We start from the raw sequence: 112799 nt of genomic DNA, 5'->3' as shown, positions 1-112799 counted from the left end.
AGCAGGAGCGGCGCACCGGGGCCTCGCCGTGGTTGCGGCTGTGGCCGCCGAACCGGCGCTGGTCGATCCGGCCCTCGGGGGTGCGGTTGAACGGCAGCCCCATCTTCTCCAGGTCGAGGACCGAGTCGATGGCCTCCTTCGCCAGGATCTCGGCGGCGTCCTGGTCGACCAGGTAGTCACCGCCCTTGACCGTGTCGAAGGTGTGCCACTCCCAGTTGTCCTCCTCGACGTTGGCGAGGGCCGCGGCCATGCCGCCCTGGGCGGCGCCGGTGTGGGAGCGGGTCGGGTACAGCTTGGTCAGCACGGCGGTGCGGCTGCGCTTCGTCGCCTCGATGGCGGCGCGCATCCCGGCGCCGCCGGCCCCGACGATGACGGTGTCGTACTTGTGGATCTGCATGTCTCGTGTGCCTCGTCAGCCCCGTCAGCGGATGTTCGGGTCGAAGGTGAAGATCACCAGCGTGCCCAGCAGCACGGTGAAGATCGTGGCCGTGTAGAGCAGCATCTTCAGCCAGAAGCGGGTGGCGTCGCGCTCGGCGTAGTCGTTGATGATCGTGCGCAGGCCGTTGGCGCCGTGGAGCATGGCGAGCCAGAGCATGATCAGGTCCCAGGCCTGCCAGAACGGCGAGGCCCAGCGGCCGGCGACGAAGGCGAAGCTGACCTTGGAGACGCCGCCCTCGAGGACGAGCTGGATCAGCAGGTGGCCGAGCACCAGCACCACGAGCACGATGCCGGACAGCCGCATGAACAGCCAGCCGTAGAGCTCGAAGTTGGTGCGGGTGGTCCGCGGGGTGCGGCCGGTGCGGGCCCGGGGCGGTTCGATGACCGGGGCCGGGTTGTCCGGGGAGTAGGTCGCGTCGTTGACCTGCGAGGTCTCGATGGCCATGATCATCAGCTCCCGAACAGCTCACGGAACGCGTGGCCGAGGACCGGGTAGGCGGCCCCCGCCATGAGGACGGCCCAGACGCCGACGACGGTCCACAGCATCTGCCGCTGGTAGCGGGCGCCCTTGTTCCAGAAGTCGACGGCGACGACCCGCAGGCCGTTCAGCGCGTGGAAGAGGACGGCCGCCACCAGGCCGTACTCCATGAAGGCCACGAGGGGCGTCTTGTAGACCGCGATGGTGTCGTCGTACGCCTCGGGGGAGACCCGGACGAGCGCGGTGTCCAGCACGTGGACGAAGAGGAAGAAGAACACCAGGACACCGGTGACGCGGTGCGCCACCCATGACCACATGCCTTCCCGGCCGCGGTACAGCGTTCCTGCCGGCACGGAAGAACCCTTCAGAAGCGATTCGGGGCCTGCCGGCAGCTCCTGCTCCTGTGGGACGTCGGTCGGGCCCGGCCGGGTACGGTCCACCGGCCGCCGCCATGGTATCGGCGGCGCGGGAGTGCCACACGGCGGGGGGCGCCTAGCCCGCTTTGGCGGGCCTCGCGCATCGCGGTTGCCAAGCTGTGGCCAGCGGTTACCTTCGAGGTATGCGACATGCGCCCTGGCGAATATTCGCACTGGCCACGGCCGTGGTGGTGATCGTCACATCACTGGTCCTGGCCCTGGACCGTGGCTCGTCCAGCGGCACCCGGACCTCGTCGGACGCCGCCACCCCCACCCCCACCCCCTCGCCCCTCGCGCTTCCGGACGGCCCGACCGGGCCACCGGAGATCATCCCCGCCGTCCGCTCCTTCGACGCCGCCGAGGGCGCCGGCTGGGCGCCCTCCGAGTCGACCCGGGTGATAGCGGACTCCGGGGGCCCGCTCGACGGGACCGCCGACCTGCTCGCCGAGGACCTCGGCGTGGACCGCGCCGACGACGGCGCCAGGGAGGGTGACATAGAGCTCACCCTCGACGAGGGCGCCGACACCGGCGGCGAGGGCTACCACCTCGTCACCGGCGACCACCGGGTCACCATCACCGGCAGCGACGACGCCGGCGTCTTCTACGGCACCCGAACGGTCGTACAGGCGGTGCGCGGCGCCGGCGGCCTGCCGGAGGGCGAGATCCGCGACCGCCCCGACCGCCCGCAGCGCGGCCTGTCGCTCGACACCGCGCGCAAGCCGTTCAGCGCGGACTGGATCGAGGACCGGATGCGCGAGATGGCGGACCTCAAGCTCAACCAGCTCCAGCTGCACTTCAGCGACGACCAGGGCTTCCGCGTCGAGAGCGAGACCCACCCCGAGGTCGTGTCGGATGACCACCTCACCAAGGACGAGGTCCGCGGCATCCTCGACCTCGCCGACCAGCTGCACATCACCGTGATCCCGGAGATCGACTCGCCCGGGCACCTGGGCGCGGTGCTCGCCGCGCACCCCGACCTCCAGCTGCGGCGGGCCGACGGCAGCGTCACCTCCGGGGCCATCGACATCTCCAACCCGGACGCGGCGGCGATCGTGGACGACCTGATCACCGAGTACGCCGACCTCTTCCCCGGCGAGTACCTGCACCTGGGCGGCGACGAGTACGCGGCGCTCTTCGTCTCCGACCCCGAGGCCAGCTACCCGGACCTCGCGGCGGCCGCCCGCGACCGCTACGGCTCGGACGCCCGCGTCCAGGACCTGGCCACCGGCTGGCTCAACGACCGGGCGGACGCGGCCAGGGGCGCCGGCAAGACGCCGCAGGTGTGGAACGACGGCATGTTCGCCGGCGGCGTCGTCCAGCCGGACGAGGAGCGGCAGGTGACCTACTGGACCGGCCGGGAGATCGGCGCGCGCGAGCCCGTCGAGTACCTGGAGGGCGGCTGGCAGGTGCTGAACCTCAACTCGGAGTACCTCTACTACGTACTCGGTGAGCCCAACGGCTTCACCTATCCGACCGGCGAGCGTATTTATGACGAGTGGACACCAGACGTGCTGCGCGGTTCGAACGCCGTCCCGGACCGGTTCGCGAACGCGGACCACATCCCGGGCGGGCGGTTCGCCGTCTGGTGCGACCAGGCCGGGGCCCAGACCCCCGAGCAGGTGGCGGCCGGCATCCGGCTGCCGCTGGCCGCGACGGCCCAGAAGCTGTGGAACCCGGACCGGCCCACCCTCAGCTGGACGGAGTTCACCCAGCTCGCCGACCGGGTCATGGCCTGAAGCGCCGGCCGGCGGGTAACGATCATGGGGTGAACGCGAGCGCGAGCAGCCGGGGCCGCCACCCCCCACAGGAGAGACCCCGGCTGTCGCCGGTCCAGGGCCTGACCAGGCCCGGGTCCGTATCTCGTACAGCGTCGAACACCTGGATTCTGTTACCGAGCGGATACGGCCGGATGCGCCATGGACGGACGGCGGCGGGGCCGCGTAGCGTTCAGGCACTAGAGACACACAGTCACCAACCTTGAAACGCATGCGGCGCGAGTCGCCAAGGGGGGCCGGGAGTGCAGGGGGCAGACGTCGAATTGACCGCGGCGGTTCACGCGGCCCAGGAAGGGGACGAGAGCGCGTTCCGCACCGTCTTCAGGGCGGTCCACCCGCGGCTGCTCGGCTATGTGCGGACCATCGTGGCCGAGCCCGACGCGGAGGACGTCACCGCTGAGGCGTGGCTGCACATATCGCGCGACCTCCAGCGGTTCAGCGGCGACGCGGACCGGTTCCGCGGCTGGACCGCCAGGATCGCCCGCAACCGGGCGCTCGACCACCTGCGGGCGCGCGGCCGCCGGCCCCAGGAGTGCAGGGCCGACGAGGACGCGCTCGCCGACCTGCCGTCCTCGGCCGACACCGCCGAGGAGGCGATGAACGCGCTGGCCACCAGCCGGGCCCTGGCGCTCGTCGCGGAGCTGCCCCAGGAGCAGGCGGAGGCCGTGGTGCTGCGGACCATGTTCGGCCTGGACGCCAAGCGCGCCGCCTCGCTGATGGGCAGCCGGCCGGGCGCCGTCCGCACCGCCAACCACCGCGGTCTTCGCCGCCTGGCGCAGCGCTTAGGCCGCGCCCCCGAGCATCTCTCGGAGGCGGCTGTAACGGAATCGAGGGCTACGGCGCAGTAAGGAACAGGTCGACTGGTCATCGACCGACAGGGCAACCCGAGGTCCCCCCCGTACCTCAGGGAAGCCCAGGCGCGGGCGGGGCGGCTTTCCCCCTAGCCCCGCCCGCGCACCCCTCTCCTCCAGGCCCGGCGTCGACCGGGCCTTCTCGCGTCTCCGCGCCCGAGCCGCCCCCTTCCCGCACACACCCGTCCTCCCGGTCGACGGCCACTCAGCCCGACAAGGTGAACGGAAGGCGAATAGCGGTTACCCGGCCCGTTAATTCGCGTTGATTGTTCGACGAATTCCCAGGGAAGCCGTGCGAGTTGGCCGGCAGGTGTCGTGCTGTTAACTGGTTGTTGTGACTGAGTTGGCCCGACCCTCGAACTCCGACGCCTATCGTTTGGTGCCTATGGTTCCTTACGTGCCCGATTCATCTCGCGGCCCCCTGCGTTTGGCCGTGTTGGCGGATTCTGACACGCGGTGGAAATGGGGCGCGCTCACCGCGCGCCGCATAGCCCCCGAGTCGTCCGTCGACGGCTACCTGCTGCGGGGGCGCGCGACGCCCACCGCGCGGCAGTTGGCCGAGACCGACACCGGCGTGGATGAACCGGAAGAGATCACCGCCATCAACTTCCTCCGTCTGATCGGTGATCTCCAGGAAACCGACACCGAAAACCCCAACAGTGCGAACAACACTGCGAAGGTCGCCGGTAATTCCGAAGACGCGCCCTATGACGCGTTGATCCTCGCCTGCGTCGGCGGCTCCGTGCAGGCCATGTTGCACGGTCTTGCCCGCGCCTGGCACGGCGCTCCCCGCCGCACCGTGGTCATCACGGGATATGTGGGAGTCGTCTACGAGAAACTCACCGACGGCCTGCTGCTGCGCCACGGCGCCGACATCGTCCTCGCCAACAGCGCCTACGACGCCTCCCGGTTCCGCGAACAGTTCCGCGGCGTGCGGGCCGACTCCTCGGCCGTCACCGAGTGCGCCCTGCCGTTCCTGGCCGGCGCGCCGTACGACCCGCGGGCCGTGGAGCGCGGCGAGCGCCCCTACCGCGTCGTCTTCGCCGTCCAGCCCTCGGTGCCCGGCACCCGCAAGGACCGCGCCTACCTGCTGGAGCGCGCCGTCGAGCACGCCCGCCGCCACCCGGAGCGCGAGGTCGTCCTCAAGCTGCGCAGCAAGCCGGGCGAGCACACCACGCACATCGAGGAGTTGCCCTACCAGCGCCTCGTCGAGCGCATCAAGGGCGAGACCCCGGCCAACTTCAGCCTCGCCTACGGCAACATGGGCGAGGTCCTGGACGGCACCGACCTGCTGGTCACCGTCAGCTCCACCGCCGCGCTCGAGTCCCTGCACCGCGGCATCCCCACCGCCGTCCTCAGCGACCTCGGCATCCGCGAGCAGCACGGCAACCACTACTTCCTCGGCTCGGGCTGCTTCGCCTCCTGGGACGAGCTCGACGGCGGCCACGTGCCGACGCCGGACGCCGGCTGGCTGGCCGACCAGGGCCTCCGCCGCGACCCCGACGAGGCGTTCGCGCCCGCCCGCGCCCGGCTCGCCGCCCTGGTCCACCAGGCCGCGGAGGACGGGCTGCCGCCGCTCGACCCCTACTACACGGTGCGCACCGCGCCCGGCTACCTGCCCGGCGTACTCGCCCGCCACGGCCTCGACGTCAAGGGCGAGCCGCTGGCCGGCTTCCAGGGCGGCCCCGACCCGACCACCGGCGTGCGCGGGGCGTCCAAGCGCCTGCTGCGCCGCACCGCGCGCGGCGCCTACCGCGCCGGTGTCCAGCGGGTCGCCCCGCTCATCAGGCGCTGGGGGCAGCTGTGACCCCCAAGACCTCCTCCGCACCGCGGTCCCACCAACGAACGAAGGCTTCTGGCATGAGCACTGTGCTGGCTGTGATCCCCGCCCGCGGGGGCTCCAAGGGCGTGCCGGGGAAGAACCTCGCCCCCGTCGGCGACGCGCCGCTGGTCACCCGCGCGGTCCGCGAGTGCCGCGCCGCCCGGCTGCTGACCGCGGTCGTGGTCTCCACCGACGACCCCGACATCGCGGCCGCCGCGCACGCCGCGGGCGCCGAGGTCATCGAGCGCCCCGCCGAGATCTCCGGCGACAAGTCCACCAGCGAGGCCGCGATCCTGCACGCGACGGACGTCTACGAGGAGCGCCACGGCGTCACCGTGGACGTCGTCCTGCTCGTCCAGTGCACCAGCCCCTTCCTCACCCGCGAGGAGGTGGACGGCGTCGCCGCCGCCATCCTGGACGGCGCCGACACCGCGCTGACCGTGGCCCCGTTCCACGGCTTCGTCTGGCGCGAGGCGGCCAGCACCGGCGGCCAGGGCGTCAACCACGACAAGTCCTACCGCCCCATGCGGCAGGACCGTCCGCAGGACCTGCTGGAGACCGGCGCCTGCTACGCGATGCGCGCCGACGGGCTGCGCGTCGAGCGGCACCGCTTCTTCGGCCGCACCGAGCTGGTCCGCACCGACCCGGCCCGCGTCCTGGAGATCGACGACCCGCACGACCTGGCCAGGGCCCGCGCCCTCGCGCCGCTGCTCGACGGCGGCCAGCAGAACCTGGCCAAGGCGGGGGCCGCCTACTCCGGCTACCCCGACTACCTGCCGACCCGCGACGACGTCGACGCGGTCGTGCTCGACTTCGACGGCACCCAGACCGACGACCGGGTGCTCGTCGACTCCGAGGGACGGGAGATGGTCGCCGTGCACCGCGGCGACGGCCTGGGCATCGCCGCCCTGCGCCGGGCGGGCATCCCGCTCCTGATCCTGTCCACGGAACAGAACCCGGTCGTCGCCGCGCGGGCGCGCAAGCTGCGCATACCCGTGCTGCACGGCATCGACCGGAAGGACCTCGCCCTCAAACAGTGGTGCGAGGAGCAAGGAATCGCGCCGGAACGCGTGCTCTACGCCGGCAACGACGTCAACGACCTGCCCTGCTTCGACCTGGTCGGTTGGCCCGTCGCCGTCGCGAGCGCCCACGACGTCGTCAGGGGGGCCGCCCGCGCGGTCACCTCGGCGGCGGGCGGCGCCGGCGCGATCCGCGAGATCGCCTCGTGGATCCTCGGAAAGGAACTCAGTCCCTCATGACAACCAACAACCGACTTCGCAAGTTCGGCGACCGCGTCGTGGGCCCCGGCCGTCCCGTCTACATCACGGGCGAGATCGGCATCAACCACAACGGTGACCTGGAGAACGCCTTCGCGCTGATCGACGCGGCGGCCGAAGCCGGCTGTGACGCGGTCAAGTTCCAGAAGCGCACGCCGGAGATCTGCACCCCGCGTGACCAGTGGGACATCGAGCGGGACACCCCGTGGGGCCGGATGACCTACATCGACTACCGGCACCGGGTCGAGTTCGGCGAGGACGACTACCGCGCCATCGACGAGTACTGCCGCAAGAAGGGCATCCACTGGTTCGCCTCGCCGTGGGACCCCGAGGCCGTGGACTTCCTGGAGCAGTACGACGTGCCGGCGCACAAGGTGGCCTCCGCCTCCCTGACCGACGACGAGCTGCTGCGCAAGCTGCGCGCCACCGGCCGCACCGTCATCCTGTCCACCGGCATGTCGACCCCGAAGCAGATCCGGCACGCGGTCGAGGTCCTGGGCAGCGAGAACATACTGCTGTGCCACGCCACCAGCACCTACCCGGCCAAGGCCGACGAGCTCAACCTGCGCGTGATCAACACGCTGCAGGCCGAGTACCCGAACGTGCCGATCGGCTACTCGGGCCACGAGACCGGCCTGCAGACGACGCTGGCCGCCGTCGCGCTCGGCGCCGTCTTCGTCGAGCGGCACATCACCCTGGACCGCGCGATGTGGGGCTCCGACCAGGCCGCCTCCGTCGAGCCGCAGGGCCTGACCCGGCTGGTCCGCGACATCCGGATCATCGAGGAGTCGCTGGGCGACGGCGTCAAGAAGGTCTACGACAGCGAGCTCGGCCCGATGAAGAAGCTGCGCCGCGTCAAGGGCGTCGTGGCCGAGGGCGAGGCCGAGCGCGAGCCGGCCGCTGTCTGAGCACCGCGCGACACTGGTACGGGTGGGGCGAGCGGGCCGCGTTACGGGACGAACCGAGTTGCGGAACTCACGGAACGGAGAGAGGCGCATGACCGACCGGGGTGCCAGGGCGGGCGCCAGCACGTTGGCGTTCGCCGAGAGTCCGGTGCAGTTGCTCAACATCCTCGAGTGGGCGCACACGTCGCACCCCCGTGCCGTGCGCGACCTCACCGTGGTCATCCTGCCCCCGCACGACCCCACCAGCCGGGGCCAGTTGCGCCGCATGGCACAACTGGCCCGGGACGCCGGGCACCGCGTGCTCTGGCGCGAGGCGCGCGGGAGTGCCGTCGCCCCGCCGCGCTCGTTGGCCGCGCTGACCGGCCCGATGCGGCGGGCCGGGCTGCTGGTGATCGGGGACCCGTTCTCCCGCTACCTCCAGCTGCTGCTGTCCATGGCCGGCGGCCGCTGCGACGTCGTGGTCGTGGACGACGGCACGGCCACCATGGAGTTCACCGCCCAACTCGCCCGTGGCGAGCGTCTGGTGCGCTGGCACCGGCCGTCCGCGCGCGGGCCCAGGGCGTGGGCGTTCGCGCCGGTCGCGCGGCGCGCGGTGCGGCACCTGACGCCCACCGAGCGGCGCTCGGTCGAGGTGTTCACGGCCATGCCCGTGGAGCCCGTCGCGGGCGTCACGGTCACCGCCAACGCCTTCGCCTGGACCCGCGCCCGCTTCCCCGAGCCCATGCTGACCGGCGGCGCCGACCTGGTGGGCACCTCGCTGGTCGAGACGGGCGTCATCCAGGAGGACCGCTACGTGGCGGGCGTGGCCGGCCTGGCCCGCGCCCACGGCGTCACCCGCTACTTCGCGCACCGCAGGGAGAGCAACGAGAAGCTGCGACGGCTGAGCGCGGAGGCCGGCGTGGAGATCGTCCGCCCCGACCTGCCGCTCGAACTCGTCGCCAGGCGCGGCCCGATCGGCTCGACCATCCTGAGCTTCCCCTCCACCGTGGTGCACACGCTGCCGAAGGTGCTGGCCGACACCGAGGTGAAGGTGGCGGTCTGCGACATATCCCAGACCTGGTTCACCGACCGCGTCACCGAGCGGGCCAGCGGCTTCCTCTCGACGGTCACCAACACCGCGCTCGGCACCCACGGTCTGACCTCGCTGCCGACGCCGCAGTAGGCGCCGGCCGGTTGGTCAGCTGTCCGGCCCCTCGGGTTCGGCTGAGGCGATGAACCGTTGCACGTCGTGGACCAGCAGCAGCCGGTACCTCCGGAGCGACGCGAGGGCCTCGAAGATCCTTCGGGCGGCGGCCTCCTGACGCTCCATGTCCTTGCCGAAGTCCCGCACCGTGACGAGGGAGTCGTAGCGGTCGAAGGCCAGACCCCTGTCCTCCTCGAACTCGTGGGACGGTTCGACCTCGACCGCGGCGAACCCGAGGTTGGCCCGGTGGGTGATGCTCTCGTCTTCCACGGGTTCGAGAGGCGTGCCACACGCGATCGAGACATCGGAGACCAGCCGCTCCAACGGGCGGCCCGGATGGACGAAGATTTCGTGGTACGCGCTCATGAGCCACCTCCGAGGCCGCTAGGGCCAGACGATCTCATAGTCCTGGCCGATGATCCTGATGTGGTCCATCCGGTCCGGCGGATTGTTCCTGAGGAACCTGTTCAGCCCCTCTCTCGCCTCCGCTTCGCTGAGACCGCTCGACCTCGCGTCCACCACCGCGTTCCGCGCCTGTCTCTTCGCCGCGTTGAGATTGTTCTTGATCGTGTTCGGCACCGCGCCGGGGTCAGGGGTCTTGAACTCCGTCGGCCGGCCGTCCACCAGGGCGTCAGGTGTCTGTCGTGCGTTCGTCTCGCCTACCGCCCAGACGTATCTCCCCTCCGCGTGCAGGAGTTCGGCGATGGTGCGCTCCCGCGGCGTGAACGTGCCGTCGATCTCGTCGACCCCGGGCCTGCCAGGGATCTGGAGGAGCTCCCCGAACACCCCCTGGGCGGGGCTGAATCCCAACCGCAGCAACTCCGACGCCCGCTCCATCATCGTTCGGCGGAACCTCTCGATCTCCGCCTCGATGTCGTCCGCCGCGTCGGCGGCGTCCGCTGCCGCGAGCCGGAGGTACTTCTCCCTGATCCCCTGGGCCACGTGGTCGGGAAGGGCCCAGCCGTTGGACGTGGGCACCATGAACTCCGTCGCGCCGTTGGGGTGGGTGACGCTCGGCCTGACCTGTTCCCCGGTGAGCCAGATGCCGAGCCCCTCGATCACGTCCCCGAGCAGGTCGTTGCGCGCCGCCGGCGTCTCGTTCACCGCCCGTACCCAGCCGTTCCACTCCTCGATGGCCGCCGTGAGGTGGTCGAGGTACTTCGCCTCCAGCCCGTCCGGCCCGAAGATCACCCCATGGACCGCCTCCTTGACGGAGAGCGCCAGGTTTATGGCGTGGACGAGGTGCCCCACCACCGCGTCCATGTCGGCGCCGCCGTCCCGCAGGCCCTCCCGCGTCTCGGCGATACGCCCCTCGCCGTCCACCAGCGGGGAGTCGTCCAGTTCTCCGGCCCGCTGCGCGATCCGGGTGGCCCGCTCCGCGAGGTCCATGGCGGCATGGGCCTCGGCGGCCACCCGGGCGTAGGCGGCAGCGGTGTCGGCTATGTCATCGGCGTTGACCTCGCTGTCGAACTCGCGCTGCCGGGTCCACGACGTCTTGCCACCGGGTGTCGCGGCCTCCACTTCCTCCCGCGAGAACTCGACAGGCGACACAGGTGACACAGGCGGCCCTCCAGGAGATCTCCGTTGACGCGGCGACTCGGCGACAACGGATGCAAGCACGGGCACCCCGGCAGGGGTCCCGAGCCGGGGAGAGTCGACCGGGCGCGGATGCCCCGCCATCGATCCCAGCGTGCCGTGCGGCGAAAGAAAGTACTCATACCCAGTCACACACGGTCCTATGCGGCCACCGCGTGATTCGACTGTGTGAACTTTCCATGATCGATGCCGTGTTGACAGGAGAACGGGCGTACCCTCGTCACGTGAGTGATCTGCTGTCTCCGGAGTCCGCGCCCACCCTGGAACTCGATGACGAGCTGCGCGCCGAGCTGATCGCCTTCCGCCGGGATCTGCACATGCACCCCGAGTTGGGCAACCAGGAGGTTCGCACCACCGCCGTCCTCAAGAAGCGCCTGGAGCGCGCCGGGCTCGCCCCGCGCGTGCTGGCCAGCGGCACGGGGCTGGTGTGCGACGTACGGCCGGCCGGAGACACCGGACCACTCCTCGCGCTCCGCGCCGACCTCGACGCGCTGCCGATCCCGGACACCAAGACGGTGCCCTACGCCTCCACCATCCCGGGCCGGGCCCACGCCTGCGGCCACGACGTGCACACCACGGTGGTGCTCGGCGCCGGCCTGGCGCTGGCCAGGCTGGCCGCCGAGGGCCGACTGCGGCGCGGCGTCCGGCTGTTGTTCCAGCCGGCCGAGGAGGTGCTGCCAGGCGGCGCCCAGGACGCCATCGAGAGCGGCGTTCTCGACGGCGTCGCCCGCATCCTCGCCCTGCACTGCGACCCCAAGGTCGACGCCGGCCGCATCGGCGTCCGCACCGGCGCGATCACCGCCGCCTGCGACCGCATAGAGATCAGGCTGGCCGGCCCCGGCGGCCACACGGCCCGCCCGCACCTCACCACCGACCTGGTCACGGCCGCCGCCCGGGTCGCCCTCGACGTCCCGGCCCTGGTGGCCCGCCGCGTCGACACCCGCGCCGGCATGGCCATCACCTGGGGCCGCCTGGAGACGGGCCACGCGCCCAACGTCATCCCCCAGTCCGCGGAGCTCTCCGGCACCATGCGCTGCCTGGACATTGAGGCGTGGCGCACCGCGCCCGACATCGTCCACGCGGCGGTCGACGAGGTCGCGACCCTGTACCGCGCCAAGTCCGAGCTCCGGTACATCCGGGGCGTCCCGCCGGTCGTCAACGACGCGTCCTCCACGGCGCTGCTGACCGAGGCCATGACCGCCCGCTTCGGCGCGGGCGCCGTCGAGCCGACCCAACAGAGCCTGGGCGGCGAGGACTTCTCCTGGTACCTGGAGCACGTCCCCGGCGCCATGGCCCGCCTCGGCGTCCGCCCCCCGGGCGGCGAATGGGCCACGCCACGCGACATCCACCAGGGCGACTTCGACGTCGACGAGTCGGCGATCGGCGTGGGCGTTGAGCTGCTGGTGACGGCGGCGCAGCTCAGCTGACCCAGGTCGAACCAGACGGACTTGCCGGCCGGGCGGCGGAACACGTCGCACCCCCAGTGGCGGGCGAGGCTCCGCAGGAGGTGGAGCCCCCGCCCGCCCTCCCTCTCCACCGCGGCCGCGGCCGCGACCGGCGGCGGCAAGGAGACGGGGCTGTTGTCGAACACCTCGACGCGCAGCCGCGCTTTCTCCTCGGCGATGGGCGAGTTGGTGTGCCGCAGCAGCCACACCGCGTGGTCTCGGGAGAGCTTGGCGGCGTCGGGGGTGTTCATGCAGCGATCCTGTGGCCATGGGGCTTCGAACGACTCCGACGCAGCGGCAGCGCAGGCTCGGGCAGGAGCTTCAGCGGCGAGCCGCACCAGGAGTGCATAGAAGTGGCCGCCGGCCCACACTCGCTCCTCCTCCGCGAGAGCGACGACCCGGCCGCCGTTCTCGCGACCCGCCCCGCCCGGGTGGCGGCCCTGCTGTCCGCCATCAAGGGCGGCGGGTGGACTTCGCGCCGGTAGCGTCCCCCATCGTGCCCGGGGCGTCGAGTGCGACGGTGAAGACCTGGTTCATCAGCCCCTGAGCAGACAGAACGGATGGCCTGCCGGGTCTGCGAAGATCCTCCAACCGCGGGCGTCGACATGAAGCAGCGTGGCACCAAGGCCAAGGACCTGATGGTGAGCCTGGTCGAGGTCGGGGACATCGAGATCCAGATGAAACTGTTGCGGGTGCGCGGTGTCCGGCCACCGAGGCGCTCGGTAGTCCTCCACACGCTGGAACCCGAGCACAAGGCCAGAGGCGGTGTGAAGGGTCGCGAAGTCGTCGTTGACCGCCCACCGAGGATCGGGTTGGTTGACCCCGCCGCCCAGGAGCGACTGATAGAACCGCGCGAGTTCCAGAACATCCGGGCAGTCCAGAACCACGCACTGCAGCCTGCCGATCACCGAAAGTCCTTCCCATAGCAGCGGATGGCTCAGGCGCCCCACAGTCGGAAGCGTCACCCAAGACCTTATCCACGGCTCCGAGCACCCGCGCCGCATCACGATCCACGGCTGGAGTTCCCGTAGTACCGAGTACACCCGAGAGCACTTCTGCGGCTGGGGCAGCGAGTTCTATCCCCCATGCACCTGATCGCTAGGAGGAGTTCCGCCGCCGACGCCAGGCGATCCTGCCGACCAGGCGCGCGCCAACCTCAAGCGCGCCGGCTACACGCCGCACGTGGTGTGCGGGGACGGCGCCCTCGGCTGGGCGGACGGCGCGCCCTACGACCGGCTCGTCGCGACCTGCTCGGTGCGGTCCCTGCCGCCGGCCTGGCTCGAACAGGTGCGGCCCGGCGGCCGGATCGTGGCGCCCGTTCGGCACCCTCATCGCCACCAGGCACGAGGACGGCACGGCCACCGGCCGGTTCGCGCCCTTCGGCTCCTCCATGGAACTGCGTGGCCAGCGCGCGGACGTGGAGTTGGTGCGGGGCGTGCTGCGTCCAGGGCAGCGGCCGGAGGTCTTCGAGACCCGCGTCTCTCCCTGGTCGGTCGCCGGCCACGACCTGGCCGCCCAGTTCGCCATCGGCCTCGCGGTGTCCGACGTCCGGCCCTCCTGGGACACGGAGACGGAAGAGGCCGCCGTCCGTCTCTGGCTCGCCACCGACGACGCCACCTCCTGGGCCGTCGTCGACCACGACGGTCGGCAGACGGAGACGTTTCGCGCCCAGTTCGGCCCGCGCCGCCTCTGGGACGAGGTCGCGGCCGCCTGGCAGCGCTGGGACGCCCAGGCCCGACCGACGGTCGACCGCTTCGGGGTCACCGTCACCCCCGACGGCTCGTCGTTCTGGCTCGACTCGCCCGGCTGACCGGGCCGCAGATAGCCGGGATTACGCAGGTACGGCCAGTCCTGGCCCGGTCGATCTCCAGGCTGAGGGGAAGTAAAAATAGTCGGGAGGTTGTCGCCCGACCGAACTCACTGAGAAACCTCACTGGGCGAGGGTGGCTATGGCGGCCAGTAGGACTTCTGGGTTCCGCAGGTCGGGCAGTATGAGGTTGGCGCCGGCGTGCCTGAGCTCTGGGCCGGAGGTCGTGCCGCTTGCTACGCCGATCACCAGTGCGCCGCCCTCCAGCCCAGTGCGGACATCCTCCAATGAGTCGCCGACGATGACGGTGTTGGATTGGGTGAACGTGAGGCCGTGCTTCTCCTGCGCGCGTTTCTGGGCGACGCCGACGAGGGCGGGGCGGTGCTGGTCGTCCGAGGCGAAGCCTCCTATGTCGAGGTCGAGGTACGGGGCCAGATGGAAGGTACGGAGTTTGATTTCGGCGTTCGGCTTGAGGTTTCCGGTGACCACCGTGGGGATCAGAGTCGGTGCCTCGTGCACGGCGTGAAGTGCTTCGACCGCACCTGGTAGCAGTCTGCCGCTGCGCTTCATCTCCTCTACGTGCGTGGCGAGGCGCTCGGGCAGAAGTTCCACCATCCTGGGCAGCAGTTGTGGGATGTCCCGTTCGTGTACGCCGTTGTCCAGGAGGAGTGTGCGGATGGCGAGGGGCATGGTCACGCCGGTGCCCCGTTGGGGGAGCTTTTCGGGGGAGTGGCCGATGACCTGGTGGAAGGTCTCGCGGTAGACCTGTCGGTCGGTGTCGCCGACGTACAGGAGCGTGCGGTCGATGTCCCACAGGACGAGTACGGCATCGGCCACGGTCAGAGCTCCGTCCGTAGCACGGTGGCGGCCCGCTCGGTGAGGTCAGAGGCGTGGGCGGCGTGGCCTGCCGTGGCGAGTTCGTTGGCGAACTCCCGCACGTGTTCGTTGAGCCGGGCGGACTGGAGGTGTTCGGCTCGTGACAGGGCGTCGTGCGCCGTGGCGCAGGCCGCTTCGATGTCCCCCATGCGCAGGTGGGCGGTGGCGGTGCGGGTGAGGAACTGGGCCCGGGTTCGCAACTCGGTGGGGTTGATCGTTGCCTCGGCGGCCGTGAGGCTTTCGACGGCGCGTGCGTGGTTGCCCAGGTCCAGGTGACAGCTTCCCGCCTGTCCTCGGATTTCGCCTTCGCTGATCCAGTAGAGCCAGTGGGGATCGTTCTCGGAGCGACCACCGGCACACAGCTCCGCGGCTTGGCCCAGTGCGCGGCGGGCTGCTTGCTCTTCTCCGAGTTTCGCATGTCCGCGTGCTTGACGGGTCAGGAGCATGGCATGCAGGGCGGGGGTGTCCGACATCCTTGTCTTCTCGCGGGCCGCGCGGGCGGCTGAGACGGCGTCTCGGGGATTGCCGGTGGAGTAGCCGTGGATGGCCAGGTATGAGAGAGCTGCCGCTCCCAGGCGGGGATCGCTGGACGCGTGCGCGGCTCGCAGGGCGGCCAGGAGGTAGTGCTGTGCCACCACGTGCTGGCCGGAGTCGAAGTAGAACCAGCCGGTCTGGGCGGCGGTGTCTGCGGCGATGCCGGCCAGCCGACGACCGACCGCCTCGCTGTAGGAGCTGTTTTTTAGTAGAGATATGACCAGCGTCAGGTGGGTTCTGCCGAGTTCGGCGAGACTACCGCTACCGGCGCTGGCATCCATCGTCCGCAAATGATCAATGGTGCCCTGGAGTTGCTGCGCGAGTCCCTCGGTGACCCTGCTGCCCTTCTGCGCCCGCGCCAGCGGCTCGGCTTCGGCCATGCCCCAGTGGTGTACGTAGGCGGTCAGGGCCATCCCGCTGACGGCAAGGAACTTCCGGCGCTCCACAGGCTCACTTCCCACCACTTCGCTCAGGGCAGCCACCATACGGGCCGCTGTCCACGGCAAGGCGGGATCGTCCAGCCCGGTCCGAGCTGGTGAGCTGACCGGCACCGTGCCCGGGGAGCGTCGCGGTATGGGTAACCGGATCAGTTCGTCGGGGACACCGAGACCGACGAGGAAGCTGATGACCTTGTCGATGTTGGTGAGCCGGCGGGTGCCTGCCTCAAGCATCGACAGGTACGCCTGGCTGAGCCCGGTCAGGGCTGCCATGTCCGCTTGCCGAAGGGAGGAGCGCTGGCGGATCAGGCGGCTTGCCAGCGCGAAGTCCCAGGCCCCCAGGGCACTCCGCACGTCTGGCGCCCGCCACACCCGGTCGGGGACGGTGGGAGGCGGGGGAGCGGTGCTGAACGACGTCCTGGTGCAGGCCGAGCATCGGTCGGCGTCGTTGTAGCGGCTGAGTTGACAGCCGCATCGCGCACATCGTCGTTCGCCCGGTACGACCATCCCTACCTCCCGCCGGCCTGGCGACGAACAGGCTGGCCCGGCCCCGAACGGCTGGATATCACGCCAGTGATATCACGGTCCGGATGTGCGAGAAGCCCAATTGCCGGACACGCTGAGTGAGTTCCGCTGTAGAGGCGCCGCCCGAGTGGCGCTTCGTACGGAGGACGGAGTGACTACGGGCACCACCACAACCTTCCAGCGATACAGAGGAGTTGGCATGACTCGAGTCATCGAAGCGCCGCGAAGCACTCAGGTGGTCCAGCGGACGACGGGGGCGTCGGACGGCTTCGACCTGGACGTCTCCCTGGTGGAGGTCGCCGACCCGGCGGGCCTGGTCAACCTGACCGACGACGGGTGCGGCAGCACCTGCGGCGCCTGCGTCACCAACGTGGCGTGACCTGACGGCCCGTATCTCGACGGGCCGGTGCCGTCACCCCTTCGGTGTGGCGGCACCGGTCGCCGATTCCTTCGCCTTACGGAGGTAGTGGTGGCTGCTCCGCTCCCAGCGTTCCGAACCGGCAGGACTGCCCTGGTCCGAGCCGTGGCCCGGCCGGCACGGTCGTGGCCTGCCTTCCCCGACCTCGACGACCGCTCTCCGGACGGGGCGGCCGCCTGCGCCGCGTGGTTGCGCGCGGTCTGGTCGGACGAAGACGTTGCTGAGGCACTGGAACACGCGAGCCCGGTTCTGGGCGCGCGGGTGCGTGTGGTGTGCACGTCCGAGAAACCGAGTTGGCGGGACGTGCGGCGTGCTGCACTGTCCGTGGCCCGCTATCTGCTGCGCGCCGAGCACCGGGCGACGCCCTTCGGCCTGTTCGCCGGTGTGACCACCGCCGGGTTCGGCGAGCGGGCGAGCGTTGGCTGGGGCGGGGAGCACGTGGCCGTCGTCCGTGCGGGAGCGGAGTGGCTTGCCGCCGTCGTCGGCCGGCTGGAGGTGTGCCTTGACCTCCTCGAACGGCTGCCCGTAGTCGTCAACAACACAGTGACGAGCCGCGGTGACCGGCTCGTCGTGCCGTTCCAACCCCACATCCAGGACGAGCGGACGCGCGCGGTCGAGGCGTCCCTGGCCCTGACCGAACCCGTGCGCGCAGTCCTCGCCGCCTCCCGGGCTCCGATCCGGTTCGGCGCGCTCGCGGACAACCTCCGGGCGGAGTTCCCCGCGGCCGGGGCGGAGAAGGTGCGCCAGCTGCTGGTCGAGCTGACCCGGCGGCGGGTGCTGATCACGAGCCTGCACGCGCCGAGCACCGAGACCGACGCCCTCAGGTATCTGCTCGGGCAGCTCGACGCGGTTGACGCCGGGGCCCTCGCCGAGGTCGCGGAGATGGTGCGCGAGCTGCGGGCGGTGCACACCGGTCTGGGGGAGTGCGCCACGCGCGGCGGCCGAGACCGGGTCGCCGCACGGATGCGGACTCTCGTGCCGGGGCTGCGTCGCCACCCTCTCGCGCTCGACCTGCGCCTGGACGCCCGCCTCGTCCTGCCCGAGGCGGTCGCCCGCGAGGTCGAGCGCGCCGCCCTGGTTCTGGCCCGTGTCTGCGCCCGCCCGTACGGCACCCCGGCGTGGGGCGCCTACCACCAGCGGTTCTACGAGCGGTACGGCATCGGCACCATGGTGCCGCTCCCAGAGGTCGTGGCCGACAGCGGCACCGGATATCCCGACGGTTACCCGGGTGCGCCGGCTGGTGCGCGGCGGCCTCGCGTCTCCGCCCGGGACGACGTGCTCGTGCGGCTGGCGCAGGCCGCCGCTCTCGACGGCCGCGACGAGGTGGGCCTCACCGACGAGCTGATCGCCGCCCTGGACGTGGGGCCCGACGAGCCCCGGGTGCCGCCGCACCTCGAAGTCGGGGTGCGGGTGCACGCGGTCGGTCTGGAGGAACTGCGTCGCGGCCGGTTCCGGCTGGAGGTCGTTAGCGTGTCCCGGGGTGCCGGCGTCGCCACGGGCCGCTTCCTGAGCGTGCTCGCCCTCGATGAGCGCGGAGCCCTGGCCTCGGAGCTGGCGGACCTGCCAGCCGCGGACAGCGACACCGTGCCAGTGCAGCTCTCCTTCCCGCCGCTCCTGCCCGAGACTGCCCACGTCGCCCGCACCCCGCAGATCCTGCCCACGGTGCTCAGCCTCCAGGAGCACCACGCCCCAGGGAACGGTGTCCTCACCCCCGCTGACGTGGCGGTGGGGTGCGACGGCCGCCGCATGTACCTGGCCGTCCCGGAGGGAGGGCACCGGGTGGAGGCCATCGCGACGCACGCGTTGAACCTCAGGACACACACTCCGCCGTTGGCGCGGTTCCTCACCGAGCTGTCCCGCGCCCAGTGCGCACAGGTCACCGTCTTCGACTGGGGCGCCGCGGCGGCCATGCCGTTCCTGCCGCGCCTGAGCTACGGGCGTACGGTTCTCGCCCCAGCACGGTGGCGGCTGGAGGCGACCGAGCTGCCGCCCCCCACCTGCCCCCGGGCCGAGTGGGACTCCGCCCTCACCGACTGGCGGTCCCGGCGGCGGCTGCCACGGCGAGTCTGCCTCGCGGAGGATGACCGGCGCCTCTTCCTCGACCTCGACCAGGCCGGCCACCGGACGCTCCTGCGCCAGCACCTCGACCGCACGGGCACGGCCGTCCTCGTGGAGGCCCCGGAGCCCGAGGCGTATGGCTGGTGCGACGGCCGCCCGCACGAGGTGCTCGTCCCTCTGAAGGCGGTTCGGCCAGCGGCGTGGCCGCCTCTGCCCGCCCCCACCCGGGCCCGCGCCCTGTCCACGACCCAGACACAGAGCCCCGCCACTTCCACGGTGCTCCTGGCCGCCATCTACGGCGACCCGCGTCGCCAGGACGCGGTGCTCGCACAGCACTTGCCTGGTCTCCTCCAGCAGCTCGCTGATCCGCCGTGGTGGTTCGTCCGCTTCCGGGACCCCGCCCAGCACCTCCGTCTGCGCATCGCTCTGCCAAGACCGGATGCCTTCGCCGAAACGGCCCGCACGGTGAGCGCATGGGCCGACACGTTGCGCGAACTCGGCCTGCTGGCCGATCTGCGCTACCCCACCTCCTACCGCGAGATGGGCCGCTGGGGCTCCGGCGCTGCATGGGAGGCGGCCGAGGAGGTGTTCCGGGCGGACTCGCGCGCCGTCCTCGCCCAACTCGCGCAGCACCAACGCCCGAACCAGCGGGCGTTGGTGGCCGCTCACACCGTCGCCATCACCTCCGCGTTCCTCGGCAGCAGAGAAGCAGCGATGCGGTGGCTGACCGAGCACACCCCGCCCACCGCCCCCGAACCCGTTCCGCGCTCGCAGTTCGCCGAGGCCGTACGGCTCGCCGACCCGTCCAACGACTGGGCCGCGTTGCGTGAAGTGCCGGGTGGGCACGCCATCGTGTCGGGATGGGCCGACCGGGACACCGCGCTCGCTGCCTATCGGCTGCACCTGCCGGGCCCGGACACTCAGGGCATCGCCATCGACGACGTCCTCACCTCCCTGCTCCACGTGCACTTCGTGCGGCACGTCGCCGTGAACTTCCCGGAGGAAGAGGTGTGCCTGTACCTGGCGCGGGCCGCCGCCCTCGCCTGGATCGCCCGCACCAACGGGAGAAGGTCGTGAGCCGACACCCCGCGCTCGACTTGGCCGCCGCCGTCGCCGCCCAACTGGCCGACCCCGACACGGCGCATTACGGGACCCAGGCCGCGTCCTCGGATCGGCAGCACCTCGCCTACGGACCTCCGGGAATCGCGCTCCTGCACATCGAGCTGGCCGCGAACGGCATCGGCCCGTGGCACCGCGCCCACGACTGGCTCGCCGCCACCGCACGGCAGCCGATCACCAGCGGCTCCGACAGCCACCCCTTCTACGGGGCGCCCGCTTTCGCCCACGCCCTGGCTTGCGCCGCCGCCCACCTCCCCGGCTCCTATCAGCGTGCCCTGAACATAACGGACCATCAGGTCGCTGCCGACGCTAGGCGACGTCTCGACGCCGCACACCGTCGCATCGACACCGGGTATCTGCCACGGCTCGCCGAGTTCGACGCAATCAGGGGCCTCACCGGATACGGCGCCTACCTCCTGCGCCGTGACTCCGGAAGCCCCATCGTGCGCGCCGTCCTCGACTACTGCGTTCGCCTCACCGAGCCCATCACCCACCATGGCGAGACCCTGCCGGGTTGGTGGACCGAAACGGGACCCTCGGGCCGCCCGGACGGCCGGTTTCCCGGCGGCCACGCCAACATGGGCATCGCGCACGGCATCGGCGGCGTGCTCGCCCTCCTCGCTCTCGCCGCCCGGAAAGGCGTCCTCGTCGACCGGCACCACGCAGCGCTGCGCACCATCCTGGCCTGGACGGACAACTGGCGCGAGGAGACCAGTAGCGGACCGGCCTGGCCGTACTGGCTTACCCGAGGCGAGCTGCGCAACGGACGGCTCGTCCCCTCCGCGCCCCGACGGCCGTCTTGGTGCTATGGCACCGCCGGCCTCGCCCGCGCCCATCAACTTGCCGCAATCGCCCTCGGCGACACCGCCCGCCAAATCGACGCGGAGAACGCGCTCGTGGCCGCCCTCACCGATCCAGGCCAGCTCAGGGCCACCACGGACAACGGCCTGTGCCACGGCTTCGCCGGCCTCGCCCACCTCGCCACCCGCACAGCCGACGACGCCCACCCCGCAACCGCGGACCGGCTCCGCGCCACCATTCCGGCACTCATGGCCGCGGTGCATCCGCCCGGCGCCGATCCTACGCACACCGCCGCAGCACTCGTTCGAGACGAGGCACAGGGCCCAGGTCTGCTCGACGGAGCCGCCGGAACAGCCCTGGCCCTTCTCGCACCCGCCATCGCCGCACCGCCACTCTCCGCCTGGGACACCTGCCTGCTCATCGCTGAACCATCGACCTAAGGAGTCCCATGCCTCCAGACCGCTGGCAGCAGCACAACATCACCTTCGTCGACCGCGACAGCGCTCGCCGCGCCATCACCGAACGCCTCGGCCCTGCCCTGCTCGCCGCCGAGATGGAAGGGCAGCTCACCGGCTGGTGGTTCATGAACAAGCAGCCCTGGCCGTTGCGCTACCTCGCCGACGATCCCTCACCCCTTGTTGAAGCACTGCTGACCGATCTGGTCGCAGACGGGGTGGCCGTGTCGTGGCTGCCCTGCGTCTATGAGCCCGAGACGGCGGCGTTCGGCGGTCCGGCGGCCATGGACATCGCCCACGAGTTGTTCCACGGCGACGCCCGTCACCTGCTCGCCTATCAGCCTGGCCCGGGGCACCTGGGGCGCCGGGAGACCGCAGTGCTCCTGGCGAGCACGATGATGCGCGCAGCCGGTCTTGACTGGTTCGAACAGGGTGACGTGTGGGCGCAGGTCGCCGGTCTCCGTCCGAGCACCATCCCCGTGCCGCCCGCGCGAGCCGCTGAACTGGCGCCTTCGCTACGCACGTTGATGACGGCCGACGCCCGCGACCTGTGCCGCCCGGACGGCCCGCTCGCCGGCCACGAGGGGTGGGTGGACGCCTTCGAACGGGCGGGCGCCGCGCTCGCCTCTCTCGCCCACGGTGGTGTCCTGACCCGTGGGCTGCGCGCCGTCATCACCCATCACGTGATCTTCCATGCCAACCGCGCCGGTCTCCTCCGGGACGACCAGAGCGCCCTGTCCACCATCGCACGAGAGGTAGTCATGGGAACGAGTGACAGCACCGCGCCGTCCGGCGAGGCCGTGCCCGGGGCCGATAGCGTCAGCGCGGTGAACACCGCCACGAGCACCGCCCCCACAGCGGACGCCGAACAGCTTCGCAACGCCCTGGTCGACCAACTGCGCAAGCAGGGACACGCCCGAACGCTTCGCGTCGAGACGGCGTTGCGCACCGTGCCCCGGCATCTCTTCGTACCGGATGCGACGCTTGAGGACGCCTACGCCAACGCGCCTGTGCACATCAAGTACGACACCGACGGCACATCGATCTCCTGCGCCTCCCAGCCGGGCGTCGTCGCCCTCATGCTCGACCAACTCGACGTCCGCCCTGGTGACCGCATCCTCGAACTCGGCGCCGGCACCGGCTACAACGCCGCTCTCCTCGCCCACCTCGTCGGTGAAGCCGGGCACGTGACCACCCTCGACGTCGACGACGACCTGGTGGAGGGCGCCCGCGCGCACCTCGCCACCGCCGGAATCAGCAACGTCCGGGCGGTGACCCGGGACGGAGCTCTCGGCTATGCCGAAGGAGCGCCGTACGACCGGATCATCGCCACCGTGGGCGCGCACGGTGTGCCGCACGCCTGGCTGCGGCAACTCGCCCCCGGCGGCCGTCTCCTCGTCCCCCAGCGCCTCAAGGGCAGCGTCTCCCGCTCCATCGCCTACGAGCAGCGGGACGGCCGCTGGGTATCCCTCGGCAGCGCGATGAACACCTTCATGCCGCTGCGACGAGGCATCGCCGACGACGACCGCCGCGTCATCCCGCTCAGCGCGGACGGCACGGTCCGGCTCCAGGCTCCGGCCGGCCAGAACATCGATGCCGACGCCCTCGCCGGCGTCCTGGACCAGCCGCGGACCGAGGAATGGACCGGCATGACCGTCCACGGCGAGGAGTCGCCGGAGTGGATGGAACTGTTCGTGTCCTGCTCCCTGCCCTCCGGCCTCATTCGGATGCTGTTCCCCCAGAGCGCCAAGGGCACCCTGCTCGCCGCCGACCCCTACCCCTCGTCGACCGCGGCCGTCGACAAGGGTGCCGTCACCTACCTCGCCCGTCGCCCGTCGGAGAAGAAGACTCCCGAGGGCGGCAGGCTGTGGGAGTTCGGCGTCATCGGCCACGGCCCCGGGAGTGACGAACTGGCGGCGAAGGTCGCCGACGCCATCCGCATCTGGGACCGCGACTACCGCGACCGTGCGGCCACGTTCGAGATCCAGTCCCTCGACGCCCCCGCCGGCGAGCAGCAACTCGGCCTCTTCGTCCTGGACACCCCGTTGAACCGCATCGTCGTCGACTGGCGGTGACACCCGCGCGCTACTTCAGACGGTGCCCGCCAGCCGCACGGCTGGCGGGCACCGTCGCCTCAGCCGTCCTCGCCCACACCCCGGGGGACCCATGGACCCGTACGGAGCCACAGCCCAGCGCTTCCCGCTCGTCGCCCGATTCCGGCCCGCCTGCCTGCCGTTGCCCGCCCGCGTGCGCGCCCTGACGGAACTCGCCGACACGGCGGTGCGGAAGAGCGACCTGGCCCTCGCCTCCGCCGTCCACAACCAGGCCGCGCTCCTCGCCTCCGATCTCGGCCTACCCGACCTCGCGCGGGAGCTGTGCCAGCAGCAGGCCGCCGCCTACCTCCACGCCTGCCCCCTGCCCGCCGCGAGCGCGATCCGGGCGCTGGAACCGGTCGTCAACCTGGCCCGCCTCCAGATCCGCGCCGGCCGCCCGGACCAGGCACGTCAGCGACTGCACGACCTGTACAGGGCCGTTGCGGCGGGCGTAGCCGTCCGATTCGCGGGCGTGGTCGTACCGGCGGATCTCGTCGCCACCGCCGAAGACCGCCACGAAGTCCGCGCCTGGCTGTGGCGCGTGCTCCTCGCCGACGGCACCCGCGCCCTCACCACCGAGGGACGCTGGGCCGAAGCCCTGGCTCACATCGAAGCGCACCGCGGGGTAGGCAAGCGAATGCTGGACGGCCGCCAAGTCGCCGTACTCGCCGCCCTCGTCAGAGGAGACACCGCCCGGGCTGCCGTCCTCCTCGCCGACACCATGCCCGGCGAGCCGTGGGAACAGGCCGTCACGGGCTGCCTGACCGTGCTGTGCCGCCGAGCCGCCGGACAGCCGGTCGACAGCCACCTGGGGGACCTCACGGCCATCTATCTCAACCGGCAGACCGAGCCCGGGATGACCGTCTTCGACATCCGCCTCGGCCTCGCCATCCTCGACGCCGCGGACGCCGCGCAGCACTCCGGCACACGGCATCTCATCGACTCCCTGCACCACCGGACTGTCAGCGCCACAGACGGCTACGCCGCCCGGGAATGCCTCGCCCACCCATGCTTCCGGACGCTCGCCACCGAACAGCAGGCGTCAGATTGCGCCGCCCTTCTCGAACGTTGCGCTCTCGACACCGTAGTCATCCCAGCCCATCTGCAAGAGGAACTGACCACTGCGCTCAGGATGAGCGGCACCGTCATCCGCGCCAGCTTCGCGCCAAATTTGATATGAGGAGTCGAAATGAATCGAAATCGGTACAGGCTTCCCGAAGGGAACGGGAACCACTGCAAGTGAGCCTCGACATCGAGGAGTTCCACCAGCGGCTCACCGAGTCGCTGGCGGACGGCGGGCACTTCCAGCAGGACTGGCAGCGGGCCGCGTTCGAGCGCGTGCCGCGCCATCGGTACGCGCCGGAGGTGGTGTGGGAGTGGGGCGGGGAACGCTGGCGGCCGGTGGTGCGGGAGAAGACGCCGCGGCGGTGGGCGGAGTTGGTGTACGCGGACGCGCCCGTCGTGACGCGGATCGACGAGGCGCGGCAGGAGCCGACGAGTTCGATCAGCGCGCCGGCCGCCGTGCTGAACATGGTGACCTCGCTCGATCCACAGCCTGGGGACAGGGTGTTGGAGGTCGGGACCGGCAGCGGGTACAACACCGCGCTGCTCTGTGAGCGGGTGGGGGAGCGGGGTGTCACGAGCGTGGAGGTCGACATCGGGTTGACGCACCGCGCCGGGCTCGCGCTGCGGAGGGCGGGATACCGGCCGCATCTCGTGTGGGGTGACGGGAAGGTGGGGTGGCGGGCCGGGGCCCGTATGACCGGCTGTTGTCGACGGCCGCCGTGCGGCGCGTGCCGGCGGCGTGGCTGACGCAGGTACGGGCCGGTGGGGAGATCGTCACCCCCTGGTTTCCCAACGCGCGCGGCACCGGGCTGATCTGGCTGCGGGTCCGGGAGGACGGCACGGCCCGGGGCTGGTTCCACGGCGCGGAGGCGCTCATGCCGGTGCGGGGGCAGCGCGTCGCGCCGTTCGAGTTCGAGGAGGGCGGGGAGCGGGTGAGGGACGGGCCGTTGCCTGAGCTCGACGGGCTGGGCGTGCATGGTCGGTTCGCGCTCGGGGTCTGCCTGCCCGGGTGGTGTGCTGGCCCCAGGAGGACGGATGGTTCCTGGCCACCGAGGACGGCGGGTCGTGGGCACGCTCGGCGGGCGGCGTCTCGTGGCGGCACGGGCCGCGCGATCTGGTGCGGGAGGCGGCCGACGCCGTCGAGTGGGGGCGGGAGAACGGCAGCCCGCCGCTGTTCGGCTTCGGGGTGACCGTCACCAGGGACCGGCAGGAGGTCTGGCTGGGTCAGCCCGGCACGTCCATCCGTTGCGTGCCCACCACCGACAGCAGGCGGAGCGCCTCGGCCGAGGGGGAGCCGGGGGTGGCGGTGTAGATCACCATGCGCTGGTCGCGGTCCGCGATGTCGAGGACGTCGCAGTTGACGGCGATCGGGCCGATGAGCGGGTGGTGGAAGGTCTTGCACAGGACGGGCTGGGCGCACACGTCGTGGGACGCCCACAGGCGGGCGAACTCCTCGCTGCCGGTGAGGAGTTCACGGATCAGGTCGGCGACCTCGGGGGAGTCGGGGTAGCGGGCGGCGGTGGCGCGGAGCTGGTGGGCGGCGCTGCGGGCGAACTCGGCGGGTTCCGCCAGGCCGTAGGGCGGCGCGGCGTCCGGCAGGAAGGTGCGGCGCAGCAGGTTGCGGTCGCGGCGGGGGAGGGCGGAGAAGTCCTCCATCAGGGCGGCCGCGAGGCCGTTCCAGGCGATGATCTCGAACGTCGCGGACAGCACGATCGCGGCGGCCTGCGGCAGCCGGTCGAGCAGGTCGAGGATGCTCTGCCGCACCTCGCGCGGCGGCCCCGGCGGGGGACCCGGTGGGGCGCCGGCCAGGTGGTGGAGATGGACGCGCTCCACGTCGGAGAGGCGGAGGGCACGGGCGAGGCCGGCCAGCACCTCGCGGGAGGGGCGTGGGGCGCGGGCCTGTTCGAGGCGGGTGTAGTACTCGGTGGAGATGAACGCCAGCTGCGCCACCTCCTCGCGCCGCAGCCCGGGCGTGCGGCGCCGGGTGCCGGCGGGCAGCCCGACGTCCGCTGGGTCGATCCGTTCCCGCCGGCTGCGCAGGAAGCCGGCCAGCTCGCGTCTGTCCACGGCATCCAGTGTGCGGCGGTCGCGCGGGGCGCAGCCAGGTACCGCCGGTGCCTGGATGAGCCGGCGGGCCGGGCGCAGGGTCGTGGCCATGGAGAACATGACGGAACACAGCGGACTGCTGGACGGCAAGGTGGCCTTCGTGACCGGCGCCGGGCGCGGCATCGGCGCGGCCGCGGCGCGGCTCTTCGCCCGGGAGGGCGCGCGGGTGGTGCTCGCGGCCCGCACGAAGGCGCAGCTGAAAGCGGTGACCGAGGAGATCAGGGCGGCGGGCGGCACCGCCGACCACGTGGTGTGCGACCTGGCGGAACCGGCCGGCGTCCGGGCCGCCGTCGACCGGGTCGTGGAGTTGCACGGCCGGCTCGACGTCGCCTTCAACAACGCCGCGGCCGGGGTGCCGCCCGGGCCGCTCGACCAGGCGCGGGAGGCCGACTTCGACCACGTCTACGCCGTCAACCTCAGGGGCACCTGGGCGGCGATGGCGGCGGAGGTCGCCGCCATCAGGGCCACGGCCGGCAGTGGCGCCATCGTCAACAACTCGAGCGCCGGCAGCCTCATGGCCAACCCGGAGCTGTCCGCCTACGGGGCCACCAAGCGCGCCGTCAACAGCCTCACCGAGTCGGCGGCCGTCACCTACGGCCGGGAGGGAATCCGCGTCAACGCCATCGCGCCCGGCACGACGCTGACCGAGATGCTGCGGGACTGGGAGACGGAGTCGCCGGGGGTCGTCGACCAGCTCAACCAGCGCACCCCGCTGGGCCGCACCGCGGAGCCCGAGGAGGTCGCGCAGGCCGCCGCCTGGCTGCTGAGCGACCGTGCCTCCTACGTGACCGGCGTGGTCCTCCCGGTGGACGGCGGCATCACCCTCTGACCGACCCGGGCGGCGATCAGCCGGGCGCACTCCATGGCCTCGGTGTGGGTGGTGTCCACCTCCAGGTCGTAGGCCACGCCGCGGTGCACCAGATCCGCCTGGGACCTGGCCATGCCGCCGACCCGGTCGCCCCTGGCGGCCTCGCGGGCCTCGGCGACCGCGGGGTCGCAGCGGACCGCGACCCACAGCACGTCGAGCCCGCCGAGCGCGGCCTCCCAGCGGCGCTGGGAGGCCGCGCCGCCGAGGAAGACCTCGTCGACGACGACCCGCCCGCCGGCCCTGGCCATCGCCGCCACCCCGGCGATCCACGCCGCCTCGACGGCCCGGAACCCCGCGCCCACGCTGACGCCGCCGTCGGGCGCCAGCTCGATCCCGGCGTCCGAGGCCCGCATCGACGCGGGCATCGCCTCGATCAGCGTGTCCACGCCCAGCGTCAGCCACGGCTCGGGCAGCACCACCTGGAGGCACCGCGCGATGCGGGACTTGCCTGAGCTGGAGCCGCCGTTCAGCACGATCACGTCCGTCGCCATGCGGCCAAGGCTACGGGCCGGGAACGCGATGTCGCTTCGCCGCCAGCCGCCGCGGCCCGACGACGGCAGGCTCGACGGCATGAACGAAGGAAACAACCGACTCGACGGACGGGTCGCCCTGGTCACCGGCGGCGGCCGCGGCATCGGCGCCGCCGTGGCGCTGCGCCTGGCGGCGGAGGGCGCGGACGTCGCCCTGACCTATGTGAACGACGCGGAGCGCGCCGCCGAGGTGGTGGCGGGGATCAAGGCGGCCGGGCGCCGCGGGCTCGCGATCCAGGCCGACAGCGGCGACCCGGAGGCCGTCACCGGGGCCGTGGACGAGGCCGCCGCGACCTTCGGCCGTCTTGACATCCTGGTCAACAACGCCGCCGTCTTCCACTTCGGGAAGCTGGACGAGCTGGGGCTCGCCGAGGTCGACCAGACCCTGGAGGTCAACGTGCGGGCCCCGTTCCTGGCGACCCGGGCCGCCGTGCGGCACATGGAGCGGGGCGGCCGCGTCATCACCATCGGCAGCAACGTCGCCGCGCGGACGCCGTTCCCCGGCCTCGGGCTCTACGCGACGAGCAAGGCGGCGCTGGTCGGGATGACCAGGGGACTGGCCCACGAGCTCGGCTCCCGTGGCATCACCGTCAACATCGTGCACCCGGGCCCCACGGACACCGAGGCCAACCCGGCCGACGGGCCCAACGCCGAGTTCTTCGCCGGCTTCACGGCGGCGGGGCGCTTCGGGCAGCCGGCGGAGGTCGCGGCGACCGTGGCGCACGTGGCGAGCCCGGAGGCGGGGTTCGTCACCGGCGCCGAGTTCAGCGTGGACGGCGGGTTCACGGCCTGAGACCACCGGCCGCTACCATGGGACGCGTGAAGCGCGCTGGATTCGCCACGACGACGCCGGAGAGAGTCCCGGCGCGCTGACCGATGATCTGATCGAAGCCCCGGGGCGGATGCCCCGGGGCTTCGCCGTGTGGTCACCCGCCTCGCCGTCCACCGAGGAGCAGACCCATGGACCACCGCAGGCTCGGCCGCGAGCTCGACCTGTTCGACACCGACCCCCTGATCGGCGCCGGGCTGCCGTACTGGCTGCCGGACGGCGCCGCCGTGCGGCACACCCTGGAGGAGTACGTCAGGGAGGAGGAGCGGCGGACCGGCTACCGGCACGTCCACTCGCCGGTGCTCGGCAAGCGCGAGCTGTACGAGATCTCCGGCCACTGGGCGCACTTCAGCGAGGACATGTTCCCGCCGATGGAGCTCGGCGGCGAGCAGCTGGTGCTGCGGCCCAGCCTCTGTCCGCACCACGCGCTGATCTACCGCTCGCGTGGCCACAGCTACCGCGACCTCCCGCTGCGCATGGCCGAGTTGGGCGGCATGTACCGCGCGGAGCTGTCGGGCGTGCTGGGCGGCCTCACCCGGGTGCGGGCGATCTCGCTCAACGACGCGCACGTCTTCTGCACCCTCGACCAGGTGGTCGACGAGGCCGGGGCGGCGCTCGCCATGATCCGCCGGGCCTACGCGGCGATGGGAATCGAGGCGGCCCGCTTCCGGCTCTCGCTGGCCGGGGCGGGCGGCAAGTACGTGGCCGACCCGGAGAAGTGGCGGCGGGCGGAGGTCCTGCTGCGCGAGGTGCTGGAGCGGGAGGGCGTGGCGTACCAGGCGGTCGAGGGCGAGGCCGCGTTCTACGGGCCGAAGATCGACGTGCAGGTGGTGGACGGGGCGGGCCGCGAGGCGACCCTGTCGACCGTGCAGGTCGACTTCCACCAGCCCGAGCGGTTCGACCTGGGCTACGTCGGCGCGGACGGCGCCCGGCACCGGCCGGTGATGGTGCACCGCAGCATCGTGGGGAGCGTGGAGCGGGCCGTCGCGCAGCTTGTCGAGGTGCACGGCGGCGCGTTCCCGGCCTGGCTCGCGCCTCTCCAACTGGTGGCGCTGCCGGTCTCGGACGGTGAGCTGCCGGCCGCCGAGCGGCTGGTCGGGCGGGCCGTGGAGCTCGGCCTGCGGGCGGAGGTGCGCGGCCCCGGGCGGGGCGGCCTCGGCGCGCGGATCAGGAGCGCGCGGCTCGTCCCCTACCAGGCGGTGATCGGCCCGGCGGAGTCCGCCGCCGGCACCGTCGCCCTCCGCCTCCGCGACGGCCGCCGCCTCCCGGCCGGCCCGGCGGCCGAGGCGCTGCGCGCGATCACCGACCTGGTCGCGGCGCACACCACCGAGTTGTGGCGGGGGTAGCGGTCCGGGGGTTCCTTCACCCGATGGGGCGCAACAGGACGAAAGGCCGACGGCGGGGGGACGCCCGTGCCTAGCCTGACGCGGTGGACCAGCGGTACGAAATCGAGATCGAGCCGGAGGTACGAGCATGGCTGGATGCCCTGCCCCGCGAGCACTACCGCGCTGTCGAGCGTCACGCGGATCGTCTCGCTGACTCTCCGACGACACTGGGAGAGCCGTACTCCCGACATCTGGACGGGCCCGTGCGGGAACTGCGCTTCTACCTCGGCGCTGAGGCGTTCCGCGTCACCTACTGGCTGGCTCCGCGGCGTCGTATCGTGTTGTTGACCGTCTTCAGAAAGACGCGGATGCGTGAGGACCGGCAGGTGCAGCGGGCGTTGTGGGCCCAGAAGGAGTGCGAGTCGCTGCATCCGCCGGCGTTCTCCGCGTATCACCGGACATTCGAGGAGCTGCCATGAGCGCGGGCTATCACACGTCGTGGTCCGTACCCGAGGAGCATCGCCTTGACCCCGCGTATGTGGAGGCCGGCGCGGCCATCGCGCTCGGGCAGGCCGTCTATGACCGGCGTTCCGCGCTCGGCATCGACGAACTCGCGCTCGCCGAGCGTGCTGGTCTTTCGTTGGAGGAGGTGCGCCGGCTGGAGGGCGGCGGCACACCGCCTACCCTGCCGCTGTTGCGCACCCTGAGCAGGGCCCTGGACGCGACGCTCGACGTGTCGATCGACACGGAGGAGACGCGCGTCGCCTTCGTCCCTCGGGCCGCCTGAGCGTGACCCCTCGGGAACGGTGTGACACGGCGCCGTGTTGCCTCCACGTTGCGTTCACACCGATCTGATAACAGGAATTCCCCAGGTCTTTTCCCCGCATCTACGCGCGTTACGATCGGCGGGCAACGGCGCCGGTAAGAGGCGCTTTCAACTGAAGGGACCGTCCTCTTGCGCCGCGTATCGCGTCTGGCAGCAACTGTCGCCCTCACCACGGCTCTCGCGCTCACTGCGGCCGCCTGTGGCGAGAGCTCAACGGAGTCCAACAACAACGGGGAGAACGGCGAGGGCGGCGCGCAGGGCGCCGCGATCGCCTTCGATGTCGGTGGCCGCGACGACCACTCGTTCAACGAGTCCGCGGCCCGCGGTGGCGACCAGGCCGCCGAGGAGTTCGGCATCGAGATCGAGACCAGGACCGCCCAGAACGAGGAGACCGACGCGGACCGCGTCCAGCGTCTCGAGTCCCTCGCGCAGGCCGGCTACAACCCGGTCATCGGCGTCGGCTACCTCTACGGCAACGCCATCGCCACGGTCGCCGAGGACTTCCCGGACACCACCTTCGGCGTGGTGGACGCGGTGGCCGAGGGCGACAACGTCTACAGCATGGTCTTCGCCGAGCACGAGGCGTCCTACCTGGCCGGCGTGGCCGCGGCGCTGACGTCGGAGAGCGGGCAGGTCGGCTTCATCGGCGGCGTGCAGAACCCGCTGATCCAGAAGTTCGAGGCCGGCTTCGTGCAGGGCGTCACCGACACCAACCCGGACGTCGAGGTGTCGGTCGAGTACCTGTACACCAACGACGACCGTGGCTTCAACGACGTGGCCCGCGCCAAGGAGAAGGCCAACGGCATGCTCGGCCGCGGCATCGACGTGATCTACACGGCGGCCGGCCAGTCGGGCGCCGGCTCGATCGAGGAGGTCGCGAGCGTCGAGGGCGCCTGGGCCATCGGCGTCGACTCCGACCAGTACCAGCAGCCGGGTCTCGCCGAGTACCAGGACTCGATCCTGACCTCGGCGGTCAAGGGCGTCGACGTGGCCGTCTACGACCTGATCCAGAGCGTGCAGAACGGTGAGCCGCTGAGCGGCACCCACGAGTACAACCTGGCCGAGAACGGCGTCTCGCTGGCCACGTCCGGCGGCTTCATCGACGGCATCGCCGAGGAGATCCAGGCGGCGACGGACGGCATCGTCTCCGGCGAGATCGAGGTCGCGCAGACCCCGTAAGGGCCGACCGGGCGGGGGCCTTCCCCGCCCACCCGCGAGCCCGGCCCTCCGGCCCCGCGGGCCGGTGGAAACCGCGGCCGCCCGGCCGGGCGGTCTCCGGCTCGGCGGCCAACCGGCCCTGCGGGCCGGTGGTTCGGCTCAGGCGTCCGGTGGAACCCGAGCCGGTGGGCCGTCGGCCTGACGGCCTTCGGCGGCCGGTCCGCAAGGGCCGGTAGCCGGTAGCCGGGACCGGGGCCGGCCCCGCGCTCCTCGGAGCGTCGGGCCTGGTTCGCCCGGCCCGAGGGGTACGTCGCCGAAAGGTGTCGCCCTCCGTGGGCCGGGCCGCCCCGGCCCCGGTGTGCCCTGCCAGGGCTGCGCCTGACGGCGTGGCCGCCGCAGGCGTAAGGTTCCGTCGGCCGTGGTACGAGGCGGCCGGGCCGCCAGGCCCGGGCGTGCCGAAGCCCCGCAGGGTCCCGGCAGGGCCCGCGTTCGAGAAGTCGAGGTCCCTTCGGGGCCCTCGCCCCGCCAGGGGCGCCGGTCCCTTCGGGGCCCTCGCCCCGCCAGGGGCGGTCGTCGTTCAAGGAGTGTGCGCCATCACAGCCTCCACCGTTCCGTCCCAGCGCGGTTCGGCCGTTCCGGCCGTCGCGCTGCGCGGCATCACCAAACGGTTTCCCGGTGTCGTCGCCAACCACGACATCAACATCACCGTGCAACGCGGCACCGTGCACGCCCTGGTCGGTGAGAACGGCGCCGGCAAGTCGACGCTGATGAAGATCCTCTACGGCATGCAGAAGCCGGACGAGGGCACCATCGAGATCGACGGCGAGCGCGTCTCCTTCAACACCCCGGCCGACGCCATCGCCCGCGGCATCGGCATGGTCCACCAGCACTTCATGCTCGCGGACAACCTCACCGTGCTGGAGAACGTCGTCCTCGGCGCCGAGAAGGCGTACGGCATCGGCGCTCGCGCCCGGGCGCGGATCCTGGAGCTGTCCGAGTCGTACGGCCTCGGCGTGCGCCCCGACGTCCTGGTGGAGGAGATCGGCGTCGCCGACCGCCAGCGCGTGGAGATCCTGAAGGTGCTCTACCGCGGGGCCCGCACGCTGATCCTCGACGAGCCGACGGCCGTCCTCGTCCCCCAGGAGGTGGACGCGCTCTTCGGCAACCTGCGGGAGCTCACCGCCGAGGGGCTGACGGTGCTGTTCATCTCGCACAAGCTGGGCGAGGTGCTGTCCGTCGCCGACGACATCACGGTGATCAGGCGCGGCACGACCGTCGCCTCCGTGGTGCCGGCCGAGACCAACCCGAAGCAGCTGGCCGAGCTGATGGTCGGCAGCGAGCTGCCGACCCCGGAGACCCGTGAGTCGACCGTCACCGACCAGCCGGTGCTGACGGTGGCGGGGCTGCGGCTCGCCGGCACCGACTCGGACGGCCAGCCGCGTGACCTGCTGGCCGACGTCGGCTTCACCATCCACAAGGGCGAGGTCCTCGGCATCGCCGGCGTTGAGGGCAACGGCCAGGCCGAGCTGGTCGAGGCCGTCATGGGCATCCGCCCGCCGGACGCCGGCACCGTCACGCTGGACGGGGAGGACATCACGCGCCGCTCGACCAGGGCCAGGCGCGAGTCGGGTGTCGGCTACATCCCGGAGGACCGGCACCGGCACGGGCTGCTGCTCGACGCGCCGCTGTGGGAGAACCGGATGCTGGGCCACGTCACCGAGCCGCCCAACGGCCGGCCGCCGTTCCTCACCATCCGCGCCGCCCGCGAGGACACCCGGCGGATCGTCCAGGAGTACGACGTCCGCACCCCCGGCATCGAGGTCACCGCCGGCTCGCTCTCCGGCGGCAACCAGCAGAAGCTGATCTTCGGCCGCGAGATGAGCCACCGGCCCAAGGTGCTGATCGCGGCCCACCCCACCCGCGGCGTGGACGTCGGCGCGCAGGCCCAGATCTGGGACCAGATCAGGCAGGCCAGACGCGAGGGCCTCGCGGTGCTGCTGATCTCCGCCGACCTCGACGAGCTGATCGGTCTCTCCGACAGCCTGCGCGTCATGTACCGCGGCCGCCTGGTCGCGGACGCCGACCCCGCCACCATCACCCCCGAGGAGCTGGGCACCGCCATGACCGGCGCGGCCACCGGGCACCTGGAGTCCCACCACGAACCGGAAGGCGGTGACGAGGCGTGAGGAACGCGCTGCGGATCGACCGCGAGAAGCTGGTCCTCGGCGTCGCCGCCCCGCTGCTGGCGATCGTCACCGCCGTCGCCATCACCTCGGCGGTGATGGGCGTCACCGGACAGAACCCGTTCCGGGCCTACGAGGTGATGATCGACTTCGGCACCAAGAGCGACAGCCAGGTCTGGATCGTCAACCGGGCCATCCCGTACTACCTGTCCGCGGTCGCCGTCGCCATCGGCTTCCGGATGAACCTCTTCAACATCGGCGTGGACGGCCAGTACCGGGTCGCCGCGTTCTTCGCCGCCGTGGTCGGCGGCTCGCTCAGCCTCCCGGGCATCCTGCAGATCCCGGTGATCCTGGCCACCGCGATGGCGGTCGGCGCGATCTGGGCCGGCATCGCCGGCTGGCTCAAGGCCACCAGGGGCGTCAGCGAGGTCATCACCACCATCATGCTGAACTTCCTCGGCGGCTCGCTCATCGGCTACTTCCTGCAGCAGGGCCGGCTCGCCGAGCTGGAGGGGAACATCGTCCACACCCCGGACATCCCCGAGTCCGGCATGTTCTTCGAGTTCGCGACCCGGGTGCAGCCGATCCACGGCACGGTGGTGATCGCCGTGGTGATCGGCGTCGCCTACTGGTTCGTCCTCAACCGCACCCGCTTCGGCTTCGACCTGCGGGCCGTCGGCCGGTCGGAGCCGGCCGCCGAGGCCAGCGGCGTCAGCGTCAAGCGCACCGTGGTCACCGCGATGCTGCTCTCCGGCGCCGTGGCCGGCCTGGTCGGCATGCCGACACTGCTCAACGAGAGCGGCAACTACGGCAACGACTTCCCCGCCGGCCTCGGGTTCACCGGCATAGCCATCGCCCTGCTCGGCCGCAACCACCCCGTCGGCATGGCCTTCGCGGCGCTGCTGTGGGGCTTCCTGGAGCGCACCTCGACCCAACTGGAGGCCGAGGACTACGCGCAGGAGATCGTCAGCGTGATGCAGGGGATCATCGTGCTGTCCGTCGTCGTCGCCTACGAGCTGGTGCGCCGGTGGGGGATCAGGCGCCAGCAGCGCTTGGTGGGTGAGGAGTTGGCCGCCCAGGCCAGCGCGTCCGCCCGCAAGAACGACTCGGACCCGGCGGAGGTGTCCCGGTGACCACGACTCTCTCCAACCTGGCGGCGAGAGTGCGCCCCGGCGACGACCAGCGGCGGGCCGGCGGCCGGCGCCGCCTGACCACCTCGGGCGCGCTGCTCGTGGTGGCCGGCGCGCTGCTGCTGCTCTCCGTGGTGCGTGTCGCGACCGGCGAGGACAGCATCACCTCGACCCAGCAGTGGGTCAGCGCGATGACGTTCGCCGTGCCCATCGGCCTCGCCGGGCTCGGCGGCCTGTGGGCGGAGCGCTCCGGCGTCGTCAACATCGGCCTCGAGGGCATGATGATGCTCGGCCTGTTCGCCGCCGGCTGGATCGGCTGGCAGCACGGGCCGTGGGCGGCCGTCGCGGCCGGCATCGTGGGCGGCGTGCTCGGCGGCCTCCTCCACGCGCTGGCCACCGTCACCTTCGGCGTCGACCACATCGTCTCCGGCGTCGCCATCAACATCCTGGCCCTGGGCGTGGTGCAGTTCCTCGCCAAGCTGTGGTTCGGCGCCGAGGGCAGCGCCGCCTCGGCGGCCGGCGGCAACGACAAGCAGTCGCCGCAGATGGAGCGGCTCGAACCGTTCACCGTGCCCGGGGTCTCCGACTGGCTCGGCGACATCGCCGACCGCCACTGGTTCCTGGTCTCGGACACCGCGGGCATCCTGCGGGCCGCCGTCACCAGCGTGTCCTGGCTGACGCTGCTCGCCGTGCTGCTGTTCGTCGCCAGCTACTTCGTGCTGTGGCGCTCGGCGTTCGGCCTGCGGCTGCGGTCCTGCGGCGAGAACCCGGAGGCCACCGAGTCGCTCGGCGTCAACGTCTACTTCTACAAGTACGTGGCGCTCGCCGTCTCGGGCGGACTGGCGGGCCTCGGCGGCGCCTACCTGGCGGTGCTGATCCGGATGTACCAGGACGGTCAGACGGGCGGCCGCGGCTACCTCGGCCTGGCCACCATGATCTTCGGCAACTGGCGGCCCGGCGGGGTCGCGGCCGGCGCCGGCCTCTTCGGTTTCATGGACGCGCTGCAGACCCGCGAGGCGGCGACCGTGCACGCCATGCTGCTGCTCTTCTCGCTCGGCCTGCTGGTGCTCGCCGTCTGGCAGTTCACCCGGGCCAAGCGGGCGGCGGCCGCCACCAGCGTGGTGCTGGCCGGGCTGCTGTGGCTCTGGTACGCCACCAGCGACTCCATCCCGCGCGAGCTGATCACCGCCAGCCCCTACCTGGCGACGCTGCTGGTGCTGGCGCTGTTCTCGCAACGGCTGCGCACGCCGCGCGCGGTGGGCAGGACCTATCGCCGGGGGCAGGCGCGGTGAGTGACGATACCGGGGTGACGAACCCCCACGACGGCGTGGACTGGTCGGCGCTGCGCGCGGCGGCCAGGGACGCCATGTCCCGGGCCTACGCGCCCTACTCGGCCTATCCGGTCGGCGCCGCCGCGCTGGTCGCCGAGGACGGGCGCACCGTCTCCGGCTGCAACGTGGAGAACGCCTCCTACGGGCTCGGCCTGTGCGCCGAGTGCGGCCTGGTGTCCGCGCTGCACGCCACCGGCGGCGGCCGGCTGACCCACTTCACCTGCTGCGACGGCCGGGGCGAGATCATCCTGCCGTGCGGCCGCTGCCGGCAGCTGCTGATGGAGCACGGCGGCCCCGAACTGCTGGTCGACACCCGGGACGGCATCCGGCCGCTGGCCGAACTGCTCCCGGACGCCTGGCAGCTGGAACGCGACTGAGAGAACGTGAACGGTATGGACGCGATCAGCGTGATCCGGGCCAAGCGGGACGGCCTGGCCCTCACCCCCGCGCAGATCGACTGGGTCATCGACGCCTATGTGCGCGGCGAGGTGGCCGACGAGCAGATGTCGGCGCTGGCCATGGCGATCTTCCTGAACGGCATGGACCGGGCCGAGATCGCCCGCTGGACGGCGGCGATGATCGCCTCGGGCGAGCGGATGGACTTCGGCAAGCTGCCGCTGCCCACCACCGACAAGCACTCCACGGGCGGCGTCGGCGACAAGATCACCCTGCCGCTGGCGCCGCTGGTCGCGGCCTGCGGCGCGGCCGTCCCGCAGCTCTCCGGGCGTGGCCTCGGGCACAGCGGCGGCACCCTGGACAAGCTGGAGTCCATCCCCGGCTGGCGGGCCGGTCTCTCGGGCGACGAGATGCTGGACGTGCTGAACGCGGCGGGGGCCGTGATCTGCGCGGCCGGCGCGGGCCTGGCGCCGGCGGACCGCAAGCTGTACGCGCTGCGGGACGTGACCGGCACCGTCGAGTCGATCCCGCTGATCGCCTCGTCGATCATGTCCAAGAAGATCGCCGAGGGCACCGGCGCGCTGGTGCTCGACGTCAAGGTCGGCTCCGGCGCGTTCATGAAGACGTACGAGGACGCCAGGGAGCTGGCCGAGACCATGGTCGGGCTCGGCACCGACCACGGGGTCCGGACGGTGGCGCTGCTCACCGACATGTCGACGCCGCTGGGGCTGACCGCGGGCAACGCGCTGGAGGTGCGGGAGTCCGTCGAGGTGCTGGCGGGCGGCGGCCCGGCGGACGTGGTGGAGCTGACGCTGGCGCTGGCCAGGGAGATGCTGGCGGCGGCAGGCCTGCCGGACGCCGACCCGGCGGCGGCGCTCGCGGACGGCTCGGCGATGGACCGCTGGCGGCGGATGATCGAGGCCCAGGGCGGCGACCCGGACGCGCCGCTGCCGACGGCCCGCGAGACCCACACCGTGACGGCCACCGCCTCCGGGGTGCTGACCACCCTCGACGCCTACGCGGTGGGCGTCGCGGCCTGGCGGCTCGGCGCCGGCCGGGCGCGCAAGGAGGACCCGGTGCAGGCGGCGGCCGGCGTGGAGCTGCACGCCAAGCCGGGGGACCGGGTGACGGCCGGGGCCCCGCTGCTGACCCTGCACACCGACACCCCGGAGCGCTTCGAGCCGGCGCTCGCGGCGCTGGAGGGCGACGCGATCGGGATCGCCCCGGCCGAGGAGCCGGGGGCGGCGGTTCCGGCCCGTTCCTCGATCGTGCTCGGTCGGGTGGGCTGAGCCGGGTGGGCTGAGCCGGTTTCCGCCGGCTCGTTTCTCCGGCTTGGGCAAACATTCATGTGACCCGACGGACTGACTGTCCGCTATGTCGGAATTTTTGCCATGATCGTCTTCGATGGCTAGTACCCTTGAACACGGTCTTGGTGGAACGACACGGCGGGAGGTGACGCTGCGATGCGCAGTGACCCTCCCAGTCATCCCCCGCGCCACGCCGGTCAGCCCAGATAGTCGCCCAGGTTCCGAGGGGCCCTGGGGCGGCTGGCGTGTGCGCGTGCCCCGGATGCCCGTGCTCGCCTTCCGTTTCCTGGGGGTTCCCTCGCCATGACCCACCTGCCCATGCTCCTCGAGGAGCAGGACCTCGCCGGCGCCCTGGAGTGGCTGGAGACCCAGCCGCCCTACGCCATCGCGGACGAGATCGCCCGGATGGACGAGGTGCAGTCCGTGATCACTTTCCGGCTGCTCGACAAGGACCGCGCCCTGGAGGTCTTCGAGGAGCTCGACCCCGTCGACCAGCAGCAGATCCTGGAGGGCCTGCGCGACCAGGCGTTCCGCGACCTGGTCGAGAACCTGGACCCGGACGACCGGGCCCGGATGCTGAAGGAGGCCCCGGCCAAGGTCGCCAAGCGGGTGCTGGCCGGGCTCAGCGCGCACGAGCGGCAGATGACGGCGGCGCTGCTCGGCTACCCCGAGGGCTCGGTCGGCCGCTTCATGACGCCGGAGACCGTCGCGCTCCAGCAGGACCTGGCGGTCGGCGAGGCCCTGGAGGTGGTCCGCCGGCGCGGCGCCCGGGCCGAGACCATCTACACCCTGCCGGTGGTGGACCGGGGGCGCCGCCTCACCGGCATCGTCGAGCTGCGCGAGCTGGTGCTGAGCGAGCCGACGGCCATGGTCTCCGAGCTGGTGGTCACCGAGCCGCCGCGCGCCCAGGCCACCGAGCCGGCCGAGGCCGCGGCCCGGCTGATGCGCGAGACCAACGTCCTCGACCTGCCGGTCGTGGACAGCGAGGACCGCCTCGTCGGCCTGCTGACCAGCGACGACGCGTTCGAGGTCATCGAGGCCGCCGACACCGAGGACGTGGCGCGGCAGGCCGGCGCCGAGCCGCTGGAGCGGCACTACATGTCGGCCAGCGTCTTCCAGCTCTCCCGCACCCGGATGGTGTGGCTGCTGCTGTTGCTGGTCGCGGCCACGCTGACCGTCTCGGTCAACCAGGCGTTCGAGAGCACCCTGGAATCCGTCACCCAACTGGCGCTCTTCGTCCCGCTGTTGATCGGCACCGGCGGCAACACCGGCGCCCAGGCCGCCACCGCCGCCGTCCGCGCGCTCGCGGTCGGCGAGGTGCGCACCTCCGACCTGATCCGCGTCATCTGGCGCGAGTGCCGCACCGGCCTGCTGCTCGGCCTGATGCTGGCCGTGGTCGGCTTCGCCGTCGGCGCGGTCTTCGTCGGCGCCGACCTGGCCGCCGTCGTCGCCATCACCCTGATCGTCATCTGCACCTGGGCCTCCACGGTCGGCGGCACCATGCCGCTGCTCGCCAAGAAGCTCCGCATCGACCCGGCGGTGGTCTCGGCCCCCATGGTGACGACGCTGGTGGACGCGACGGGCCTGGTCATCTACTTCACGACGGCCAAGGTGGTACTGGGGATCTGAGGGGCCACGTCCGGCTCGGCGACTCGTCGGCCCGGACCAACTGCTCACCGCCTGGCGGGGATAGCCCCCCGGCGCGCCGGCGGCCATGGGTCTATGCTGTCGGATCATCATCCGCCAGATGGTGATTGCGGGGGCGAACGACCATGGCGCGACCAGCCGACTGGAGTCCCGTCGACATGGACTCCGACCCGACGCCGGGCGACCCGGAGGAGGTCCGCACGCTGGCGGACGGGTTGCAAACCTTTGCCGACGAGGTCGGCGAGGCGTTGGGCCGCGTTCGCGGGATGGCCGAGGACCGGGCGGTGATGGACTGGGCCGGGCTGTCGGCGGAGGCGTTCCGCTCCGAGTTCGACGGGGTGCCGGGCAATCTGGAGAAGCTGCGGACGTCGTACGACATGGCGGCGCAGGCGTTGCAGGCGTACTGGCCGAAGCTGGAGACGGCGCAGGGCATGGCGGACCGGGCCCTGGACCGGGCGGTCGCGGCGCAGGCCGACCTGTCCAGCGCGCGGGCGGCGTTGTCGGACGCGCAGGACTGGGTGTCCCGCGCCGGTGACGAGGCCGAGCGTCTGGAGCGTGAGGGGGAGCGGGACGGCGTCGAGCCGCCGTCCGAGGCGGAGGTGCGGGCGGCCACTCGGGACGCGAACGCCGCGCAGAGCGCGGCGAGTTCGGCCCAGTCGCGGGTCGACTCCGCCGAGGAGGCGCTGTCCGCCGCGCGTCAACTCGCGCTGGATGCCAAGGAGATGCGGGAGGAGGCGGCCAGCACGTGTGCCTCCGAGATCGACGAGGCGTCGGATGCCGGTATCCAGAACCGGCGGTGGTGGGAGGACGCGATCCACTGGGTGTCGGAGAACTGGGACACCATCGTGGAGATCTGCAAGGTCGTCGTCGCGGTGCTGGGCATCGTGGTGATGATCATCGGCGGCCCGCTGGCCTGGGTGGTGCTGGCGGCGGCGCTGGTGGTGTTGGCCGACACCCTCTACGACTACGCCAACGGCCGTGCCTCGTTGTGGGACGTGGCGTTCGCGGCGCTTGACTGCATCCCGGGCATGAAGGGTCTCACCACCCTCGGTGGCCTCGCGGCCGGCGCCCGTGCCCTGGCGCGTGGCGGGCTGCGCGGCATGGCCGCCGGGGTGCGCGGGCTGGCGTCGCGCGGCCGGACGATGATCGCGGACGGGATGCGCTCCGCCTTCGCCCGGCCCCGCGACATGATCCCCAGCGCCGGCACCGACCCCGTCGACCTGGCCACCGGCCACATGTACCTGGCGGCGACCGACGTGACGCTGCCGGGGACGCTGCCGTTCGCCTTCACCCGCCGGGTCGAGTCCGGCTACTTCGCCGGCCGGTGGTTCGGCCCGTCCTGGTCCTCCACGATCGACCAGCGCCTCGAAGTCGACGAGCAGGGTGTGGTCTTCCTCGGCGAGGACGGCATGGTCCTCGCCTACCCCCACCCCAAGCAGCCGGGCTTCGCCGTGCTGCCCGAGACCGGCCCCCGCTGGCCCCTCACCCGGCAGGAAGACGGCGGCTATGCGCTCACCGACCCCGTCACCGGCCACACCCGGCACTTCCGCCGCCCCGACGAGCACGGCGACTGCCGGATCCTGGGGATATCGGACCGCAACGGCAACCGCGTCGACATCGACTACGACCCCGACGGCGCGCCCACCGCCATCCGGCACTCCGGCGGCTACCACCTCACCCTCACCACCGAACACGGCCGCGTCACCGCGCTCGCCCTCGGCGACACCCTCATCCGCCGCTACGCCTACACCGAAGGCAACCTCACCGCCGTCCTCAACCCCGCGGGACAGCCGCTCCGGTTCACCTACGACCACCGCCTGCGCGTCACCTCCTGGACCGACACCAACAACCGCCGCTACGCCTACACCTACGACGACCACGACCGCTGCGTCGCCGAAGGCGGCGAGGCCGGCCACCTGGCGCTCTCCCTCGCCTACGACGGCACCCACCCCGACTGGCCGGACGCCCGCGTCACCACCCTCACCACCGCGCGGGGCGAGACGACCCGCCACGTCATCGACGCCTCCCACCGGCTGCTCGCCGAGATCGACGCCTGCGGCGGGATCACCCGCTTCGCGTACGACGGCGACCGGCACCTGCTCGCCGCCAGGACCGACCCCCTCGGCCACACCACCCGCTTCACCCACGACCCGGCGGGACGGCCGGTCGTCGTCGAGCACCCCGACGGCGGGACGACGCGGATCGAGTACGGCGAGCTGGGCGGCCCCACCCTCGTCAGCCACCCCGACGGGGCGGTCTGGCGGTACGCGTACGACGCGCGGGGCAACCGCACGGCGGTGACCGACGCGACCGGTGCCACGACGCGGTTCACGTACGAGGACGGCCGGCTGGTCGCCGTCACCGACGCGACCGGCGCCACGACACGCGTCAGCACCGACGCCGCCGGCCTCCCCCTGGAGATCACCGACCCGCTGGGCCACCGCGTGACCCGCCGGTACGACGCCTTCGGCCGGGTCAGCGAGACCACCGATCCGCTCGGCGCCGTGACCCGGTACCGGTGGACGGTCGACGGGCGGATCGCCCGGGTGGTCGCGCCCGACGGCGGCGAGCGGTCCTGGACCTACGACGGCGAGGGCAACTGCCTCCGCCACACGGACGCGAACGGCGCGACCACGGAGTACGAGTACACGCACTTCGACGTGCTGACGGCCCGGACGGAACCCGGCGGCGTCCGCTACGAGTTCCGGCACGACGCGTCGCTCCGGCTGACCGGGGTCACCAACCCCCAGGGGCTGGCCTGGGAGTACGAGTACGACGCGGCCGGACGCCTCGTCGCCGAGCGGGACTTCGACGGGCGGCGGGTGACGTACGAGCGCGACGCGGCGGGTCGGGTCGCGAGCCGGACCAACGCCGCGGGCCAGACCGTCACCTACCGGCGCGACGCGCTGGGCCGGATCACCGAGAAGCACGCCGACGGCGAGGTCACGCGCTACCGGTACGACGCCGCCGGCCGGCCGCTGCTCGTCACGGCGCCGGCGTGCGAGATCCGCTGGGAGCGGGACCCACGGGGGCGCGCCGTCGCCGAGTCGGTCGACGGCCGCACGCTGTCCGTGTCCTACGACCCGGCGGGCCGGCGGACCGGGCGGACCACCCCCACCGGCGCCGTGGCCGAGTACGCCTACGACGCGGCCGGCCGCCGCACGTCCCTGACCACCTCGGGCCACCGGCTCGCGTTCACGCACGACGCGGCGGGCCGCGAGGTCGCGCGCCAGGTGGGCGACTCCCTGCTGCTGACCCACGGCTGGGACCCGGCCGGCAGGCTGATCGACCAGACCGTGTCCGTGGCCGACGCCCCCTTCCAACACCGCTCCTACCGCTACCGGCCGGACGGCGTCCCCGTCCACATCGACGACCGGGCCGGCGGCGGCGTCGGCTTCGACCTGGACGACGCCGGGCGGGTCACCGAGGTCCGGTCCGGGGACTGGGTCGAGCGGTACGCCTACGACCCGGCGGGTAACCAGACGCACGCCACCTGGCCGGGGCGTCGCCCCGACGCGCAGGCCCAGGGCGAGCGCGCCCACGACGGCGGCCGGCTGACCCGGGCGGGCGGGGTGCGCTACGAGTACGACGCGGCCGGCCGCGTCGTGGCACGGCGCAGGACCCGGCTCTCCCGCAGGCCGGAGGTGTGGCGCTACGAGTGGAGCGCCGAGGACCGGCTGACCCGGGTCGTCACCCCGGACGGGACGGTCTGGCGGTACCGCTACGACCCCTTCGGGCGCCGGCTCGCGAAGCAGCGCCTGGCCGCGGACGGTTGCGACCGTCGTCGAGGAGACCAGGTACACCTGGGACGGCCCCACGCTCGCCGAGCAGACCACCACCGGACCCGGGCTGCCGCACCCCGTCACCCTCACCTGGGACCACCACGGTCACCAGCCGGTGGCCCAGACCGAACGCCTCATCGACACGGCCGGGCAGGAGGAGGTCGACGCCCGCTTCTTCGCCATCGTCACCGACCTGGTGGGCGCCCCGACCGAGCTCGTGGACGAGGCCGGCACCGTCGCCTGGCGCGCCCGGCGAACGCTGTGGGGCATCACCTCCTGGCCGGCGGACAGTTCGGCCTACACGCCGCTGCGGTTCCCCGGGCAGTACCACGACCCGGAGACCGGCCTCCACTACAACGTCCTCCGCCACTACGACCCCGAGACCTCGCGCTACGCGACCCAGGACCCGCTGGGCCTGGCGCCGGCGCCCAACCCGGTCAGCTACGTCCGCAACCCCCTGGCGTGGGCGGACCCGCTGGGCCTCTCGCCCTATCCGGGCGGGGTCCTGGTGCCCAACAACAGGCCGGACGACCTGTCGCTCGAACTGCTGGACATGGAGTTCTCCGGCCTGACCCCGCTGACCGCCGGAACCCAGGCCTTCGACGACGCGGTGAGCGGCGGAGGGCGCTTCCTCTGGGCGGTGGACAGCGGCAGCAACCTGCATATCATCCAGGCCCAGCCGGGGATCCACCATCCCGTGCTCACCGGGGGAGGCGACGTCTACGGGGCGGGACAGGTGGTCTTCGAGCCGGGACGCAACCTCGTCTCGATGATCGACAACATGACGGGCCACTTCACCCCGACCCCCGAGATATCGGCGAACTTCCTCCAACAGGGCGTGGCCGCCTTCGAGAACGCGGGCGTCCGGGTCCGGTTCGACGGCATCACCGACTACGGCGGAAGGTCACCCGCGTGACAGAGCAAGACCTCGGACGGGAGTTCCGCGAGCTGCGGGACACGCCCCCCGACGACCGCGCCTCCTGGCTGCGCCGGGCGTTCCCCGAGGGCGCCCCGGCCCAGTGGTGGACGGGGATGCTGGAGATCGTCGAGACCCGGTGCTCCCCGGCGCGCCGCCTGTCGGCCGCCGAGTACCGGGCCGCCTTCGAGTTCGCCGCCCAACTGCTCGGACTCGCCCAGCGGTTCGACGGCATGCCTGCCGGCTACCTCGGGTACTGGCGGATCCGCCTCGCGGCCCTCGCGCTGCGCCACGTCCCACCTCTCGACGGCCTGCCGGACGCGTTCACCCCGGACGGCGCGGTCCGCTTCACCCTCGACCACCTGCCGCTGTCGCGCGAGGCCGCCCTGGCGGCCGCCCGGCGGGCGGCCGGGGGACGCCTCCACGAGCCGGGCGAGCCGATCAGGCCGGGGCAGCGCCCCACCGGGGAGGTGGCGCGCCTGAACGAGCTGCGGTGGGTGCTGCCGTCCCTGGAGTGGCTCGTCGATCGTCTGGGTGATGACGCGCTGAGGCGCGAGGCGCGGGAGTGGCTCGACCTGCTGCCGCGCCTCTAGCCAGGGCCGCTCAGGGGTCGCCGCCGTCCAGGTCCCGGCGGCGGCGGCCGAGTTCGAAGCGGTCGCCGGCGTCGTGGAGTTCGTACAGTTGGGCGCGGCTGTCCGGGGAGCCGAAGGGGTGGTGCAGGACCATCAGCAGGGTGCCGTCGAAGGCGCGGAACGGCATGCCGTGGCCGGCGTTGTCCTCGACCAGCACCGGCCGCTGCTCCCAGGGCCCGGCCAGGGTGCCGGACGCCGAACGGGCCTGCGTCTGCACGTAGTACTGGGCGCCGGACGGGCCCATCCAGGTGGACCACAGCATCAGCAGGTCGCCCGTGCGGCCGCGGTGGAACTGGGGCCCGTCGGTGACGTAGGTGAGCGGTGCGGCGTCGGCGGTCACCACCTGGTTGATGCCCAGCGCGTCGGACGCCTTGAACAGGTGCACCGGGTCGCCGACGGTGCCGGTCAGGTCCGGGGCGAGGCGGATGGCCTCCATGGTCCCGTCGAGCCGCTGGACCCACTCGTGCGCGTAGACCAGCCACGGCTGGCCGCGCTCGACGAACAGCGTGCCGTCCAGGGCCATGAACGTGTCCGGCGTGTGCGGGCGTTCGAGGTCCAGCGGCGTGAACGGGCCGGCCGGCGAGTCGCCGACGGCCACGATCGTGCCGCGCCGGTGGGTGCGGTACGGCACCCGGGGCGGGGCGGCCAGCTCCGCGTCGGCGTCGTGCAGGGTGACGAACAGGTACCACCGGCCGCGGTAGCGGTGCACCTCGGGCGCCCAGCCGCCGTCCTTCGCCCAGTTGCCCTCCGGCACCCGGAAGACGACGTAGGGCCCCTGCCAGGAGACCAGGTCCCGGCTGCGGTAGCTGAACGTGACCAGTTGCGGCTCGGGGCTGTCCTCCGGCGTGGTGTGGTACAGGTGGTAGGTGCCGGTGCTCCGGTCGGCGACGACGAACGCGTCGTGCGCCCAGAACTCGTTCATCCGCAGCCCGCTCGGCGGCTCGCCGGCGGCGAGGGACGTGCCGCCCGCGAGCGGCACGGTGGCGGCGGCTCCCAACGCCCCGATGAGGGCGCGTCGTCCGATGGGCGTCATGGGATCACTCCTGGCTGTCGCGCGGGACCACGGGACGTGAACGCGCGCAGCGTACGAGCGAGTTCGAAAGAAAGTCAACGCATCTGCGCAACTCCGCACAACACCGGTCAGGCCGCGTGCGGGTGGGGGCGCGGCAACGGGTTACGGCGGTGGGCGCGGCCCACCTTCCGCGCGGCCTCCTCTCGGTTGACGCCCCGTCACATCACCGCTTACATCTCCACCAGACGCGCACATCCTTCCGAGGGCAGGAAGTGAGACGACGATGAGGCGAGCGGTCGTCCCGCCGCGGAACCGCGGACGTGACGGCGAGCGCTTCCGGCCCGGGGCCGGTGCGGCCCCGGGCCGGGCGTCGCGGACGCCGCTACACGAAGACGTACAGGACCACCAGCGACCACTTCTCCGTCGTGTCCTCGGGGCTGTAGGCGAGGAACCCGGCGGAGCCGAAGGAGACGTACCCGTCATAGGGGACCGGGCCGCCCGTGTCGTAGAAGAGCCACTCGAAGTACGGCAGGCCCAGGTACGGCGTCACCGGCGCGGCCCACAGCGGGTACTCGACGACGGCGGCGCTGTTGGCGATGACGCAGCCGCGGTTCACGGCGTCCGTGGACCCGCTCTGGCTGCGCGCGTCCAGGGCCCACCCGTAGCTCACCAGGAGCAGCGGGTCGGGGGAGATGTCCAGCGGGCACGTCGTGTCCTGCGCCGCCACGACGGGGTCCGCCTCGCGGTACCCCGACGGCACCGTGAACAGGTCGGCCGACGGCTCCACGCCGGCCTCGATGTCCGTGTAGCTCCTGGTGTACTCGGCCCCGGTCTCGTCCACGATGTGGGTGCGGACGTCCAGTTGGACGTCGGTGGACAGCCAGACCGTGACCTCCTGGGTGGCCGGGGGCGCCGTCTCCCGGGGGACGGTCACCGTGTAGGAGCTGCCCTCGACCCGCACCCCCGACATCCGGCGGGTGCCCAGGTCCCGTGGCTCGGAGCTGAGCTGCCGCCGCGCCACGTCCGGTGCCTCGGCGGCCGCCTCCGGCGGGGCGGCCGGCTGGCCGTCCCGGCCCTCGGGGGCCGTCGTCCGCGTGAACTCCCGCGTCTCCTCGTCCAGGCGCACGGTGGTGCCGGCGACCGGGTCGACGATGGTGACCGTCGACCCGGACTCGTACCGGGTGCGTCCCTGGCTGTCCCGGTAGTAGCGGTTCTCCTCCCGCGCGGCGGCCCCCTGTCGCGCGCCGGTGCCCGCGTCCGAGCGGCTGATCAGCTCGACGGCGCTCAGCGGGACGACCTCGCCGCGGCCCGTCCGGCCCCGGTCCACGCCGGCCCGCTCGTCCGAGCCGACCGCGGTCTGGCCGGGAACGACGAGCAGCAGGCCGACCATTCCGGTCGCCAGCGCCGCGAACACTCTCCTGCGGTGCATCACACCCTCCTCGGGTCGACAACGGGACCAGACTGCGCCGGGCGGGCGGCCGAGAACCGGGAATCGGCCGTACCTTTCCGCGGGTCACGAAGGCGGGCCCGGGGCGTCCCCGGATTTTGCGCGGTGTCACGAAGACGCGGCGGGCGCCGGCCCGGCAGAGTGGGGGCGAGGCCGCGATGAGCCGACTCTTCCCGTCGCTGCGCGACCGGCTCGACGGCAACGCGCGCCGCGCCGTGGAGGTGTACACCCGCGAGCTGCCGGAGTACCGCGAGGTGACCAGGGAGGCGAAGGCCAGGGCCGCGATGCTGGACTTCGCGGTGCTGCTGCGTCGCCGGGAGGTCGAACTGGGCGCCGAGGACGCGCCGTTCACGGAGGCGGACCTGGCCATGCTGCGGGCGTTCGGCGCGGAGCGCGGCGCACGGGGCGTGTCCCTGGCCGCGCAGCGGCGCGTGCTGGGACTGCACTCCGTCCTCACCCTGCGGGAGGTCCAGGAGGCGGCGGGCCCGAACGACGTCGACCACGTGATGCACATGCTCGGCTGGCTGTCCGTCCAGGGGGCCGTCGCGCAGCACGCCTACACCGAGGGGTTCGTGGCGGGCCAGCGGCGGTTCCTGCCCGTCGCGGCGCGCGTGCGGCGCCTGGCCGGGGAACTCCTGGCCGACGGCCCCGCGGCCGCCGCGCTCGCCGAGGGCCTCGGCATGCCGCTGCCCGCCACCTTCCTGGTGACGGTGTTACGGGTCACCGGGCCGCCCCTGCCCGCCACGCCAGGCCGGGGCGACGCCCTCGTCGACGCCCTGCTGAAACACCACCCCCGGACGCCGATGACCTGGCACGAACCGGACCTGTTCGCCGCCCTGCTGCCGGTGCGGGCGGACGCTCCGGTCGGGGACGACGCCGACGACCCCGCGGAGGGGCCCGAGCTGGCGGCGGCGGAGCGGCGCGCGCTGCGGCTCGCCGACGACTTCGCGCGGCTGACCGGCCGGCCCTGCTCGGCCGGCGGGACCCCGGGCCGGCCGGGCCGACTCGCCCAGGCCGTCCGGCTCGCCGCCAGGATCAGCCGCGTGGCGCCCGCCGAGGCCGTACCCCGGCGGCTGTACGCCGTCCGCGACGTCTTCGTCGAACTCGGCACCACACAGGTGCCCCAGGTCGAGCGGTGGCTGCGCGACCTGGGGAGCCGGCTCGCCACGGGCCCCGACCTGGTGGCCACCCTGGACGCCTTCTACCGGCACGACATGAACCGGCTGAAGACCGCGCTGGCGCTGCACATCCACCCCAGGACGCTGGACTACCGGCTGCGCCGGGTCCGTGAACTCGTCGGGATGGAGGCCGGCTCGACCCAGGGGGTGCGCACCCTCAGCGCCGTGGTGGCCGCCATGTCGGCCGGCCGCTGGTCCCCCGACCCCCCGGCGGGCGGCCGGCCGTGACCGCCGGGGCGGGAGGGGTCCCGCGCGGTGCGGCCTAACGTGCCCGCCATGCCGAACGAGCCGTACTTTCCCGTCTACCGGGCCGCGCGCGGACTCCGGGGTGCCGGCGTCGCCGTGGCCGCCCCCGTGATGCTGCTGGGCTACCTGTCCCTGGCCGGGGCACCGGGGACGGTGCTGCTGACCTGGACCGTGATCGTGCTCGTCCTCTTCCCGCTGCTCTTCGTCGCCCTGCGGCGGAGCCGCACCGTCACCCACCCCGAACACATCGAGATCCGGCAGCCGTTCGGCACCCGGCGGATCCCGTGGCGGGAGATCCGGGCCATCGAGATCACCGGGTCCCGGGCGACCGGCAGGTACGTCCTGGTCCGCGAAGGCTCCGGCCGCCGGCGCGGCCTGCCGCACGTCAACTCCCGGGCTCTGGGCGACTCGCTGGACGCGGAGGTGCGGCGGCTGTACGCGCTGTGGGAGTGGCTGCGCTGACCGGCCCAGGCCGCCCAGAGCCGGCTCCTGCGTTCGGCAGCCGCACGTTCTCACGGCGGGCGCGGGCCGGCGTCAACGGAGTTTGTTCAGTGGGGACTCATGACGTCGACGACCCGCAGGAATCCGTCGGTGCCGTCGCCGCGTGCGATGGCGCGGCGGGCCAGGCCCTCGGCGGCGCGCATCAGGCTCGCGTCGATGCCGTGCTCCTCGGAGGTGTGGACGATGTGGGACATGGTCGACACGGCCGAGGTGATCGGGTTGATGCCGTCGGCGTACCTTCCGTTGTCGATGTCCTCCGCGCCCCGTTCGAACAGCGGCGGCAGGATCGTGGCGATGCCCCGGGCGAACGGCGCCAGTTCCCGGGCGGTGACCCCTTCCGCCCGCGCGACGGCCAGCGCGTGCGCGTAGCCGGCCATCGCCGTCCAGAAGATGTCGAGCAGGGCGATGTCGTAGGCGGCGGCGCGGCTGATCTCCGTACCGAGGTGGGTGTGGGTGCCGCCGAGGGCGTCCAGGACCGGCCGGTGTGCGCGGTGGAGCGCTTCCGGTCCGCTGTAGAGGAAGACGGCGTCCGGTGTTCCGATGGTCGTGGTCGGCGTCATGATCGCGCCGTCCAGATAGTCGATGCCGTGTTCGGCTGCCCAGGCGGCGGCGTCGCGGGCTCGGTTGGGCGTGTCGGCGGTCAGGTTCACCACCGTGCGTCCCTTGAGCGCGTCGGCGACCGCCGGGCGGCGCAGGACGGCGTCCGCGGCGTCGTAGTTCACCACGCACACCACGGTCAACCCGCTCGCGGCGACGGCCTCCTCGGCCGTTCGGGCACTGGTCGCGCCCCGCGCGACGAGTTCCCCGTCACGGCCCGGGGTGCGGTTCCAGACCGTGGTCCGCAGCCCCGCGTCCAGGAACGCGCCGGCCAGGGCGCGACCCATGGGCCCCAGACCGAGGACGGTGACGGCAGACTGGTCGGAGGACCCGGTAGGTGAGGACATGCCTCGGCTCCTATCGCTTTATCGACAATAATGCTGGTTGTGAGGGGTGGAGATGACGCGCGCTCGTGCTCAGGACACCAACGTCTGCGGAGTGACGGCGGCGATCGCCGTGATCGACGGCAAGTGGAAGACCGCCCTGCTGTGGGCCCTGGAGTTCGGCCCTCAGCGTCCGGGCGAGCTGCGCCGGCGGCTACCGGAGATCAGCGAGAAGGTCCTGACCCAGGCGCTCCGGGAGATGGAGGCCGACGAGCTGGTGCACCGGGAGGTGTACGACGAGCTGCCGCTGAAGACGGTCTACTCCCTGACCGCCTACGGCCGCGAACTCGCCGACGCCCTCGCTCCCCTGTCGGACTGGGGGCACCGACGCCTGAACCGGCTCACCGAGGCCCGCGCCGCCACCTGACACCGCCGACCTCCCGATCCCTCGACCCGACAGGCCCTCCCGGCCGCCGCACACACAGCCTCGCCCGCACGCCGGGCCGCCGACAAGTACCCACAAAAAAGTGGGTACGCGCGGCTCAGGCCGGCACGGCCAGTGCGTCGAGGCGAGCGCGCTGCGCCGGGGTCAGGCGTACGTCCTCCGCCGCGACGTTCTCCTCCAGGTGGTCGATCCTCGCCGTGCCGGGGATCGGGAGGACGACCGGCGAGTGCCCGAGCAGCCAGGCGAGCGCCACCTGCGTGGGGGTGGCGCCGACCTCGGCCGCCACGGCGGCGATCTCGGCCCGCGCGCCCGACTCCCCCCAGGCGACGGGCCGCCACGGCAGAAACGCGATCCCGGCCGCCTCGCAGGCCGCGAGCACGGGCTCGTGCTCGCGGTCGAGCAGGTTGTAGCGGTTCTGCACGCTCACGATGTCGACGATCTCCCGCGCCTGCCGGAGCTCGTCGACGGACACCTCGGAGAGACCGATCCGGCCGACCTTGCCCTCGTCCCGCAGGTCGCGCAGCGTGCCGACCTGGTCGGCGAGCGGCGTCTTCGGATCGATCCGGTGCAGCTGCAGCAGCTCGATCCGCTCGACGCGCAGCCGACGCAGCGCGCACTCCACCTGCTCGCGCAGCACGGCCGGCCGGCCGTCGAGCTTCCACTCACCCCCGGGCCCGGTTCGGGCGACGCCGACCTTGGTGGTGATCAGCAGCCCCTCCGGGTACGGGTACAGCGCCTCCGCCAGCAGCTCCTCGTTGGCACCCCCGCCGTACAGGTACGCGGTGTCGATCAACGTGACGCCCAACTCGACGGCCCGCCGCGCGACGGCGACGGAACCCTCCCGCGCCGGCCCCGGCTCCGCCGGCAGATGCATGGCCCCGAACCCGAGCCGCCGTACGTGCAGGTCCCCACCTATGGCGAACATGGGGGCACGCTAACAGCGACCTTTCGAAAGCAGAGGCGGGATGAACCACAACCAGTGGAAGGCGCGCCGTACCGCACGCCTCCTCGGTGAAGCGGTGCGGGACAGCCCGGAGTACGACCGCGTGTACGAGGAGGCGGGGCTGGCCCGCGAGTTGGGACAGCTCGTCTTCGACAGGCGTACGGCGCTCGGTCTGTCGCAAACGGAGCTGGCCGAACGGTGTGTGATGAAGCAGCCGCAGATCTCCCGCATCGAGGGCGGTGGGACCGTGCCCACCATCCCGCTACTGCGTCGGCTGGCCCGCGCCTTGGATGCGGAACTCATTATCGATCTCACTCCCAAGAACGCCGCATAAGAGCGCGCCTCATCGTGGATCCAGGCCGCTCTTGCGCGCGCGGTTCTGCTCGCTGCGGGCGTTCGCCTCGCGGACGAGGGTGTGGAGGTCCGGCCGTGGCTCCGGTGGCCTCGCCGTGCGGAGGGTGGCCAGCAGGCGGCGGGCCGTCGGGACGCGGCAGGTGCCGAGCCAGATGAGTTGTGCCGACCACTCCGGCGGGTCGATGTCCAACTCGGCGAGCGGCATCAGCGCGGGCAGTCGCACGCCGTGCCGGTCGAGTTCCCGGCGCAGTTCGCCGCACAGGAGATAGAGGTCGGACTTTACCGGCTCCACAGATAATCACCCTCCGGGGTCCTTTGTTCGCCGTACGCGACCGAGAATGGCCGAACCGACCTAACCTCTCCAAGGGGGGAGCGGATTACCTCGAACCGCCGTAACAGAGGGGCGTGACGCCATGGCCAATGAAATCGACCCCAGCGACTCGATGGGCGCGTTGTACGGGACCCGGCTGCGCCGGTATCGCCTCGAAGCCGGTTGGACTCAGGGCGACCTGGGCTTCCGGGCGCACGTCGTCCAGTCCCGCATCAACCAGCTGGAGCGAGCGACGGGGGCCAAGCCGACGCTCGAACTGTCGAAGAAGCTGGACGAGTTGCTGAACACGGACGGCCTGCTCGCCGAACTCACGCCGCACGTGCGGCGCGAGGCGTTCCCGGACTGGGCGCAGGAACATCTGCGGCAGGAAGGCCTGGCCGTGTCGGTGCGGGCGTATATGAACAGCGTCTTCCACGGGCTTCTTCAGACCCGGTCCTACGCTCGAACGCTGTTGAGTCAGTACCCACTGCTCGCCTCTGCGGAGGAGTTGGAGGTGCGGTTGACGGCACGCCTGGAGCGGCAGGCGCGACTCGCCGACCCGAAACTCCGCCAGTTCTGTGTGGTGCTGGACGAGGCGGTGCTGATGCGACCTGTGGGTGGATCGGCGACCATGCGCGAGCAGTGCGCACGATTGCTGCATGTGGCGAAGGATCCGCGCTTCGTTTTCCAGGTGCTGCCCTTTGCGGCAGGTGAGCACCCGGTCGTCGGTGGTTCATTGACGCTCCTCACCTTGCCGGACCAGCGAGAGTCGGCTTACGTGGAGGGCTCACAATCCGGCCGGCTCTACGAGGAAAAGCGGGAGGTGCAGCAGTATCAGAGGGCATACGATCAGATCCGGGCGCAGTCGCTGCCCCCGCATCTTTCGCTCGAACTGATCCAGTCCGTCATGGAGGGCCGTTATGGCGCAGCGCGCGTCCCAAGTGGTACTCAACGCCGTCGCCTGGCGCAGAAGCAGTCGCAGCAACGAGGCCGGTGGGCAGTGCGTCGAGGTGGCGGACGGCGTTCCCGGCGTGATGCCGGTGCGTGACAGCAAGGTCCCGCATGGCCCCGTGTTGGTGATTCCGGCCGCCGCGTGGGCCGCGTTCGTGCGGTCGGCGTGAATCGGCGGCGGCGGGAGAAGGGTGCGAGGCGGCTGGTCGTGGCGGCCATGTTGGGGGAACCGGCCGTCGTGCGGCGGTTGTTGCGGGCCGGGGTGAGTCCGGAGGCCAGCGACGCCGACGGGATGACCGCGTTGTACGCGGCGGCCGTGCACGGCGACGCCGTGTCCGTGCGGCTCCTCCTGGAGGCCGGCGCGGCGCCGGATCGGGAGAGCGCGGGGGAGGGGTCCGAGGGGACCCCGCTGTGTGCCGCCGCGAGTTGGGGGCATGCCGACGTGGTGCGGGAGCTGCTGGCGCACGGCGCCGACCCGACGCTGCGCGAGGACGGCGGCACGGGCCTCACGCCGCTGGAGTGGGCGCGGCGCCAGCCGGATCCGCATCCCGAGACCGAGGCGCTGCTGGCCGGTCAGACCCGCTGAACGTACGGCGCCCGCCACTCCGGGGACGGGTCCGAGCCGAGCTCGCTCCAGTACTCCCGGGCCCGGGCGATCCTGCCCTCCCTGACCGACCAGAACGACGCCACCCGGTGCACCCCCATGCCGGTGTGCGGGACCTCGACCTCGGAGACGACCTCGTCGCCGTGCGCGACGATGCGGAGCACCCGGATTGTCCACCCCTCGGGGTACTCGGCGTTGATCCGCACGTAGTTCTCCCGGCCCAGGATGCGCTCGCCGCTGACCGGCCACTCCACCACCAGGTCCTCGGCGAGCAGCTCGCCGACCCCCGCCCAGTCCCTCGCCTGCATGCGGTCCCACAGGCCCCGAACCACCTCAGCTGACTCCATGCCCGCATCCTGGCAGGCGCCTCTGACAGTCGCCCCGGAGCGGGAGTCGTCGCAGGTCAGTGCGAACATGAGCCGGTGACTCGTACTCTCTTCGCTTCAGGTTCCGTGTTCGACGTGGTCTCCGGGGAGGTCTGGGGGACCGATGTCGTGGTGGAGGGGAACCGGATCGTCGCCGTGGGGCGGGGGCTCGACGGGGACGAGGTCGTGGACTGCTCGGGGTCGCTGCTGGTGCCGGGGTTCATCGACTGCCACACGCACGTCGGCCTGACCGAGACCATGAAGGACTCCTTCGGCCTGGCGCGTTCGGTGCGGCCGCTGTCCGCCGTGCCGGTGCTGCGGACCCTGCTCGGGCTCGGGATCACCACGGTCCGGGACGCCTGGGGCGCCGACGCCGGGATGCGGCTCGCCGTTGAGCGGGGCTGGATCGAGGGTCCCGAGATCCTGGTCTCGCTGCGGCAGGTGTGCACCACCGGCGGCATCGGCGACCACTGGTCGCCGCGCGTCGGGGACGTCGACTTCTTCGGCGATCCGGCCATGCCGGAGCCGGTGTTCGACGGGCCGGTCGAGGCGCGGGCGGTGGTGCGGCGGATGGTGCGGGCCGGCGCCGACTGGATCAAGGTGACGGCCACCGGCTCGATGAAGTTGGCGCGCGGCGTGCACGACGTGCAGCTCACGCCGGGTGAGATGGCGGCGCTGGTCGACGAGGCGACCCGGCAGGGCGGCCGGGGCGTGATGGTGCACGCGCACGGCGCGCGGGCCGCCGAGATGGCGGCGCGGGCCGGGGCGCGCTCCGTCGAGCACGGCACGTACCTGGACGAGGCGGCCGTGGGCGCCATGGCGGAGGCCGGTACGTGGCTGGTGCCGACGCTCTCCGTGTCGCAGAGCGCGCCCGACCAGGTGCCGGCGGAGGCGGCCGAGGCGCACCGGCGCGCGGTGAAGCTGGCCGTCGACGCCGGGGTGCCGATCGCGATGGGCACCGACAACCCGGTCCGCCCGCACGGCGAGGCGCTGCGCGAGATCGCGCACCTGTCGGCCGCCGGCCTCGGCCACGTCGGCGCGCTGCGCGCCGCCACGATCGACGCCGCGCGGCTGCTGCGGCTCCAGGACGACCGCGGCGAGATAGCCGCCGGCAAGCGGGCCGACCTGGTGCTGCTCTCCGGCGTCGGCCTCGACCCGGCCACGCTGGAGTCCCGCATCCGAGGGGTGTGGCGGGGCGGCCGCCGCGTCGCGGGTGGCTAGTGCCGGCCGAAGAACTCCACCTCCGCCACGGCCAGGTGGTGGTCGGCGTCCTCGCCGTAGCCCGCCTCGACGGTGAGCGTCACGGACACCACGTCCGACGCGCTCACCTCGAAGGTCTGCGGGCCCGGCTCGTCCCGCAGGTCGATCTCCTCCCGGGTCTCACCGCCGTCCGCGTCGACGATGGTGAGGGCGATGACGGCGGGCCTGGCCTGGTCGATGAACTCGTCCCGGTTGGCCGAGCTGCCCGGGGTGACGATCAGCGAACGCAGGTTCACCGCCTCGGCGAACCGGGCCTGGAGGTACTCGCCGGCGGCCTGCCCTGGTTCGGCCGGCGCCCAGTAGCGGTTGTCCAGGCCGTCGAAGGCCGCGCCCGCCGGATGGTCCGGCGCCTCGCTCGACGCGCCGGCCTCGTCCGGGTGCAGCGCCTCCGGGTCCGACGTGCGGTCCCGCACGTCGTCGAAGAGGCCGACGAGTTGGTCCCGGCCCAGCCAGGCCGCCACCGCGAGCACCACCAGCAGCACCGGCCACCACGGCACCCGGCGGCGCGCCCGGTGCTCCGGCCGGCTGCCGGCGGCCAGCCGGTCCTGCCGTGAGCGGCGCCCGAAGAGCCGCCGCCACCAGGGGAGTCGGCCGGCGGGCCCGGGGGAGGCGGGCGGTCGGTCGGGCGCGGCCAGCGGTACGCCGCAGCGCCGGCACAGCGTGCGGTCCAGCGGGTTCGCGGCCCGGCAGTGCGGGCAGTTCGTGGTGGGCGCGTCCGCCGCGTCCGCCGCCGGTGGCGGCGTCGGAGCGGGCGCGGGCGGCTCGCCCGGGCCGTGCTCGGGGCCGTCCTCCACCTCGCCGTCCGGATCGCCGGGCCGACGCAGCCCGACGGGGGCCGGGTCCGGTTCGGGTACCGGCACCGGTTCCGGCGCGGGGCGTTCATCGCCGGCCGCCGGTTCCTCCCACTCCAGGAACGCCTGACAGGAGGCGCAGAACCGGGCGCCCGCCGCGTTGCGGTGCCCGCAGTCGGGACAGGTCACGACGGTTCGCCCCCCGCACCGTCGGGCAGGATCTCCAGCCGGTACGCCACATGCGCCGGCACCTCGGCCGCGACCAGCCGTTCGAGCCGCGCCCGGTCGAACCGCGCCGGGTCCGCCACCCGCAGCCGCACCCGCACCCACGGCCGGCCCGAGCCCGGCAGCGGCCCGCCGGGCTCCGCCGACCAGCCGGTGCCGCCGCTCTCGGTGATCTCGGGATCCACGCCGGTCTCGAGTCGCACCGCCGCCGCGAGCCCCGCCACGGTGCCGCGCAGCCGGTGGCGCACCACCGCCCCGGACACCACCGCCCGCCGCTGGGTCACCGGCCGGTCCTGGTCCACCTCCGCCGCCACCCAGCCGGCGAGCCAGGCCAGGAAGTCCTCGGGGGCGGTCCTCGGATGCAGGTGGGCGGGCAGGTTGTCCAACGTCAGCAGCACCGGCGCCAGCACCTCGTCCAGCGCCGAGAGGAACCGCCGCAGGAAGTCGTCGTCGCCGTAGACCGCCGGCAGCCGGTGGACCAGCGGGTGCGGGGAACGCAGCCCCGGAACCGTGCCGCGCATCAGCCCGCCTCCCGTACCCGCAGCTGGTGCTCGTAGGAGAACACCAGCGCGTGCGGCCCGAGTTCGATCCTGGTGTGCGGCTCGGAACGCTCCCCGGTCACCGGGTCGGCCGCGAACAGCCGCACGTCCTCCACGAGATCGACGCCCGGCACCCGTTGCAGCACGGCGAACACCTCGCCGGAGTGCACCGGCCGCCCGAACGGCCAGCCCTGCCCTTCGGGGCCGCCCGTCAGCGGGTTGAAGTAGCCGTAGAGCGCGGTCAACGCCGCCTCCCGCAGCCGCGGCGCGGACTCCGCGTGCCCGGCCCGCACCGTGGCGACGACGGTCACGCCCTGGTAGAACGGCGGCTCCACCACCACCCGGGCGCCGATCGGACGCCGCTCCTCCAGGTGCGCCGCGATCCGCGCCAGCGTCTCGTCCGGCGGGATCAGCTCCTCGAACCGCACCCGGCCCGTCGCGTCGCTCCGTCCCGCCGGCACCACCAACAGCCGTACGGCGCCGGCCCGTTCGACGTCGGCCTCGTCGTCGCCCGCCGGCACGCACTTCACCCGGGCGGCGTCCGGCGCCTCCTCGCGCGCCAACTGCTCGTAGTCGTGCGGCACCACCGCCCGGTGCAGCGTCCGCAACGTCATCGGGCCCCGCACCCGGGCGTTGTCGACGGTCTCGCCGTCGACCCCGCCCAGCGCGGCCCGGCGGTTCTCCACCCGCGCCACGAACGGCAGCGAGCTGCGCAGCACCCGCAGCGCGCCCCGCGCCACGTTCCCCCGCCGCCCGCCGCCGGTGCGGTAGGCGCGCACCCGGATCGGCGCGCCTTGCGGCGGCACCGCCCCGTACGCCCGCACCGAGCCGTCGGCCTCCCGCACCGCGGGACCGAACTCCACCTCGCCGGAGTTCGGGTCGAGCGTGATGTGCCGGTCCTGGACCGTGGAGTGCGCGAAGTTGGCCACCCGGGTCCACGGCACCCAGCCCACGCCCTCCCCGACCTCCACGACGAACGGCTCCTCGCCCTGCGTCACCGGTGGCCTGGCCACCCGGAACCGCTGCCCCGGCTGCCCCTCCGACAGGCCGAGGACCTCCTCCCTGACGGTCTCCGCGTGCGCGGCCTCCACCGTGCCGCCGATGGTGAACGCCGAGACCCGGCGCACCGTCGGCGACGCCACATACGTCGGCTGGTCCTGCGCGGCCCGCACCAGCCGGCACCGCACCCAGCCGCCCGACTGCCGCGCCACCACCGAGGCGGCGTGCTCGCGCGGCACGTGCAGGATCACCTCGCCCGCCTTGTTGAAGCCGCCGGTGTCGTCCTTCTCCACCGCGCAGGGCGCCCAGCCGTGGCCGTCCCACGCCTCCCACACCACCGGCGGGCGGCGCGGATCGACGCCCACGCCGTCCACCCGGCTGTCCATCCGCAGCACCAGCGCGCAGCCCGGCACCGGTCCCGACAGGCCGAAGTAGAGGCAGTCCCCGGGCGCCGGGTTCGCGTTGAAGCACGGCACGTCCCGGCCGAGCGCCAGCTCCTCCGAGCGGTCCACGGCGTCGCCGGTGGCCGTCCAGGTCGCCAGGTGCGTCAACGCGCACGGCACGACCGACAGATCTCGGCTCGTGGTGAAGACGACCGCCTCCTCGGTCTCGGTGCGCACCGTCGCCACCTCCGTGCCGGCACGCACCCGCACCGCCTCCGGCTGCGGCGCCGACAGCCAGAACGTGACCTCCGTGGTGGCCGCCGTCGGCGGGTAGAGCCGCACCCCGATCAGGTCGAGGAAGGCCAGGTAGTTCTTGTCCGGGACGCGGTTCAGCCGGTAGAGGAGCTGGTCCACCATGGTGGCGAACGCCTCGATCAGCGTGACGCCCGGATCGTGCACGTTGTGGTCGGTCCACTCCGGGCAGCGCTGCTGCACGAGGCGCTTCGCCTCGTCCACCAGGCCCTGGAAGCGGCGGTCGTCCAGGTTCGGTCCCGGCAACGTCATGACGCGCCCTCCTCAGCACCGCCCGAGTCCTCCGGGTCCTCGTGCCGTGGGATCACATAGAACGGGAAGACCAGGTTGCGCGGGTCGTTGGCGCCGCGCACCGCGTAGCCGATGTCGATGTACAGCACCCCGCGGTCCGCCTCGTCGAACCGGACCGCCACCTCCGTCACGTCGATCCGCGGCTCCCACCGCTCCAGCGCGAGCCGCACCTCGTAGGCCAGCTGCCCCGCGGTGCCCGCGTCTGCGGGCGCGAAGACGTAGTCGTTGAGCGGGCAGCCGAACTCCGGGCGCATCTCCCGCTCGCCCGGCGTGGTGGTGAGGATCAGCCGGATCGCCTCCTCGATCTCCCGCTCGCCGCGCACCAGGGCGATGCCGCCGGTGGCGTCCGTGCGCGGCGGGAACGCCCAGCCGGCGCCGACGAACTGCTCCGCCACGCCCCTCACCCGCCGATCAGCACGGTCGGGCAGCCGGCCGTGATCGGCGAGCCGCATCCCGCCGCGTCGCCCACCCGGGCCGCCGGCTGGCCGCCGATCAGCACGGTCGCGCTGCCCGGCCCCCGGATCGGGGACGGCGGGTGCGCGGCCGGCGAGGAACACTGGTGCGCGGTGCCCACGGTGGCGGCGGGCTGGCCGCCGACGAGCACGCTCGGCACCCCGGGCCCCACGACGACCCCCGGATGGCCGGTCGGATCGCCGACCCGAGCCGCTGCTGGCATGGTGTGCAGCTCCTCTCAGTTGATGTGCACCAGGGGCGCGTTGACGGTCAGCGCGCTGCCGCCGCGCAGCTCGGTGCGGGTGGCGCCGTTGACCGTCACCTGGTTGCCCCGCACCTCGACGACGCCGCCCGAGGCCAGCGTCAGCGCGCCGTTGCCGCCGTTCACCTCGACGCCGCCGCGCGCGGTCAGCCGCACCGCGTTCCCGGTGAGCTCCAGCGTTCCGCCGCCGGCGTCCAGCACCACGCCCTCGCCGCTGACCGACACCTGCCGGGCGGCCTCGATCCGCACCGTGCCGTCGCTGGAGACCACGATCTCCGTGGCGGTGCGGTCCAGGTTGATGGTGAGCTTGCCGTCCCCGGTGAGCAGCCGCACGCCCTGCGCCCCGCCCGCCGCGTCCAGCAGCTCGACCTTGTTGCCGCCCTTGGAGGCCAGCGCCCGCCGGTTGACGGCGCCGGAGGTCGGATCCACCGCCTCGCCGCCAGCGGCACCGCCGGCCGCCGGTTTGTCCTGCCCGTTGAAGAGCCCCGCCAGCACGTAGGGACGGTCCAGGTGGCCCTGCTCGAAGCCGACCAGCACCTCGTCGCCGACCTCCGGGATGAACGCCTCCCCGCCGCCGGTGCCCGACGCCTGGGCCGTGCGCGCCCAGTCGCTGGCGTACTCGTCCGACAGCCAGGGGAAGCGCACCTTCACCCGGCCGAGCCCCTCCGGGTCCTTGGTGTCGGTGACCGTGCCGTTGGCCAGGCCCGCGCACCGCCCGCCGCCGGTCCCGTGACCGCCGTTCCCGGTGCCGCCGCCGGTGAGGCCGAACAGCGAACGCTCCTGCTGCCCGGAGACGGTCAGCCACGTCTCGTACCCGCGCACCGGGTCGAAGACGTGCCGCGAGGACGTGACCGTGTACCGGCCCTCGAACGGCGCCCCCACGCCCGCCAACGTCACCGCGCCGCCCGCCCGCACCGAGGGGTTGCCCCGCACCACCGCCTCCAACTCGGCGAACGCGCCCGCGATCCGGGCCGCCAGCGACTCGGCCGCCTGGTCCACCTCCGCCTGACTGCCGTACGGCGCGTCCGTCACCGCGAGCGCCGCCGCGCCGAACGCGCCGGCCACCTCCGCCGGCGTGGTGCCGACGTCCAGCGTCGCCGCGCGGTCCGCCTGGGCCCGGCCGACCAGCGGCTGCTTGGCGCGCACGTCCCAGCCCCGCACCTCGACCGCCGAGACCTGCTCGGCGGCGCTCACCCCGGCGCGGCAGCGCAGCAGGTTGTCGCCCATCTCCAGCACCAGCGGGTCCTGCCGGGCCCGCGCCGAGGGGTCCGGCGCCGCCCCTGCCCCGGTCGGCCTGGCGACGTGCAACTCGCCGTCGACCACGTACAGTTGCGCGCCCGCCTCCGCCGTCAGGCCGCGCAGGAACTCCCAGTCGCTGACGTTGGGCTGCGCCACGTGCTCCAGCACCGGCCCCGCCACGTCCATCCGCCCCGGCTTCAACCCGGCCCGGCGGGCCACCTGGACGCAGATGTCGGTCAGCGTCATGTTCTGGTAGCTGGCCACCGTCCGCCCCCGGAACAACCGGTGCGAGTCGTCCAGGCCACGCACGATGGTGAAGGTGCCGGTCTCGTCGATCTCCACCTCCAACGCCGTGACGCTGCCGGTCAACAGCGGCTCGGGCGCGGGACCGCCGTCGGCGCTGGCCAGCAGCCGCGCCTCGGTGCCGATGGCGACGCCCGCCTGGGCCAGCAGCGTGCGGCTGGGGTCGCGGAAGCGCAGCACGAACAGGTCGGGCAGCGTGCGGCTGTCGTCCACATACGCCTCCACCAGCGTGTTCGCCAACGCCGGCGGCAGCGGCCGGCCGGCGAACTCCACCGTCAACGCCTTGGCGACGCTCTCGTTGACCACCGCCGCCTCACCGCCCCAACTCGTCGAGCGCCGGCAACAACAGCTCCCGGCCGTGCGCCAACCGCATCGGGTCGTCGATGCCGTTGGCCTCCGCGATCACCCGCCAGGCCGCCGGATCGCCGTACTCACGCCACGCCAGGTGCGGCAACGTGTCCCCGGCCCGCACCCGGTGCACGCGCCGCGCCTGCCGGGCGCCGGAGGTCGGGTTCTGCCCGGGCGTCTCGCCGCTGATCTCCTCGACCGTCACCTGACAGGTGGCGCGTATCGGCACGCCGGAGGTGGTGAAGAGGGTGTACTTCGCCTGCACCTGGCTCACATAGCCCGGAAAGCCGGTCAGCCCGCCCCAGTGGAACACCACCCACGGCGGCGACGCCCGCCGCTGCTGGCGGCTCTCCGCCGTGGGCACGCAGCACGCCAGCAACCGCTCGACGGCCGTCACGACGCTGGAGTCCTGGCTGTCGCTGGCGTCGAAGAACATCTCCACCGTCAACTTGCTGGGCTGCGGCCCCTGGTACTCGGGCGGGCCCGCGCTCTTGGCGCCCTTCGCGGCGCTCCGCTTCCACTGCGCCGCCTTGGTCAGGCTCACCTCCTTCGGGTTGAACTGGAAGTCGATCCGCCCGCACGGCCCGCCGGGCGTCAGGCTGCCGCCGGCGGGCGGCGTGCGCAGCTCCAGGTAGGCGTGCTCCAGCTTGGGCCGGGACCCGGCCGCCGTCGCGCCGCTGCTGCCGGCCGCGGTGAACGCCACGGGTGAGGTCACGGGTCAGCCCTCCATCACGTAGCCGTGGTGGGCGATCTCGATCGTCTCGATCGCCACCTTGGGGGAGTCGGGGCTGAACGAGGGCCCGGTCCACCGCACCGGCACCACCTCCAGCAGGCCCCACTGGGCGACCCGCGTGCCGTCGCCGGTCCTGGCCTCGATGTGCGCGGTCTTGCGGCTGAAGCCGGTGGTCATGCTCGCGAACCACTGCGCGACCTTCTCGGTCTCGCGCGTCAACGGCCGGGTCAGCTTGACGTTGGAGTACTTCAGGCGGGTGGGCAGCTGCCACAGGTGCCCGTTGTTGCCGCCCTCCTCGCGCTGCTCCAGCACCACCTCGCAGCCCAGGCCCTCGCAGGTGTTGAACGAGCCGAGCTCGATCCCGTCGATGGTGACGACGAAGCAGACGCTGACCGCCGGATCGTCGGTGACCGCCATGCCGTGCTCCTCTTCTCTCAGTGCCTGGTGTCGATCAGGAACCCGGCACGCTCGCGCTCCAGCCGCAACTCCGCCCTGAGCAGGCGGCTCAGCGGCGCGAACAGCGCGCGGACCAACTCGTCGCTGACCGGCGGCGCGCCGGACGGCCCACCGGACGGTGCGCCGTCCTGGCCCGCGGCACCCGCCTCCGGCGTGGCGGCCGGGGGCACGGACGCGGCGGCGGCCGCCGGGTCGCCCACCCCGGCCGTGGACTCCGCGCCCGGTGGCTCCGGCGGGGGCGCCGGCAGCGGTTCGGGCGGTGGCTCGGGCGGTGGTTCGGGTGCGGTGGGCGGGTCCGCCTGCTCCTGCCGCTGTACGGCCGGGGCGTGGAACACCACCGAGCCGTCCGGCATCCGCCGCGCCACGCCGGCGGCCACGGCCACCGCCCCCGCGTCCAGCGGCGCGGCGGCGGTGGGCGTCGCACGCTGCACGGACATGGGCGTGGGTGTGGGCGCGGGCATGGACGGGGGCGGCGCGGGGCCGGTTCGGGCCGCGGTGGTGGGGGGAACGGCGGTCCGCTGCACCGGGGTCGCCGGCGCGGCGGGGGAGTCCCCGGGAGCCGCCCAGCGCACCGGCACCACCCGCAGCTCCGGTGCTGGCCCGGCGGGTGGTGCCGGCCGCCCGGCCTCCGGCGGTGGCGCGGGCGCGGAGAACAGCGGCAGCGACCGCTGGGCGACGAGCGGCGCCAGCGGGCCGGCGGGCACGGGCACCCGGGCCGGCTCGCCGGGGGTGGCCGGGGCGCGTTGCAGCGGCACGGGGGGACGGTGGACCGACGGCTCGGGTGGCGCCGCCGCCTCCGGGAGGGGCAGCGGATCGTCGCCCAGCAGCGGGCGTGACGCAGGCACCGGCTGCTCGGGTCCGGACTCCGGCACCGGCTCGGGCCCGGACTCGGTCGGCGGCTCCGGCGCGGTGTGCGGCTCCGGCACGGGGGACGAGGAGGGGCCGCCGGTGTCGGCGGCGGGCCTCCGTTGGGCGGTGGGCGGCAGCCCGGCGAGCGGGCGGCCCAGGCCGAAGCCGCCCGGCGGGCGGGCCGGTTCCGGCGGCTCGGCCGCGACCACCCGCTGCACCGGCCGGCTCTCCCCGGCCACGCTCGTGTCCGGCAGGACCGGTGTCGCCGGGGACGGTGGTTCGGGCGTCGCGAGGACGTCGGCCCGCACCGGTGAGAGCCGGCGTCGCCCCCACGTCTCCGACGGCGACGCCGACGCCGAGGTCAGCGGTCCGAACCGGGGCGGTGGCTCGGCGGCCACCACCCGTTGCACCGGTCGCCCCTCGGGAGCGGCGGGCGGGGCGGAGAAGTGACGCCGACGCGGGGCGGGCAGCCCCTCGTCCACCTCCCGGCTCACCGCCGGCGGCGCCTGGCTCGGCTCGGCGACGCCGTGTACCAGCCCGGACGGCGCCTCGGGACCGACCAGATGGCCGAGCGTCCCGGTCAGCGCCGCGTTCCGCCAGGTCCCGAGCGAGCCGCGGAACCCGCCGGGGTCGACCACCAGACCGAGCTCGCCGACCGTGCGCTGGAGCGGCGGCACCTCCCGCCACCCCGGCGACGTCGGCGACTCGGGCGCAGGCTCGGGCGCCGGCGCGGTCCGCCCGTCGCCCCCGCCGTCGTCTCCCCGCGCACGTCCGCGCCCGAGCCCGCCGAGCCAGGACAGCCACCCCATCAGCCCCGCGCCCCGTTCAGGCGGGCTATCTGCTCCACGTACCGCAGCCGGTCGGCGTGTTCGAGGTCGAGGATCTCGTCGAGCGACCAGTGGAAGTGGTAGGCGAGGTACGCGACCTCCTCATGGATCCGGTCGGCCGCGTACGTCACGATTCCCCCAGGCGACCACCGGCGCCACCGGCCAGGTCCACCGCGAAGCTCTCCTGGCAGGCCGGGCAGGTGACCGAGGCGCGGGTGTGCCCCTCGGCGTTGATCCGCCGGTAGAAGTCCTGCAGGAACGCCAGGTCGGACGCGAACAGGTCCTCGACGACCCCCGGGTGCACGTCCTCGACCGTGCCCAGCCTGGTGATCACCCGGGAGATCAACACCACGGACAGATAGGCCGCGTTCTCCCGCACCCGGTCGTCCCGCAGCGGCACCAGCTCGTCCCTGGCCGTCGCGAGACGCATCACGCCGTGCCGGTGCACGGTGCCGGAGCCGTCGACGTAGCCGCGGGGCAGCTCGAACGGGAACTCCGTCCGCAGCGGCTCGGGTTCGGCGCCACCCGGGGAGGCGGCGGCGGGCGGGGCCGCGGCGACGGTCGCGGTCGCCGAGCCGCCCGAGATCGCGCGCCGCATTACAGCTCGACTTCCATGCTCTCGTACGTGATCGCCAGCTTCTCCGTGAGCACGGAGGTGTCACCCGCCTTGAGCGTGCTGATCTCCAGCGACTTGGGCCAGGCGTTGATCAGCTTGTACCGCTTGATCGGGATGCCCTCGAAGTCGTAGACGATGACCGAGCCGTTGCGCCGGGCGTTGGTCATCTGCCCGAACCGGGAGTCCCTGATCCACCGCTCGAAACTGTTGTCCTCGGTCAGGCCGCGGGTCACCGTGACCTCGCCCGCCTTCGGCCGCCCCGGCAGCTTCTTGATGGCGAACCTGCCGTCGGCCGTGTTCTGCTTCAGCTCGATGACGTCCTGTTCCATCTTCAGCCCGCTCACCTCGGTGATCTGCCGGATGAGGACGCTGTCGAACTCCAGGCCGAAGGAATGCCCGACGGAACTGTCGAGCTCTGGGAGCGGCATGGCAATCTCCTTGTCTCAGTGCCTCACTGGGGCCACGCGTCGCCGCGCGCCCGCCGACGGTCACTCGTCGACGGCGCTGGTGCCCGCCGAGAGCTGCGCGAGCCGGAACACCACGAACTCCGCGGGCTTGACCGGTGCCACGCCCACCTCGCAGACGACCTGGCCCGCGTCGATGCTCTCGGGCGGGTTGGTCTCGCGGTCGCACTTGACGTAGAACGCCTCGTCCGGGGTGAGCCCGAAGAGCGCGCCCTTGCGCCACTCGTTGACCAGGAACGCCGAGACGGTGCGGCGGACGCGGGCCCACAGGGCGTCGTCGTTGGGTTCGAAGACCACCCACTGGGTGCCCGCCAGGATCGACTCCTCCAGGTAGTTGAAGAGGCGTCGCACGTTGAGGTAGCGCCAGGCCGGATCGGCGGACAGCGTGCGCGCGCCCCAGACCCGGATGCCACGCCCGGGGAAGGCCCGCACGCAGTTCACCCCGACGGGGTTCAGCAGGTCGTGCTCGCCCTTGGTGAGCTGCGTCTGCAACCCGACCACGCCGCGCACCACCTCGTTCGCAGGGGCCTTGTGCACCCCGCGCGTCTCGTCGTTGCGCGCCCAGATCCCGGCGATGTGGCCACTCGGCGGCACGAAGGCGTTCCGGCCCCGCGAGCGGTCGAAGACCTCGAGCCACGGGTAGTACAGCGCGGCGTACTTCGAGTCGAACGCGGTCGTCTCCATCCGCCACGCCCGCACCTGCTGCGGGCTGAGGCCCGGCGGCGTGTCGAGGATCGCGATGCGGTCGCCCATCGCGTCGCAGTGCGTGATGAGCCCCTGTTGCACGGCGATCACGGTCCCCAGGTCCAGCGCGCCGCGCTCGTAGGCGCTCATCAGGTCGGGCGCGGCGACCATGGTGATCTGCTCGACGGCCTCCAGGCCGCCGAATCCGGTCCGCTGGTCGGGGTCGCCGACGTATGTCTCGGCCGACAGCGTCGCCGGCAGCGCGCCACCCGGCGCACCACCTGCCGCGGCGACCGGAGCGGCGCCGGCCAGCGTCACCGTCTGGGCCTCGGGACGGTCGGGCGCGGCGCCCCTGCCCGGGCCCTCGACCACGATGACCCGGGACGTGGCCTTCACCCGCGTCACGACGTTGTCCTTGCTCCGCCTCGTCGTCACGCCCTCGAAGGTCTCGACGACCTCGCCGCCACGCCGCACGACCAGCGTGAAGGTGTCCGCCGGCGCGTCCTCGCCGGCGGGGCCCGCCGGATCGGCCACCTCGACGGAGATCTCGCCGGTGACCCCGGGCAACGCCCGCACGGTGTACGGCCCGAGCCGCGCCTGTGCGGAACCGGTGCCGGCGCCCGTGTCCTCGGCCCCCGGCTCGGCGCCGATCCGCACCACGTAGCAGATCCCGCCCCCGTTGGCGAAGAAGCCGAAGACGGACGAGGCGAGGTACGTCCCGTCCACGAAGCCACCGAAGACGCTGCCGAACTGCGACCAGTTGGTGATCAGCGTGGGCTCGTTGAACGGCCCCTTCTCCGCGAAGCCGATGAAGGCGGCGACTGAGGTCCCCACCCCTTCGATCGGCCGTGACCCGGACTCCACTTCCTCGATGTAGACACCCGGGGACAGATATTGCGGCATGCCACTCTCCTCGACCGGGAAACCCCAGCGATTCTTGCCGCGCCCCCGTAACCGCAGGAAGGGCGATCGGCCGCACCCACGTACAGAGCGTGCTGCCCGAAGGTGCACCGGCCTCTGCCCGGCGCGATTCCCCGATCCGGGCGCGAACGATCTCCGCCGGCCGCCATCCTGGCGGCCGTGGCCTGGTGTCGGTTTCGGTGTCCGTTTCGGTGTCGGTTTCGGTCTCGGTACGGGGGTGAGGTGATGCCGTGAAGGCCCCCAAGGCAGCTTCGCAGCAGCCCACCACGCCCAAGGACCGTCCGCAGCCGCCGGCCAGGACCCCGGCCACCACCACGGCCGCCCCCGTCTCCGCGCCCGCGCCCGCCCCCGTCGGAGGGCTCTCCCCGGGGGGCGTCCGGGCGCTGCAACGCGCCGCCGGCAACGCGGCCGTCTCCCGCCTGGTCGCCCAGCGGTACGTCGAACCGGTCAAGCCACCGCCCGCCCAGGCGCCCGGCTTCCGCAAGGTCCAGCAGGACGTCACCGCCAAGAAGACCAGGCTCGCCGCCCACCAGCCCGCCGCCACCGAGTCGCGGTCCGCCCAGGACGCCGCGGTCGCGCCCCCGAACGACGTCGAGGCGCAGGGCAAGGCCGCCAACGCCGAGAAGATGAACCAGGCCAAGCCGGGGGAGTTCGACAAGGCCGCCTTCATCGCCGCCGTCAACGAGGCGATCGACAAACAGGCGCCGAAGAACCTCGAAGAGGCCGACGAGTTCGGGGACTCGGGCAAGGCCGACCAGATCAAGGAGTCGGTCGACGGCAAGGTCTCGGACGGCAAGGAGTCGTCGGCCGAGGACATCGCCACCACCACCGCGGCCCCGCCCGACACCTCCCAGGCGAAGGAGAAGCAGGTCACGCCGATGACGGCGGACCAGGCCCCCGCCAACCCCGGCGCGCCCAGCGCCGCGGACGCCACCCCGGAGAAACAGCCCCCCGAGGTCACGGACTTCTCCGCGGGCCCCGCCGAGACCAACCAGAAGATGGCCGACGCGGAGGTCACCGAGGAGCAGCTCGCCAAGGGCAACGAGCCGCAGTTCAACGAGGCGCTCTCCTCGAAGAAGTCCGCCGAACAGCACTCCGCCACCGCCCCCGCCCAGGGCCGCGCGGCCGAGAACGCCCAGCTCGACCAGACCAAGGCCGCCGCCGCCCAGGAGGGCGCCAAGGCCATGAACCAGCTCACCCAGACCCGGCAGCAGGCGGGCCGGCAGGTCGACAGCGGCAAGGGCGAGACCAAGTCCAGGGACGAACGGCGCCGCGAAGAGGTCACCGCCAAGCTCCAGAGCGTCTTCGACGCCACCAAGCGGGACGTCGAGGGCACCCTCAAGGGCCTCGACCGGCTGGTCGACGACCAGTTCACGTCCGGGGAGAAGCAGGCCAGGGACGCGTTCACCGCCGACCACGAGCGGCGGATGAAGGCGTACAAGGACAAGCGCTACGGCGGCTTCCTCGGCCCCGCCAAATGGGCCAAGGACAAGCTCCTCGGCATGCCCGAGGAGGCCAACCAGATCTACCAGCACTCCCGCCGGCTGTACGTCGAGAAGATGCGGGGCGTCATCTCCGGCATCGCCGACACCATCGGCCGCGAGCTCGGCAGGGCCAAGGACCGCATCGCCAGGGGCCGCGCGGAACTCAAGGCCGCGGTCGACAAACTCCCCGCCGACCTGCGCCAGTTCGGCCAGGAGGCGGCGGCCGACTTCGCCTCGCAGTTCGACGACCTGGAATCCCAGGTCAACGACAAGTCCCAGGAACTTGTCCAGACCCTCGCCCAGAAGTACACGGAGGCCCTGAACGCCGTCGACGAGGAGATCAAGAAACTCCAGGAGGCCAACAAGGGCCTGGTCCAGAAGGCCATCGACGCGGTCGTCGGGGTCATCCAGACCATCCTGGAACTCAAGAACATGCTGCTCGGCATCCTGGCCAAGGCCGCCTCCGCGGTGATGAAGATCATCAAGGACCCCATCGGCTTCCTCGGCACCCTCGTCCGCGGCATGAGTCAGGGCCTGCAGAACTTCGTCTCCAACATCGCCACCCACCTCCAGACCGGCCTGGTCTCCTGGTTACTCGGCACGGCCGTCAAGGGCGGCATCGAGATCCCCGCGAAGTTCGACCTCAAGGGCATCATCCAGCTCATCGCCTCCCTCCTCGGCCTGACCTGGGACACCATCCGCGCCAAGATCGTCCGCCGGGGCGTCCCCGAACAGGCCATGACCACCGTCGAGTCCTCGGTCCCCGTGGCCGGCGCCCTCGCCAAGGAGGGCCCCGCCGGCGCGGTCGACGAGATCAAACAGGACACCGGCGACCTCAAGTCCCAGATCCTCGACGACCTCAAGTCCTACCTGATCCCCACCGTCATCATCGCGGGCATCACCTGGATCATGTCCCTGCTCACCCCCGCCTCGGCCTTCATCCGGGCGGTCAAGGGCATCATCGACATCGTCACCTTCATCGTGACCCAGGGCGCGCAGATCCTGGAGTTCGTCAACTCCGTCCTCGACGCCGTCATCGCCATCGCCAACGGCGACACGGCCGGCGCCCCCAAACTCATCGAAACGGCCCTCGCCAACTCGATCCCCCTCCTCATCGGCTTCCTCGCCGCCCTCGTCGGCATCGGCGGCCTGGCCAACAAGGTCCGCTCCGTCTTCCAAAAAGTTTCCCGCCCGGTCAACCGCGCGATCGACAAGATCATCACCAGGATCGCCAACGCGGGCAAGAAACTCTGGCGCAAGATCAAGAAAAAGAACCCGGGTAAGGACGACAGTCCGGAGGGAAAGAAGGACCGACTTGATAAAGGGCTGCGCGATGCGGTCAATGCGGTCAACGAACACAATGGCCAAGTGGTGGACGACTCCGACCTCCGCCCGTTGCTCGCTCCAATCAAGAGAAAATATAAATTGACCGAGCTTCGTCCCAAAAAGAGGGCAGAGAAATGGGAGATCTACGGTCGTGTCAACCCGGATGGCGTGGAGTCGACATATGCGGAAAATGTCAAAAAATATGTAGAGGCGATTCCGGGGGAGCTTTCCGGGTATGGGAAAGATCTTTCTGTGAAGATCCGGGACCGCTGGTGGATAGACCAGCTGGAGGAGGCGAAGGCCTGGAACGACATCGGAGTTCTTGACGGCTTCGAGGGGGAGGCTGTCGATTATCTGAGTACAGACATGGTCAAGGGAGATCTCGAAGGTTTCTTCGACAAGGGGAAAAATGGTGGTATTAAGAGAAGGAAAGGGCCGGACTCCGATGAGTTCAAGGGCTACGCTCTCCATGAGTTGAATCCGAATCCCATTCACTCTGTGCGCTCTGGCTTCTATGAGAGGTTGAGCGACAGTGCTCGTGCCAAGCTCAAGGGATCGGCGACTGAGGAGGTAAAGGCGAGTGCCTCCCTGAGCGCGAAGCTTGAAAAATTGGACTTCTCGGAGGATAGGAATTTCGGTCGGTTCTCGTCTCTTCCGGTACCCAAGCGGGAGGTGGATCCGCAATTGAAGGAAGCTGCCGGTGCTGGGAAGATCGGGAAGTTTTTGACTGAGATGGTCACGCCGGGAGAATCGGGGGGCGTCTCGTGGGGGCGCCTCCAGCAGTTGTGGAACGAGAAGGGGGCGGGGGAGAACCCGCATCGAAAGTTCCTGAAGGGGGAGTTCCGCCGATTACAGCCAGGTCACCATGAATGGGTGCCCACGGACATGATGATCCGAATGGTGGAGACGGCTATCGACCAGGGCGCGACACCTCAAAGTATGAGATGGCTAGAGCTTCAAGATAAGCTCCGTTCGTTCACGACTGACGTAATCTGGGAGATACGCCCCTCGGTCGCGGCAGGTGAAATTGAGAGTCATGGGATGGACGCCCATGTCGGCGCTTTCGAGACGCATGCCGGAGACTTCATCTACAACGGGCGTGACAAGAAGTGGCACGACAGCCTTCGGAACTATTTCGAGGATTTTATTGCCGGTAACCGTGATGGCGCGCCCGCAGAATTCCTGGACAAGCTCATTCGGCTTTTGAGGGACGGGAAGTTGATGTGGAACGGGAGTACGGCTGACTTCTCGGAGGAGCAGAAGAACCTTCCGATCAAGGCGGTCTATAAATCCATTCTCATTGATGCAGATCGAGTGGGCGAGGGTGCGCAGCTGGAAAGACCGTTTACTGTAGCGGAGCTTGGGGAAGCACAAGAGCGGGCGTATGCTCGTGTTCTGAATAAGTTTGAATCGCTCTATGAATACTTCTCATCCTAGATGAACCTAGATGTATGGGGGTGGCATGGAAGGCGAAGCTGATCCTGCTTTCGTGAAGGCGATTGCGCATGAGGTGGGCCATCAGGGGCCGTTTTCGCGATCGGATCTCGCGAATATTGACGAACTCTACATCAGGAATGCCAGAAGTCTTGCGGGGATTGAACGCTGCTCTTCGGTGGAGATCCTTATTATCGTAGGATGTGACCCCGTGAGAATCCGTGACCTGGTTTCACTCTCAAGTTTGCGCTCGCTCACCATCAGAGATAGTGGTATCAGTGATCTGCAAGGAATCGCTGAGCTCGCCCTGAGAAGCTTCACCGCGCCCCGGAACTTTATCGGCGACGTCTCAGATCTTCTTTCTTGCGGCCGCCTGCAAAGCGTGGATCTCACAGGGAATCCGCTATCGGAAGATTCCTATTTCGAGGTCATCCCCACTCTGCGTCGAAAATTGCGACAGGTGCAGTACTCCGAAGAGCTTGAATGGCGGGTGACTGTCCACCTTCATCAACACGGGGTACCGGTTTCTTGTTATGCAAGTGACCGCGGGTACAGGTTGTGCAGGCCCGGGTTGCGCCTAACTGGCTCGCCCGAGTTCGCGCATCCCGTCATCACGGAGGAAGGTGTGCGAGAGCTGTTGCGGGATCCAGAGAGTGCATACCGTTACTTCGACCGTGACGATTTTCTCGTCCCGAGTAACCGTAGTTCTTGAGTGGGTGACGGCGCAAAATTCACCGACAGGGGCTGGGGCTGCCGTGGAAGCCCGCCTGCGCATGGGAAGAAAAGGCGACGCTGGCGAGATTGATTCCGTAATTGACTACGGCAAGCCCAGATCGAAGATCCGCATCCAGAACGGCAGGCGCCTCCTTGGAGGCAACAACATCGGCGCTCCTGCAACCACACGACGCAGCAGCTGGTCGCAAAGTCCATTTTCTCGTCAGTGTGTGGATGTCACTGCGAATTGGGCAGCAGAGCCCCTGTTAGACCTTCGGTCGCATAGAAAAACCGAGCATTTCCCGGAGGGAATCGAGGGTAATGAGTTCTGTCTCCTCCGGAGCATCCTCCGAGAGGTGGCGGGGTGACGTGCCCAGGCTATTCCCCCTGTTTGTTGGGAAAAACCAAGCACACGCTAGAACACCCCAACCCCGGGCCGGCAACTTGAGAGTCAGGTGGATTGGTGCCTGAGCGACGGCGAGCGGGCGACGTGTGCTCAGATCTGTGGCTCGGTGAAGGTCTCGATGGGGCAGCGGGCTCGGCCGGCGCGGGCGATGCGGGTGTCGCTGGTGATGAGCGGGACGCCGAGCCCTTCGGCCAGGGCCACGTAGGTGGCGTCGTACGGCGACAGGTTGCTCCACAGCTCGCGAACGCGCGGCAGCACCGGCATGTGTTCCATCCTCCTGATGGGCAGGAGGGCGAAGGAACCCCAGGCGACGTCGAGTTGGGCGTCGGTCAGCTTCCCGCCGCGGTGGTGGCTGCGCAGCGCCGAGGCGACCTCGACATCCAGCAGGTACGGCGCGGCCAGGCGCTCCGACTCGGCGCGCTTGCGTACTGCCTCACCCACCGGGCCGGCGTCCGCCACGAGATGGACGACGGCACCCGCGTCCACCACGATCACGTGCGCTCACGTCCTGACTCGATGTCGGCGAGCACGTCGCCCGTGGACAGCCGGGCGGTCACCCGCTCCCTGATGCGTGCGATGACGTCCTCGGTGGTCGGGGTCGCCGCCTCCTGCTCCAGCAGGGTCCGGGCGTACGCCTGGAGGGACTGCCGATTTCGGGCGGCTCGTATCTTGAGCTCGGCGAGCGCGTCGTCGGACAGGTCGCGGACGTAGAGAGTGTCCATGCGACTACTTTGGTCGCAGTGCTTGCAGACTGCTAGCAGCTGTGGGGGGACGCGTGCCCGGTGCGACGCATCGCACCGTCTTGGGCCGCGGTGGTGGCTCCGCCGTCGCAGCCGGGGGGATCAGGGGGCGCGGAGTGCCTGGCGGAGGGGGGTCAGGATCGACTGCTCGGGGGTGTGGGTGTCGGCCCAGGTGAAGCGGAACAGGGTGAGGCCGGGGAGCAGGCAGGCCAGGCGGTTCTGGCGGGTGCGGTCGCGGTACAGCGCCTGGGGGGTGGTGTGTGGGCCGGTGCCGTCCGCCTCCAGGGCGACCAGGTGGTGGGGCCAGCCGAGGTCGATGCGGTAGCCGCAACGGTGGTGGGGGTCCCAGATGGGCCATTGGAGGAGGGGCGGGGGCAGGCCGCCGTCCAGGCAGATGAGGCGGATGCGGGTCTCCAGGGGGGACTCGGCGCGGTGGTCGGCCAGGCGCATCCAATCGCGGGCCCGGGGTGCGCCTGGGCGGCCGGAGAGGTGGGAGAGGACGGTCAGGCGGTCAGCCTCGGTCAGCAGTTTCTGGTGGAGGGCGGAGTCCAGGGAGCTGACGGCCGCCTCGCGCGGGAGGTGGAGCAGGAGGTCGGCGCAGGTGCGGGCGGGGGTGGTGAGGAGGATGCCGCGCAGCGAGGTGCGTGCCTCGGGCGGGACGAGGGTGCGGCGGACGCGGAGACCGGGGCGGCCGCGGATCTCGTGGCCGGGTGGGGCCGCGAAGTGCAGGGTGTCGTCGTTGGGCAGGCCCTGGATGTCCAGCAGGCGGGCGGCGGTCGGGCCGGCCGCCACCAGGTGCGGCCCCGCCGTGAGGAGCACGCCCCGCACGCGTGCACGAAGCGACGGGCCGCACGGGTGGTGCCCCACCCAGAAGGTGCCCTTGGCCAGCCGTTGCCAGGTGCCCGAGCGCACCATCCCGCGGATGGTGCCGCGCCCGACACCGGCCTCGTGCAGTTGGGCGGTCGTCAGCACGTGATCCTGACGGGCCGCCAGAGTGCGCACCCGCTGTAGCGTTTCGTTGCGGAGAGTCATGGCCTCACTATGGCTCCCGGCACTGACATTCACCCGTCGTCCGGGCGGCGGTGGACCAGGGTGCCGCGTTGGGGGGTGTCGTCGGCCGGGGAGGTGTCGGGGGCGGTGCTGAGGGGGCGGGGGGTGGTGGCCTCGGCGAGGGTGGTGGCGACCTCGGTGCGGAGGCGGGGGAGGAGGGCGTGGAAGACACCCGGGCACTGGGTCGAGTTGAAGTCGCGGTGGCCGTAGATCTCGGTCGGCGGGATGCCGTAGCGCGCGCAGACGTGGGCGCACAGCAGGGTGAGGGAGCCCCACTGGAGGTCGGGTGGGGTCGCGCCGGCGTGGTAGGAGCCCTCGTTGGAGATCGCGATGGCCTCGAAGTTCTGGCGTCCGCCGGCGGTGTGGGCGCCCAGCACCAGGCCGGTGCCGGTGGTGAGGGTGGCGAGGCTGTGGTGGCGGCCCTCGGTGATCCAGCCGCCGCGGGAGACGACGAAGTGGTAGCCCGTGTCGGACCAGCCGTTGCCGTCCATGTGGAGGTTCTGGACCCGGCGGGCGTGGGCGTGGGCCTGGCCGCGGGAGAGGTCGTCGGTGTTGGCGGTCACCGTGTGGTGGATGACGATCTTGTTGGGGTTGGTCCTGAGGACGCCGATGGTGCGCGCCGGGGGGCGGGCGTTCCAGTCCGCGCAGCTGTCGATCACGGGGTGGACGAGCGACGCCGCTCTGCCCGTGGACGGGAGGACGACGGTGGCGGCGGCGCCGGCGGTGCCGGCCAGCAGGAGGCGGCGGCGGATCGGGTGCGCGTCGGGCACGGTTGCTCCTCTCCGGGGACGTCTCAGTGGTGGAGCAGCTCCAGGTAGGGGCCGAACTCCGAGGCCAGGGTGAGGCGGCCCAGCTTCTGGTACTCGCGTTGGACGGCGTGGATCAGGTCGGCCATGGTGACGGGGCGGTCGGCGGCGGCGGCCAGGTAGGCGGCGGTGACGGCGATGGAGCGGATGTTGCCGCCGGCGAGTTCGAAGGAGGTCGCGCAGAAGTCGAGGTCGAGGTCGTCGGCGCGGGGCAGGGCGGGGCCGAGGCAGCGGTCCCAGAGGGTGCGGCGGTGTTCGGCGTCGGGGAGGGGGAAGTCGATGACGAGGTCGAGGCGGCGGGTGAAGGCGTCGTCGAGGTTGGCGCGGAGGTTGGTGGCGAGGACGGCCAGGCCGTCGAAGGTCTCCATGCGCTGGAGGAGGTAGGCGCTCTCGACGTTGGCGTAGCGGTCGTGGGCGTCCTTCACCTCGGAGCGCTTGCCGAAGATGGCGTCGGCCTCGTCGAAGAGGAGGACGCCGTTGATGCCGGCCGCCTCGGAGAAGATCCGTTCGAGGTTCTTCTCGGTCTCGCCGACGTACTTGTCGACGACGGTGGCGAGGTCCACGGTGTACAGGTCGAGGCCCAGGTCGGCGGCGACGACCTCGGCCGACATGGTCTTGCCGGTGCCGGAGTCGCCGGCGAACAGGGCGGTGACGCCGCGGCCGCGGCCGCCGCCCGGGCGCATGCCCCACTCGCCGAGCACCCGGTCGCGGTGCCGGGCGCGGGCGGCGAGTTCGCGGAGCTGGGCGAGTGGGTCGGGCGGCAGCACCAGGTCGGGCCAGCCGACGGCCGGTTCGACGCGGCGGGCGAGCCGGTCGAGGCCGGCCGCGTTCTGCGCGCGGGCACCGGCCCGCACGTGCTCGGCGCGGAGCACGCCGCCGTCCAGCTCCGCGGTCTGCGCGGCGGCGCGGGCGGCGCGGCCGATCTGGTCGGGGGTCAGGAGGAAGGGCGCGAGGACGTCGGTCACGTCGGGTGCGCCGGAGGGCGGCGGCGGTCCGTCGTAGGCGGCGTGCCAGAGCGCGGCCCGGGCGGCGGGTTCGACCCATGGGGCGTGCAGGAGCAGCGGCGGGCGGGTCGACCAGCCGGCGTCCCAGGGCGCGCGGCCGACGAGGACGGTCGGCGCGCTGAGGCCGGTGAGGGCGCGCAGCACGTCGGACCTGTCGGGCAGCAGCGCGTCGACCGGTCCCGGGACCAGGCCCGCGCCGGTGAGCCGGGCCTCGCGGGCCAGCACCCGCACGGCCTCGGCCGGGTGCGGGTCGCGGGCCAGCCGGGCCAGGTCGACGCCGAGGACGCCGCGCCCCGCGCGGTGGAGCGCGGCGGCGGCCAGCGCGGCGCCGGCGCCGCCCGCGTCCTCCCGCAGGTAGGCGAGCGGGAGGCCGCCGGCGAGGGAGCGGGCCAGCGGCCCCGGGTCGCCGATGTCGGCCGGGGCCGGCCGAAGCGGCGTCAGCAGGTCGGCGACGCGCGGCGCCGGGGTGTCGTCGCCGAGCAGATGGGCCGTGACCCGGTCGGGGACGCGGAGGGAGCGGGCCAGGAAGGGGCGTTCGGCGTCCTCGACGAGGAGCAGGCCGTGGTCGCGCAGCGGCGCCTCGGCGCCGAGCCGGGCACGGGCGCCGGCGTCGGCGGGCGGCACGCCGCACAGGCTCAGCGCCAGGCCGACGGTGGGGCGCCGGCGGGTCACGTCGTCGTTGAGGTAGCCGTAGAACTGCTCGAACCGCTCGTCCAGGTCGGGGAGCAGGGCGATGAGCAGGATCTCGGTGTCGAGGGCGGTGAGGCCGAGGTCCCGGCCGAGGGCGTGCAGCCGGGTGGGCGCGCCCTGGGCCGCGCTCGCCTCGGCCACCGACTCGGTGGCGGCGAGGAGTTCGGCGTCGGCCGGGTCGGGCGCGGCGACCGGGCGGTGGGCGTCGAGGAGGCGGTTGACCGTCTCGTCGCTCAGGTACAGGCCGCGGAACGGGTCGTCGGGGGCCGGGTCCGTCCGCTGCCTGGCGTGCACGGCGCGGCGGACGCGGCGCTCCACGAGGACGGCGCGGCCGAGCAGGTGACGCAGGCCCGGGTCGGTCATTCCCGGGCACCGTCCTGTTCGTCCTCGGCGACGCGGGAGGAGATGCCGGGGCGGGGACGACGGCCCGCCGCCCGGGACCGGTCCGCGCGGCGGGCGGCCGGGTTCGGCACGTCGGGGAGCCTGCCGTAGACGGTCTGCTCCGGGCGGTCGGCCCCGGCCCCGGCTCCGGCTCCGGCCCCGGCCCCGGCCCCGGCCCCGGCGTCGGCGGTGGTGGGGCGGGTGGCCGGCGGGATGCCGGAGAAGCCGAGGCTCAGTCCCTCGTCGCCGACCGGCGGGCCGGCGGCGTAGACCGGCGACTCGGTGACCGGCACGCTGACCACCAGGTCGAGGGAGGGCTTGAGTTCGCCGCCGAGGGCGCTCCACACGTCGGCGAAGGAGCGGTCCTCCGGTGGCGGCAGCGCGATGGTCAGCGGGATGGGGACCACGGCGCCGGCCAGTTCGCCCGTGAGGCGCCCGGGCGGCAGGGACTCGTAGCGCAGCAGGCAGGACAGGAGCGAGGAGAGCAGCCGGTGTTCGTCCTCGGGGCGCCTGGTCCACGCCGTGATGAGGTACGACAGCTTGAAGTAGCGCGGCGGCCGGCGCCGCGACACCACCGTGCCCCGTTCGTCGTACTCGTTGTACAGGCCGCGTTCGCGGCGGCGCATGTCCTCGCGGATGTCGTAGAGGTAGAGGTTCACGGTGGGGGCGTTGACCGTGGCGGCCCAGTCGCGGGTCGGCGCGTCGAAGACCACGTTGACCTGGGAGCCCGCCAGCGCCTCGGTCCTGAAGAGGGCGCGCAGCACCTCGTCCACCTCGTGGATCACCGTTCGTCCGTCCCCTCGCTCAGCCGCGTCCGGAGAAGTCGGGCGGCTGCAGGTTGCCCCGCACCACCAGGAACTCCTCCTCCAGCGGTTCGATGTCGAGGCCCGCCACCTCGGCCCTGAGGGTCCTCGGGCCCGTCTGGTCCCGGCGCATCACCAGCATCTGCGCCTCGAAGGTGCCGTCGTCCGCGACGACCACCGGGGCGCGCGCGGCGGTGAGGCCCGGGTCCCAGGTCAGGTCGACGGTCGCGGCGGGCGGGAAGTCCTCGCCGCGCACGACGGTCACCTCGCCCGGGGTGGCCACCTCGGGGGTGAGCGTGATCTCGGGCTGGAGGACGCGCAGCGGTGCGGTGATCTCGTTGTCGCCGGTGTCGGGGTCGGTCGCCCCGCCGGCGACGGTGGCCTCGGCGCGCACCGTGCCGTCGACCTCCGCGTCGTAGACGGCGGTCTGGGTCACCACCAGGCGGCCGCCGACCGGGATGGTGCAGGGGGCGGCGCGGGTGCAGTCGGAGAGCGCGGTCAGGGTGCGGTCTTCGGCGTCGTCGGCGGCGGGCCAGACGGTGCTGAGCACGACGTCCTCGGCGGGGGTGGGGCCGGCGTTGGTGAGGGTGAAGCGGGCCTCGTTGGCCAGCCCGGTGTAGCCGGGGCTGGGCCTGACGGTCGCGGTGACGGCGACGTCGGCCTCGTCCGGCGGCGGCTCCTCGGAGGGCGGCAGGATGGTGAAGGTGGCGGTGTCGGTTCCGGTGTTGCCCGAGGAGTCGGTCGCGGTGCAGGTCACCTCGGTGGTGCCGACGGGGAACCGGGAGCCGGGCTCGGGGTCGCAGACGACGGGCAGTTCGCCGTCGACCGCGTCCTCGGCGACGGGGACGAACTCGATGGTGGCGCCGTCCTCGGCGGGGGCCTGGACGGTGATGTCGTCGACGATGACGACCGGGGCGGTCACGTCCTCGACGACGATGGCGATGATCTGCCGGAAGTCCGGGTCGGTGCCGGGCTCGGGCTCGGGTTCGGTCCCCGGCCCCGCGTTGTCGTCCCCGTCGGGGTCCTCGCCGTCGGGTCCGGTGTTGTCGTCCCCGTCCGGTCCGGCGTTTCCGTCGGGCCCGGCGTTGGCTCCGTCGGGGTCCTCGCCGTCGGGTCCGGTGTTGTCGTCCCCGTCCGGTCCGGCGTTTCCGTCCGGTCCGGCGTTGGTCCCGTCGTTGTCCTCGCCGCCGGGGCCGCCGCCGGGGCCGCCGTCCGCGTCGCCCTCGCAGGCGTCGTGGGAGCCGCCGATCAGGCCGCCGAGGAGGCCGCCGATCAGGCCCACGTTCTCGTTCTCGTCGACGCCGCCGACCAGCCCGGCCGCCAGGCCGACCACGGCGGCCTCGCAACCGTCCGGGCCGCCCGAGACGCCGACCACCGCCCCCGCCGCGACGCCCGCCAGTGCGCCGCCGTCCTCGCCCTGCACGGCGCCGCCGACGACCCCGGCGACCACCGCTCCGCCGCCGGCGGCGTCCTCACCGCCCGCGTCGCCCTCGACCGCGCCGCCGCCCGTCAACAACCCGCCGTGCACGCTCCCGTGTCCGTCGCCGGGCCCGTCGCCGTGCCAGTGTCCCCGGCCGCGCGTGGCCTGGTACGCCTCCGCCAGCTCCTCCGGCGTCGGTTCGCCGTTGGGCGGCCGGCCGTCCAGCAGGAACTGGACGGTGCAGTTGAGCACCGAGCCCTCGGCCGCGGACTCCGCGACCTCGATCGCCTCCTCGAAGGTGGCGACCTCCCCGCTGGTCACCGTCCGGCTCGCCGGGCCGAGGGTGACGGTGAGGGCGGGGTCGCAGGCGATCAGCTCGTGGCCGACGGTGGTGGGGAGGTTGGTGAGCCCCGCCGTGACGGTCGCGCTCACCTCCGCGGAGTCGATGTCGGGGAAGAGCCGGCCGCCCGTCGCGCCGGTGACGGCCGTCCCCTGTCCCGGCTCGTGTGGCGGCTCGGTCCCCCAGTCGGCGGTGCCGTCGCCGTCCAGGCCGTCGCCGATGTCGGTCGCCACGTCCACGCCGAGGACCCGGACACCCGCCGCGGTGAGCACGTCGATCGCGTCGTCCAGGGAGTGCCCGGCGCTGGGGTCGTGGCTCGACGCGTCGCCGACCAGCACGATCACGGGGCTCGCGGCGGCGCGGAACCCGCCGGCCGCCCCGCGTCCCAGCTGCCACAGCGCGTTGATCCAGTCCTCGGCGGGGCCCGGGCTGAACCCGCCCCGGTCGGCGGTGAGGCGGTCCACCCCGTCCCGCACCGCGGCCAGGTCGTAGGTCAGTCCCTGAAGCACCTCGAACGCCCGCGCCCCGTCCACCTCGGCGTCGCCGTAGACCGCCACCGCGAAGCGGGAGTCCGGCTGCCGCTCGCGCACGGCGCCGGTGATGGCGTCGAGGTTCTCCCGCACGTTCTCGATGGTCGGCGCCATGCTCTCGGTGCCGTCCACCAGCAGCACCACTTCCGGCCTCGGCGGCACCACCGGCGTGCGGACCGTCGCCTCCGCGGTCAGCGAGCCGCCGGGGCCGAGCTCGGCCGCCAGTTCGGCGGGGGCGACGCCCGGCTCGTCGTGGTCCTCGGCGTTCACCATCGATCCCGAGGTGACCACCAGCGTCAGCAGCAGGACGCCGGCCAACAGCGGACCGAGTGTGCTGGGCCGCCGGACGGCCCTGCCGAGACCGCTCAACTGACCCTGCCGGATGCGCTCGAACCCCCGCACAGAACACCCCATTCGAGATCGGCGTGCAGACGTCCACCGTCGCCCGGCGCGGCCGATCGCGCAGTGGGGACGCAGCCAGACCTTCGGGAACGGCCCCCTGCACGAAAGGGCGGGCACCCGGTCGTGAGGGACCGGGTGCCCGCCGCGTGTCGGTTCTGGCTCGGGACGGAGCGGACCGACCAGGCGTCAGATGAGGCCCTGGCGGAGCGCGTACGCCACGGCGTGCGAGCGGTTGCGCAGGTTGAGCCGCGTCATCACGGCGTGCAGCACGTTCTTGATGGTGCGCTCGGAGTAGGAGAGCTTCAGCGCGATGTCAGCGGTGTCGTACCCCTCGGCCACCAGGCGCAGCACCTCGATCTCGCGGGCGGACAGACCCATGAAGTTCAGGCCCCTGGGCTCCAGGATCTGCCCCTGGACGCGGCCGACCTGGGCGAGCAGGTTGCCCAGCAGGTCGGGCGGCACATATCCCTCGCCCTTCGCCACGGCGCCGATGACCTGGACCATGCGCTCGGGCGTGGCCTCGGCGCGGCGGACCACCCCCACGAAGCCGCACTCGGCGGCGTTGACCAGCTGCAGCTCGTCCACGTGCGTCACGATCAGCACGCCGCGCGCCGAGGTGCCGCGCTGGATCTGCCGGAGCAGGCGGAGTACGTCGTCGTCGACGGTGTCCACGACCACCACGACGACCTGTGCGGGTTCGACGCCGTCCCGCTCGGCGAGGCGGATCTCGGGTCTGGTGCGGAGATGGCTGGCGACCCCGGCCCGGGATATGGGGTCATTGGCGTGCAGATCGACCAGGACGCGCTCCGACGTAGCGCTGTGGTTCACGTGCTTGTCCCCCAATCACGTGTTACTCCCTGAAAAGAGGTGACGTGTTCTCGTACACGTGTTTCCCGCGCCCCATCACCCCGGCGCGCCACTCCCCACCACTTGGTTCCCCGACAACCATAAAAACTGGTGGGGAAGCTTGACGATGGCTCAGAGCGCACGCCTCATTGCCCAAAAGTGTTCCTTTACAGCCGCTGTGCCCGGTGCAAGACCCCCGTACGGTCCGGGACATGACGATTTCGGCGAGCTTGGCTGAATCCTCCGTCACCGTCGAACCCGGTGCCGAGGAGCGTGTCGGGGTGCGGGTGCTGAACTCCGGCGACACCGTGGAGGAGGTCAGGTTCGAGGTGGTCGGGGCCTGCGCCGCCTGGGCCACGGTCGAGCCGGACAGCCTCTCGCTCTACCCGGGCCGCTCCGACACGGTCTTCGTGACGCTGCGTCCCCCACGCGGGCCCGAGGTCCCGGCGGGGCGCACGGTGTTCGGGGTGCGCGTCGTGCCGACGAGCGAGGCGAGCGAGACGGTGGTCCCCGAGGGCGACGTCACCGTGACGCCCTTCACGGAGGTCGCGGGCGAGCTGGTGCCGCGCAGCTCGCACAGCGCCTGGCGCGGCCGCCACAAGGTCGCGGTGGACAACGTCGGCAACGTGCCGGTGCAGGTCGCGCTGACCGGCCAGCAGGGCACCGAACGCGCGCGGCTGGCGTTCGAGCCGCAGGAACTGGAGATCCCGCCGGGGGAGGCGAAGTTCGGGCGGCTCACGGTGCGGCCGACGGCCCGGGTGTGGCGCGGGTCGCCGGTCACCCACCCGTTCCAGGCCGTCGTGCAGCCCAGGGTCGCGGAGGGCGAGACCGCGCCCCCGCCGCTCGTCCTGGACGCCGCGTACGAGCAGCAGCCGATCCTGCCGAGCTGGCTGCCCCGCGCGCTGCTGGCGGCCGTGGTGGTGGCGGGGCTGCTGGTCGGCCTCTGGTACTCGGTGCTGCGTCCCACCGTGGAGTCGGCGGCCCGGGAGGCCATCACGCCCGAGGTCGTCGACGCGGCGCAGAACGAGGCGGCCGCCGGTGGCGGCCAGTCCGGCGGTGGTGCGGACGCCGGCGCGGATGCCGGCGCGGGCGCCGACAGCGGGGGAGCGGCGCCGGCCGACGGCGGGCAGGAGCCGGCCGCGGGCGGCGGCTCGGGCGACCAGACGGGCGGGCCGGGCGGGCCCGGCGGCTCGGGCGGCGAGGGGACGATGTCGACGCCGACCAGCGACCGGCTCGAGATCCAGGACGGCGTGGGCGGCGACCCCACCGAGGGCACCGTGTACGAGGTGCCCGAGGGCGGCATCTTCGAACTCACCGACATCGTGGTCCAGAACCCGCAGGGCGACGCCGGCTCCCTGGTGATCTCCAGCCAGGGCGAGTCGCTGCTGAGCCTGGCGCTGGAGAACTTCCGCGACTCCGACTACCACTTCGTCTCGCCGATCGCGGTGCCCGCCGGGGGCGCCATCAACGTCTCCCTCGACTGCCGGGAGGTCGGCTCGCCGGTCGCCGCGCCGTCGCCCGCCCAGTGCTCGGAGGCGGTCTTCATCAGCGGGATGCTGCGCACGAGCTGACGGCGCGCGGGCCGGCGACGGGGCCGCTCAGGAGGAGGGTTCCGTCTCCTCCTCCTCGGCGGACTCGTCCGCCGCGGCACGCTGCACGAAGTCGCCCTGCACGTCCGCCGGTTCCTCGTCCTCGCCCTCGTTCTCGCTCTGCCGCTGCACGGCCGCGGTCGCGCCGGCCGGCGCTACCGCCTCAGCGGTGGGGGCGGCGGGCAGGGGCTCCGACATCGCCCGCTCGGCGTTGGCGGCGGCCTCCTGCTCGAAGCGGTCGGACGGGTCGCTGACGCGGATGCCGCCGGGCGCCTCGGTGCCGTCCACGGGCCCGTTGCGCTGTTGGATCACGTGGGTGAGCTCGTGGGCGAGGGTGGTCCGCCCCTGGTGCGAGCCCGGGTCGTAGGCGTCGCGCTGGAAGACCACGTCGTTGCCGACCGTGTAGGCCCGGGCGCCGACCTCGCGCGCCGACTCGTGCGCGGCCGGGCCGGTGTGCACCCGCACGTCGGAGAAGTCCGCGCCGAGCCTGGCCTCCATCTCGCCGCGCGCGTCGGTGTCCAGGGGTTCGCCGCCGGAGGCGAGGACGTCGTGCACCGACGAGCGCCCGGAGCCCTCCGCCTCGTCGTCCCGCTCCCGCTGGAACACCGACCCGACCGCGCCGTTGCCGACCGTCCGCTGGAGGGCGCTCATGCCGTGCCGACCCACCACCTCCGGTCGGCCGGTGACGGCCGCGCGCAGCAGGTGCGGCAGCTCGGCCGGGGTGTCGAGCGCTCCCGGAGCGTGCCGCTGCCGGGGGGACTCGTCGTGTTCGTGCTGCGGTTCGCGCTCGTGTGCGTGCATCTCGTTCTCCCCTCGACCTCAAGCGTGCGGCGCGGCGACGGCGACCGTCCAGGCCGGGCGGCGGCCGGCGGAGGCAGAGTGCGCTGCCCCAACGGGCAGCCCGGCGCGGCGCCTTGGGGGCCCGGCCCGCCCCGCCGGGGTGTACCCAGCACCACCCCACGGTGGCGTGCTGACCGGCTCGGCCCGGGCCGGGCGCGGCGGCAGAGTGGTGCCCATGATCGAGACGATGCCGGCGGGCGCCGCCGTGAAGTACCAGGGAACCTCCAGCCGCTTCGGGCGCGAACTGGCCTATCTGCTCGCCGGACTGCCGGTGGGCGTGGCCGCCTTCGTGGTGGCCGTCACCGGGTTCTCCCTCGGGCTCGGCGGCCTGGTGGCCGTCTTCGGAGTGCCGGTGCTCGCCGGCACGCTGGCCGCGGCGCGCGGCTTCGCGCGCGGCGAGCGGGCGCGGGTGGCCGCCGTCAGCGGGCGCGCGCTGCCGGAGCCGAGCTACCGGGAGCCGCGCGGCACGGGCCTCGGGCGCATGTGGCGCGCGCTGGGCGATCCGCAGGCGTGGCGCGACTGGACGCACATGGTGGTCGCGCTGCCGGTGCGGCTCATCACCTTCAGCCTCGCGGTCGCCTGGACGGTGGGCGGGCTGGGCGAGCTCTGCTACGGCCTGTGGTCCTGGTCGCTGCCGCGCGACGGCGGCGAGGAGGGGCTGCTTGACCTGGCCTTCGGCATCGACTCCACCGCCGCCGACATCGCGTTCAACACGGGCGTCGGGGTGCTGCTGCTGGCCACCGCCGTCCCGATGGTGCGAGGGCTGGCCGCGCTCCAGGCCGGGATGGCACGGGCCCTGCTGGTCCGCGCCTGAACGCGCCGCGCGGTCAGCCGGTCCTAGCGGGCCGGCGTGACCGCCGGCAGGCGGTTGACCGACGGCCGGTGGCGGTAGGAGACCACCGCCACGACCGCCAGCAGCGGCCCCCAGAAGGCCATCGGCGTGTACACCGCGGTCATCACCCAGTAGGCGGTGCCCTGCGGCGCGTCGGCCCCGCCCATCATGTCCGCCGCGTTCCACGTGAGGACGGCCCGCACCGACAGCAGCGTCAGGAGCGTCGCGCCGGTGATCGCCGGGAGGAACGACGCCAGCGGCGGGATCCGCCGACCGCCGAGCCACGGCACCCGGCCCGGCACCACCCGGCCCCACGGTCTGACGAGGCCCAGCGTCAGCAGGGCCACGCCCTCCGAGACGACGGACAGCCCGATCAGGTAGCACGCGAAGCCCGGCGATATCTCGCTCGGGTGCAGCCCGGAGCCCTCCGCGAAGCCGAGCGGCACGCCGAACGCCCCGGCGACACGCCACAACCCCGCCGGCAGCGGGGTCAGGGCCGTGACATGGGCCAGCGCGGGCAGCCAACGGGGTTGCATGACGACCTCCGGGAGGACGGCGACGGGCCGGGTCGGAAAGTCGACCCGGCCCTCAGCGTCTCCCGGGGTACCGGGGCCCGGCGTCAGCCTTCGGGATACGCCACGTCAGCATCGGGAGTGGCAACCCGTCAGACCGGAGGATGAGCCGCCGCCGGTCAGGCGAGCCGCGCCGAGGCCCGGCGGTCGGCCCGGGCCCGGCCCGTGGCGTAGAGGGTGATGCCGGCGGTGGTCAGCAGCGCGGTCAGCGCGAAGGCGACCAGGCCCGACCAGTCGGCGGCGTGGTAGATCACCGCGCCCGTGGTGCCGCCCAGGCTCGCGCCCAGGTAGTAGGCCACCTGGTAGAGCGCCGACGCCTGCGCCCGGCCCTCGGTCGCCGCGCGGCTCACCGAGCCGGAGGCCACCGCGTGCCCGAAGAAGAAGCCGCCGGTGATCAACACCATGCCGATCAGCACCAGCGCCAGCTGGTCCGAGAGGGTCAGCAGCAGGCCGGCCGAGACCGTGGTGATCGCCGCGTAGAGCGCGCCGCGCCGGCCGAGGCGCTCGATCATCGGCCCGGTGGCGGAGGCCGAGCCCGTGCCGACCAGGTAGATCACGAAGACCGAGCCGGCGAGGCCGGCCGAGAGGCCGAACGGCTCCTCGACCAGGCGGAAGCCGATCACCGTGTAGACCGCGCTGAACGCGGACATCAGCAGCATCCCGATCGCGTACAGGCGCAGCAGCAGCGGCCGCGACAGGTGCGCCCGCACCGCGCCGAGCAGCACGCGGGGCCGGAGCGGCGCCGGGCGGAAGTTCCGGCTGCGCGGCAGCAGCACCCGGTAGACGACCGCCGAGACCAGACCCATCACGGCCACCGCGGCGAGCGCGGCGCGCCAGCCGAAACCGTCGGACACCCAGCCGGTCAGCACCCGGCCGACCATGCCGCCCACGCTGTTGCCCGCGATGAACAGACCGACCGCGCCGACCGTGGCCCGCGAGTCCAGCTCCTCGGAGAGGTAGGCCACCGCGGAGGCCGGGATGCCGGCGATCGCCGCGCCCTGCAGCGCGCGCAGCGCCACCAGGGTGCCCAGGTCGGGCGCGAACGGGATGACCAGCGCCAGCGCCACGGCCACCCCGACCGAGACGGTCATCATCCGACGCCGGCCGAACCGCTCGGAGAGCGCGCTCAGCGGCAGCACCGCCACGGCCAGGCCGATGGTGGCGGCCGAGACGGTCCAACTGGACGCGTCGGCGCCGACCGCGAAGGCGGCCGCGATGTCGGGCAGCAGGGCCTGGGTGGAGAACAGCATGGCGAAGGTGGCCAGGCCGATCGCGAACAACGCGAGGTTGATGCGGATTCGCGAGGGGGGACGCTCGTCGTTCATGGTGATGGTCGGGGACGGCGCGGACGAGGCCCCCGCGGTGGCGGGAGCCTCGACTAGATCAGTGGGCATGCCACAAAAGTAGATCGGCCGATCTGATGCGTCCAATGCACAGATCTGCGAAGATCGATCCACCAGTGCATCAGTGAAGGTGAGGGGTGTGCGTGTCATCGATCGGCAACGAAGAAGACATCACCGTTACACCGGTCACACCCGGCCGCGCCGACATCTCGCCTGAGTCCTGGGCCGCGTTGCTCACGCCGCGGCTGGCGCAGTTCGTCGCCGTCGCCCGCCACGAGCACGTCACCCAGGCCGCCCGCGGCCTCGCCGTCCCGCAGTCCACGCTCAGCCGCGCCATGGCCCGCCTCGAGGAGGACCTCGGCGTGGCGCTGCTGGCCCGGCACGGCCGCCGGGTCTCCCTGACCCCGGCGGGCCGGGCGTTCGCCCGCTCCGTCGAGCGCGCGCTCGGCGAGGTGGAGCGGGCCGCCGAGTCGGTGCGTACCGACGCCGATCCGGCGGCCGGCAAGGTGGCCTTCGGCTTCCTCCACACCATGGGTCCAGAGACGGTGCCCGAGCTGATCCGCGAGTTCCGCGAGGACCACCCGCGGGTCAGGTTCGCGCTGGTGCAGAGCTACGGCGAGGACATGATCGAGCGGATGCGGGCCGGCGAGCTCGACCTCTGCCTCACCTCGCCCGTGCCGGAGGCGCCCGACCTGGTCACCAGGCGCCTGGACGAGCAGCGGCTGCACCTCGTCGTCCCGGCCGGCCACCGGCTCGCCGGTCGGCGCCGGGTGCGGTTGGCCGAGGCGGCCGACGAGCCGTTCGTCACCCTCGAACCCGGGTACGGGCTGCGGAGGTTGACCGAGGAGCTGTGCGAGAAGGCCGGCTTCAGGCCGCGCGTCGCGTTCGAGGGCGAGGAGCCGGAGACGCTGCGCGGCCTGGTCGCGGCCGGCCTCGGCGTCGCGCTGCTGCCGCCGCCGACCGTGGCCAGGCCGGGCGTCGTCGAACTCTCCGTCACCGCGCCGCGCGCCGCCCGCCAGATCGGCGTCGCCTGGCTCGCCGGCCACCCGGACACCCGCCCGGTCGCCGACTTCAAACGCTTCCTCCTCGGCCGCCGGGGCCGACTGACGTCGGCCCCAATGGCCGGCCCGCCCGGGCCTGGCGGCCCGGACCGGCCATGACGACCGCCATGCGACGCTCGGCCAGCCGCCCCGGGCCTGGCGGCCCGGGGCCCGCGCGCGCCTGCGGCACGGAGCGCGGCCGGGCCTGGCGGCCCGGAACCGCTGGCGAGACGGGCGTTGCGTGCCTGCGGCGCGTGGCCTGCGCGCGCCTGCGGTGCGGGCGGGCCTGGCGGCCCGGAAGGGCCGGTGAGGGCGCGCGGGGCGCCGGTGGTGCCCGGCCGGTTGCCTCGGGCCTGGCGGCCGGGACCTGCTGGCGGCGCGTAGCCGGTTGGGCTCGGGCCTGGCGGCCCGGAACCGCTGGTGAGGGGGCGTCCTCGCGCCCCTGCGGCGCGTGGCCGGTCGGCCAGGTGAGGCGCGCCTGGCGGCCCGGACCGGCCATGACGGGTACCCGCGGAGCGCGGCCGGTTCGCCAGGCTGTTGTGGCCGCCGCAGGTGTCGCGTGGTGTGGCCGGGAGGCCAGCCGCTGAGCGTCGCGGGGGACCTTCGGTGTGCCGGTGTGGCGTCGTAGCGGGTGCTGGGCCGCAGGCCCGGCGCGAGGCTCGCCGGCTGGCGGCGGCCGTTGTGGCCGCCGCAGGTGTCCCGTGGTGTCGCGTGGTGTGGCCGGCAGGCCGGGCGCCGTGGGCGCTCTTCGGCATGCCGGGGGGCGTCGCGGGGGCCGGGCCGCAGGCCCGGCGCGGGATGCGCCGGATGGCGGCGGCGCGCGCCGACCGTCGGTTGTTGTGGTCGCCGCGGGGGTCGCGCCGCGTGGCGGTAGGCCGCCAGGCCGGTGTCGCTACGCGCGTAGGCGTGGGGGCGTATCGTGCCGGCATGACGACGCTCAGCCCGAATCCGAGTGAGGCCCCGCTGGCAAGCGAGACGCAGATCAGGCGTGCGCCCAAGGTGTTGTTGCACGACCATCTCGACGGTGGGCTGCGGCCCGCGACGATCGTCGAGCTCGCCGCCGCGCAGGGGTACGAGCGGTTGCCGGAGACCGATCCGGAGCGGCTGCGGGAGTGGTTCCGGGAGGCCGCCGACTCCGGGTCGCTCGTGCGGTATCTGGAGACCTTCACCCACACCTGCGCGGTGATGCAGAGCCGTGAGGCGCTGGCGCGGGTGGCCGCCGAGTGTGTCGAGGACCTGGCCGCCGACGGCGTCGTCTACGCCGAGGTCAGGTACGCGCCCGAGCAGCACCTGGAGGGTGGGCTCAGCCTGGAGGAGGTGGTCGAGGCCGTCAACGAGGGCTTCCGGGAGGGGGAGCGGCGCGCCGCGGCCGAGGGGCGGCGGATCCGGGTCGGGGCGCTGCTGACCGCGATGCGGCACGCGGCCCGCGCCCTGGAGATCGCCGAACTCGCCAACCGCTACCGCGACCTGGGGGTCGTCGGCTTCGACATCGCCGGTGCCGAGGCCGGCTTCCCGCCCACCCGGCACCTGGACGCGTTCGAGTTCCTGAAGCGTGAGAACAACCACTTCACCATCCACGCCGGCGAGGCGTTCGGGCTGCCGTCGATCTGGCAGGCCCTCCAGTGGTGCGGCGCGGACCGGCTCGGCCACGGGGTGCGGATCATCGACGACATCCAGGTCGCCGAGGACGGTTCGGTGAAGCTCGGGCGGCTCGCCGCCTACGTGCGCGACAAGCGGATCCCGCTCGAACTCTGCCCGACCTCCAACCTCCAGACGGGCGCCGCCGCATCCTATGCCGAGCACCCCATCGGGCTGCTGCGCCGGCTGCGCTTCCGGGCCACCGTCAACACGGACAACCGGCTGATGAGTGCGACCAGCATGACCGGTGAATTCACCCATCTGGTCCGGACATTCCGTTACACGTTGGACGATCTCCAGTGGTTCACGGTCAATGCGATGAAGTCCGCGTTCATTCCTTTCGATGAACGTCTCGCCATGATCAATGACGTCATCAAACCTGGGTATGCGGCGCTGCGTTCCGAATGGCTGTTCTCCCATCCGGTCGGCGTACCGTCCTGACCTGCGGCGACGCGCAGTCGGGTGTATTTCGGCGGCGCCCGGTACGACATGTGGGGCCGGCCGGGTTACGGGTAGCGGCGCGCATTTCGATTCATTGCGAGGGCGGTGCCGCAGTGGCTACCTTCACCTCGCCGCTGGAACCCACCGCAACCCACTCGAGGACGAGAATTCTGATGAAGCAGTCAACCGTGAAGACCCTGGGCGCGGCCGCGCTCGGTGCCGCCATCGCCGCGTCCGCCGCCGGCGCCGCCACCGCCGCGAACCTGGAGGGCCTGCAGTCGACCGCCGGTGACGTGGTGCGCACCCTGCCCGCCGACACCGCGACCGACATCCTCCCGGATGGCGCGGGCAACGTCGTCGAGACCGGGGGTCAGCTGATCGAGGGCGGCTCCGACGTCCTGCCGCTGGCCGGCGACACCCTCTCCCACACCACCGGCGCCGGCAGCGCCCTGGACTCCGTGGACGGCCTGCTCGGCGGGGTGCCGCTCGGCGACCCGAACAGCCTCGACCTCGGGGACGCGCAGGACGTGGTCGGCCCGGTCGGCCAGGTGGTCGGCAGCACCAACCTCCTCTGATCTTCGGCGACTTCGGCGATCCACAGCGAGCGCACGCGGGCCGCACCCCAGCGGGGTGCGGCCCGCGCGGCGTGCGGTGGGTCCCGTCAGGCCCGGGAGGAGGCCATGGCCAGCTCACGTTCGGCGCGCGCCCGGCGGCGGCCGGGGCGGGGCGCCGGCGCGGGCGCCGCCCGCCTGGCGGCCGACGAGGCGGAGGAGGTTGGCGGCGCCGACCGCCGTCGCGCCCGGGCGGACTCGGGGCCCGGCGTCGGGGCCGCGGGGCCGCGCAGCAGCCGGGAGCGCAGCAGGCCGTAGCCCAGCTGGTGGGCGACGGCGATGCCGAGCGCGTTGAGGATGGCCGTGTCCACGTCGGCGGTCCGGCTCGGCACCAGCGACTGGCAGAACTCGATGGCCAGCGCGATCATCGCGCCGGCGAAGACCGTGCGGCACAGCGACGCGAGCCGGGGGCCGCCGAGCCGCCGGCCGAGCAGCGGCAGCAGCACGCCGAGCGGCGCCAGACGCAGCATGCCGGCGCCGAGCGCGGGCAGGGCCACCTCAGGCCCGCGCCGCAGCTCGGCGCGGATGGTGGCGAGCGGCTCGACATTGGCCGGCGACACCCAGAGCACCGCGAGCGGGCGCAGGGACAGATAGGCCGTCAGCGCCAGGTAGAGGGTGAGGAGGACGAGAGCCGTCATCCGGGCACGAGGGCTGATGGCGGGCCCGGAGGAGCCCACTGGATGATGCTGCACGCACACCAGGACGCGACCTCGCGGGGCCCGGTTCCGCCGCACCGGTGTGACCTGCGTCTACCCTTCGGTGATCGGCGGCACGAGGCCCGGGGTGCCGGTGCCCCACATCGCGGTGCTGCACCGGTACCGCTTGGGCTGCCCGCCGTGTGGGGAGTCGACGGGGCCGCCGAGCATCACGGTGCTGCCGTCGCCCAGCGAGTCGCTGTGCGCGAAGGTGCAGACGATCTGGCCCAGGGCGGCGGCCGGCAGGTCGCTCGGCCGCTTGTTGAGCCGCAACGCCTCGGCCGGGTCGTTGGCCGCCGGGCCCGACACCTCCAGGTCGTCCGGCACCTCGCTGCTGAAGCCGGCGGCGCGCTCCTGCCGGGCCGGGTCGCTCTGCAGCTCGTCGAGCAGCGCGGTGGCCACCTCGACCCGGTCGGTGGGGTCGGCCGGGAGCTCGATGGCGCGCTGCACCGCGTTCACCCGGGAGCCGCAGACCAGGTAGACCTCGGTCCGCGCCTCCGCGGTGCCCTCCTCGGCCGGCGCGTCGCAGGTGGTGCGGGTGGGCGCGGGACCGGCGTCGACCGGGACGTCCGTCGACCTGATGCCGCAGGCGGCCAGGGCGAGCAGGGCGAGAGCGGCCACGGCCGAGCTGAGGGCGCCGGTTCCCCGGCCGCGGTTCGGACGTCTGGCGGTGCCCGTCACCTGGTCTCCTTCCCCTCGCCGCCGGATGCCGGCGCGGTGGTCGGCGGCTCGGTGGCCGTGCGCTGCCGGGGCACGTCCCCCGCGTCCGGCTCGGCCTCGGTCACACACTCGGCGTCGGCCTCGGCGTCGGCCTCGGTCTCGCCGGGCTGGCCGGCGTCGCGCGGCAGCCGCAGCGTGAAGACGGCACCGCCGCCCGGGGCGTTGCGCGCGCTGATCTCGCCGCCGTGCAGGTGGGCGTTCTCCAGCGCGATGGACAGGCCGAGCCCGCTGCCGTCCGAGCGCGGCCGGGAGGCGCTGGCCTTGTAGAAGCGGTCGAAGACGTGCGGCAGCACGTCCTCCGGGATGCCGGGGCCCCGGTCGGCGACCTCAAGGACCACCTCGTCCCGGCCGTCCCTGGTGTCCTCGGTGACCGTGACGCGCACCGGCGAGCCGCCGTGCTTGAGGGCGTTGCCGATCAGGTTGGCCAGGATCACGTCGAGCCGGCGCGGGTCGAGCCGGGCGATGACGCCGCGCTCCGCCGCCACCTCGACGGCGTCCAGCCAGGCGCGGGCGTCGATGCAGGCGGTCACCTGGTCCGCGATGTCGACGTCGTCCAGCACCATCTGGGCGGTGCGGGCGTCGAAGCGGGTGACCTCCATCAGGTTCTCCACCAGGTCGTTGAGCCGCCTGGTCTCGCTGACCACCAGCTGCACGGCGGGCGCGATCATGGGGTCGAGGCTGTCGACCTCCTCCTCCAGCACCTCCGTCATGGCGGTGATCGCGGTCATCGGGGTGCGCAGCTCGTGCGACATGTCGGCGACGAAGCGGCGGCTCGCGGCCTCCCGGTTGCTGAGGTCGCGGACCTGCCGCTCCAGGGACTCGGCCGCGCTGTTGAACGTGCGGGTGAGGTGGGCCAGCTCGTCGGCGCCGCGCACCTCGAGGCGGGTGTCGAGCCGGCCCTCGCCGAGCCGCTGCGCCGCGTCGCTGAGCCGCTGCACCGGGCGCAGCACCATCGTCGCGGCGGCCTGGGCCAGCAGCACCGAGCCGATGACGGCCAGCGCGGTGGCGAAACCGAGTGACCAGGCGAGGGAGTTGAGGTCGTCGCGCTCGGGCGCGAGCGAGGTGAGGGTGTAGGCGGTCGGGCCGCCCTCCAGGACCCGGGTGCCGCCGATCAGGTAGGGGTCGCCGTCGAGCGAGACCCGCTGCCAGTAGAGGTGGTAGGGCGCGTCGGGGGTGTCGTCGTCGCGCCGCTCGTGCACGGCCTCGATCAGCGCGGTCGGCACCATGTCGAGCTTGAAGACCGTGGGGTCGGACTCGACCGTGCATATCGGGCCCTCGGACTGGTCGTCGACCAGCACCACCTGGTAGTTCATGGTGTTGTTCGCGACGGCCGCGGCCATGCCGCGCAGGTCGTCGCAGGTGGCGTTCTCCGGCAGGGCGCCGGCGTGGTCGCCGAGCGACTTGCGGAAGTCGTTGAGCGCCGCGTTCTGTGCCCGGGTGAGCACCGCGTCCCGGGTGAGCCAGTAGGCGATGCCGGACACGGAGACGGCCGCCACGAGGGCGACGAGGGCGAAGACCGTGACCAGCCGCAGCCGCAGGCTGGGCAGTTTCCGCATCCGGCGCAGCCAGCCGCTCACCCGCTCCCTCACGAAGGCGCGTCCAGCCGGTAACCCACGCCGCGCACGGTGCGGATCAGCTTGGGCGAGGAGGGGACGTCCTCCACCTTGGCGCGCAGCCGCTGCACGCAGGCGTCGACGAGGCGCGAGTCGCCCAGGTAGTCGTGCTCCCAGACCAGCCGCAGCAGCTGCTGCCGGGAGAGCGCCTGCCCGGGGCGGCGGCTGAGCTCCAGCAGCAGCCGCAGCTCGGTCGGGGTGAGCTGGAGGTCCTCGCCGTTCTTGGTGACGGTCATGGCGGCCCGGTCGATGACGATGGTGCCGAAGGTCGCCGAGTCGTTGGCCTCCCGCTCCCCGCGCCGCATCACGGCGCGGATCCGGGCGTCGAGGACGCGGCCCTGGACGGGCTTGACCACGTAGTCGTCGGCCCCGGACTCCAGGCCGACAACGACGTCGATGTCGTCGCTGCGCGCCGTCAGCAGGATGATCGGCAGCTGGTCGGTGCGGCGGATCCGCCGGCACACCTCGAAGCCGTCGATACCCGGCAGGTTCACGTCCAACACGATGAGATCCGGCCGCTGTTCGCGCAGGAGCTTCAGGCCGTCCTCACCCGTCGCGGCGGTCACCACACGGTGTCCCTGACGAGTCAAGCTCATCTCCAGGGCCGTGCGGACCGCCTCGTCGTCCTCGATCAGCAACAGGAAAGCCACCGGCTCATTGTGTCGTATGGACCAGCCGGAGTTCGACTGCCCGCTATGACCGCCTCCTATTACCCGCTCGGCGGCTTGTCCTATGCGCGTCCCTGTGACAGCGCTGTGACAGTTGGGGGACCCCCTGATGAAACTGGCCCGGCATTGTTTTGCCCATCGCAAGAGAGCAGGACGGACAGACGAGGGGGAGCGGAGATGAGCGCAACGCAACGCATCACCGACACGGCGATGAGTGGGACGCGCACTTCCGCCGCTGTGGTTCCCGTCCGCTGTGGGGAGAGGTCCGGTGTCGCGAGCAGGCTGGGGGGCCGTCGCGGAACCGGTTGTCAGCGGCCGGCGCACCTCACCGCGGTGGCCGATGACGACAGGGGGGGACGCGGCAGGGCAGGACGGCGCGAGGGGGCCACGGAGGCGGAGTTCACCGCCTACGTGCGCGAGCGCCGCGCCTCCCTGTACGCGACCGCCTACCACCTGACCGGCGACCGGCACGAGGCCGAGGACCTGTTGCAGAGCGCGCTGCTGTCCACGTACCGCGCCTGGGACCGGATCAGCGACAAGGCGGCCGTCGGGGGATATCTGCGGCGAACCATGACGAATCTGCACATCAGTGCCTGGCGGCGGCGGAAGCTCAACGAGTACCCGACCGAGGAACTGCCCGAGGCGCCCGGGGAGCAGGACACGATGCGCGGCACCGAGCTGCGCACCGTGCTCTGGCAGGCGCTGGCACGACTGCCCGAGCAGCAGCGCACCATGCTGGTGCTCCGCTACTACGAGGGTCGCACCGACCCGGAGATCGCCGACACGCTGAACATCAGCGTCGGCACCGTGAAGAGCAGCATCTGGCGCACCCTGCGCCGGTTGCGTGACGACCAGGCGCTCAGCCGCGGCCAGGACCAGGACGAGTCCTTCGGCGAGCTGGTCGCCTGATCGCCCGCCCGGGAGGGGAGCCCGGGCGGGAAGGTACGGGGGAATCGGGGGAAAAGAGGGGGGAACGGGGGAAACAGCGGGGGAATCGGGGGAGTGACGGGGTCCGGTCGACCGGGGGGTACGGCCGGGCCCCGCTCACGTGTCCGCCGCGTCCGACACCGGCGCCGCGGGTCCCGGGCGGCGCGCCGTCAGTGGGCCGGGTTCGCGCAGCGTGGCGCTTCGGCGAGGGCGTCGCCCAGCGGCGTCCGGCGGTACAGCACCACGCGTCCCGCGCGGCGCGCCGTCAGCAGGCCCAGCTCGCGCAGCGCGGTCAGGTGTTCCGAGACCGTGCCGGGGGCGAGGCCGAGGCGGCGGGCCAGCGTCGTGGTGGACGCCGGCTCGGCAAGCGCCAGCAGCAGCCGTGCCTTGGCGCGCCCCACGACGGCCGCGAGGCGGTGCTCGGCGGCCGGCTCGGCCGCGCGGGACCTGGGCCACAGACCACCGACGCCGCGCGCCGGGTAGACGAGCGCCGGTTGCCAGGGCGGCGCCACGATCGCCCCGATCCGGGGCCAGGAGAAGGTGCTCGGCACCAGCAGCAGGCCGCGCTCGTCGAGGTCGGCCCGCATCCGGGTCGGTTTCCCGACCACCAGCGCGTCACCGGCCAGCCGCACCCGCTCGTGCAGGGCGGCGACGGCCGCGGCCAGGCCGCCCCTGGCCAGCTCGCGCGAGCGGAACTCGATGTCGGCGGCCAGCACCTCCCGGATCCGCTCCCAGTGCGGGGCCACCAGACGCGTCCAGGCCAGCTCCATCTGGTCCGCGAGCAGGTCGCGCGCGACCACCGGGTCCGCCGGCAGCCCGCCCAGGTCGGCGTCGACCATGGCCAACTCGGCGGCCACCTGCTCCGGCGGCGTCGCGCGGATCGCCGCCAGCTGCGCCTCCACCGTGGTCTCGGGCCCCTCGGGCGGCGGGCCGAGGAAGTCGGTGACGTATGTCGCCCCGCTCAGCGCCCGGCCCAGCTCGGCGATGGGCAGCTCCCGGGCGACGGCCGCGGCGCGCGCCAACCAGCCCTCGTAGACCGGGTGCCGGCGCACCCCGAGCGCCACCTGGACCGCCGACATCACCTCGTCGAGCGGGGAGACGGCGAAGCGGACCCGCCGCGCGGCGGCCGGCGTCAACACCAGCTCGATCACCTGGGCCGCCCCCCTTCGCGGTCGGATTCGGGCAGGACCGAATCATTATCGCGCCGCCCGCCGGCCGGCGGACCGTACGCGCATGACCACCACCGCGCCCCCCATGAGCGCCCTGCTGCGCAACCGCGCCTACTGGCACTGGTCCGCCGGCGCGCAGTGCGGCCGGCTGCCGCAGGCCATGGCGCCGCTCGCGTTCACCACCCTCACCCTGGCCACCACCGGCTCCTACCGGCTCGGCGCCGTGATGATGTCCGTGTTCGTGGTGGCGCAGACCCTGGGCGCGGTCCCCGCCGGGCGGCTGCTCGACCGGGTCGGGGCCGGCCGCGGCGTGGTCGCGCTGGCCGGTGGCGCCGCGCTCGGCCTGGCCTGCCTGGCCGGCGCCGCGGCCGCCGGCGCCCCGCCCGCGGCGCTGCTGGCGCTGGTCATGCCGCCGGGCGTGCTCGCCGGCGGCCTGTCCGGCGGGCTGCGCTCCCTCCTCGCCGGGACCGTCGACGACGCCACCCTGCCCAGGGCGGTCGCCGTCGACGAGATGATGGTGGACACCACGCTGATCGCGGCGTCGCTGCTGGTCGCCGGCCTGGCCGCGCTCGACGAACGCGCCCCGGTGCTCGCGATGGCCGCCGCCTCCGCCTGCTGCGCCGCGCTGCTGGCCGCCCTGCCGCGCCGCGCCCCGGCGGCCGTGGCCGCCCCCGGGGCCGGGGCGGCCGCTCGTGAGCCGCTGCCGCTGCGCGCCGCCGCCCGCTGGTACGCCAGCCAGTTCGCCATCGGCCACGTGCTGTCTGCCGTCGAGGTGGCCCCGCTCGGCTACGCGCAGCGCGTGGGCGCCGGCGCCACCGGCGCGGCCGTGCTGTTCACGGTGCTGTCCGCGGCCAGCGTGGTGGGCGGCGCGCTGTTCGCCTGGCGCGGTCGCCCGACCACCGCCACGGCCGCCGCGTTCCTGGCCTGCTTCGCCGCGGGCTCGCTGCTGCTGGTTCGCCCGCTCGGCTGGGCCGCCCTGCTGCTGGCGGTCACGGCGATCGGCGCCGTCACGGGCCCGCTGATCACGGTGGCCTCGGTCCGCCTCCAGGAACTGCTGCCGCCGGGCCGCCGCGCCGAGGGGTTCGCCATCGGTTTCGTGGTGCAGGGCACCGCCTTCGGCCTCGGCTCCCTCGCGGTCGGCGTGCTACCGCTGGCCGCCGCTCCGCTGCTGGCCGCCGTCACTGCCGTGGCCGTCTGTGGTTGGCACCTCATGCTCCGTCCGCGTGAAGGCCGGCGTCCCTGGCGAGCAGCGCCGCCTGCACCCGGTTGCTGACGCCGAGGCCGATCAGGATCCGGCTCACGTGGGCCTTGACCGTGCTCTCCCGCATCCCGAGGCGGGACGCGATGTCCGCGTTGGTCGCGCCGTCCGCCAGCAGCGAGAGCACCTCGCGCTCGCGCGGCGTCAGCCGCTCGATCCGCGCCTGGGCCGCCGTCGCCTGCGGGCGCGCCGTGTGGTGGTAGCGGTCGATCAGCCGCCGCGCCGCCGTCGGGTGCAGCATCGCGGAGCCGGCCGCCACCAGGTGCACGGCCCGCAGGATGTCCGCCGGGTCGCTGTCCTTCAGCAGGAAGCCGTCGGCGCCGGCGGCCAGCGCGTTGTACACGTACTCGTCCAGGTCGAACGTCGTCAGCGTGATGACGCGCGGCGGGTGCGGGAGCGCGCGCAGCCGGGCCGTCGCCGTGATGCCGTCCATGCGCGGCATGCGCACGTCCACCAGCGCCACGTCGACGCGGTGCGCCGTGGCCTGCTCCACGGCCTGGAGCCCGTCCGCCGCCTGCGCCACCAGCGTCACGCCCGGGTCGGCCTCCAGCAGGTCGGCCAGGCCGAGGCGGACGAGGGCGTCGTCGTCGACGATCATGGTGCGGATCACGGGCGCCCCCCGTTCGGCCCGTGGCCGGTCTCGGCGGCCCGCGCCGGGGCCAACCCGCGGTCGAGCGACGGGTGTTCCTCGGCCGTCGCCGGCGGCTGCACCGGGATGTCGGCCGCGACCCGCCAGGCGCCGCCGCCCACCGGGCCCGCGTCCAGCGCGCCGCCCAGCGCCCGCACCCGCTCCCGCAGACCCACCAGGCCGTACCCCGACGGCACGGCCGCCGCGGCGGCGCCGCCGGCCGGGGCCGCGTTGGTGACCTCGGCGCGGGTGGCCGCCGCGCCGTACCGCACCAGCACCCGGACTGCGGCGCGCGGCGCGTGCTTCCTGGCGTTGGTCACCGCCTCCTGCACCAGCCGGTAGACGGCCAGCCGGTGCGCGGCCGGCGCCTCGTCGGCCCGCCCGTCGATGCGTGCCTCGATCTCCTGCCCGGCCTCGCGCGCCTCGCTGATCAGCTCGTCCACCTCGCGCAGCGGCGGCGCCAGCGACCGGTCGCGCTCCTCGTCCCTGGTGCGCAGCGCGCCCAGCACGTCCCGCAGGTCGGCGAGCGCGTCGGTCGACGCGGTGCGCAGCAGCCTGACCCGGTCGGCCACCGGCCCCGGCAGCTGCTCGGCGCGGGTGGCCAGCACCCCGCTGTGCAGGGCGATCAGACTCAGCCGGTGCGCCAGCACGTCGTGCATCTCGGCGGCGATCGCCGTCCGCTCGGATATCCGGGCCGCGCTCTCCCGCAACTCGCGCTCCCTGTGCAGGTGTTCGACCTGGCCGGCCAGGGCGTCCGCGAGCCGCCGGCTGCTGCCGGCCCAGAGGCCGAGCGCCAGCGCCACGACGAACAGCGCGCACGGACCGTAGGTGCGCGGCGTCCACAGGCTGAGCGAGGGCTGCACCAGCGCGTTGAGGCCGAGCGCCACGCCGCCCGCGGAGAGCGCGAGCCGGATCCGGCCGTGCGAGGTCAGGTGGAACGTGACGAGCAGCAGCGGCAGCATCGTGCCCCAGCCGCCGGCCGCGACCACCGCCACCGCGGCGACCGGCAGCGGCCAGCGGTGCCGCAGCGGCAGCGCGACGGAGGCGGCGAACGACACGGTCATCGACGGGATCGCCGCCCGGCCGCCGCCGGCCGCCACGCTGGCGTCCGACACCGAGACCGTGGCGACGACGGCCACCACCATGGCCTCGACCCACCAGGGCCACTCCGTCGCTCGCCTCATCACCACCCGGCCGATGGTAAGCGCACCCGCACGGCCTCCACCCCCTACTTTCGTAGGGGGCCGGGGTCGCACTTCGACCGATCCGCGCGCCGGGCGCGCTTCCTAACGTGACCCCATGGCGACCACCCCCACCAGCCCGTCCACCCCGTCGGGCACCGGCGGCACCACCCTGTTCCTCGCCGAGGCCCTGCGCGGCTTCCGCACCACGGGAGCGATAGCGCCCAGCGGCCGGCGGCTGGCCGCCGCGCTGGCCGCCCCGCTGCGCGAACGCGGCGCGGGCGCCTGGAACGTGCTGGAGGTCGGCGGCGGCACGGGCGCCGTCACCCGCGAGCTGATGCCGCTGCTCGGCGCCGGCAGTAGGCTGGACGTGGTGGAGGCGAACGCCCGATTCGCCGCGCGGCTCCGGGAGTTGACGGCACACGAGGCCGAGCGGGTCCAGGTGCACCACACGTTCGTCGAGGACCTGGACACCGGCCGCAGCTACGACGTGATCGTCTCGGGCCTGCCGTTCACCAACTTCGAGCCCGAGCAGGTGGACGCCATCATGAGCCGTTACCTCGAACTGCTGCACCCCGGCGGTGCCCTGACCTACTTCGCCTACACCGGCACCCGCGCGCTGCGCTCCGCCGTCTCCTCCCGGGCCGAGACCGCCAGGCACCGGGCCGTCGAGGAGGTGCTCGCCGGCTACCAGGCGCGGTACGACGCCGGGTACACCCGCGTCTGGGCCAACCTGCCGCCGGCCCGGGTGTGGCGCCTGGTCGCACCCGCGGAGTCCTGAGTGGAGGCTCTGACCGACCTCCTCGGGGACGTGCCGCCGGCGCCGGCCTACCTGCTGCTGGCCGCCATCGTCTTCGCCGAGTCCATCCTGCTGATCGGCGCGTTCGTCCCGACCCTCACCACCATGCTGACCGCCGGCGCGCTCTCCCGCGCCGACACCCTCAACCTGGCCCTCGTCATCCTGGTCGCGGTCGCCGCGGTGGTCTGCGGCGACGCGCTCGGCCACCGCACGGGGCGCACGCTCGGCGCCCGCCTCTACACCGGCCGCCTCGGCCGCCGCGTCCCCGACGCGGCCTGGCGCCGTGCCCGCGGCCTGACCGAACGCCGGGGCGGCCAGGCCGTGTTCATCTGCCGCTTCCTGCCGGTGGCCCGCACCGTCGCCCCCTACCTGGCCGGCGCCGGCGGCCTGCCGTACCGGCGGATGGCCCCGCACAGCGCGCTGGCCGCCGTCCTCTGGGCCACGGCCGAGGCGGGCGCCGGCTACCTGGCCGCCGACTCCCTCGACCGCGTCGTCTCCTGGGGCACCCGCGGCGTCCTCCTCCTCACCTCGCTGGTCGCCGTCCTCGCGGCGATCGTCGGCGTGCGCCGCTGGCGCCGCTGCACGCCCCGGCGCCATGCCGTCCCCTGACCGGCCCCGCGCCGCCCTGGCCCGCCGCCCGGCCCGGGTTCGCGTAGGGTCGGCGGATGGCCAGGTACTACGACGTGCACCCGAAGAACCCCCAGCAGCGCACCATCAGCGGCGTGGTCGAGAGCATCCGCTCGGGGGCGCTGGTCGCCTACCCGACGGACTCCTGCTACGCCCTGGGCTGCCAGCTGGGCAACCGGGACGGCATCGGCAGGATCCGGGCGATCCGCGACCTCGACGAGCGGCACCACTTCACCCTCGTCTGCCGTGACTTCGCGCAGCTCGGCCAGCTCGTCCAGATCGACAAGGACGTGTTCCGGGCGATCAAGGCGGCGACGCCGGGCGGCTACACGTTCATCCTCCCGGCGACCAAGGAGGTGCCGCGCCAGCTGCTGCACCCTAAGAAGAAGACGGTCGGCGTGCGCATCCCCGACCACGTCGTCACCCAGGCCCTGCTCGCCGAGCTCGGCGAGCCGCTGCTCTCCAGCACCCTGCTGCTGCCGGGCGAGGAGGAGCCGCTGACCCAGGGCTGGGAGATCAAGGAGCGGCTCGACCACGTGGTCGACGCCGTCCTCGACTCCGGCGACTGCGGCACCGAGCCGACCACGGTCGTCGACTTCTCCGGGGACGAGCCGGAGATCGTGCGGCGCGGCACGGGCGACCCCGAGCGGTTCGAGTAGGGCTCGGTCGTTCAGCCGCTCAGCCGCTCAGCCGAAGATGTGGGGGCCGCGCAGCGTCGCCTCCGCGCCGCTGTCCGAGAAGATGACCTGGCCGGTGACGTGGCGGTTCTCCGCACTGGTCAGCCAGGCCAGGAGACCGGCGACGGCGGCCGGCTCGGCCGCGCCGTTCAGCGGGGCCGGGACCTGCTGGAACAGGGCGTCGCGGCTCTCGGGGGTGGCCAGCAGCTCGGCGGTCATGGGCGTGCGGATGACGCCGGGCGCGACGGCGTTGAGCGGGATGCCGGCACCGGCCCACTCCGGGGTCACGGACCGCTCCCGCACCCACTCGGCCAGGGCACGCTTGCTGGTGGGGTAGACCAGGACCCCCTGGCCCCGGTCGGCGAGCGCCTCGGCCGCCGCGACGGCCCCCGGCTCGTCCTCCGCGCGGAGTGCCGCCAGCAGCGGCTCGTCGGGGGGCATCAGCGTGGCGAAGGAGGCCACCGCGACCGCCGCGGGCGCGGGCGACTTGGCCAGCAGCGGGCGCAGCTCGCGCAGGGTGGCGACGGCGCCGAAGTAGTTGACCCGGGCGGTCAGGGGACCGGGCAGGTTGACGCCGGCGACGGCGTGCACCGCGTCCAGCCCGTCCGGGGCCAGCGCCGCGACGTCGGCGCGCAGGCCGGCGCGGTGCTCCGGGTCCGACAGGTCGCGGACGAGGTCGGCGTCGTGGACGTCGACGCCGATGACGCGGTCGCCCCGGGACTCCAGGAGCTCGCGGGTCGCCCGGCCGATCCCGGACGCGCTTCCGGTGACGAGGTGCGTTCTGCCGGCCATGTGATCACTCCCTCGGATCGTCGTCGTTGTCCGTCGGTCAGGTTATGCCCAACCGCCCTGATCCGACCGGTGGTTGATCGCCGGCCGGCGTGCTGACAGGGCGCGGGGCCCGTGATGCTGGGTGGCCCGGCCACGTGGCGCGACCGGCCACGACGGTGCGGCGGAGGGCCGGCGGCATGTGGTGGCGCTTGCGGCGGAGCGCTCAGGCGGTTGACCAGGTGCGGGTGGAGAGGACCAGCAGGTAGTCGTCGGGGTCCTGGATGGTGACGCCCCAGGTGTCCCAGTACGGGTTGTGGGCGGGGACGCGCCGGCCGCCGTGTGTTTCGAGGCGGGCGACGAGTGAGTCGGGCACCGGCTCGCCGAGGTAGATCACCAGCAGGTCCTCGGGGGTGGGGCGCGGCTCCACGGGCGCGGCCGGGTCGTGGACCAGTTCCAGGTGCCAGCTGGCGTCGCGCCAGCCGAGCATGAGCAGGGAGTGCTCGCCCGGGGTGGTGCCGTCCGTGGTGTGTCGGTAGAGGACGTCGAGGCCGAGCCCGCCGGCCCAGAACCGCTCGGCGGCGGCGAGGTCACGGCACGGGCGGGCGACACGGACGGGAGCGGCGGCGTTGAGCGGCATGGCGGGCGACCTCTCGACGGGGCGGGCGTCCAGAGCCTAGGAGGCGCCACCCCCCGTCGGCATCGGGCGCCGGGCGTAGGTCCTACGATCGGCGGATCACGGTCGAGAGGGTGAGGGCTCGTGGAACGCCTGGATGAGATCGGTGAGCGGCTGGCCGGGGTCGACGGGGTGGTGGCCGTCGCGCTCGGCGGCAGTCGGGCCCGGGGGACGCACCGGCCGGACTCGGACTACGACCTGGGGCTGTACTACCGGCCGCCGTTGGACACCGCCGCGCTGCGGGCGCTCGCGGCCGAACTGACCGGCGGTCCGGTGGAGGTGACGGAGCCCGGCGGCTGGGGCCCCTGGGTGGACGGCGGGGCCTGGCTGACCGTCGACGGGCACCGGGTCGACTGGATCTACCGGGACCTGGACCGGGTGCGGCGGGTGTGGGACGAGTGCCGGGCCGGGCGGTTCGAGGTGGGCGCACAGGCCGGCCACCCGCTCGGCGTGTACTCGCACGCCTACGCGGGCGAGGTGGCGTCGGCGCGGGTGCTGGCCGACCCGACCGGCGAACTCACCGCGCTCCGCGCCGAGATGGCGGAGTACCCGGCGCCGCTGCGCGACGCGCTGATCGGGAACGCCCGGTGGGAGGTGCCGTTCATCCTCGCCCAGGCCCGCAAGGGCGAGGCGCGCGGCGACGCCTTCTACGTCGCGGGCTGCCTCTTCCGGGCGGTGGGGCTGCTGGTCCACGCCCTGCACGCGCACGCCGGGCGGTGGCTGCTCAACGAGAAGGGCGCGGTCGACGCGGCGGCCGCGCTGCCGGCCGCGCCACCGGACTTCGCGGCCCGCGCCCACGCGCTGTTCACCGGCGCCGCGACGCTGGACGACGGTGAGCGGCTGGCCGCCGAGGTGGCGGAGCGGTTGCCCGGCTGACTCAGTGGACGACGGAGACGATCCGGCAGGCGGCCGCGGCCAGCCGGCGCTCGCCGTCGACCGTGGCCACGGCCAGCGCCTCCGCCGGCTCGATGAGCCGGACGCAGAGCCGCCAGGCGGTCTCCGCGGTCAGCAGGACGGTCGCCGCGGGCCGTTCGGTGGGCGGTTCGGCCAGGGACCAGCCGTCGCGGAGCCGGGTGGCGGTCCAGGTGGAGCCGGCCGGCCCCGTCACGGACAGCCGGAGCTGGGTGCCGGGCGGCGCCTGCACCGTGCGCAGGGTGTGCGGGAGGGCGCGCAGGAAGGTGTCGAGGACGACCGAGAGCGGCCGGACCGCCGGGTCCGTGGGGAGGCCGACGGCGTGCCGGATCTGCTGGCGGTGGGCCCAGTACTCGGTGAACTCGCGGGCCGTGTCCAGCCAGCCGGGCGCCGGGTCGACGCCCGCCCAGGAGACGCCGAGGGCCGGGGCGAACGGGTCCCGGGTCTCGAAGAGACGGGCCACCTCGGGCCCCGCCCGGTCCAGGGCGGCCACGAGCGCCGCGGTCCTGGTCCGCCGATGGGCCTCGACCCACTCCTGGTTGACCCGGTGGATGAACGACTCGAGCGACTCGCCGGGCCGCGGCGCCAGGCCGGTGCGACGCCCGGGGAGCCGGCCCAGACAGTCGCCCAGGACATGCGCGGCCAGGTCGTGGACGGTCCAGCCGGGCACGGTCTCCCGACCCCAGTCCGCCGGCCCCAGCTCACGCAGCGTTGACATCAACGCCGCGTGCTCGGGACGGAACAGCGGACGCGCGTCGATCGGCGAGCCGAGCCAGGCATGCTCCATGGACCGAGCGTGCCAGCATGTCCCGGCGCCGGCCAGCGATTTGACCGGCGCCGGCGCTACCAGCTCGCCCGCGACGCGAGGCCGCGCCGCACGGCGGCCACCGTGTCGCCCGGTTCGGTGTTGAAGCAGATGGCGGCGCCTGGGGCGAGCCGGTGCACCAGGTTGATCACCCGCTCGAAGAGCGGCAGGTGCTCCGGCACCACCCGCACCCCGGCGCCGATCACCACGCAGTCGAACTCGCCGCCCGTGAGGGCCCGGGTCAGCACCTGGTCCGCCGTCTCGCCGAGGTCGATCACGCAGCGGGTCACCTCGTGGCCCTCGCGGGCCAGCTCGGCCCGGACCGCCGCGCCGGTGGTGCGCACCAGCGCGGCGTCGAGCCGCGGAATCGCCGTGAAGTCGACCAGCTCGGGGTCGACGCCGATGGTCAGCACGCGCATGGCGCCGACGCTACGGTTTCAACCTCGCTTGAGGTCAACTCCCGGCCGTCAGACGCCGATCGGGTGCCAGACGGTCTTGGTCTCCAGGAACGCCGTCAGCCGGCCGGTGCCCGGGTCGGCGGTGAAGTCCTCGGCGGCGCGCGGGCGGTGCACCCGCTTCAGGGTCTCGGCCGCCGCGGCCTCCAGCTCCGCCGCCAGGTCGGGCGAGGCGCCGGTGAGGTCCAGGGCGTTGACGTCCTGGTGGGCGGCGAGCGGCGGGCCGAGCTCGGCGGGGCGGCCGGTGAGGACGTTGACCGTGCCGGCCGGCAGGTCGGAGGTGGCCAGCACCTCGGCCAGCGTCAACGCCGGCAGCGGCGCCGCCGGATCGGCGACCACCACGGCCGTGTTGCCCGTCGCGATCACCGGGGCGAGCGCCGAGACGAGCCCGAGCAGCGGCGAGCCGACCGGGGCCACCACGGCGACCACGCCCGTCGGCTCGGGCGACGACAGGTTGAGGTAGGGACCGGCCACCGGGTTGGTGGCGCCGGCGACCTGCGCGATCTTGTCGGTCCAGCCCGCGTACCAGACCCAGCGGTCGATCGCCGCGTCGACGGCCGCCCTGGCCTGGGCCTTGGAAAGACCCTGGGCGTCGGTGAGCTGGAGACGGAACTGGTCGTGCCGGCCCTGGAGCATCTCCGCGATCCGGTACAGGACCTGGCCCCGGTTGTACGCGGTGGCGCCGGACCACTTCGCGAACGCCTTGCGCGCGGCGACCACCGCGTCGCGGGCGTCCTTCCGGGAGGCGAGCGGGGCGTTGGCCAGCCAGCGGCCGTCGGGGCTGGTCACGTCGTAGACCCGTCCGCTTTCCGAGCGGGGGAACGCGCCCCCGATGAACAGTTTGTAGGTCTTGAGGACGCTGAGACGGGGAGACGGGGTGTCAGACATCGAGGTAGGGCTCCAGTCCGTGTCGGCCTCCCTCGCGGCCGTAGCCGGATTCCTGGTAGCCGCCGAAGGGTGAGGTGGGGTCGAAGCGGTTGAAGGTGTTGGACCAGACGACGCCGGCGCGCAGCCGCTGGGCCATCCACAGGATGCGGGAGCCCTTTTCGGTCCAGACGCCGGCGGAGAGGCCGTAGGGCGTGTTGTTGGCCTTGGCGACGGCCTCGTCGGGGGTGCGGAAGGTCAGCACCGACAGCACGGGGCCGAAGATCTCCTCGCGCGCGATGCGGTGCGCCTGGGTGACGCCGGTGAACAGCGTCGGCGGGAACCAGTAGCCGGTGGACGGCAGTTCGCAGGGCGCGGTCCAGCGGCTGGCGCCCTCCGCGTCCCCGGCGTCGGCCAACTCCCGGATGCGGGCCAGCTGTTCCGGGGAGTTGATGGCGCCGATGTCGGTGTTCTTGTCCAGCGGGTCGCCGAGCCGCAGCGTGCCGACGCGCCGCTTGAGCCGGGCCAGCAGCTCCTCGGCCACCGACTCCTGCACCAGCAGCCGGGAGCCCGCGCAGCACACGTGGCCCTGGTTGAAGAAGATGCCGTTGACCACGCCCTCCACGGCCTGGTCGAGCGGGGCGTCGTCGAAGACGATGTTGGCGGCCTTGCCGCCGAGTTCGAGGCTGAGCCGGCGGCCCGTGCCGGCCAGCGAGCGGGCGATGGCACGCCCCACCGAGGTCGATCCGGTGAAGGCGACCTTGTCGACGCCCGGGTGCGCGGCGAGCGCCGCGCCCGTCGTGCCGTCGCCGGTGACGATGTTGACGACGCCCTTGGGCAGTCCGGCCTGTTGGCAGATGGCGGCGAACCGCAGCGCGGTGAGCGGCGTCGTCTCGGCCGGCTTCAGCACCACCGTGTTGCCGGTGGCCAGCGCGGGCGCGATCTTCCACGCCAGCATCAGCAGCGGGAAGTTCCACGGGATGATCTGCCCCGCCACGCCCAGCGGCCGCGGGTTCGGGCCGAAGCCCGCGTGGGCCAACTTGTCGGCCCAGCCCGCGTAGTAGAAGAAGTGCGCGGCGACCAGCGGCAGATCGGTGTCGCGGGTCTCGCGGATCGGCTTGCCGTTGTCCAAGGTCTCCAGCACCGCCAGCTCGCGGGCCCGCTCCTGCACCAACCTGGCGATCCGGAACAGGTACTTGGCGCGCTCCGCGCCCGGCAGCGCCGACCAGGCGGGGAACGCGGCGCGGGCCGCGGCCACCGCCGCGTCCACGTCGGCCTCGCCGCCGAGCGCCACCTCGGACAGCACCTCCTCGGTGGCCGGGGAGACCGTCTTGAACGTGCGGCCGTCTGCCGCCTCGCGGAACCCGCCGTCCACGAACAGGCCGTAGGACGGGGCGATCTCGGCCGTCGCCCGGGACTCGGGCGCGGGTGCGTACTCGAATTTCATGTGCGGCCTCGTCCTAGTCCACGGTCACGTAGTCGGGCCCGGAGTACGCCCCGGTGCGCAGTTTCTGACGCTGCATCAGCAGGTCGTTGAGCAGGCTGGAGGCGCCGAAGCGGAACCAGGCCGGGGCCAGCCAGTCGTCGCCCGCCGTCTCGTTGACCAGCACCAGGTAGCGCAGCGCGTCCTTCGCGGTGCGGATGCCGCCGGCCGGCTTCACGCCCACCTGGCGGCCGGTCGCCTCCCGGAAGTCGCGCACCGCCTCCAGCATCAGCAGGGTGTTGGCCGGGGTGGCGTTGACCCCCACCTTGCCGGTCGAGGTCTTGATGAAGTGCGCCCCGGCCAGCATCGCCAGCCACGAGGCGCGGCGGATGTTGTCGTACGTGGCGAGCTCGCCGTTCTCCAGGATCACCTTGAGGTGGGCCGCGCCGCAGGCCTCGCGCACCGCCCTGATCTCCTCGAAGACCTCCAGGTAGCGGCCGGAGAGGAAGGCGCCCCGGTCGATCACCATGTCGATCTCGGTGGCACCGGCCGCGACCGCCTCCGCCGTGTCGGCCAGCTTGACCGAGCGGGCCGCCCGCCCGGCGGGGAAGGCCGTGGCCACCGAGGCGACCTGGACGCCGGTGCCGCGCAGCGCCTCGACGGCGACCCCGGCCAGGTCGGAGTAGACGCAGATCGCGGCGACGGACGGTACGGTGCGGTCGGTCGGGTCGGGGCTGACGCCCTTGGCGCACAGCGACCGCACCTTCCCCGGGGTGTCCGCGCCCTCCAGGGTGGTCAGGTCGATCATGGAGATCGCGAGGTCGATGGCGAAGGCCTTGGCGGTGGTCTTGATCGAGCGGGTGGCCAGGGCCGCCGCGCGGCCTTCCAGGCCGACCGCGTCGACGCCCGGCAGGCCGTGCAGGAAGCGGCGCAGCGCGGCGTCGGTGGCGGTCACGTCCGCCACGTCGGCCGGGGCCAGCGCAGGTGCTGGAGATGGCATGCTCACCAGATCAGCATATCTACGCGCGTAGTGACCTGTCACTGGGGTGGCCCACGCCCGGTCCGGCAGAATCGGATGCATGAGTGAGTCCCAGACCTACGCCGACCGCGTCTACCGGTCGCCCGCCGCCATGGCGGCAGGGGCGCTGCTGCTCGGCCTGGCCGGCTGGCTGGGCGGCGACGCCATCCTGCGCGGCGACGGCCGCACCCCGCTGACGGCCGCGGCCACGCTGCTGTTCTTCGCCCCGCTGGTGATCGCCTTCACCTTCCGGCCCGCCGTCTTCGCCTCCGACGAACGGCTGCGGGTGCGCAACCCCTTCCGCACCATCACCACCCCCTGGGCCGCCGTCGAGAAGATCGAGGCCAGGTACTCCACGGAGTTCGTGGCCGCCGGCGCCCGCTACCAGATGTGGGCCATCCCCGTCTCGCTGCGGGCCCGCTCCAAGGCCACCCGACACAACGAGGACGTGGCCGCCGGCCGCACCCCGCGCAGCGGCCCCTTCGGCCTCGGCAGCCTCGGCAACAACTCGGCCGCCGCCGGCCCCGCCGACCACCTCCCGCGCACCGCCCCCAGCGACGCGGCGGTTGCCGAACTCCGCGAACTCGCCGAGCGCCACGCCGACCGCGAGGCGCCGGAAGGCGCCGTCGCGGTCCGCTGGAGCTACGAGATCCTGACCCCCCTCGCCATCGGCGCACTCGGCCTGCTGGCGCTCTGGCTCCTCTGACGGGTCGCGGCGCTGCGCGGCGCTGCGCTGGCCGGGGCCGGGGCCGGGGCCGGTGCGGCGTGGGCGCGCCACGGGTGCGGCCCCTGCGGTCGGTCGGCGTCTGACTGCGCCTTCGGCGCTTTCGGTAGGGCCCGTGCCGCCGGCTTGCTCCGGGCAGGGCCCGGCCGGGGCGTGCCCGTGCGCCGTGGGGCGCTGTGCTGGCGCCCGGCGTCCAACGGCACGGTCCTGTCCCTATGGGACGCCGCCACCGGTGGCCCGGGGCGCGGCGGTGGCCCGGGGCGCGGCGGTGGTCCTGGCCGGGGTCGCGCTGCGACGGCTCCGCGCGGCCGGCGGTGGCTGGCCCGGTGTGGGCCGTGCCGCCAGCGGCAGGACGGCTGACGCGCCCGAGGGCGGTCGGCGCCTTCGGTAGGGCCCGTGCCGCCGGCTTGCCCCGGGCAGGGCCCGGCCGGCCCGTGGCCGGGGCATGCCCGTGCGCCGTGCTGGCGCCGGCGTCCAACGGCACGGTCCTATGCCTGTCGGACGCCGCCACTGGCGGCCCGGGCAGCCCGTGGCCGGTGCCACGCCCCCGCGCCCGGCGGGCGGTGCGCGGCTCGTGCCGCCGGCGGCAGGACGGCTGACGTGCCCGAGGGCTCGACCCCCGTGGCCGGTCGGCCGCCGGAGGAGGCGCGGCGCCGGCCTGGCCGGCGGCAGGCCCACCACGCGGCGCCTCGCGCCGGTGCGGACGATCGCCGTCAGACGCCGGCGGCCGTCGAGAGGTCGTGGCGGATCGCGGTCAGGGCCTCCGCCGCCCTGGTCCGGGCCGTGGGGAGCATGGCGCGGTTGGCGACCGGGACCACCACCTCCAGGTAGCACTTCAGCTTCGGCTCGGTCCCCGAGGGGCGGACGATCACCCGGGCCGAGGCCACGTCCCCCGCGCCCGCCAGGGCGTACCGCAGGCCGTCGGTCGGCGGCAGCTCCGCCGAGCCGGACCGCAGGTCCTCCGCGCTCGTCACCGGCAGACCGCCAAGCGCCGTCGGCGGGGTGGCGCGCAGCCGGTCCATCGCCTTCGCGATCAGCCCCAGGTCGGCGACCCGCACCGACAGCTGGTCCGTGGCGTGCAGCCCGTGCTCCAGCGCGATGTCGTCGAGCAGGTCGGTCAGCGTGCGGCCGCCGTCCGCCTTGAGCTCGGCGGCCAGCTCGGCGATCAGCAGCGCCGCGGTGATGCCGTCCTTGTCCCGCACCCCGCCCGGGTCCACGCAGTAGCCGAGCGCCTCCTCGTACCCGAAGGCCAGCCCCGGCACCCGGCCCAGCCACTTGAAGCCGGTCAGCGTCTCCCGGTACGGCAGCCCGGCGGCGGCCGCGATCCGGCCGACCAGCGAGGCCGAGACGATGGACGCCGCGAACGTGCCCCGCACCCCGCGCCGCACCAGGTGGGTGGCGAGCAGCGCGCCCACCTCGTCGCCGCGCAGCATCCGCCAGCTCCCCGCGCCCTGCGAGCAGTCCGGCACGCCGGCCGCGCAGCGGTCCGCGTCCGGGTCGTTGGCCAGCACCAGGTCGGGACCGACCGCGCGGGCCCGCGCGAGCGCCAGGTCCATCGCGCCCGGCTCCTCCGGGTTGGGGAAGGCCACGGTCGGGAACTCCGGGTCGGGATCCGCCTGCTCGGCGACCTCTTCCGGGGCGGGGAAGCCGGCGCGGGCGAACGCGTCGACCAGCGTCGCCTGCCCGACGCCGTGCATCGGCGTGTAGACGACCGACACCTCGCGCGCCCCGCCGGGTGCCAGCGCCGCGCCGGTGCGGGCCAGATACGCCTCGACGACCTCCTCGCCGAGCACCTCCCAGCCGGACTCGGGGCGCGCCACGCCGGCCAACGGGCCGACCGCGGCGATCTCGGCCGCGATGTCGGCGTCGGCCGGCGGCACGATCTGGCTGCCGTCCCCGAGGTAGACCTTGTAACCGTTGTCCCGCGGCGGGTTGTGGCTGGCGGTGACGACGACGCCGGCGACGGCGCCGAGGTGGCGGATCGCGAAGGCGACCACCGGCGTCGGCAACGGCCTCGGCAGCAGCGCCGCCCGCAGCCCGGCGCCGGTCAGCACGGCGGCGGTGTCGCGGGCGAAGTCGGCGCTCCGGTGGCGGGCGTCGTAGCCGATGACGACGAGCCCGGGCGCGGTCCGGTTCAGGTAGGCGGCGAGCCCGGCGGCGGCCCTGATGACCACGGCCCGGTTCATCCGCATCGGCCCGGCGCCCATCTCGCCGCGCAGCCCGGCCGTGCCGAACTGCAGGGTGCCGGCGAAGCGCTCCGCGAGCGGCGCCGTGTCGCCGGCGTCCAGCAGGGCGGCCAGCTCGGCGCGGGTCTCCGGGTCCGGATCCTCGGCCAGCCAGGCGCGGGCGGCCCGCTCGACGTCCGCCGGCCCGACGCCCGCCATCAGATCCGCCCCAGCAGCCGGGCGAGCAGGGCCCCCATCCGGGCGGCCGAGTCCCGGCCGGCCTGGAGGACCTCCTCGTGGTTCAGCGGCTCGCCGGTGATCCCGGCGGCGAGGTTGGTGACCAGCGAGATCCCGAGCACCTCGGCGCCGGCCTCGCGGGCCGCGATGGCCTCCAGCACGGTGGACATGCCGACCAGGTCCCCGCCTATCGCCCGCACCATGCGGATCTCGGCCGGCGTCTCGTAGTGCGGCCCCGGGAACTGCACGTACACGCCCTCCTCCAGGGAGGGGTCGATCTCCCGGCAGAGCGCGCGCAGCCGCGGCGAGTACAGGTCGGTGAGGTCGACGAAGTTGGCGCCGACGATGGGCGAGGTGGCGGTGAGGTTGATGTGATCGCTGATGAGGACGGGCTGGCCGACGCTCATGTCGCCGCGCACGCCGCCGCAGCCGTTGGTCAACACCACCGTCTTGCAGCCGGCGGCCACGGCGGTGCGGACGCCGTGCACGACGGCCGCGACGCCGCGGCCCTCGTAGTAGTGGGTGCGGCCGAGGAAGACGAGCGCGCGCTTGCCGCCGACGCGATACGAACGGACCCTGCCCGCATGACCCTCGACCGCCGGCGGCGGAAATCCGGGCAGCTCGGTGACGTCCAACTCCGCTTCCGGCAGGCCGAGCTGGTCCGCGGCGGGCAGCCAGCCGGACCCCATGACCAGCGCCACGTCGTGGCCGGCCACCCCGGTCAACTCCCGCAGCCGCGCCGCGGCGGCGTTGACCGTGTCGTCAATCTCAGATGCGTTCACGTAGCGAGCCTAGCCGGTACGCGCCTACGCGCGTAGAGGAGTCCGGTGACCGGACCGGTCGCGTCCGCGGGACCGGGCGTGGCCGCCCTACCCGGCCCGGCCACCGGGACGGGCGCGGCCCGGCCGCTGGCCCGGCGCCCAAAGGGCCGCCGGGC

The 112799-nt window shown here is 73.1% G+C and carries 105 protein-coding genes and 4 pseudogenes (1 of these 109 running past the window's edge); 53 read left to right on the top strand and 56 right to left on the bottom strand.

Translation table 11 applies throughout. The features are described 5' to 3' along the window. The 3 genes in view from sdhA to sdhC are tightly spaced (at most 24 nt apart) and all read right to left on the bottom strand, a layout consistent with a single transcriptional unit that may run on beyond the window. Window positions 1-397: the start of a succinate dehydrogenase flavoprotein subunit gene (gene sdhA, locus RNC47_RS13865; protein WP_311598696.1), read on the bottom strand. 1358 nt of this gene lie to the left of the window's left edge; 397 of the gene's 1755 nt are visible here — the first part of the coding sequence; the start codon lies at window positions 395-397; its stop codon lies off the left edge, out of view. Between the two features lie 24 nt (window positions 398-421). After that, the gene (locus RNC47_RS13860) at window positions 422-883 is read right to left on the bottom strand and encodes a succinate dehydrogenase hydrophobic membrane anchor subunit (protein ID WP_311598695.1); all 462 of its coding nucleotides are present in this window, start codon (window positions 881-883) and stop codon (window positions 422-424) included. Between the two features lie 5 nt (window positions 884-888). Then, on the bottom strand, window positions 889-1269 hold the full coding sequence (gene sdhC, locus RNC47_RS13855; RefSeq protein ID WP_311598693.1) for a succinate dehydrogenase, cytochrome b556 subunit: 381 nt from the start codon (window positions 1267-1269) through the stop codon (window positions 889-891). A gap of 206 nt (window positions 1270-1475) precedes the next feature. Between sdhC and RNC47_RS13850 the strand changes: the two genes are divergently transcribed. The 6 genes from RNC47_RS13850 (at window position 1476) to RNC47_RS13825 (ending at window position 9124) form a co-directional block, all read left to right on the top strand. Next, window positions 1476-3068 (top strand): family 20 glycosylhydrolase, encoded by a 1593-nt coding sequence (locus RNC47_RS13850; RefSeq protein ID WP_311598692.1) that lies wholly within the window; start codon window positions 1476-1478, stop codon window positions 3066-3068. Window positions 3069-3349: 281 nt separating this feature from the next. Then, on the top strand, window positions 3350-3955 hold the full coding sequence (locus tag RNC47_RS13845) for an RNA polymerase sigma factor (protein WP_311598690.1): 606 nt from the start codon (window positions 3350-3352) through the stop codon (window positions 3953-3955). Window positions 3956-4355: 400 nt separating this feature from the next. After that, window positions 4356-5765: a DUF6716 putative glycosyltransferase gene (locus RNC47_RS13840; protein WP_311598689.1), complete on the top strand. Its 1410-nt coding sequence runs from the start codon at window positions 4356-4358 to the stop codon at window positions 5763-5765. Between the two features lie 53 nt (window positions 5766-5818). After that, window positions 5819-7039, top strand: coding sequence for an N-acylneuraminate cytidylyltransferase (locus tag RNC47_RS13835; protein ID WP_311598688.1), 1221 nt, complete (start codon window positions 5819-5821; stop codon window positions 7037-7039). Then, complete coding sequence (locus RNC47_RS13830; RefSeq protein WP_311598687.1) at window positions 7036-7965, top strand: N-acetylneuraminate synthase family protein; 930 nt, start codon at window positions 7036-7038, stop codon at window positions 7963-7965. Before RNC47_RS13835 ends, RNC47_RS13830 begins: the two co-directional genes overlap by 4 nt. 88 nt (window positions 7966-8053) lie before the next feature. Beyond that, on the top strand, window positions 8054-9124 hold the full coding sequence (locus RNC47_RS13825) for a hypothetical protein (RefSeq protein ID WP_311598685.1): 1071 nt from the start codon (window positions 8054-8056) through the stop codon (window positions 9122-9124). Window positions 9125-9139: 15 nt separating this feature from the next. Here RNC47_RS13825 and RNC47_RS13820 read toward each other — a convergent pair whose 3' ends face one another. After that, on the bottom strand, window positions 9140-9511 hold the full coding sequence (locus RNC47_RS13820) for a hypothetical protein (RefSeq protein ID WP_311598683.1): 372 nt from the start codon (window positions 9509-9511) through the stop codon (window positions 9140-9142). Window positions 9512-9529: 18 nt separating this feature from the next. Beyond that, window positions 9530-10666 (bottom strand): CdiA C-terminal domain-containing protein, encoded by a 1137-nt coding sequence (locus tag RNC47_RS13815; protein WP_311598682.1) that lies wholly within the window; start codon window positions 10664-10666, stop codon window positions 9530-9532. Between the two features lie 254 nt (window positions 10667-10920). Here RNC47_RS13815 and RNC47_RS13810 point away from each other — a divergent pair, with 254 nt between their 5' ends. After that, a complete protein-coding gene (locus RNC47_RS13810; RefSeq protein ID WP_394814781.1) occupies window positions 10921-12168 on the top strand; it encodes an amidohydrolase in 1248 nt (415 codons plus the stop codon). Between the two features lie 56 nt (window positions 12169-12224). Then, window positions 12225-12671, top strand: a complete 447-nt coding sequence (locus tag RNC47_RS13805) for a DUF397 domain-containing protein (RefSeq protein ID WP_311598678.1) — start codon at window positions 12225-12227, stop codon at window positions 12669-12671. Window positions 12672-12722: 51 nt separating this feature from the next. On the opposite strand, the gene RNC47_RS13800 is transcribed toward RNC47_RS13805, so the two are convergent. Further along, window positions 12723-13094 (bottom strand): VOC family protein, encoded by a 372-nt coding sequence (locus tag RNC47_RS13800; protein ID WP_311598676.1) that lies wholly within the window; start codon window positions 13092-13094, stop codon window positions 12723-12725. A gap of 274 nt (window positions 13095-13368) precedes the next feature. On the opposite strand from RNC47_RS13800, the pseudogene RNC47_RS13795 reads away from it, so the two are divergent. Together RNC47_RS13795 and RNC47_RS13790 are read left to right on the top strand one after the other, a co-directional pair. Further along, window positions 13369-13470: pseudogene (locus tag RNC47_RS13795) on the top strand (hypothetical protein); the annotation flags it as partial. A gap of 106 nt (window positions 13471-13576) precedes the next feature. Continuing rightward, window positions 13577-13996 (top strand): hypothetical protein, encoded by a 420-nt coding sequence (locus RNC47_RS13790; protein WP_311598675.1) that lies wholly within the window; start codon window positions 13577-13579, stop codon window positions 13994-13996. Between the two features lie 120 nt (window positions 13997-14116). On the opposite strand, the gene RNC47_RS13785 is transcribed toward RNC47_RS13790, so the two are convergent. After that, window positions 14117-14836 carry an HAD family hydrolase gene (locus RNC47_RS13785; protein ID WP_311598745.1) on the bottom strand — a complete coding sequence of 240 codons (720 nt, stop codon included), beginning with the start codon at window positions 14834-14836 and terminating at the stop codon, window positions 14117-14119. Next, a complete protein-coding gene (locus RNC47_RS13780) occupies window positions 14833-16347 on the bottom strand; it encodes a helix-turn-helix domain-containing protein (RefSeq protein ID WP_394814780.1) in 1515 nt (504 codons plus the stop codon). The genes RNC47_RS13785 and RNC47_RS13780 overlap by 4 nt, the downstream gene beginning before the upstream one ends. Before the next feature lie 217 nt (window positions 16348-16564). On the opposite strand from RNC47_RS13780, the gene RNC47_RS13775 reads away from it, so the two are divergent. The 7 genes and pseudogenes from RNC47_RS13775 (at window position 16565) to RNC47_RS13745 (ending at window position 25686) form a co-directional block, all read left to right on the top strand. Beyond that, the gene (locus RNC47_RS13775; RefSeq protein ID WP_311598672.1) at window positions 16565-16744 is read left to right on the top strand and encodes an FxLD family lanthipeptide; all 180 of its coding nucleotides are present in this window, start codon (window positions 16565-16567) and stop codon (window positions 16742-16744) included. A gap of 228 nt (window positions 16745-16972) precedes the next feature. Continuing rightward, window positions 16973-19918: a lantibiotic dehydratase gene (locus RNC47_RS13770; protein WP_311598743.1), complete on the top strand. Its 2946-nt coding sequence runs from the start codon at window positions 16973-16975 to the stop codon at window positions 19916-19918. Continuing rightward, window positions 19915-21201 (top strand): lanthionine synthetase C family protein, encoded by a 1287-nt coding sequence (locus tag RNC47_RS13765; protein ID WP_311598670.1) that lies wholly within the window; start codon window positions 19915-19917, stop codon window positions 21199-21201. The genes RNC47_RS13770 and RNC47_RS13765 overlap by 4 nt, the downstream gene beginning before the upstream one ends. 8 nt (window positions 21202-21209) lie before the next feature. Next, window positions 21210-23291 (top strand): methyltransferase, FxLD system, encoded by a 2082-nt coding sequence (gene fxlM, locus RNC47_RS13760; RefSeq protein WP_311598669.1) that lies wholly within the window; start codon window positions 21210-21212, stop codon window positions 23289-23291. Window positions 23292-23382: 91 nt separating this feature from the next. Further along, complete coding sequence (locus RNC47_RS13755; protein ID WP_311598667.1) at window positions 23383-24489, top strand: hypothetical protein; 1107 nt, start codon at window positions 23383-23385, stop codon at window positions 24487-24489. After that, window positions 24486-25099: pseudogene (locus tag RNC47_RS13750) on the top strand (methyltransferase domain-containing protein); the annotation flags it as partial. The gene RNC47_RS13755 and the pseudogene RNC47_RS13750, both read left to right, overlap by 4 nt. 284 nt (window positions 25100-25383) lie before the next feature. After that, window positions 25384-25686, top strand: a complete 303-nt coding sequence (locus tag RNC47_RS13745) for a hypothetical protein (protein ID WP_311598665.1) — start codon at window positions 25384-25386, stop codon at window positions 25684-25686. On the opposite strand, the gene RNC47_RS13740 is transcribed toward RNC47_RS13745, so the two are convergent. Further along, window positions 25599-26441 (bottom strand): helix-turn-helix transcriptional regulator, encoded by an 843-nt coding sequence (locus RNC47_RS13740; protein ID WP_311598664.1) that lies wholly within the window; start codon window positions 26439-26441, stop codon window positions 25599-25601. The two genes, RNC47_RS13745 and RNC47_RS13740, sit on opposite strands and share 88 nt — an antisense overlap. An 88-nt stretch (window positions 26442-26529) precedes the next feature. Between RNC47_RS13740 and RNC47_RS13735 the strand changes: the two genes are divergently transcribed. After that, window positions 26530-27309 (top strand): SDR family NAD(P)-dependent oxidoreductase, encoded by a 780-nt coding sequence (locus tag RNC47_RS13735; RefSeq protein WP_311598663.1) that lies wholly within the window; start codon window positions 26530-26532, stop codon window positions 27307-27309. On the opposite strand, the gene cpt is transcribed toward RNC47_RS13735, so the two are convergent. Further along, a complete protein-coding gene (gene cpt / locus RNC47_RS13730; protein WP_311598662.1) occupies window positions 27261-27839 on the bottom strand; it encodes a chloramphenicol phosphotransferase CPT in 579 nt (192 codons plus the stop codon). The two genes, RNC47_RS13735 and cpt, sit on opposite strands and share 49 nt — an antisense overlap. Window positions 27840-27918: 79 nt before the next feature. Here cpt and RNC47_RS13725 point away from each other — a divergent pair, with 79 nt between their 5' ends. The 13 genes and pseudogenes from RNC47_RS13725 (at window position 27919) to RNC47_RS37630 (ending at window position 44708) form a co-directional block, all read left to right on the top strand. Continuing rightward, window positions 27919-28671, top strand: coding sequence for an SDR family NAD(P)-dependent oxidoreductase (locus RNC47_RS13725; protein ID WP_311598661.1), 753 nt, complete (start codon window positions 27919-27921; stop codon window positions 28669-28671). A gap of 167 nt (window positions 28672-28838) precedes the next feature. Further along, a complete protein-coding gene (thrS, locus tag RNC47_RS13720; protein WP_311598660.1) occupies window positions 28839-30053 on the top strand; it encodes a threonine--tRNA ligase in 1215 nt (404 codons plus the stop codon). Between the two features lie 83 nt (window positions 30054-30136). Next, window positions 30137-30511 carry a type II toxin-antitoxin system RelE/ParE family toxin gene (locus RNC47_RS13715; RefSeq protein WP_311598659.1) on the top strand — a complete coding sequence of 125 codons (375 nt, stop codon included), beginning with the start codon at window positions 30137-30139 and terminating at the stop codon, window positions 30509-30511. Beyond that, window positions 30508-30819: a helix-turn-helix domain-containing protein gene (locus RNC47_RS13710; protein WP_311598658.1), complete on the top strand. Its 312-nt coding sequence runs from the start codon at window positions 30508-30510 to the stop codon at window positions 30817-30819. The genes RNC47_RS13715 and RNC47_RS13710 overlap by 4 nt, the downstream gene beginning before the upstream one ends. A gap of 168 nt (window positions 30820-30987) precedes the next feature. Then, complete coding sequence (locus RNC47_RS13705) at window positions 30988-32037, top strand: BMP family lipoprotein (RefSeq protein WP_311598657.1); 1050 nt, start codon at window positions 30988-30990, stop codon at window positions 32035-32037. Between the two features lie 563 nt (window positions 32038-32600). After that, window positions 32601-34202 (top strand): ABC transporter ATP-binding protein, encoded by a 1602-nt coding sequence (locus RNC47_RS13700; protein WP_394814779.1) that lies wholly within the window; start codon window positions 32601-32603, stop codon window positions 34200-34202. Next, on the top strand, window positions 34199-35332 hold the full coding sequence (locus RNC47_RS13695; RefSeq protein WP_311598656.1) for an ABC transporter permease: 1134 nt from the start codon (window positions 34199-34201) through the stop codon (window positions 35330-35332). Before RNC47_RS13700 ends, RNC47_RS13695 begins: the two co-directional genes overlap by 4 nt. Next, window positions 35329-36621 carry an ABC transporter permease gene (locus tag RNC47_RS13690; protein WP_394814778.1) on the top strand — a complete coding sequence of 431 codons (1293 nt, stop codon included), beginning with the start codon at window positions 35329-35331 and terminating at the stop codon, window positions 36619-36621. Before RNC47_RS13695 ends, RNC47_RS13690 begins: the two co-directional genes overlap by 4 nt. Window positions 36622-36635: 14 nt before the next feature. Continuing rightward, complete coding sequence (locus RNC47_RS13685) at window positions 36636-37037, top strand: cytidine deaminase (RefSeq protein WP_311598655.1); 402 nt, start codon at window positions 36636-36638, stop codon at window positions 37035-37037. A 15-nt stretch (window positions 37038-37052) separates the two neighbouring features. Next, on the top strand, window positions 37053-38345 hold the full coding sequence (locus tag RNC47_RS13680) for a thymidine phosphorylase (protein WP_311598654.1): 1293 nt from the start codon (window positions 37053-37055) through the stop codon (window positions 38343-38345). Between the two features lie 321 nt (window positions 38346-38666). Continuing rightward, window positions 38667-39992, top strand: coding sequence for a magnesium transporter (gene mgtE / locus RNC47_RS13675; RefSeq protein ID WP_311598653.1), 1326 nt, complete (start codon window positions 38667-38669; stop codon window positions 39990-39992). Window positions 39993-40135: 143 nt separating this feature from the next. Then, a pseudogene (locus tag RNC47_RS37760) lies at window positions 40136-41374 on the top strand (DUF6531 domain-containing protein); the annotation flags it as partial. A 2533-nt stretch (window positions 41375-43907) separates the two neighbouring features. Then, a complete protein-coding gene (locus RNC47_RS37630; RefSeq protein ID WP_394814783.1) occupies window positions 43908-44708 on the top strand; it encodes an RHS repeat-associated core domain-containing protein in 801 nt (266 codons plus the stop codon). Window positions 44709-45311: 603 nt separating this feature from the next. Here RNC47_RS37630 and RNC47_RS13665 read toward each other — a convergent pair. Further along, window positions 45312-46373 (bottom strand): glycoside hydrolase family 43 protein, encoded by a 1062-nt coding sequence (locus RNC47_RS13665; protein WP_311598650.1) that lies wholly within the window; start codon window positions 46371-46373, stop codon window positions 45312-45314. A 361-nt stretch (window positions 46374-46734) separates the two neighbouring features. After that, window positions 46735-47781, bottom strand: a complete 1047-nt coding sequence (locus RNC47_RS13660) for a hypothetical protein (protein ID WP_311598649.1) — start codon at window positions 47779-47781, stop codon at window positions 46735-46737. 176 nt (window positions 47782-47957) lie between these two features. On the opposite strand from RNC47_RS13660, the gene RNC47_RS13655 reads away from it, so the two are divergent. Together RNC47_RS13655 and RNC47_RS13650 are read left to right on the top strand one after the other, a co-directional pair. After that, window positions 47958-49205: a PucR family transcriptional regulator gene (locus RNC47_RS13655; RefSeq protein WP_311598648.1), complete on the top strand. Its 1248-nt coding sequence runs from the start codon at window positions 47958-47960 to the stop codon at window positions 49203-49205. Window positions 49206-49253: 48 nt separating this feature from the next. Next, complete coding sequence (locus RNC47_RS13650; RefSeq protein WP_311598647.1) at window positions 49254-49685, top strand: PH domain-containing protein; 432 nt, start codon at window positions 49254-49256, stop codon at window positions 49683-49685. 86 nt (window positions 49686-49771) lie between these two features. On the opposite strand, the gene RNC47_RS13645 is transcribed toward RNC47_RS13650, so the two are convergent. Further along, window positions 49772-50668 (bottom strand): NAD(P)-dependent oxidoreductase, encoded by an 897-nt coding sequence (locus tag RNC47_RS13645; RefSeq protein ID WP_311598646.1) that lies wholly within the window; start codon window positions 50666-50668, stop codon window positions 49772-49774. A 52-nt stretch (window positions 50669-50720) separates the two neighbouring features. On the opposite strand from RNC47_RS13645, the gene RNC47_RS13640 reads away from it, so the two are divergent. Continuing rightward, window positions 50721-51071 carry a winged helix-turn-helix transcriptional regulator gene (locus RNC47_RS13640; RefSeq protein WP_311598645.1) on the top strand — a complete coding sequence of 117 codons (351 nt, stop codon included), beginning with the start codon at window positions 50721-50723 and terminating at the stop codon, window positions 51069-51071. Between the two features lie 115 nt (window positions 51072-51186). Here RNC47_RS13640 and RNC47_RS13635 read toward each other — a convergent pair whose 3' ends face one another. Then, complete coding sequence (locus RNC47_RS13635) at window positions 51187-52014, bottom strand: aldo/keto reductase (RefSeq protein ID WP_311598644.1); 828 nt, start codon at window positions 52012-52014, stop codon at window positions 51187-51189. Window positions 52015-52054: 40 nt separating this feature from the next. Here RNC47_RS13635 and RNC47_RS13630 point away from each other — a divergent pair, with 40 nt between their 5' ends. Continuing rightward, on the top strand, window positions 52055-52366 hold the full coding sequence (locus tag RNC47_RS13630; protein WP_311598643.1) for a helix-turn-helix domain-containing protein: 312 nt from the start codon (window positions 52055-52057) through the stop codon (window positions 52364-52366). Window positions 52367-52375: 9 nt separating this feature from the next. Here the strand turns inward: RNC47_RS13630 and RNC47_RS13625 are convergent, their stop codons facing one another. Beyond that, window positions 52376-52678 carry a hypothetical protein gene (locus RNC47_RS13625; RefSeq protein WP_311598642.1) on the bottom strand — a complete coding sequence of 101 codons (303 nt, stop codon included), beginning with the start codon at window positions 52676-52678 and terminating at the stop codon, window positions 52376-52378. Between the two features lie 121 nt (window positions 52679-52799). On the opposite strand from RNC47_RS13625, the gene RNC47_RS13620 reads away from it, so the two are divergent. From RNC47_RS13620 to RNC47_RS13610, 3 genes are read left to right on the top strand one after another with little or no spacing between them, the layout of a single operon-like run. Continuing rightward, a complete protein-coding gene (locus RNC47_RS13620) occupies window positions 52800-53744 on the top strand; it encodes a helix-turn-helix domain-containing protein (protein WP_394814777.1) in 945 nt (314 codons plus the stop codon). Next, entirely contained in the window at window positions 53707-53817 is a 111-nt protein-coding gene (locus RNC47_RS37625; protein WP_394814776.1) for a DUF397 domain-containing protein, read from the top strand. The genes RNC47_RS13620 and RNC47_RS37625 overlap by 38 nt, the downstream gene beginning before the upstream one ends. Before the next feature lie 47 nt (window positions 53818-53864). Beyond that, on the top strand, window positions 53865-54233 hold the full coding sequence (locus RNC47_RS13610; RefSeq protein WP_394814782.1) for an ankyrin repeat domain-containing protein: 369 nt from the start codon (window positions 53865-53867) through the stop codon (window positions 54231-54233). Here the strand turns inward: RNC47_RS13610 and RNC47_RS13605 are convergent. Next, window positions 54221-54598, bottom strand: coding sequence for a nuclear transport factor 2 family protein (locus RNC47_RS13605; RefSeq protein ID WP_311598639.1), 378 nt, complete (start codon window positions 54596-54598; stop codon window positions 54221-54223). The genes RNC47_RS13610 and RNC47_RS13605 overlap by 13 nt on opposite strands. Before the next feature lie 105 nt (window positions 54599-54703). Between RNC47_RS13605 and RNC47_RS13600 the strand changes: the two genes are divergently transcribed. Beyond that, window positions 54704-55837, top strand: a complete 1134-nt coding sequence (locus tag RNC47_RS13600; RefSeq protein WP_311598638.1) for an amidohydrolase family protein — start codon at window positions 54704-54706, stop codon at window positions 55835-55837. Here RNC47_RS13600 and RNC47_RS13595 read toward each other — a convergent pair. The 13 genes from RNC47_RS13595 to RNC47_RS13535 all read right to left on the bottom strand — a co-directional run bounded on the left by RNC47_RS13595 (window position 55834) and on the right by RNC47_RS13535 (window position 67553). Further along, window positions 55834-56856: an NADase-type glycan-binding domain-containing protein gene (locus tag RNC47_RS13595; RefSeq protein WP_311598637.1), complete on the bottom strand. Its 1023-nt coding sequence runs from the start codon at window positions 56854-56856 to the stop codon at window positions 55834-55836. The two genes, RNC47_RS13600 and RNC47_RS13595, sit on opposite strands and share 4 nt — an antisense overlap. Next, window positions 56853-57413, bottom strand: a complete 561-nt coding sequence (locus RNC47_RS13590; protein ID WP_311598636.1) for a phage tail protein — start codon at window positions 57411-57413, stop codon at window positions 56853-56855. The genes RNC47_RS13595 and RNC47_RS13590 overlap by 4 nt, the downstream gene beginning before the upstream one ends. Next, entirely contained in the window at window positions 57413-59377 is a 1965-nt protein-coding gene (locus tag RNC47_RS13585; protein WP_311598635.1) for a putative baseplate assembly protein, read from the bottom strand. Before RNC47_RS13585 ends, RNC47_RS13590 begins: the two co-directional genes overlap by 1 nt. Continuing rightward, window positions 59374-59811: a GPW/gp25 family protein gene (locus tag RNC47_RS13580; RefSeq protein ID WP_311598634.1), complete on the bottom strand. Its 438-nt coding sequence runs from the start codon at window positions 59809-59811 to the stop codon at window positions 59374-59376. The genes RNC47_RS13585 and RNC47_RS13580 overlap by 4 nt, the downstream gene beginning before the upstream one ends. A gap of 5 nt (window positions 59812-59816) precedes the next feature. Beyond that, complete coding sequence (locus RNC47_RS13575) at window positions 59817-60092, bottom strand: PAAR domain-containing protein (RefSeq protein ID WP_311598633.1); 276 nt, start codon at window positions 60090-60092, stop codon at window positions 59817-59819. 15 nt (window positions 60093-60107) lie between these two features. Further along, window positions 60108-61979 (bottom strand): VgrG-related protein, encoded by a 1872-nt coding sequence (locus RNC47_RS13570; protein ID WP_311598632.1) that lies wholly within the window; start codon window positions 61977-61979, stop codon window positions 60108-60110. A 7-nt stretch (window positions 61980-61986) separates the two neighbouring features. Next, window positions 61987-62736: a CIS tube protein gene (locus RNC47_RS13565; RefSeq protein ID WP_311598631.1), complete on the bottom strand. Its 750-nt coding sequence runs from the start codon at window positions 62734-62736 to the stop codon at window positions 61987-61989. 3 nt (window positions 62737-62739) lie between these two features. Continuing rightward, a complete protein-coding gene (locus RNC47_RS13560; protein ID WP_311598630.1) occupies window positions 62740-63171 on the bottom strand; it encodes a phage tail protein in 432 nt (143 codons plus the stop codon). 17 nt (window positions 63172-63188) lie between these two features. Further along, window positions 63189-64736, bottom strand: coding sequence for a hypothetical protein (locus RNC47_RS13555; protein WP_311598629.1), 1548 nt, complete (start codon window positions 64734-64736; stop codon window positions 63189-63191). Window positions 64737-64867: 131 nt separating this feature from the next. Then, window positions 64868-65017, bottom strand: a complete 150-nt coding sequence (locus RNC47_RS13550) for a DUF6760 family protein (protein ID WP_311598628.1) — start codon at window positions 65015-65017, stop codon at window positions 64868-64870. Continuing rightward, window positions 65014-65484 (bottom strand): hypothetical protein, encoded by a 471-nt coding sequence (locus RNC47_RS13545; RefSeq protein ID WP_311598627.1) that lies wholly within the window; start codon window positions 65482-65484, stop codon window positions 65014-65016. Before RNC47_RS13545 ends, RNC47_RS13550 begins: the two co-directional genes overlap by 4 nt. Further along, window positions 65484-65930, bottom strand: coding sequence for a phage tail protein (locus RNC47_RS13540; RefSeq protein WP_311598626.1), 447 nt, complete (start codon window positions 65928-65930; stop codon window positions 65484-65486). Before RNC47_RS13540 ends, RNC47_RS13545 begins: the two co-directional genes overlap by 1 nt. Window positions 65931-65990: 60 nt before the next feature. Further along, complete coding sequence (locus RNC47_RS13535) at window positions 65991-67553, bottom strand: phage tail sheath subtilisin-like domain-containing protein (protein WP_311598625.1); 1563 nt, start codon at window positions 67551-67553, stop codon at window positions 65991-65993. 248 nt (window positions 67554-67801) lie between these two features. On the opposite strand from RNC47_RS13535, the gene RNC47_RS13530 reads away from it, so the two are divergent. Together RNC47_RS13530 and RNC47_RS13525 are read left to right on the top strand one after the other, a co-directional pair. After that, a complete protein-coding gene (locus RNC47_RS13530; RefSeq protein ID WP_311598624.1) occupies window positions 67802-71818 on the top strand; it encodes a phage tail protein in 4017 nt (1338 codons plus the stop codon). A gap of 25 nt (window positions 71819-71843) precedes the next feature. Then, window positions 71844-72527, top strand: a complete 684-nt coding sequence (locus tag RNC47_RS13525) for a hypothetical protein (protein ID WP_311598623.1) — start codon at window positions 71844-71846, stop codon at window positions 72525-72527. A 498-nt stretch (window positions 72528-73025) separates the two neighbouring features. Here the strand turns inward: RNC47_RS13525 and RNC47_RS13520 are convergent, their stop codons facing one another. The 8 genes and pseudogenes from RNC47_RS13520 to RNC47_RS13485 all read right to left on the bottom strand — a co-directional run bounded on the left by RNC47_RS13520 (window position 73026) and on the right by RNC47_RS13485 (window position 81929). Then, complete coding sequence (locus tag RNC47_RS13520; RefSeq protein ID WP_311598622.1) at window positions 73026-73430, bottom strand: type II toxin-antitoxin system VapC family toxin; 405 nt, start codon at window positions 73428-73430, stop codon at window positions 73026-73028. Beyond that, window positions 73427-73657: a FitA-like ribbon-helix-helix domain-containing protein gene (locus RNC47_RS13515; protein ID WP_311598621.1), complete on the bottom strand. Its 231-nt coding sequence runs from the start codon at window positions 73655-73657 to the stop codon at window positions 73427-73429. Before RNC47_RS13515 ends, RNC47_RS13520 begins: the two co-directional genes overlap by 4 nt. Before the next feature lie 120 nt (window positions 73658-73777). Then, complete coding sequence (locus tag RNC47_RS13510) at window positions 73778-74707, bottom strand: type IV toxin-antitoxin system AbiEi family antitoxin domain-containing protein (RefSeq protein WP_311598620.1); 930 nt, start codon at window positions 74705-74707, stop codon at window positions 73778-73780. 137 nt (window positions 74708-74844) lie between these two features. Continuing rightward, window positions 74845-75495, bottom strand: a pseudogene (locus tag RNC47_RS13505) (peptidoglycan recognition protein family protein); the annotation flags it as partial. 23 nt (window positions 75496-75518) lie between these two features. Beyond that, entirely contained in the window at window positions 75519-77588 is a 2070-nt protein-coding gene (locus tag RNC47_RS13500; RefSeq protein ID WP_311598618.1) for an AAA family ATPase, read from the bottom strand. Next, window positions 77585-78391: a DUF4255 domain-containing protein gene (locus tag RNC47_RS13495; protein ID WP_311598616.1), complete on the bottom strand. Its 807-nt coding sequence runs from the start codon at window positions 78389-78391 to the stop codon at window positions 77585-77587. The genes RNC47_RS13500 and RNC47_RS13495 overlap by 4 nt, the downstream gene beginning before the upstream one ends. Before the next feature lie 19 nt (window positions 78392-78410). Then, window positions 78411-81101, bottom strand: a complete 2691-nt coding sequence (locus RNC47_RS13490; protein WP_311598615.1) for an HYR domain-containing protein — start codon at window positions 81099-81101, stop codon at window positions 78411-78413. A 186-nt stretch (window positions 81102-81287) separates the two neighbouring features. Next, complete coding sequence (locus RNC47_RS13485) at window positions 81288-81929, bottom strand: helix-turn-helix transcriptional regulator (protein ID WP_311598614.1); 642 nt, start codon at window positions 81927-81929, stop codon at window positions 81288-81290. A gap of 230 nt (window positions 81930-82159) precedes the next feature. Here RNC47_RS13485 and RNC47_RS13480 point away from each other — a divergent pair, with 230 nt between their 5' ends. Further along, the gene (locus tag RNC47_RS13480; protein WP_311598613.1) at window positions 82160-83518 is read left to right on the top strand and encodes a COG1470 family protein; all 1359 of its coding nucleotides are present in this window, start codon (window positions 82160-82162) and stop codon (window positions 83516-83518) included. Window positions 83519-83545: 27 nt separating this feature from the next. Here RNC47_RS13480 and RNC47_RS13475 read toward each other — a convergent pair whose 3' ends face one another. After that, window positions 83546-84337, bottom strand: a complete 792-nt coding sequence (locus tag RNC47_RS13475; RefSeq protein ID WP_311598611.1) for an eCIS core domain-containing protein — start codon at window positions 84335-84337, stop codon at window positions 83546-83548. Between the two features lie 214 nt (window positions 84338-84551). On the opposite strand from RNC47_RS13475, the gene RNC47_RS13470 reads away from it, so the two are divergent. After that, entirely contained in the window at window positions 84552-85190 is a 639-nt protein-coding gene (locus tag RNC47_RS13470; protein ID WP_311598609.1) for a sensor domain-containing protein, read from the top strand. 23 nt (window positions 85191-85213) lie between these two features. Here RNC47_RS13470 and RNC47_RS13465 read toward each other — a convergent pair whose 3' ends face one another. Together RNC47_RS13465 and RNC47_RS13460 are read right to left on the bottom strand one after the other, a co-directional pair. Further along, window positions 85214-85744: a hypothetical protein gene (locus tag RNC47_RS13465; RefSeq protein ID WP_311598607.1), complete on the bottom strand. Its 531-nt coding sequence runs from the start codon at window positions 85742-85744 to the stop codon at window positions 85214-85216. Between the two features lie 155 nt (window positions 85745-85899). Continuing rightward, a complete protein-coding gene (locus RNC47_RS13460; RefSeq protein ID WP_394814775.1) occupies window positions 85900-87174 on the bottom strand; it encodes an MFS transporter in 1275 nt (424 codons plus the stop codon). A 92-nt stretch (window positions 87175-87266) separates the two neighbouring features. Between RNC47_RS13460 and RNC47_RS13455 the strand changes: the two genes are divergently transcribed. The 3 genes from RNC47_RS13455 to RNC47_RS13445 all read left to right on the top strand — a co-directional run bounded on the left by RNC47_RS13455 (window position 87267) and on the right by RNC47_RS13445 (window position 90817). Then, window positions 87267-88283, top strand: a complete 1017-nt coding sequence (locus RNC47_RS13455; protein ID WP_394814774.1) for a LysR family transcriptional regulator — start codon at window positions 87267-87269, stop codon at window positions 88281-88283. Window positions 88284-89090: 807 nt separating this feature from the next. After that, on the top strand, window positions 89091-90242 hold the full coding sequence (locus RNC47_RS13450; RefSeq protein ID WP_311598606.1) for an adenosine deaminase: 1152 nt from the start codon (window positions 89091-89093) through the stop codon (window positions 90240-90242). Between the two features lie 173 nt (window positions 90243-90415). Then, complete coding sequence (locus RNC47_RS13445) at window positions 90416-90817, top strand: ATP-binding protein (protein ID WP_311598604.1); 402 nt, start codon at window positions 90416-90418, stop codon at window positions 90815-90817. Between the two features lie 86 nt (window positions 90818-90903). Here the strand turns inward: RNC47_RS13445 and RNC47_RS13440 are convergent, their stop codons facing one another. From RNC47_RS13440 to RNC47_RS13425, 4 genes are all read right to left on the bottom strand, one after another. Next, entirely contained in the window at window positions 90904-91491 is a 588-nt protein-coding gene (locus RNC47_RS13440) for a VanZ family protein (protein WP_311598602.1), read from the bottom strand. A gap of 111 nt (window positions 91492-91602) precedes the next feature. Next, window positions 91603-92229 carry a hypothetical protein gene (locus RNC47_RS13435; protein ID WP_311598601.1) on the bottom strand — a complete coding sequence of 209 codons (627 nt, stop codon included), beginning with the start codon at window positions 92227-92229 and terminating at the stop codon, window positions 91603-91605. After that, complete coding sequence (locus RNC47_RS13430; protein WP_311598735.1) at window positions 92226-93824, bottom strand: HAMP domain-containing sensor histidine kinase; 1599 nt, start codon at window positions 93822-93824, stop codon at window positions 92226-92228. The genes RNC47_RS13435 and RNC47_RS13430 overlap by 4 nt, the downstream gene beginning before the upstream one ends. A gap of 29 nt (window positions 93825-93853) precedes the next feature. Continuing rightward, window positions 93854-94531 carry a response regulator transcription factor gene (locus RNC47_RS13425; protein WP_311598600.1) on the bottom strand — a complete coding sequence of 226 codons (678 nt, stop codon included), beginning with the start codon at window positions 94529-94531 and terminating at the stop codon, window positions 93854-93856. A 195-nt stretch (window positions 94532-94726) separates the two neighbouring features. Here RNC47_RS13425 and RNC47_RS13420 point away from each other — a divergent pair, with 195 nt between their 5' ends. Then, window positions 94727-95458: a SigE family RNA polymerase sigma factor gene (locus RNC47_RS13420; protein ID WP_394814773.1), complete on the top strand. Its 732-nt coding sequence runs from the start codon at window positions 94727-94729 to the stop codon at window positions 95456-95458. 188 nt (window positions 95459-95646) lie between these two features. Here RNC47_RS13420 and RNC47_RS13415 read toward each other — a convergent pair whose 3' ends face one another. Then, window positions 95647-96627, bottom strand: coding sequence for a DUF5937 family protein (locus RNC47_RS13415; protein WP_311598598.1), 981 nt, complete (start codon window positions 96625-96627; stop codon window positions 95647-95649). Between the two features lie 82 nt (window positions 96628-96709). Between RNC47_RS13415 and RNC47_RS13410 the strand changes: the two genes are divergently transcribed. Next, the gene (locus RNC47_RS13410; protein ID WP_311598596.1) at window positions 96710-97918 is read left to right on the top strand and encodes an MFS transporter; all 1209 of its coding nucleotides are present in this window, start codon (window positions 96710-96712) and stop codon (window positions 97916-97918) included. Here RNC47_RS13410 and RNC47_RS13405 read toward each other — a convergent pair. Then, window positions 97854-98513, bottom strand: a complete 660-nt coding sequence (locus tag RNC47_RS13405; protein WP_311598594.1) for a response regulator transcription factor — start codon at window positions 98511-98513, stop codon at window positions 97854-97856. The two genes, RNC47_RS13410 and RNC47_RS13405, sit on opposite strands and share 65 nt — an antisense overlap. Further along, window positions 98510-99715: a sensor histidine kinase gene (locus RNC47_RS13400; protein ID WP_311598592.1), complete on the bottom strand. Its 1206-nt coding sequence runs from the start codon at window positions 99713-99715 to the stop codon at window positions 98510-98512. The genes RNC47_RS13405 and RNC47_RS13400 overlap by 4 nt, the downstream gene beginning before the upstream one ends. 115 nt (window positions 99716-99830) lie before the next feature. Between RNC47_RS13400 and RNC47_RS13395 the strand changes: the two genes are divergently transcribed. The 3 genes from RNC47_RS13395 to RNC47_RS13385 are packed head-to-tail and all read left to right on the top strand — an operon-like array spanning window position 99831 to window position 101797. Further along, complete coding sequence (locus RNC47_RS13395; RefSeq protein WP_311598590.1) at window positions 99831-100493, top strand: class I SAM-dependent methyltransferase; 663 nt, start codon at window positions 99831-99833, stop codon at window positions 100491-100493. Continuing rightward, on the top strand, window positions 100494-101120 hold the full coding sequence (locus RNC47_RS13390) for a DedA family protein (RefSeq protein WP_311598588.1): 627 nt from the start codon (window positions 100494-100496) through the stop codon (window positions 101118-101120). A gap of 56 nt (window positions 101121-101176) precedes the next feature. Next, window positions 101177-101797, top strand: coding sequence for an L-threonylcarbamoyladenylate synthase (locus RNC47_RS13385; protein ID WP_311598586.1), 621 nt, complete (start codon window positions 101177-101179; stop codon window positions 101795-101797). A 27-nt stretch (window positions 101798-101824) separates the two neighbouring features. Here RNC47_RS13385 and RNC47_RS13380 read toward each other — a convergent pair whose 3' ends face one another. After that, window positions 101825-102607 (bottom strand): SDR family oxidoreductase, encoded by a 783-nt coding sequence (locus RNC47_RS13380; protein ID WP_311598585.1) that lies wholly within the window; start codon window positions 102605-102607, stop codon window positions 101825-101827. Between the two features lie 202 nt (window positions 102608-102809). Continuing rightward, window positions 102810-103223: a VOC family protein gene (locus RNC47_RS13375; protein ID WP_311598583.1), complete on the bottom strand. Its 414-nt coding sequence runs from the start codon at window positions 103221-103223 to the stop codon at window positions 102810-102812. A 120-nt stretch (window positions 103224-103343) separates the two neighbouring features. Here RNC47_RS13375 and RNC47_RS13370 point away from each other — a divergent pair, with 120 nt between their 5' ends. Next, window positions 103344-104135, top strand: a complete 792-nt coding sequence (locus tag RNC47_RS13370) for a nucleotidyltransferase domain-containing protein (protein WP_394814772.1) — start codon at window positions 103344-103346, stop codon at window positions 104133-104135. A gap of 1 nt (window position 104136) precedes the next feature. On the opposite strand, the gene RNC47_RS13365 is transcribed toward RNC47_RS13370, so the two are convergent. From RNC47_RS13365 to deoC, 5 genes are read right to left on the bottom strand one after another with little or no spacing between them, the layout of a single operon-like run. After that, a complete protein-coding gene (locus RNC47_RS13365; RefSeq protein ID WP_311598581.1) occupies window positions 104137-104958 on the bottom strand; it encodes a maleylpyruvate isomerase family mycothiol-dependent enzyme in 822 nt (273 codons plus the stop codon). A gap of 56 nt (window positions 104959-105014) precedes the next feature. Continuing rightward, window positions 105015-105395: a hypothetical protein gene (locus RNC47_RS13360; RefSeq protein ID WP_311598579.1), complete on the bottom strand. Its 381-nt coding sequence runs from the start codon at window positions 105393-105395 to the stop codon at window positions 105015-105017. Window positions 105396-105443: 48 nt separating this feature from the next. After that, the gene (locus RNC47_RS13355; protein ID WP_311598578.1) at window positions 105444-106319 is read right to left on the bottom strand and encodes an aldehyde dehydrogenase family protein; all 876 of its coding nucleotides are present in this window, start codon (window positions 106317-106319) and stop codon (window positions 105444-105446) included. Next, window positions 106312-107742 carry an aldehyde dehydrogenase family protein gene (locus RNC47_RS13350; RefSeq protein ID WP_311598577.1) on the bottom strand — a complete coding sequence of 477 codons (1431 nt, stop codon included), beginning with the start codon at window positions 107740-107742 and terminating at the stop codon, window positions 106312-106314. Before RNC47_RS13350 ends, RNC47_RS13355 begins: the two co-directional genes overlap by 8 nt. 13 nt (window positions 107743-107755) lie before the next feature. Continuing rightward, window positions 107756-108718, bottom strand: a complete 963-nt coding sequence (gene deoC, locus RNC47_RS13345; RefSeq protein WP_311598731.1) for a deoxyribose-phosphate aldolase — start codon at window positions 108716-108718, stop codon at window positions 107756-107758. A gap of 79 nt (window positions 108719-108797) precedes the next feature. On the opposite strand from deoC, the gene RNC47_RS13340 reads away from it, so the two are divergent. Then, on the top strand, window positions 108798-109442 hold the full coding sequence (locus RNC47_RS13340) for a PH domain-containing protein (protein ID WP_311598576.1): 645 nt from the start codon (window positions 108798-108800) through the stop codon (window positions 109440-109442). Between the two features lie 731 nt (window positions 109443-110173). On the opposite strand, the gene RNC47_RS13335 is transcribed toward RNC47_RS13340, so the two are convergent. Next, window positions 110174-111844, bottom strand: coding sequence for a phospho-sugar mutase (locus tag RNC47_RS13335; protein ID WP_311598575.1), 1671 nt, complete (start codon window positions 111842-111844; stop codon window positions 110174-110176). Continuing rightward, a complete protein-coding gene (locus tag RNC47_RS13330) occupies window positions 111844-112644 on the bottom strand; it encodes a purine-nucleoside phosphorylase (protein WP_311598573.1) in 801 nt (266 codons plus the stop codon). Before RNC47_RS13330 ends, RNC47_RS13335 begins: the two co-directional genes overlap by 1 nt. Window positions 112645-112799: the final 155 nt, after the last annotated feature.

The sequence above is a fragment of the Streptomyces millisiae genome (genome assembly GCF_031845425.1).
Classification (GTDB): Bacteria; Actinomycetota; Actinomycetes; order Streptomycetales; family Streptomycetaceae; genus Streptomyces; species Streptomyces millisiae.
Note: the sequence above shows the minus strand (reverse complement) of the source record. Positions and strands in the feature narration are given on the sequence as shown.

Coding starts and splice junctions, on each gene's coding strand:
- RNC47_RS13420 (WP_394814773.1), top strand. CDS start 94,727: ATGAGCGCAACGCAACGCATCACCGACACGGCGATGAGTGGGACGCGC.
- RNC47_RS13640 (WP_311598645.1), top strand. CDS start 50,721: ATGACGCGCGCTCGTGCTCAGGACACCAACGTCTGCGGAGTGACGGCG.
- mgtE (WP_311598653.1), top strand. CDS start 38,667: ATGACCCACCTGCCCATGCTCCTCGAGGAGCAGGACCTCGCCGGCGCC.
- RNC47_RS13340 (WP_311598576.1), top strand. CDS start 108,798: ATGAGTGAGTCCCAGACCTACGCCGACCGCGTCTACCGGTCGCCCGCC.
- RNC47_RS13660 (WP_311598649.1), bottom strand. CDS start 47,781: ATGCACCGCAGGAGAGTGTTCGCGGCGCTGGCGACCGGAATGGTCGGC.
- RNC47_RS13575 (WP_311598633.1), bottom strand. CDS start 60,092: ATGCCAGCAGCGGCTCGGGTCGGCGATCCGACCGGCCATCCGGGGGTC.
- RNC47_RS13540 (WP_311598626.1), bottom strand. CDS start 65,930: ATGCCGCTCCCAGAGCTCGACAGTTCCGTCGGGCATTCCTTCGGCCTG.
- RNC47_RS13560 (WP_311598630.1), bottom strand. CDS start 63,171: ATGGCGGTCACCGACGATCCGGCGGTCAGCGTCTGCTTCGTCGTCACC.
- RNC47_RS13535 (WP_311598625.1), bottom strand. CDS start 67,553: ATGCCGCAATATCTGTCCCCGGGTGTCTACATCGAGGAAGTGGAGTCC.
- cpt (WP_311598662.1), bottom strand. CDS start 27,839: ATGGCGACGGACGTGATCGTGCTGAACGGCGGCTCCAGCTCAGGCAAG.
- RNC47_RS13710 (WP_311598658.1), top strand. CDS start 30,508: ATGAGCGCGGGCTATCACACGTCGTGGTCCGTACCCGAGGAGCATCGC.
- RNC47_RS13375 (WP_311598583.1), bottom strand. CDS start 103,223: ATGCCGCTCAACGCCGCCGCTCCCGTCCGTGTCGCCCGCCCGTGCCGT.
- RNC47_RS13605 (WP_311598639.1), bottom strand. CDS start 54,598: ATGGAGTCAGCTGAGGTGGTTCGGGGCCTGTGGGACCGCATGCAGGCG.
- RNC47_RS13775 (WP_311598672.1), top strand. CDS start 16,565: ATGACTCGAGTCATCGAAGCGCCGCGAAGCACTCAGGTGGTCCAGCGG.
- RNC47_RS13735 (WP_311598663.1), top strand. CDS start 26,530: ATGGAGAACATGACGGAACACAGCGGACTGCTGGACGGCAAGGTGGCC.
- RNC47_RS13410 (WP_311598596.1), top strand. CDS start 96,710: ATGACCACCACCGCGCCCCCCATGAGCGCCCTGCTGCGCAACCGCGCC.
- RNC47_RS13430 (WP_311598735.1), bottom strand. CDS start 93,824: ATGCGGAAACTGCCCAGCCTGCGGCTGCGGCTGGTCACGGTCTTCGCC.
- RNC47_RS13645 (WP_311598646.1), bottom strand. CDS start 50,668: ATGTCCTCACCTACCGGGTCCTCCGACCAGTCTGCCGTCACCGTCCTC.
- RNC47_RS13380 (WP_311598585.1), bottom strand. CDS start 102,607: ATGGCCGGCAGAACGCACCTCGTCACCGGAAGCGCGTCCGGGATCGGC.
- RNC47_RS13780 (WP_394814780.1), bottom strand. CDS start 16,347: ATGGTCGTACCGGGCGAACGACGATGTGCGCGATGCGGCTGTCAACTC.
- RNC47_RS13630 (WP_311598643.1), top strand. CDS start 52,055: ATGAACCACAACCAGTGGAAGGCGCGCCGTACCGCACGCCTCCTCGGT.
- RNC47_RS13610 (WP_394814782.1), top strand. CDS start 53,865: ATGTTGGGGGAACCGGCCGTCGTGCGGCGGTTGTTGCGGGCCGGGGTG.
- RNC47_RS13680 (WP_311598654.1), top strand. CDS start 37,053: ATGGACGCGATCAGCGTGATCCGGGCCAAGCGGGACGGCCTGGCCCTC.
- RNC47_RS13470 (WP_311598609.1), top strand. CDS start 84,552: ATGATCGAGACGATGCCGGCGGGCGCCGCCGTGAAGTACCAGGGAACC.
- RNC47_RS13850 (WP_311598692.1), top strand. CDS start 1,476: ATGCGACATGCGCCCTGGCGAATATTCGCACTGGCCACGGCCGTGGTG.
- RNC47_RS13335 (WP_311598575.1), bottom strand. CDS start 111,844: ATGGCGGGCGTCGGGCCGGCGGACGTCGAGCGGGCCGCCCGCGCCTGG.
- RNC47_RS13620 (WP_394814777.1), top strand. CDS start 52,800: ATGGCCAATGAAATCGACCCCAGCGACTCGATGGGCGCGTTGTACGGG.
- RNC47_RS13515 (WP_311598621.1), bottom strand. CDS start 73,657: ATGGACACTCTCTACGTCCGCGACCTGTCCGACGACGCGCTCGCCGAG.
- thrS (WP_311598660.1), top strand. CDS start 28,839: ATGGACCACCGCAGGCTCGGCCGCGAGCTCGACCTGTTCGACACCGAC.
- RNC47_RS13445 (WP_311598604.1), top strand. CDS start 90,416: ATGAAGCAGTCAACCGTGAAGACCCTGGGCGCGGCCGCGCTCGGTGCC.
- RNC47_RS13450 (WP_311598606.1), top strand. CDS start 89,091: ATGACGACGCTCAGCCCGAATCCGAGTGAGGCCCCGCTGGCAAGCGAG.
- RNC47_RS13635 (WP_311598644.1), bottom strand. CDS start 52,014: ATGTTCGCCATAGGTGGGGACCTGCACGTACGGCGGCTCGGGTTCGGG.
- RNC47_RS13655 (WP_311598648.1), top strand. CDS start 47,958: ATGAGCCGACTCTTCCCGTCGCTGCGCGACCGGCTCGACGGCAACGCG.
- RNC47_RS13385 (WP_311598586.1), top strand. CDS start 101,177: ATGGCCAGGTACTACGACGTGCACCCGAAGAACCCCCAGCAGCGCACC.
- RNC47_RS13355 (WP_311598578.1), bottom strand. CDS start 106,319: ATGTCTGACACCCCGTCTCCCCGTCTCAGCGTCCTCAAGACCTACAAA.
- RNC47_RS13440 (WP_311598602.1), bottom strand. CDS start 91,491: ATGACGGCTCTCGTCCTCCTCACCCTCTACCTGGCGCTGACGGCCTAT.
- RNC47_RS13480 (WP_311598613.1), top strand. CDS start 82,160: ATGACGATTTCGGCGAGCTTGGCTGAATCCTCCGTCACCGTCGAACCC.
- RNC47_RS13825 (WP_311598685.1), top strand. CDS start 8,054: ATGACCGACCGGGGTGCCAGGGCGGGCGCCAGCACGTTGGCGTTCGCC.
- RNC47_RS13820 (WP_311598683.1), bottom strand. CDS start 9,511: ATGAGCGCGTACCACGAAATCTTCGTCCATCCGGGCCGCCCGTTGGAG.
- fxlM (WP_311598669.1), top strand. CDS start 21,210: ATGCCTCCAGACCGCTGGCAGCAGCACAACATCACCTTCGTCGACCGC.
- deoC (WP_311598731.1), bottom strand. CDS start 108,718: ATGCCATCTCCAGCACCTGCGCTGGCCCCGGCCGACGTGGCGGACGTG.
- RNC47_RS13650 (WP_311598647.1), top strand. CDS start 49,254: ATGCCGAACGAGCCGTACTTTCCCGTCTACCGGGCCGCGCGCGGACTC.
- RNC47_RS13725 (WP_311598661.1), top strand. CDS start 27,919: ATGAACGAAGGAAACAACCGACTCGACGGACGGGTCGCCCTGGTCACC.
- RNC47_RS13395 (WP_311598590.1), top strand. CDS start 99,831: ATGGCGACCACCCCCACCAGCCCGTCCACCCCGTCGGGCACCGGCGGC.
- RNC47_RS13365 (WP_311598581.1), bottom strand. CDS start 104,958: ATGGAGCATGCCTGGCTCGGCTCGCCGATCGACGCGCGTCCGCTGTTC.
- RNC47_RS13500 (WP_311598618.1), bottom strand. CDS start 77,588: ATGACCGACCCGGGCCTGCGTCACCTGCTCGGCCGCGCCGTCCTCGTG.
- RNC47_RS13585 (WP_311598635.1), bottom strand. CDS start 59,377: ATGACGTTGCCGGGACCGAACCTGGACGACCGCCGCTTCCAGGGCCTG.
- RNC47_RS13665 (WP_311598650.1), bottom strand. CDS start 46,373: ATGACGCCCATCGGACGACGCGCCCTCATCGGGGCGTTGGGAGCCGCC.
- RNC47_RS13475 (WP_311598611.1), bottom strand. CDS start 84,337: ATGCACGCACACGAGCGCGAACCGCAGCACGAACACGACGAGTCCCCC.
- RNC47_RS13360 (WP_311598579.1), bottom strand. CDS start 105,395: ATGCGCGTGCTGACCATCGGCGTCGACCCCGAGCTGGTCGACTTCACG.
- RNC47_RS13830 (WP_311598687.1), top strand. CDS start 7,036: ATGACAACCAACAACCGACTTCGCAAGTTCGGCGACCGCGTCGTGGGC.
- RNC47_RS13350 (WP_311598577.1), bottom strand. CDS start 107,742: ATGAAATTCGAGTACGCACCCGCGCCCGAGTCCCGGGCGACGGCCGAG.
- RNC47_RS13755 (WP_311598667.1), top strand. CDS start 23,383: ATGGACCCGTACGGAGCCACAGCCCAGCGCTTCCCGCTCGTCGCCCGA.
- RNC47_RS13810 (WP_394814781.1), top strand. CDS start 10,921: ATGATCGATGCCGTGTTGACAGGAGAACGGGCGTACCCTCGTCACGTG.
- RNC47_RS13790 (WP_311598675.1), top strand. CDS start 13,577: ATGGAACTGCGTGGCCAGCGCGCGGACGTGGAGTTGGTGCGGGGCGTG.
- RNC47_RS13465 (WP_311598607.1), bottom strand. CDS start 85,744: ATGCAACCCCGTTGGCTGCCCGCGCTGGCCCATGTCACGGCCCTGACC.
- RNC47_RS13525 (WP_311598623.1), top strand. CDS start 71,844: ATGGAAGGCGAAGCTGATCCTGCTTTCGTGAAGGCGATTGCGCATGAG.
- RNC47_RS13590 (WP_311598636.1), bottom strand. CDS start 57,413: ATGCGCGGCACGGTTCCGGGGCTGCGTTCCCCGCACCCGCTGGTCCAC.
- RNC47_RS13510 (WP_311598620.1), bottom strand. CDS start 74,707: ATGACTCTCCGCAACGAAACGCTACAGCGGGTGCGCACTCTGGCGGCC.
- RNC47_RS13400 (WP_311598592.1), bottom strand. CDS start 99,715: ATGAGGCGAGCGACGGAGTGGCCCTGGTGGGTCGAGGCCATGGTGGTG.
- RNC47_RS13860 (WP_311598695.1), bottom strand. CDS start 883: ATGGCCATCGAGACCTCGCAGGTCAACGACGCGACCTACTCCCCGGAC.
- RNC47_RS13835 (WP_311598688.1), top strand. CDS start 5,819: ATGAGCACTGTGCTGGCTGTGATCCCCGCCCGCGGGGGCTCCAAGGGC.
- RNC47_RS13545 (WP_311598627.1), bottom strand. CDS start 65,484: ATGCGGCGCGCGATCTCGGGCGGCTCGGCGACCGCGACCGTCGCCGCG.
- RNC47_RS13460 (WP_394814775.1), bottom strand. CDS start 87,174: ATGCCCACTGATCTAGTCGAGGCTCCCGCCACCGCGGGGGCCTCGTCC.